General features: G+C 69.9%; 113 protein-coding genes, 2 tRNA genes and 1 riboswitch (1 of these 116 cut by a window edge). Of the genes, 63 read left to right on the top strand and 52 right to left on the bottom strand.

Annotated features, from left to right (window positions below; all coding sequences use genetic code 11):
• A protein-coding gene (locus tag HNQ05_RS08835) for a tyrosine-type recombinase/integrase (RefSeq protein ID WP_147145993.1) crosses the window boundary here: on the bottom strand, positions 1-844 show its 5' portion. It extends 194 nt beyond the left edge of the window; 844 of the gene's 1,038 nt are visible here — the first part of the coding sequence; its start codon is at positions 842-844; its stop codon lies beyond the left edge, outside the window.
• Positions 845-976: 132 nt separating this feature from the next.
• On the opposite strand from HNQ05_RS08835, the gene hisS reads away from it, so the two are divergent.
• The 5 genes from hisS to HNQ05_RS08810 are packed head-to-tail and all read left to right on the top strand — an operon-like array spanning position 977 to position 6,520.
• Positions 977-2,239 carry a histidine--tRNA ligase gene (hisS, locus tag HNQ05_RS08830; RefSeq protein WP_147145995.1) on the top strand — a complete coding sequence of 421 codons (1,263 nt, stop codon included), beginning with the start codon at positions 977-979 and terminating at the stop codon, positions 2,237-2,239.
• Positions 2,236-3,990 carry an aspartate--tRNA ligase gene (gene aspS / locus HNQ05_RS08825; protein ID WP_147145997.1) on the top strand — a complete coding sequence of 585 codons (1,755 nt, stop codon included), beginning with the start codon at positions 2,236-2,238 and terminating at the stop codon, positions 3,988-3,990. Before hisS ends, aspS begins: the two co-directional genes overlap by 4 nt.
• Positions 3,991-3,993: 3 nt before the next feature.
• Complete coding sequence (locus HNQ05_RS08820) at positions 3,994-4,893, top strand: PhzF family protein (protein ID WP_147145999.1); 900 nt, start codon at positions 3,994-3,996, stop codon at positions 4,891-4,893.
• The gene (locus HNQ05_RS08815) at positions 4,890-5,708 is read left to right on the top strand and encodes an HAD family hydrolase (RefSeq protein WP_147146001.1); all 819 of its coding nucleotides are present in this window, start codon (positions 4,890-4,892) and stop codon (positions 5,706-5,708) included. The genes HNQ05_RS08820 and HNQ05_RS08815 overlap by 4 nt, the downstream gene beginning before the upstream one ends.
• Positions 5,693-6,520, top strand: a complete 828-nt coding sequence (locus HNQ05_RS08810) for an HAD family hydrolase (RefSeq protein ID WP_183677753.1) — start codon at positions 5,693-5,695, stop codon at positions 6,518-6,520. Before HNQ05_RS08815 ends, HNQ05_RS08810 begins: the two co-directional genes overlap by 16 nt.
• 18 nt (positions 6,521-6,538) lie before the next feature.
• Here HNQ05_RS08810 and HNQ05_RS08805 read toward each other — a convergent pair whose 3' ends face one another.
• The gene (locus HNQ05_RS08805; RefSeq protein ID WP_147146005.1) at positions 6,539-6,955 is read right to left on the bottom strand and encodes a DUF6691 family protein; all 417 of its coding nucleotides are present in this window, start codon (positions 6,953-6,955) and stop codon (positions 6,539-6,541) included.
• Positions 6,952-7,518 carry a YeeE/YedE family protein gene (locus tag HNQ05_RS08800; protein ID WP_246104090.1) on the bottom strand — a complete coding sequence of 189 codons (567 nt, stop codon included), beginning with the start codon at positions 7,516-7,518 and terminating at the stop codon, positions 6,952-6,954. The genes HNQ05_RS08805 and HNQ05_RS08800 overlap by 4 nt, the downstream gene beginning before the upstream one ends.
• A 168-nt stretch (positions 7,519-7,686) precedes the next feature.
• Here HNQ05_RS08800 and HNQ05_RS08795 point away from each other — a divergent pair, with 168 nt between their 5' ends.
• From HNQ05_RS08795 to HNQ05_RS08765, 7 genes are read left to right on the top strand one after another with little or no spacing between them, the layout of a single operon-like run.
• The gene (locus HNQ05_RS08795) at positions 7,687-7,908 is read left to right on the top strand and encodes a hypothetical protein (protein ID WP_147146009.1); all 222 of its coding nucleotides are present in this window, start codon (positions 7,687-7,689) and stop codon (positions 7,906-7,908) included.
• Positions 7,883-8,098, top strand: coding sequence for a helix-turn-helix transcriptional regulator (locus tag HNQ05_RS08790; RefSeq protein ID WP_147146011.1), 216 nt, complete (start codon positions 7,883-7,885; stop codon positions 8,096-8,098). The genes HNQ05_RS08795 and HNQ05_RS08790 overlap by 26 nt, the downstream gene beginning before the upstream one ends.
• The gene (locus HNQ05_RS08785; protein WP_147146013.1) at positions 8,088-8,669 is read left to right on the top strand and encodes a hypothetical protein; all 582 of its coding nucleotides are present in this window, start codon (positions 8,088-8,090) and stop codon (positions 8,667-8,669) included. Before HNQ05_RS08790 ends, HNQ05_RS08785 begins: the two co-directional genes overlap by 11 nt.
• 9 nt (positions 8,670-8,678) lie before the next feature.
• Positions 8,679-9,998, top strand: a complete 1,320-nt coding sequence (gene asnS, locus HNQ05_RS08780; RefSeq protein ID WP_147146015.1) for an asparagine--tRNA ligase — start codon at positions 8,679-8,681, stop codon at positions 9,996-9,998.
• Positions 9,999-10,030: 32 nt separating this feature from the next.
• Complete coding sequence (locus tag HNQ05_RS08775) at positions 10,031-11,065, top strand: M24 family metallopeptidase (RefSeq protein WP_147146017.1); 1,035 nt, start codon at positions 10,031-10,033, stop codon at positions 11,063-11,065.
• 3 nt (positions 11,066-11,068) lie between these two features.
• A complete protein-coding gene (locus HNQ05_RS08770) occupies positions 11,069-11,635 on the top strand; it encodes a septal ring lytic transglycosylase RlpA family protein (RefSeq protein WP_246104091.1) in 567 nt (188 codons plus the stop codon).
• Position 11,636: 1 nt separating this feature from the next.
• Positions 11,637-12,434: a deoxyribonuclease IV gene (locus HNQ05_RS08765; RefSeq protein WP_147146019.1), complete on the top strand. Its 798-nt coding sequence runs from the start codon at positions 11,637-11,639 to the stop codon at positions 12,432-12,434.
• Here HNQ05_RS08765 and pxpB read toward each other — a convergent pair.
• On the bottom strand, positions 12,431-13,939 hold the full coding sequence (gene pxpB / locus HNQ05_RS08760; RefSeq protein ID WP_147146021.1) for a 5-oxoprolinase subunit PxpB: 1,509 nt from the start codon (positions 13,937-13,939) through the stop codon (positions 12,431-12,433). The genes HNQ05_RS08765 and pxpB overlap by 4 nt on opposite strands.
• Complete coding sequence (locus tag HNQ05_RS08755; RefSeq protein WP_147146023.1) at positions 13,936-14,694, bottom strand: LamB/YcsF family protein; 759 nt, start codon at positions 14,692-14,694, stop codon at positions 13,936-13,938. The genes pxpB and HNQ05_RS08755 overlap by 4 nt, the downstream gene beginning before the upstream one ends.
• Before the next feature lie 104 nt (positions 14,695-14,798).
• On the opposite strand from HNQ05_RS08755, the gene HNQ05_RS08750 reads away from it, so the two are divergent.
• The 5 genes from HNQ05_RS08750 to HNQ05_RS08730 are packed head-to-tail and all read left to right on the top strand — an operon-like array spanning position 14,799 to position 18,871.
• Entirely contained in the window at positions 14,799-15,773 is a 975-nt protein-coding gene (locus HNQ05_RS08750; protein WP_147146025.1) for a TRAP transporter substrate-binding protein, read from the top strand.
• Between the two features lie 9 nt (positions 15,774-15,782).
• Positions 15,783-16,271, top strand: coding sequence for a TRAP transporter small permease subunit (locus HNQ05_RS08745; protein ID WP_147146027.1), 489 nt, complete (start codon positions 15,783-15,785; stop codon positions 16,269-16,271).
• Positions 16,272-17,570: a TRAP transporter large permease gene (locus HNQ05_RS08740; protein ID WP_147146029.1), complete on the top strand. Its 1,299-nt coding sequence runs from the start codon at positions 16,272-16,274 to the stop codon at positions 17,568-17,570.
• Between the two features lie 9 nt (positions 17,571-17,579).
• The gene (menC, locus tag HNQ05_RS08735; RefSeq protein WP_147146031.1) at positions 17,580-18,695 is read left to right on the top strand and encodes an o-succinylbenzoate synthase; all 1,116 of its coding nucleotides are present in this window, start codon (positions 17,580-17,582) and stop codon (positions 18,693-18,695) included.
• Positions 18,692-18,871: a hypothetical protein gene (locus HNQ05_RS08730; protein WP_147146033.1), complete on the top strand. Its 180-nt coding sequence runs from the start codon at positions 18,692-18,694 to the stop codon at positions 18,869-18,871. Before menC ends, HNQ05_RS08730 begins: the two co-directional genes overlap by 4 nt.
• Before the next feature lie 7 nt (positions 18,872-18,878).
• On the opposite strand, the gene HNQ05_RS08725 is transcribed toward HNQ05_RS08730, so the two are convergent.
• Genes HNQ05_RS08725 through trpB form a run of 3 tightly spaced genes read right to left on the bottom strand, consistent with a single transcriptional unit; the run spans position 18,879 to position 21,719 of the window.
• Complete coding sequence (locus HNQ05_RS08725; protein ID WP_147146035.1) at positions 18,879-19,724, bottom strand: MBL fold metallo-hydrolase; 846 nt, start codon at positions 19,722-19,724, stop codon at positions 18,879-18,881.
• A gap of 4 nt (positions 19,725-19,728) precedes the next feature.
• Positions 19,729-20,502, bottom strand: coding sequence for a tryptophan synthase subunit alpha (gene trpA / locus HNQ05_RS08720; RefSeq protein WP_147146037.1), 774 nt, complete (start codon positions 20,500-20,502; stop codon positions 19,729-19,731).
• On the bottom strand, positions 20,499-21,719 hold the full coding sequence (gene trpB / locus HNQ05_RS08715; RefSeq protein ID WP_147146039.1) for a tryptophan synthase subunit beta: 1,221 nt from the start codon (positions 21,717-21,719) through the stop codon (positions 20,499-20,501). The genes trpA and trpB overlap by 4 nt, the downstream gene beginning before the upstream one ends.
• Before the next feature lie 175 nt (positions 21,720-21,894).
• Here trpB and mobA point away from each other — a divergent pair, with 175 nt between their 5' ends.
• Positions 21,895-22,482, top strand: a complete 588-nt coding sequence (mobA, locus tag HNQ05_RS08710; protein WP_147146040.1) for a molybdenum cofactor guanylyltransferase — start codon at positions 21,895-21,897, stop codon at positions 22,480-22,482.
• Here the strand turns inward: mobA and HNQ05_RS08705 are convergent.
• From HNQ05_RS08705 to HNQ05_RS08680, 6 genes are all read right to left on the bottom strand, one after another.
• The gene (locus tag HNQ05_RS08705; protein ID WP_147146042.1) at positions 22,393-23,181 is read right to left on the bottom strand and encodes a formate dehydrogenase accessory sulfurtransferase FdhD; all 789 of its coding nucleotides are present in this window, start codon (positions 23,179-23,181) and stop codon (positions 22,393-22,395) included. The two genes, mobA and HNQ05_RS08705, sit on opposite strands and share 90 nt — an antisense overlap.
• The gene (locus tag HNQ05_RS08700; protein ID WP_147146044.1) at positions 23,181-23,822 is read right to left on the bottom strand and encodes a formate dehydrogenase accessory protein FdhE domain-containing protein; all 642 of its coding nucleotides are present in this window, start codon (positions 23,820-23,822) and stop codon (positions 23,181-23,183) included. The genes HNQ05_RS08705 and HNQ05_RS08700 overlap by 1 nt, the downstream gene beginning before the upstream one ends.
• A gap of 18 nt (positions 23,823-23,840) precedes the next feature.
• Positions 23,841-24,605, bottom strand: a complete 765-nt coding sequence (gene nrfD / locus HNQ05_RS08695) for an NrfD/PsrC family molybdoenzyme membrane anchor subunit (RefSeq protein WP_186810649.1) — start codon at positions 24,603-24,605, stop codon at positions 23,841-23,843.
• The gene (locus HNQ05_RS08690) at positions 24,605-25,378 is read right to left on the bottom strand and encodes a 4Fe-4S dicluster domain-containing protein (RefSeq protein WP_147146048.1); all 774 of its coding nucleotides are present in this window, start codon (positions 25,376-25,378) and stop codon (positions 24,605-24,607) included. Before HNQ05_RS08690 ends, nrfD begins: the two co-directional genes overlap by 1 nt.
• Positions 25,379-25,391: 13 nt before the next feature.
• Positions 25,392-28,442, bottom strand: a complete 3,051-nt coding sequence (fdnG, locus tag HNQ05_RS08685) for a formate dehydrogenase-N subunit alpha (RefSeq protein WP_147146050.1) — start codon at positions 28,440-28,442, stop codon at positions 25,392-25,394.
• 170 nt (positions 28,443-28,612) lie between these two features.
• Positions 28,613-28,687, bottom strand: a tRNA-Ala gene (locus HNQ05_RS08680).
• Positions 28,688-28,888: 201 nt separating this feature from the next.
• Between HNQ05_RS08680 and rpsB the strand changes: the two genes are divergently transcribed.
• The 9 genes from rpsB (at position 28,889) to HNQ05_RS08635 (ending at position 35,876) form a co-directional block, all read left to right on the top strand.
• Entirely contained in the window at positions 28,889-29,656 is a 768-nt protein-coding gene (rpsB, locus tag HNQ05_RS08675) for a 30S ribosomal protein S2 (protein WP_147146052.1), read from the top strand.
• Positions 29,653-30,243, top strand: coding sequence for a translation elongation factor Ts (gene tsf / locus HNQ05_RS08670; protein WP_147146054.1), 591 nt, complete (start codon positions 29,653-29,655; stop codon positions 30,241-30,243). Before rpsB ends, tsf begins: the two co-directional genes overlap by 4 nt.
• Positions 30,244-30,322: 79 nt before the next feature.
• Positions 30,323-31,030, top strand: coding sequence for a UMP kinase (gene pyrH / locus HNQ05_RS08665; protein ID WP_147146056.1), 708 nt, complete (start codon positions 30,323-30,325; stop codon positions 31,028-31,030).
• A 16-nt stretch (positions 31,031-31,046) separates the two neighbouring features.
• Entirely contained in the window at positions 31,047-31,604 is a 558-nt protein-coding gene (gene frr / locus HNQ05_RS08660) for a ribosome recycling factor (RefSeq protein WP_147146057.1), read from the top strand.
• Positions 31,601-32,287: a polyprenyl diphosphate synthase gene (gene uppS / locus HNQ05_RS08655; protein ID WP_147146059.1), complete on the top strand. Its 687-nt coding sequence runs from the start codon at positions 31,601-31,603 to the stop codon at positions 32,285-32,287. Before frr ends, uppS begins: the two co-directional genes overlap by 4 nt.
• Before the next feature lie 25 nt (positions 32,288-32,312).
• Positions 32,313-33,089 (top strand): phosphatidate cytidylyltransferase, encoded by a 777-nt coding sequence (locus HNQ05_RS08650; RefSeq protein WP_246104092.1) that lies wholly within the window; start codon positions 32,313-32,315, stop codon positions 33,087-33,089.
• A complete protein-coding gene (dxr, locus tag HNQ05_RS08645; RefSeq protein ID WP_147146063.1) occupies positions 33,086-34,189 on the top strand; it encodes a 1-deoxy-D-xylulose-5-phosphate reductoisomerase in 1,104 nt (367 codons plus the stop codon). Before HNQ05_RS08650 ends, dxr begins: the two co-directional genes overlap by 4 nt.
• Positions 34,186-35,235 (top strand): M50 family metallopeptidase, encoded by a 1,050-nt coding sequence (locus tag HNQ05_RS08640; RefSeq protein WP_147146065.1) that lies wholly within the window; start codon positions 34,186-34,188, stop codon positions 35,233-35,235. The genes dxr and HNQ05_RS08640 overlap by 4 nt, the downstream gene beginning before the upstream one ends.
• Positions 35,236-35,237: 2 nt before the next feature.
• Positions 35,238-35,876 carry a glycosyltransferase family 2 protein gene (locus HNQ05_RS08635; RefSeq protein ID WP_147146067.1) on the top strand — a complete coding sequence of 213 codons (639 nt, stop codon included), beginning with the start codon at positions 35,238-35,240 and terminating at the stop codon, positions 35,874-35,876.
• Here HNQ05_RS08635 and HNQ05_RS08630 read toward each other — a convergent pair.
• A complete protein-coding gene (locus HNQ05_RS08630) occupies positions 35,866-36,426 on the bottom strand; it encodes a hypothetical protein (protein ID WP_147146068.1) in 561 nt (186 codons plus the stop codon). The genes HNQ05_RS08635 and HNQ05_RS08630 overlap by 11 nt on opposite strands.
• A complete protein-coding gene (proC, locus tag HNQ05_RS08625; protein ID WP_183677751.1) occupies positions 36,423-37,208 on the bottom strand; it encodes a pyrroline-5-carboxylate reductase in 786 nt (261 codons plus the stop codon). The genes HNQ05_RS08630 and proC overlap by 4 nt, the downstream gene beginning before the upstream one ends.
• A gap of 60 nt (positions 37,209-37,268) precedes the next feature.
• Between proC and HNQ05_RS08620 the strand changes: the two genes are divergently transcribed.
• A tRNA-Ser gene (locus HNQ05_RS08620) sits at positions 37,269-37,358 on the top strand.
• Positions 37,359-37,370: 12 nt separating this feature from the next.
• Here HNQ05_RS08620 and HNQ05_RS08615 read toward each other — a convergent pair.
• Positions 37,371-38,183, bottom strand: coding sequence for a helical backbone metal receptor (locus tag HNQ05_RS08615; RefSeq protein WP_147146072.1), 813 nt, complete (start codon positions 38,181-38,183; stop codon positions 37,371-37,373).
• Positions 38,167-38,763 (bottom strand): dephospho-CoA kinase, encoded by a 597-nt coding sequence (gene coaE, locus HNQ05_RS08610; protein WP_147146074.1) that lies wholly within the window; start codon positions 38,761-38,763, stop codon positions 38,167-38,169. The genes HNQ05_RS08615 and coaE overlap by 17 nt, the downstream gene beginning before the upstream one ends.
• A gap of 17 nt (positions 38,764-38,780) precedes the next feature.
• Between coaE and HNQ05_RS08605 the strand changes: the two genes are divergently transcribed.
• Together HNQ05_RS08605 and amrB are read left to right on the top strand one after the other, a co-directional pair.
• Positions 38,781-40,115, top strand: coding sequence for an HD domain-containing protein (locus HNQ05_RS08605; RefSeq protein WP_147146076.1), 1,335 nt, complete (start codon positions 38,781-38,783; stop codon positions 40,113-40,115).
• Positions 40,072-41,223: an AmmeMemoRadiSam system protein B gene (amrB, locus tag HNQ05_RS08600; RefSeq protein WP_147146078.1), complete on the top strand. Its 1,152-nt coding sequence runs from the start codon at positions 40,072-40,074 to the stop codon at positions 41,221-41,223. Before HNQ05_RS08605 ends, amrB begins: the two co-directional genes overlap by 44 nt.
• Here amrB and metG read toward each other — a convergent pair.
• The 9 genes from metG to HNQ05_RS08555 are packed head-to-tail and all read right to left on the bottom strand — an operon-like array spanning position 41,216 to position 47,629.
• Positions 41,216-43,096 (bottom strand): methionine--tRNA ligase, encoded by a 1,881-nt coding sequence (gene metG, locus HNQ05_RS08595; protein ID WP_147146080.1) that lies wholly within the window; start codon positions 43,094-43,096, stop codon positions 41,216-41,218. The genes amrB and metG overlap by 8 nt on opposite strands.
• A 55-nt stretch (positions 43,097-43,151) precedes the next feature.
• Entirely contained in the window at positions 43,152-44,318 is a 1,167-nt protein-coding gene (locus HNQ05_RS08590) for an ABC transporter permease (protein ID WP_147146082.1), read from the bottom strand.
• Positions 44,315-45,052: an ABC transporter ATP-binding protein gene (locus tag HNQ05_RS08585; protein ID WP_147146084.1), complete on the bottom strand. Its 738-nt coding sequence runs from the start codon at positions 45,050-45,052 to the stop codon at positions 44,315-44,317. The genes HNQ05_RS08590 and HNQ05_RS08585 overlap by 4 nt, the downstream gene beginning before the upstream one ends.
• Entirely contained in the window at positions 45,049-45,381 is a 333-nt protein-coding gene (locus HNQ05_RS08580) for an arsenate reductase family protein (RefSeq protein ID WP_147146086.1), read from the bottom strand. Before HNQ05_RS08580 ends, HNQ05_RS08585 begins: the two co-directional genes overlap by 4 nt.
• 9 nt (positions 45,382-45,390) lie before the next feature.
• Complete coding sequence (locus HNQ05_RS08575) at positions 45,391-45,672, bottom strand: hypothetical protein (RefSeq protein ID WP_013457704.1); 282 nt, start codon at positions 45,670-45,672, stop codon at positions 45,391-45,393.
• Positions 45,673-45,699: 27 nt separating this feature from the next.
• Positions 45,700-45,969, bottom strand: a complete 270-nt coding sequence (locus HNQ05_RS08570; RefSeq protein ID WP_147146089.1) for a hypothetical protein — start codon at positions 45,967-45,969, stop codon at positions 45,700-45,702.
• Positions 45,966-46,649: a ribose 5-phosphate isomerase A gene (gene rpiA / locus HNQ05_RS08565; RefSeq protein WP_147146091.1), complete on the bottom strand. Its 684-nt coding sequence runs from the start codon at positions 46,647-46,649 to the stop codon at positions 45,966-45,968. The genes HNQ05_RS08570 and rpiA overlap by 4 nt, the downstream gene beginning before the upstream one ends.
• On the bottom strand, positions 46,639-47,121 hold the full coding sequence (locus tag HNQ05_RS08560; protein ID WP_147146093.1) for a peroxiredoxin: 483 nt from the start codon (positions 47,119-47,121) through the stop codon (positions 46,639-46,641). Before HNQ05_RS08560 ends, rpiA begins: the two co-directional genes overlap by 11 nt.
• 19 nt (positions 47,122-47,140) lie before the next feature.
• Entirely contained in the window at positions 47,141-47,629 is a 489-nt protein-coding gene (locus tag HNQ05_RS08555) for an adenosine diphosphatase (RefSeq protein ID WP_147146095.1), read from the bottom strand.
• A 37-nt stretch (positions 47,630-47,666) separates the two neighbouring features.
• On the opposite strand from HNQ05_RS08555, the gene mqnC reads away from it, so the two are divergent.
• Genes mqnC through HNQ05_RS08530 form a run of 5 tightly spaced genes read left to right on the top strand, consistent with a single transcriptional unit; the run spans position 47,667 to position 52,269 of the window.
• Positions 47,667-48,782, top strand: coding sequence for a cyclic dehypoxanthinyl futalosine synthase (gene mqnC / locus HNQ05_RS08550; protein WP_147146097.1), 1,116 nt, complete (start codon positions 47,667-47,669; stop codon positions 48,780-48,782).
• A gap of 2 nt (positions 48,783-48,784) precedes the next feature.
• Entirely contained in the window at positions 48,785-49,891 is a 1,107-nt protein-coding gene (locus HNQ05_RS08545; protein ID WP_147146099.1) for an amidohydrolase family protein, read from the top strand.
• Entirely contained in the window at positions 49,891-51,291 is a 1,401-nt protein-coding gene (locus tag HNQ05_RS08540) for a chloride channel protein (RefSeq protein ID WP_147146101.1), read from the top strand. Before HNQ05_RS08545 ends, HNQ05_RS08540 begins: the two co-directional genes overlap by 1 nt.
• 5 nt (positions 51,292-51,296) lie before the next feature.
• A complete protein-coding gene (aroH, locus tag HNQ05_RS08535; RefSeq protein WP_147146103.1) occupies positions 51,297-51,665 on the top strand; it encodes a chorismate mutase in 369 nt (122 codons plus the stop codon).
• Position 51,666: 1 nt separating this feature from the next.
• Positions 51,667-52,269 (top strand): DUF436 family protein, encoded by a 603-nt coding sequence (locus HNQ05_RS08530; protein ID WP_147146106.1) that lies wholly within the window; start codon positions 51,667-51,669, stop codon positions 52,267-52,269.
• Here HNQ05_RS08530 and HNQ05_RS08525 read toward each other — a convergent pair.
• Positions 52,244-53,323 (bottom strand): pyridoxal-phosphate-dependent aminotransferase family protein, encoded by a 1,080-nt coding sequence (locus tag HNQ05_RS08525; protein ID WP_147146108.1) that lies wholly within the window; start codon positions 53,321-53,323, stop codon positions 52,244-52,246. The two genes, HNQ05_RS08530 and HNQ05_RS08525, sit on opposite strands and share 26 nt — an antisense overlap.
• Positions 53,314-54,876 (bottom strand): phosphoglycerate dehydrogenase, encoded by a 1,563-nt coding sequence (gene serA, locus HNQ05_RS08520; RefSeq protein WP_147146110.1) that lies wholly within the window; start codon positions 54,874-54,876, stop codon positions 53,314-53,316. The genes HNQ05_RS08525 and serA overlap by 10 nt, the downstream gene beginning before the upstream one ends.
• A 139-nt stretch (positions 54,877-55,015) precedes the next feature.
• Here serA and HNQ05_RS08515 point away from each other — a divergent pair, with 139 nt between their 5' ends.
• The 3 genes from HNQ05_RS08515 to HNQ05_RS08505 all read left to right on the top strand — a co-directional run bounded on the left by HNQ05_RS08515 (position 55,016) and on the right by HNQ05_RS08505 (position 57,409).
• Entirely contained in the window at positions 55,016-55,858 is an 843-nt protein-coding gene (locus HNQ05_RS08515) for a fatty acid kinase binding subunit FakB (protein WP_147146112.1), read from the top strand.
• A 20-nt stretch (positions 55,859-55,878) separates the two neighbouring features.
• Positions 55,879-56,343, top strand: a complete 465-nt coding sequence (gene dtd, locus HNQ05_RS08510) for a D-aminoacyl-tRNA deacylase (protein ID WP_147146115.1) — start codon at positions 55,879-55,881, stop codon at positions 56,341-56,343.
• Positions 56,344-56,399: 56 nt separating this feature from the next.
• Positions 56,400-56,501: riboswitch (SAM riboswitch) on the top strand.
• A 41-nt stretch (positions 56,502-56,542) separates the two neighbouring features.
• Positions 56,543-57,409 (top strand): methylenetetrahydrofolate reductase, encoded by an 867-nt coding sequence (locus tag HNQ05_RS08505; RefSeq protein ID WP_147146118.1) that lies wholly within the window; start codon positions 56,543-56,545, stop codon positions 57,407-57,409.
• 63 nt (positions 57,410-57,472) lie between these two features.
• Here HNQ05_RS08505 and HNQ05_RS08500 read toward each other — a convergent pair whose 3' ends face one another.
• The 11 genes from HNQ05_RS08500 to aroE all read right to left on the bottom strand — a co-directional run bounded on the left by HNQ05_RS08500 (position 57,473) and on the right by aroE (position 71,318).
• Positions 57,473-59,110: a thiamine pyrophosphate-dependent enzyme gene (locus HNQ05_RS08500; RefSeq protein ID WP_147146120.1), complete on the bottom strand. Its 1,638-nt coding sequence runs from the start codon at positions 59,108-59,110 to the stop codon at positions 57,473-57,475.
• Complete coding sequence (locus HNQ05_RS08495; RefSeq protein WP_147146121.1) at positions 59,107-61,053, bottom strand: 2-oxoacid:acceptor oxidoreductase family protein; 1,947 nt, start codon at positions 61,051-61,053, stop codon at positions 59,107-59,109. The genes HNQ05_RS08500 and HNQ05_RS08495 overlap by 4 nt, the downstream gene beginning before the upstream one ends.
• Positions 61,054-61,147: 94 nt before the next feature.
• Entirely contained in the window at positions 61,148-63,475 is a 2,328-nt protein-coding gene (gene rnr, locus HNQ05_RS08490) for a ribonuclease R (protein ID WP_147146123.1), read from the bottom strand.
• A 48-nt stretch (positions 63,476-63,523) separates the two neighbouring features.
• Positions 63,524-64,759 carry an aspartate aminotransferase family protein gene (locus HNQ05_RS08485; RefSeq protein WP_147146125.1) on the bottom strand — a complete coding sequence of 412 codons (1,236 nt, stop codon included), beginning with the start codon at positions 64,757-64,759 and terminating at the stop codon, positions 63,524-63,526.
• A 46-nt stretch (positions 64,760-64,805) separates the two neighbouring features.
• Positions 64,806-65,219: an acyl-CoA thioesterase gene (locus HNQ05_RS08480; protein WP_147146127.1), complete on the bottom strand. Its 414-nt coding sequence runs from the start codon at positions 65,217-65,219 to the stop codon at positions 64,806-64,808.
• 1 nt (position 65,220) lies between these two features.
• Positions 65,221-65,514 (bottom strand): 30S ribosome-binding factor RbfA, encoded by a 294-nt coding sequence (rbfA, locus tag HNQ05_RS08475; RefSeq protein WP_147146129.1) that lies wholly within the window; start codon positions 65,512-65,514, stop codon positions 65,221-65,223.
• A 31-nt stretch (positions 65,515-65,545) separates the two neighbouring features.
• Positions 65,546-66,850 (bottom strand): phosphoglucosamine mutase, encoded by a 1,305-nt coding sequence (gene glmM / locus HNQ05_RS08470; protein WP_147146131.1) that lies wholly within the window; start codon positions 66,848-66,850, stop codon positions 65,546-65,548.
• 22 nt (positions 66,851-66,872) lie between these two features.
• Positions 66,873-69,392 (bottom strand): DNA polymerase I, encoded by a 2,520-nt coding sequence (gene polA / locus HNQ05_RS08465; RefSeq protein WP_147146133.1) that lies wholly within the window; start codon positions 69,390-69,392, stop codon positions 66,873-66,875.
• Positions 69,389-69,991, bottom strand: a complete 603-nt coding sequence (locus tag HNQ05_RS08460; RefSeq protein ID WP_147146135.1) for an IMPACT family protein — start codon at positions 69,989-69,991, stop codon at positions 69,389-69,391. Before HNQ05_RS08460 ends, polA begins: the two co-directional genes overlap by 4 nt.
• A complete protein-coding gene (locus HNQ05_RS08455) occupies positions 69,988-70,524 on the bottom strand; it encodes a DUF2179 domain-containing protein (RefSeq protein WP_147146137.1) in 537 nt (178 codons plus the stop codon). Before HNQ05_RS08455 ends, HNQ05_RS08460 begins: the two co-directional genes overlap by 4 nt.
• Positions 70,524-71,318, bottom strand: a complete 795-nt coding sequence (gene aroE, locus HNQ05_RS08450) for a shikimate dehydrogenase (RefSeq protein WP_147146140.1) — start codon at positions 71,316-71,318, stop codon at positions 70,524-70,526. The genes HNQ05_RS08455 and aroE overlap by 1 nt, the downstream gene beginning before the upstream one ends.
• A 71-nt stretch (positions 71,319-71,389) precedes the next feature.
• On the opposite strand from aroE, the gene hemE reads away from it, so the two are divergent.
• From hemE to sdaAA, 4 genes are read left to right on the top strand one after another with little or no spacing between them, the layout of a single operon-like run.
• Positions 71,390-72,424: a uroporphyrinogen decarboxylase gene (gene hemE / locus HNQ05_RS08445; RefSeq protein ID WP_183677757.1), complete on the top strand. Its 1,035-nt coding sequence runs from the start codon at positions 71,390-71,392 to the stop codon at positions 72,422-72,424.
• A complete protein-coding gene (gene hemH, locus HNQ05_RS08440; RefSeq protein ID WP_147146144.1) occupies positions 72,421-73,386 on the top strand; it encodes a ferrochelatase in 966 nt (321 codons plus the stop codon). The genes hemE and hemH overlap by 4 nt, the downstream gene beginning before the upstream one ends.
• On the top strand, positions 73,383-74,768 hold the full coding sequence (hemG, locus tag HNQ05_RS08435; RefSeq protein ID WP_147146147.1) for a protoporphyrinogen oxidase: 1,386 nt from the start codon (positions 73,383-73,385) through the stop codon (positions 74,766-74,768). Before hemH ends, hemG begins: the two co-directional genes overlap by 4 nt.
• An 8-nt stretch (positions 74,769-74,776) precedes the next feature.
• Entirely contained in the window at positions 74,777-75,643 is an 867-nt protein-coding gene (gene sdaAA / locus HNQ05_RS08430; protein ID WP_147146149.1) for an L-serine ammonia-lyase, iron-sulfur-dependent, subunit alpha, read from the top strand.
• Here sdaAA and HNQ05_RS08425 read toward each other — a convergent pair whose 3' ends face one another.
• From HNQ05_RS08425 to HNQ05_RS08410, 4 genes are read right to left on the bottom strand one after another with little or no spacing between them, the layout of a single operon-like run.
• Positions 75,644-75,907 carry a hypothetical protein gene (locus HNQ05_RS08425; RefSeq protein WP_041554042.1) on the bottom strand — a complete coding sequence of 88 codons (264 nt, stop codon included), beginning with the start codon at positions 75,905-75,907 and terminating at the stop codon, positions 75,644-75,646. It lies immediately after the preceding gene.
• Between the two features lie 57 nt (positions 75,908-75,964).
• Positions 75,965-77,461: a lysine--tRNA ligase gene (gene lysS, locus HNQ05_RS08420; RefSeq protein ID WP_147146151.1), complete on the bottom strand. Its 1,497-nt coding sequence runs from the start codon at positions 77,459-77,461 to the stop codon at positions 75,965-75,967.
• Positions 77,462-77,463: 2 nt separating this feature from the next.
• Positions 77,464-77,934, bottom strand: coding sequence for a GreA/GreB family elongation factor (locus HNQ05_RS08415; protein WP_147146153.1), 471 nt, complete (start codon positions 77,932-77,934; stop codon positions 77,464-77,466).
• Positions 77,935-77,989: 55 nt separating this feature from the next.
• A complete protein-coding gene (locus HNQ05_RS08410) occupies positions 77,990-78,355 on the bottom strand; it encodes a hypothetical protein (RefSeq protein WP_147146155.1) in 366 nt (121 codons plus the stop codon).
• A gap of 72 nt (positions 78,356-78,427) precedes the next feature.
• Here HNQ05_RS08410 and HNQ05_RS08405 point away from each other — a divergent pair, with 72 nt between their 5' ends.
• From HNQ05_RS08405 to HNQ05_RS08395, 3 genes are read left to right on the top strand one after another with little or no spacing between them, the layout of a single operon-like run.
• A complete protein-coding gene (locus HNQ05_RS08405) occupies positions 78,428-78,985 on the top strand; it encodes a hypothetical protein (RefSeq protein ID WP_147146157.1) in 558 nt (185 codons plus the stop codon).
• 7 nt (positions 78,986-78,992) lie between these two features.
• Entirely contained in the window at positions 78,993-79,877 is an 885-nt protein-coding gene (locus tag HNQ05_RS08400) for an LptA/OstA family protein (protein WP_183677749.1), read from the top strand.
• Positions 79,870-80,859, top strand: coding sequence for a hypothetical protein (locus HNQ05_RS08395; protein ID WP_147146161.1), 990 nt, complete (start codon positions 79,870-79,872; stop codon positions 80,857-80,859). The genes HNQ05_RS08400 and HNQ05_RS08395 overlap by 8 nt, the downstream gene beginning before the upstream one ends.
• Here the strand turns inward: HNQ05_RS08395 and HNQ05_RS08390 are convergent.
• Positions 80,856-81,845 (bottom strand): sugar-binding transcriptional regulator, encoded by a 990-nt coding sequence (locus HNQ05_RS08390; RefSeq protein WP_147146163.1) that lies wholly within the window; start codon positions 81,843-81,845, stop codon positions 80,856-80,858. The genes HNQ05_RS08395 and HNQ05_RS08390 overlap by 4 nt on opposite strands.
• A 260-nt stretch (positions 81,846-82,105) precedes the next feature.
• On the opposite strand from HNQ05_RS08390, the gene HNQ05_RS08385 reads away from it, so the two are divergent.
• Genes HNQ05_RS08385 through HNQ05_RS08360 form a run of 6 tightly spaced genes read left to right on the top strand, consistent with a single transcriptional unit; the run spans position 82,106 to position 88,740 of the window.
• A complete protein-coding gene (locus HNQ05_RS08385; protein WP_147146165.1) occupies positions 82,106-83,632 on the top strand; it encodes a sugar ABC transporter ATP-binding protein in 1,527 nt (508 codons plus the stop codon).
• Entirely contained in the window at positions 83,629-84,612 is a 984-nt protein-coding gene (locus HNQ05_RS08380; RefSeq protein ID WP_147146167.1) for an ABC transporter permease subunit, read from the top strand. The genes HNQ05_RS08385 and HNQ05_RS08380 overlap by 4 nt, the downstream gene beginning before the upstream one ends.
• Entirely contained in the window at positions 84,609-85,649 is a 1,041-nt protein-coding gene (locus HNQ05_RS08375) for an ABC transporter permease (protein WP_147146169.1), read from the top strand. The genes HNQ05_RS08380 and HNQ05_RS08375 overlap by 4 nt, the downstream gene beginning before the upstream one ends.
• 53 nt (positions 85,650-85,702) lie before the next feature.
• A complete protein-coding gene (gene lsrB / locus HNQ05_RS08370; protein ID WP_147146172.1) occupies positions 85,703-86,737 on the top strand; it encodes an autoinducer 2 ABC transporter substrate-binding protein LsrB in 1,035 nt (344 codons plus the stop codon).
• A 50-nt stretch (positions 86,738-86,787) separates the two neighbouring features.
• Complete coding sequence (gene lsrK, locus HNQ05_RS08365; RefSeq protein ID WP_147146174.1) at positions 86,788-88,344, top strand: autoinducer-2 kinase; 1,557 nt, start codon at positions 86,788-86,790, stop codon at positions 88,342-88,344.
• 15 nt (positions 88,345-88,359) lie between these two features.
• Positions 88,360-88,740: a cupin domain-containing protein gene (locus HNQ05_RS08360; RefSeq protein ID WP_147146176.1), complete on the top strand. Its 381-nt coding sequence runs from the start codon at positions 88,360-88,362 to the stop codon at positions 88,738-88,740.
• Positions 88,741-88,797: 57 nt separating this feature from the next.
• On the opposite strand, the gene HNQ05_RS08355 is transcribed toward HNQ05_RS08360, so the two are convergent.
• On the bottom strand, positions 88,798-89,445 hold the full coding sequence (locus HNQ05_RS08355) for a CBS and ACT domain-containing protein (protein WP_147146179.1): 648 nt from the start codon (positions 89,443-89,445) through the stop codon (positions 88,798-88,800).
• 91 nt (positions 89,446-89,536) lie between these two features.
• Here HNQ05_RS08355 and HNQ05_RS08350 point away from each other — a divergent pair, with 91 nt between their 5' ends.
• From HNQ05_RS08350 to HNQ05_RS08330, 5 genes are all read left to right on the top strand, one after another.
• On the top strand, positions 89,537-90,031 hold the full coding sequence (locus HNQ05_RS08350) for an OmpH/Skp family outer membrane protein (protein ID WP_147146181.1): 495 nt from the start codon (positions 89,537-89,539) through the stop codon (positions 90,029-90,031).
• A gap of 66 nt (positions 90,032-90,097) precedes the next feature.
• On the top strand, positions 90,098-92,851 hold the full coding sequence (locus HNQ05_RS08345) for a DNA translocase FtsK (protein WP_147146183.1): 2,754 nt from the start codon (positions 90,098-90,100) through the stop codon (positions 92,849-92,851).
• A 73-nt stretch (positions 92,852-92,924) separates the two neighbouring features.
• The gene (locus HNQ05_RS08340) at positions 92,925-94,085 is read left to right on the top strand and encodes a DUF1800 domain-containing protein (RefSeq protein WP_147146185.1); all 1,161 of its coding nucleotides are present in this window, start codon (positions 92,925-92,927) and stop codon (positions 94,083-94,085) included.
• A gap of 9 nt (positions 94,086-94,094) precedes the next feature.
• Positions 94,095-95,258, top strand: coding sequence for a DUF1501 domain-containing protein (locus HNQ05_RS08335; protein ID WP_147146187.1), 1,164 nt, complete (start codon positions 94,095-94,097; stop codon positions 95,256-95,258).
• 30 nt (positions 95,259-95,288) lie between these two features.
• Positions 95,289-96,401 carry a hypothetical protein gene (locus HNQ05_RS08330; RefSeq protein ID WP_147146189.1) on the top strand — a complete coding sequence of 371 codons (1,113 nt, stop codon included), beginning with the start codon at positions 95,289-95,291 and terminating at the stop codon, positions 96,399-96,401.
• A 61-nt stretch (positions 96,402-96,462) separates the two neighbouring features.
• On the opposite strand, the gene sucD is transcribed toward HNQ05_RS08330, so the two are convergent.
• Complete coding sequence (sucD, locus tag HNQ05_RS08325; protein WP_147146191.1) at positions 96,463-97,332, bottom strand: succinate--CoA ligase subunit alpha; 870 nt, start codon at positions 97,330-97,332, stop codon at positions 96,463-96,465.
• Positions 97,329-98,462 carry an ADP-forming succinate--CoA ligase subunit beta gene (gene sucC, locus HNQ05_RS08320; RefSeq protein ID WP_147146193.1) on the bottom strand — a complete coding sequence of 378 codons (1,134 nt, stop codon included), beginning with the start codon at positions 98,460-98,462 and terminating at the stop codon, positions 97,329-97,331. The genes sucD and sucC overlap by 4 nt, the downstream gene beginning before the upstream one ends.
• 115 nt (positions 98,463-98,577) lie before the next feature.
• Between sucC and HNQ05_RS08315 the strand changes: the two genes are divergently transcribed.
• Complete coding sequence (locus HNQ05_RS08315) at positions 98,578-99,015, top strand: PspC domain-containing protein (protein WP_147146195.1); 438 nt, start codon at positions 98,578-98,580, stop codon at positions 99,013-99,015.
• Positions 99,012-99,896: a toast rack family protein gene (locus tag HNQ05_RS08310; RefSeq protein WP_147146197.1), complete on the top strand. Its 885-nt coding sequence runs from the start codon at positions 99,012-99,014 to the stop codon at positions 99,894-99,896. Before HNQ05_RS08315 ends, HNQ05_RS08310 begins: the two co-directional genes overlap by 4 nt.
• On the opposite strand, the gene HNQ05_RS08305 is transcribed toward HNQ05_RS08310, so the two are convergent.
• The 3 genes from HNQ05_RS08305 to HNQ05_RS08295 all read right to left on the bottom strand — a co-directional run bounded on the left by HNQ05_RS08305 (position 99,878) and on the right by HNQ05_RS08295 (position 104,473).
• On the bottom strand, positions 99,878-100,924 hold the full coding sequence (locus HNQ05_RS08305; RefSeq protein WP_147146199.1) for a PIN/TRAM domain-containing protein: 1,047 nt from the start codon (positions 100,922-100,924) through the stop codon (positions 99,878-99,880). The two genes, HNQ05_RS08310 and HNQ05_RS08305, sit on opposite strands and share 19 nt — an antisense overlap.
• Entirely contained in the window at positions 100,921-102,207 is a 1,287-nt protein-coding gene (gene radA / locus HNQ05_RS08300; protein WP_147146201.1) for a DNA repair protein RadA, read from the bottom strand. The genes HNQ05_RS08305 and radA overlap by 4 nt, the downstream gene beginning before the upstream one ends.
• Before the next feature lie 61 nt (positions 102,208-102,268).
• Positions 102,269-104,473, bottom strand: coding sequence for an ATP-dependent Clp protease ATP-binding subunit (locus HNQ05_RS08295; RefSeq protein WP_147146203.1), 2,205 nt, complete (start codon positions 104,471-104,473; stop codon positions 102,269-102,271).
• A 168-nt stretch (positions 104,474-104,641) separates the two neighbouring features.
• Here HNQ05_RS08295 and HNQ05_RS08290 point away from each other — a divergent pair, with 168 nt between their 5' ends.
• The 5 genes from HNQ05_RS08290 (at position 104,642) to HNQ05_RS08270 (ending at position 109,295) form a co-directional block, all read left to right on the top strand.
• Positions 104,642-105,499: a glycine--tRNA ligase subunit alpha gene (locus tag HNQ05_RS08290; RefSeq protein ID WP_183677747.1), complete on the top strand. Its 858-nt coding sequence runs from the start codon at positions 104,642-104,644 to the stop codon at positions 105,497-105,499.
• Positions 105,496-107,589 carry a glycine--tRNA ligase subunit beta gene (glyS, locus tag HNQ05_RS08285; RefSeq protein ID WP_147146208.1) on the top strand — a complete coding sequence of 698 codons (2,094 nt, stop codon included), beginning with the start codon at positions 105,496-105,498 and terminating at the stop codon, positions 107,587-107,589. The genes HNQ05_RS08290 and glyS overlap by 4 nt, the downstream gene beginning before the upstream one ends.
• Before the next feature lie 119 nt (positions 107,590-107,708).
• Positions 107,709-108,695, top strand: coding sequence for an aspartate-semialdehyde dehydrogenase (locus tag HNQ05_RS08280; RefSeq protein WP_147146210.1), 987 nt, complete (start codon positions 107,709-107,711; stop codon positions 108,693-108,695).
• Between the two features lie 55 nt (positions 108,696-108,750).
• On the top strand, positions 108,751-108,951 hold the full coding sequence (locus HNQ05_RS08275; RefSeq protein ID WP_147146213.1) for a dodecin: 201 nt from the start codon (positions 108,751-108,753) through the stop codon (positions 108,949-108,951).
• Positions 108,952-108,953: 2 nt separating this feature from the next.
• Positions 108,954-109,295: a DUF3234 domain-containing protein gene (locus tag HNQ05_RS08270; RefSeq protein WP_183677746.1), complete on the top strand. Its 342-nt coding sequence runs from the start codon at positions 108,954-108,956 to the stop codon at positions 109,293-109,295.
• Between the two features lie 161 nt (positions 109,296-109,456).
• Here HNQ05_RS08270 and HNQ05_RS08265 read toward each other — a convergent pair whose 3' ends face one another.
• Positions 109,457-110,584: a hypothetical protein gene (locus HNQ05_RS08265; protein ID WP_147146217.1), complete on the bottom strand. Its 1,128-nt coding sequence runs from the start codon at positions 110,582-110,584 to the stop codon at positions 109,457-109,459.
• Between the last annotated feature and the right edge of the window lie 234 nt (positions 110,585-110,818).

The raw sequence follows: 110,818 nt of genomic DNA, 5'->3' as shown, positions 1-110,818 counted from the left end.
CCAGCTCTTCGTAGTAGCGCGCCAGCCGCTTGCGCAGCAGGCTGGCCGACAAACGCTGGCCGCGGTTCTTGCGGCCGCCGGTGTTGACGAAGAGGGCGCTCTCGCCGGGCTCGGCGTAGGCGCGGCGCAGCCGCCGCCAGTCGCGCAGTTCGGCGGCCAGCGCGCGCGTGATCGGAACCGTGCGCTGTTTGCCGCCCTTGCCCGAGCGCACCACGAGCAGCCGCTCGGCGTCCAGCAGGTCGGCCTCGTCTAAGTGAATGACTTCACTAATGCGCAGCCCCGCCTCGGCCATCAGCCGCACCATCGCGCGGTCGCGGAGCTTGCCGGCGTCGTCGGGGTCGTCCAGGTGTTCGAGCAGCCGGCGGTAGAGCTCCAGCGGCAGCGCCGGACGGCGCTCCTCGCGGGGCGTGGGGTCGGCGGGGGCGTGCACGTCGTCCGGGGCCACCGCGGCGCCGGCCCACTCCAGCGCCCGGTAGAAGGCGCGCACGCCCGCCAGGTAGGTGGCCACGCTGGCGGGCTTGAGGGGCCGGGCGTTCTCGGGCAGGTGGCCGCCGGTCGTCTGCAGCTCGCTCAGGTAGCGGTCGAGGTCGTCGCCCGTGACCTTGAGGAGCGGCACCCGGGGTCCGGGCGCGCCCTCGGGCCAGGCCCAGGCCAGGTAGTCGCGCAGCGCGGTGCGGTAGGTGCGCAGCGTTTCCGGGCTGACGAGCGCCTTTTTACGGCCCTTGAGGAAGAGGTAGGCCTCGAGCAGCTCGATGAGCCGCGCCTCGTCGCGCTCGTGCGCGGCCTTCACCGCCCAGAGCCGCCGCTTGGCGGGGTCGGACCAGTTGGCGAGGGGTTCGAGCATGCCCCAAGATACCATATTCCTGTTAAGGGATATTAACGGGAATATGATTTTTCCCGGTCCGCGCTCCGGGGGTCCTGCTTTACCCCGTCATCGGGCGCGGGGCCCCGGCGGCCGAAGTGCTAAAATGGCGCCGTGATTCGCGCCGTTAAGGGAACCCACGACCTGTTCGGGTCCGCGCTGGCCTACCACCGCACCGTCGTCGAAGCGACCCGTCGCTGGGCGAGCGCCGCGGGCGCCGAGGAGATCGCCACCCCGATCTTCGAGCACACCGAGGTCTTCGAGCGCGGCGTGGGTCGGACGACCGACATCGTACAAAAGGAGATGTTCAGTTTCAGCGACCGCGGCCAGCGCTCGCTGACGCTGCGGCCCGAGGGCACCGCGGGCGTGGTGCGGGCCTACATCGAGCACGGCATGAAGGTGCGGCCGCAGCCGGTGCGGCTGTGGTACGCGGGTCCCATGTTCCGCGCCGAGCGGCCCCAGAAAGGCCGCCAGCGGCAGTTCCACCAGACCGGCTACGAGGTCATCGGCGCCGCCGAGCCCGAGGTGGACGCCGAAGCCGTCGCCCTCTCCTGGTGGATCCTCGCGGACCTGGGCCTCCAGCGGCTGCACCTCAAGTTGGGCTCGGTGGGCGACGCCGCGGACCGGGCGCGCTACAACGCCTACCTGCGCGAGCTCCTCACCCCACACGAGCAGAAGCTGTCCGAAGACTCGCGGCGGCGCCTCCAGACCAACCCCATGCGCATCCTCGACTCCAAGGCCGAGGTCGACCGGCGCCTGCTCGAAGCCCTGAAGGTGCGCCCCATGCTCGACTTCCTGGGCGAGGCGGCCCGGAAGCACTTCGAGGCGGTGCAGGCGCGGCTGCGGGCGCTGGGCGTTCCCTTCGAGGTCGATCCTACGATCGTGCGGGGGCTCGACTACTACGTGCGCACCTCCTGGGAAATACATCACGAACTCTTGGGCGCCCAGTCCGCCCTGGGCGGCGGCGGCCGCTACGACGGCCTCAGCGAGCTGCTGGGCGGACCCCCGGCGCCCGGGGTCGGCTGGGCGCTGGGCGTCGAGCGCGTGGCCCTGGCCATGGAGGCCGAAGGCCTCTACCCTGCCCCCTCGCCGGGGCTCGACCTCTACGTCGTCCCCCTCGAGCCCGAGCTGGTTCCCCGGGCCCTGGAGGTCGCCGCCCGCTTCTGGCCGGAGCTGCGCGTGCAGTACGCGCTTAAGGCGCGCAAACCCGGCAAGGGCCTGCAGGAGGCGGAAAAGAAGGGGGCGCGCTTCGCCGGCCTCCTCGGAGCCGACGAGGCCGCGGCCGGCACGCTGACGGTCAAGGACCTGAAATCGGGCGAACAACGCACCCTTCGTCCGGACAAAGTGAAAGAATGGATTCGAGGTGGAACGGCGTGAAACGCACCCATTACTGCGGTGAACTGAACGAACGGCACGAAGGCGAACGGGTCCTGCTGCAGGGCTGGGTCAACCGCCGGCGCGACCTGGGCGGGCTTGTCTTCCTCGACCTGCGTGACCGGACCGGGCTGGTCCAGGTCGTGGTGGACCCCGACAGCCCCGCCTTCGCCGAGGCCGACCGCGTCCGCGGCGAGTACGTCGTCGAGGTCGAGGGTACGGTGCGCGCCCGCCCCGCCGACCAGGTCAACCCCGAGCTGGCGACGGGCCGCGTCGAGGTCGCGGCCGCGCGCATCGAGGTGCTGAACGAAGCGGCGACGCCGCCGTTCCCGGTGGACGCCTCCTGGCGCGGCGAGGACGACCCGGCGGAGCGCGTGAACGAAGACCTGCGCCTCAAGTACCGCTACCTCGACCTGCGGCGCAAGCCGATGCTGGACCGCTTGCGGCTGCGCCACGCGGTCATCAAGGCGATCTGGGACTTCCTCAGCGCCGAAGGCTTCGTGCAAGTGGAGACCCCCTTCCTCACCCGCAGCACCCCCGAAGGCGCGCGCGACTTCCTGGTGCCGAGCCGCCTCGAGCCCGGCAAGTTCTACGCCCTCCCCCAGTCGCCCCAGCTTTTCAAGCAGATGCTGATGATCGCGGGCGTGGACCGCTATTTCCAGATCGCCCGCTGTTTCCGCGACGAGGACCTGCGGGCCGACCGTCAGCCCGACTTTACCCAGCTCGACCTGGAGATGTCCTTCGTAAGCCAGGAGGACATCTGGGCGATCAACGAGCGGCTCGTGGTCCACGTCTTCCGTGAGGCGCTGGGGGTGGAGCTGCCCCTCCCCTTCCCGCGGATGCCCTACCGCGAGGCGCTGGAGCGGTACGGCTCCGACAAGCCCGACACCCGCTTCGGCCTCGAACTCGCAGCGGCCGACGCGCTCTTCGCCGAGGGTAACTTCAACGCCTTCCGCAGCGTGCTGGAGGCCGGGGGCGTGGTCCGCGGGCTGCGGGCGCCGGCGGAGCTCTCGCGCAAGCAGATCGCCGCGCTCGAGGAGGTGGCGAGGCGCTACGGCGCCAAGGGGCTGGCCTGGGTCAAGGTGGGCGCGGACGGCCTCAGCGGCGGCATCGCCAAGTTCCTGGACGAGGCGGCCCTGCGCGCCTGGGGCGCACGACCGGGCGAGACCGTGCTCTTCGTCGCGGACCGCTGGAGCACCGCGCTCGAGGCGCTGGGTCAGGTGCGCCTGGCACTCGCCGAGCTGCTGGGGGTCGAGCGCAGCGGCTGGAACTTCCTCTGGGTCGTCGACTTTCCGCTGCTCGAGTGGGACAGCGACCTGGAGTTGTGGACCTACATGCACCACCCCTTCACCTCCCCCCATCCGGAGGACCTGCCGCTGCTGGAAAGCGACCCGGGCCGGGTGCGGGCGCAGGCCTACGACCTGGTCCTCAACGGCACCGAGGTGGGCGGAGGCTCGATACGTATTCACCGCATGGAGCTCCAGCAAAAGATGTTTGACGTGCTCGGCATCCCCCGCCAGGAGGCCGAGGAGAAGTTCGGCTTTTTTCTCGAGGCGCTGCGCTACGGCGCGCCGCCGCACGGCGGCATCGCCTGGGGCCTCGACCGCTTCCTGGCGCTGATGAGCGGTGCGGCGAGCATCCGTGAGGTCATCCCCTTTCCCAAGAACCAGTCGGGTCGCGACCCCCTCACCGGCGCGCCCGCGCCGGTCTCTCCCGCGCAGCTGGCGGAGCTGCACCTGAAGATCGAGGAGTAGCCGGTGAAGCTGCCCTACCTGCTCGTCGACGCCTTCACCCGCACCCCGGGCACGGGGAACCGCGCCGCGGTGCTGCTCGACGCCCGCGGGCTTTCGGACGCGCAGATGCGCCGCGTCGCCCAGGAGCTCGAGACCAGCGAGACCGTCTTCGTCACCGACTGGAAGGACAACGTCTTCTCGGTGCGGTTCTACACCCCGGCCCGTGAAGTCGAGTTTGCGGGGCACGCGGCCATCGCCCTGGCGGTCACCCTGACGCTGCAGGGGCGCATCGGCGAGAGCGAGCGCCAGCTCTTCCTGCAGACCCCGGTGGACAACATTCCGGTCCACCTGGAGCGCGACGAGGCCGGGGTGATCCAGGCGGTGATGCGCGAGCCCGCGCCCCGCTTCCGCGACGTTCTCTCCTGGAGCGCGTTGCGCGAGCTGCTCGAGGCTTTGGGTATCAACGAGCGCTACCTGCACCGTGGGCTGCCCAGCGGCGTCGCCTTCAGCGGCCTTTGGTCCGCCTTCGTTCCCCTGATCGCCCCCGGGTTGGTCGACGAGCTCGAGCCCGACATGGAACGGCTGGTCGAGATCTGCTCGGTGCTCGAGGTCGACACCGTGCACACCTACGCGCCGGTGGGGCCGCGGGCCTACTACGCTCGCGACTTTGCGCCCGCTCTGGGCATTCCCGAAGACCCGGTCACGGGCACCGCGAACGGGGCGCTGGCCGCGCTGCTGGCCCGCGCCGGGGTGGTGCCGCGGCGCGAGGGCTCGGCCGAGATCCAGGTGCTTCAGGGGCACCATCTGGGCGTGCCTGGCGTGGTTCGTGTACGCGTCGAGTACGCGGTGTCGGGCGAACCCTACGCGGTCTACGTGGGCGGGCCCGCGGTCGTCGCCCACTCGGGATGGATCGGCGTGCGATGATCCGCCTCGTCTTCGTCGACGTCGACGGCACCCTGCACGGGCCCGACGGGGTGCCCGGCTGCGCCTGGGAGGCGGCGCGAAAGGCCCGCGCCCACGGCCTGCACCTCTCGCTGGCCACCGGGCGACCTAGCGCCGGCCTGAGCCTTGACTACGCGCGGCGGCTCGACCCCGAAGGCCTCCACGTCTTCCATCAGGGGGCGCTCGTCGCCCGCGCGGACGGCACCCCGGCGCACGCCGTGCGTCTGCCCCAGACGGCCTACCACCGGGTCGTCGACTTGGCCCGCGCTCGCGCCCTGCCCCTCGAGGCCTACGACGCCGAGGGCGGCGTCTACGTCGAGCGCTCGTCCTCGGACCTTGAAGCCCATGCCCGCCTGCTGGGGATCGAGTTTCAGCGGACGGAACTGCAGGCGCGGTTCTTCCGCAGCACCGTCATCCGCCTGCAGTGGGTCGTGCGCCCCGGCCCGGCGTGGGAGCGCGCCAGGGCTGCGGTGGACGCCGAGCTGACGGAACGGCTTTCCTGGCACATGGGCACCAGCCCGTCCACCCCCGGCGTGCTCTACGCCTCGCTGCTCGAGCGCCGCGCCGGCAAGCTGAGTGCGGCGCGCTGGGTGGCCGAGCGGTTCGGGGTGACGATGCGCGAGGTGGCCATGATCGGCGACGGCGCCAACGACCTGGAGCTGATCCGCGCCGCCGGCGTGGGGATCGCCATGGGCAACGCGCCGGACGAGGTCAAGCGCGCCGCCGACCGCGTGGTCGCGCCGGTGGAGCGCTGCGGCCTCGCCGAGGCGCTGGAGGGGTTGTGGCGCGGGCGCTGATCGCGCTGGACCTGGACGGCACCCTGCTGAAGCACGGGGTCTTCCTTCCCGACGCGCCGCGGTTCCTCGAACGGCTGCGTGCGGCGGGCCACCTGCTCGCGGTCAACACCGGACGGCTGCCGGCGGGGTTCGCGCTCGAGGCGGCCAGGCGCATCCGCCCCGACGGCCTGCACGCCTTTTCCGACGGCGCCCTGATCGCCGACGCCCGCGGCCGTATCCAGAGCCGTACGACGCTGGACCCCTCCGTGGTGAGGCGGGTCCTCGCGGCCGCCCTTGATCTTCACCTCGTCGCCGAGTTCCACACCGCCCTGGGCGTCCGCTACCACCTGGCCACCCGGCCCCCCGAAGACCGCCACGAACACGTGGCGGCGACGGGTACGCCTTCCTTCGCCATCGCCCCCGAAGCCGTTCCCGACCTGCCCCTCGTAGGGGCCTGGCTGCTGCGGGTACCCGCCGGGCGGCTGGATGGGCTGCGAGCGGAGCTGAGCGCGGGCGCCCGCGTCGAGGCCTACGGACCCCGCGAAGGATACTGGATCCTCGGCGTCAAGCCGGCCGCGGGGCACAAGGGCACGGGCCTGCTCGAGCTGGCCCGTAGCTACGGCGTCGCCCCCGAGGCCACGGTGATGCTGGGCGACGGGCTCAACGACCTGGGCGGCCTCGAAGCGGCGGGCCTAGGCATCGCCGTAGGCAACGCGCCCGACTTCGTGCAGCGGGCGGCCGACCGCGTGGTCGCTCCCTCAGGCGAAGGGGGCCTGCTCGAGGCCGCCGAGCTCATCCTGCAGACTTACGGCCGGGCGCGCGCCCGGCCGTAGTCCTTTCGGAACTTCGTATCAGTGCGGCAGCATCTCCCGCAGCAGCCCGTAGACCCAGGTGCCCAGGATCATTCCCGCGAAGAGGATCAGGTAGGCGGGCCAGCCGGCGCCGATCAGCGCCAGCGTGGGCCCCGGGCAGGCGCCGGCCAGCGCCCAGCCGAGCCCGAAGATCGTCCCGCCCACGATGTAACGGGTCCAGGTACGGGCCTTGTCGTTGATCTTGATCTCGGGTCCCTCGAGGCTGCGCTTGCCCCGCAGCAGCCAAACGCCGATCATGGCCACGACGATCGCGGACATGATCATGCCGTACATGTGAAAGGCCCCGAACTGAAACATCTCCTGGATGCGGTACCAGGAAGCCGCCTGCGACTGCACCAGGGTGACGCCCCCGAGGACGCCCACCAGGAAGTAGGCCAGACCGAAGAAGAACCTCATCCGGCACCTCCCGTGATCCAGGCGATCAGCCCGGGCAGGATCCACCAGGCTCCGATCAGGCCGCCGACGAAGAAGAAGACGACCGCCACAAGCGAGGGCAGCTGCAGCGCCGCGATGCCGGTGATCGCGTGGCCCGAGGTGCAGCCCCCGCCGTAACGGGCTCCGAAACCGATTAGGAAGCCGCCGAGCAGCAGATAGACCCAGACCTTCCAGGAGGCTAGCGCGCTCGTGGCGAACAGCTTGAGGGGGACGATGGCCTGCGGGTCGTCGAGCCCCCAGCTCTTGATGCGCTCGAGCACCGTGCCGTTGAGGTGGACCGGGTCCCCCGGGTACAGGTAGCCGGCGAGGAAGCCGCCCGCGAGCAGGCCCAGCGCGAAGAGCAGGTTCCAGGTCTCTTTCCTCCAGTCGTACTGGAAGAAGGCGGGTTTCTTACCCGGCCACATGGCGCAGACGTGGCGCAGGTTGGCCGAGATTCCGAAGTCTTTGTTACCGAGCCAGAGCAAGAGCGGCACGATCAGACCCAGCAAGGGGCCGGAAACGTACCAGGGCCAGAGTTGCGTCATGATCTCTTGCAAATCCTTCACCTCCCGCTTCGCGCTCATTATTTACCCATGAGCGCGAGGTGCTTAGGGCTATCCGTCCCGCCCGTCCCCGCGGTGCCGTGCGGGGATAGTAAAGCACACTTGACATATGGTCGCGCAGGCTTTACCCTTGTGTCAAGGAGGCTTGACATGGGAACGGGCAACCTCAACCCTTACGAACTCCTCGAAGCCGGCGAACAACGGCGGAGCCAGGTGCAAACGGAGATGGAGCGCCTGCGCGCGGCCGACCCCTTGCTGCGGCGGGGGCGCACCCTGGCGGCCGGTCTGCTCAAGAACGCGGCGCGCCGCTTCCTGCGCGCCGCCGAACGCCTGGAGGCGGGTCGCTATGAAGAACAGGCTTCCGGTGCTTAGGGCCGAACGCGGCTGGAGCCAGGCGACGCTGGTCGAGCGCCTGGGTGTCAGCCGCCAGACGGTCAACGCCATCGAGAAGGGGCGGTACGACCCCAGCCTGCCGCTGGCCTTCAAGATCGCCGAGGTTTTCGGTCTGGCCATCGAGGACGTATTCGAGCCCGAAGAGAGCGGGGTGCATCATGCCGAATGAACGATCCAAGCGTACGGTTTCCATCAGCGGCACCGCGATCGTCCTGGCCGCCGCAGCACTGATCGCCTTCGCCTCCGGCGCCGCCCAGGCCGCCTGGGCGCTGGTGTGGATCTACCTGGCTTCGGTCACCCTCGTGGGTGCGGTCATCGCCTGGATTGGCTGGAGCGACGGGCCTGCCTCGGAAGTCAAGGTGGCCCTGGGTAAGGAGTCCGCACCCCTGGCGGGCGAGACGGGGGCCCGGCGCGGGTACCGGCTGGTCGTCCTCACGGCCTGGGTGGTGGTGACCGCGACGGCGCTGCTGTATTTGGCTTTCAACGGTTACCCCCTGATGCTGGTGCCTGCGTTGTCGCTGATCGTCTTCCTGCTGCCGGGGGCGGGAGAGCGCCTGATCGTGGACGAATACATCCAGAGCGTGCTCGTGCGCGCTTCGTCGGTGGCGCATGCAGCCGGACTGGTGGCGGGGTTTCTAGCGCTCGCGGCCCTGCGCCCGAGCGCTCTCGAGCTTTTTGCCGTCGTCGTAGCCGTCTACGCCATCGTACTCGAGTGGGCGGCCTGGCGCGAGCTGCGTTAAACTCATTGCATGCAACGTGCGTACATCGAAGAGATCGCCCGGTACGAGGGCCAGGAGGTGCGGCTCGCCGGCTGGCTGGTGAACCGCCGCAGCAAGGGCAAGCTGCACTTCCTCATCGTTCGCGACGGCACCGGCTTCCTCCAGGCCACCGTCTTTAGGGGCAACGTCGACGAAGCGACCTTCGTTCGCGCCGACCACCTGCGCCAGGAGACGGCGCTCGAGGTGTGGGGGCGGGTCAAGGCCGACGCCCGCGCCCCCGGCGGCTACGAGATCGAGGTCCTGGGCCTGGAGGTGCTGAGCGAGCCCGAGGGCGAGTACCCCATCACCCCCAAGGAGCACGGCATCGAGTTCCTGATGGACCACCGCCATCTGTGGCTGCGCCACCGCCGCCCCTGGGCAGCGATGCGGATTCGCGACGAGATCGAACGCGCCACCCACGACTTCTTCGCCCAGCGCGGCTTCGTTCGCTTCGACACCCCGATCCTCACCCCCAACGCCGTCGAGGGGACGACCGAGCTCTTCGAGGTGGACCTCTTCGACGGTCAGAAGGCCTACCTGAGCCAGTCGGGCCAGCTCTACGCCGAGGCGGGAGCGCTGGCCTACGGCAAGGTCTACACCTTCGGCCCCACCTTTCGCGCCGAGCGCTCCAAAACCCGGCGGCACCTTCTGGAGTTCTGGATGGTCGAACCCGAGGCCGCCTTCATGGACCACGAGGAGAACATCGCCCTGCAGGAGGCCTACGTGAGCTACCTGGTGGGGCGGGTGCTCGAGCACCGGGCGCGCGAGCTGGAGTTGCTGGAGCGCGACCCGAAGGCGCTCGAGCCCGCGGCCGCAGGCGATTACCCGCGCCTCAGCTACCGGGGGGCCGTCGAGCTGCTCGCCAAGATCGCCGAAAGCGACCCCGAGGTCGAGGCCCTCCCCTACGGTGAGGACTTCGGCGCCCCCCACGAGGCGGCGATCAGCCGGCGCTTCGACCGCCCGGTCTTTATCGAGAAGTACCCCGCGGCCATCAAGGCCTTCTACATGCAACCCGACGACGAGGACCCAAGCCTGGTGAAGAACGACGACCTGCTCGCACCCGAGGGCTACGGGGAGATCATCGGCGGCTCCGAGCGCATCCACGAGCCGGGGCTGTTGTTGAAGCGCATCCGCGAGCACGGCCTGCCCGAAGAGGTCTTCGAATGGTACCTGGACCTGCGCCGCTACGGCAGCGTACCCCACGCGGGTTTCGGGCTGGGGCTCGAGCGTACGGTCGCCTGGATCGCCGGCCTCGCCCACGTGCGCGAGGCCGTGCCCTTCCCGCGGATGTACACGCGGATGCGACCCTGAGAATAACATCACGATCTAGGAGCTCGTGAAATATGAACGTATCACCGCCACCCAACGTCGACGCCCTGCTCGTCAAGCGACCGGAGAACGTCCGCTACCTGTCGGGCTTCACCGCGCCCGAGGACGCCTGGGTGCTCTACCGCCCCGAAGCCCCCCTCCTCTTCACCGACGCCCGCTACGGCCAGCAGGCACCCGCGGAGTCGCGCATCGCCGTCGAGATCGTCAACCCGCGCGAGGGCTACGGCTTTCTCGAACCGCACGTCGCCGGGTTGCGCGTCGGCTACGAGGCGCGCCACCTCCCCTGCGCCGACCTGGAGCGGCTGCGCGCGGCCACCTCGGCCGAATGGGTGGCCACGGAAAACCTCGTCGAGCAGGCGCGGCGCGTCAAGACGCCCGAAGAAGTCGAACGCATCCGGGCGGCCGCGGCGCTTGCCGACCGCGGGCTGGCCTGGCTGCTGCCCCGTCTCCGTCCGGGCGTGCGTGAACGCGACCTGGCCCTCGACCTCGAGTTCTGGCTGCGGCGCGAGGGCGCCGAGGCCGCGGCCTTCGACTTCATCGTCGCCTCGGGCCCCCGGGGGGCGCTGCCCCACGGCGTGGCCTCGGACAAGACGGTCGAGGCCGGCGAGCTCGTCACCCTCGACTTCGGGGCCGTCGTCGGCGGCTACCACTCCGACATGACCCGTACCGTCGCGGTGGGCGCGGCCGACGGGGAGATGCGCCGGATCTTCGACGTGGTCCTGCAAGCGCTGGAGGCGGCCCTGGACGCGGCCCGGCCCGGCGTGGCGGCGCGCGAACTCGACGCGGTGGCGCGCTGCGTCGTCGAGGCCGCCGGCTACGGCCCCCGGTTCGTGCATTCCCTGGGGCACGGCGTGGGCCTGGAGATCCACGAGGCTCCCTTCCTGAACGCGCGGTCGGACGAGGTGCTGGAGCCCGGCATGGTCATCACCCTCGAACCCGGCGTCTACCTCCCCGGCCGGGGCGGGGTGCGCATCGAGGAGCTGGCCCTGGTCACGACGAACGGAATCGAACTGCTGAGCCACAGCCCCCGGGGCTGGACGGAGGTCTGAGGCGTGCGACCGGCGTTCGCCGCGATGCTGCTCGTGCTGCTCGCCGGTTGCGCCCCGCGGGCGCTTCCCGAGGCGCACGCACCGGATCCGGCGGCGGTGCAGCGAATTCACGTCGTGCAGCCGGGAGACACCCTCTACGCAATCGCCCGCCGCTTCGGGATCGGTGTCGCGGCGTTACGTGCCGCCAACGGCCTGACGGACGACCGTATCCACCCCGGCCAGGTCCTCGTTGTGCCCGGCCCACCGCCACCGCCCGAGGTCCCGCTGGGCTACGTCGAGGAGGGCGTGGCCTCGTGGTACGGCCCGGGGTTTCACGGCCGCCGCACCGCCAGCGGCGAGGTCTTCGACATGTACGCCTACACCGCCGCGCACCGTACCCTGCCGTTCGGCAGCGTGGTGCGGGTGACCCGGCTGGACACCGGTGCCCGGGTGACCGTGCGCATCAACGACCGCGGCCCCTTCAAGAAGAACCGCATCCTCGACCTCAGCTACGCCGCCGCGCGCGAGCTCGACCTGATCCGCGCGGGCACCGCGCGGGTGCGCATCGAGGTCGTGGGTTTCGAGGAGTAACGTGCACTACGGATTCCACAACTCCATCAGCGGCCGACGCGGCTACGCCGCTGCGCTCGACCGCGCCGAAGAGTTGGGCACCACCGCCGCCCAGCTCTTCGCCAAGAGTCCGCGCAGCTGGCGAACCCGCAGCTTGAGACCCGGCGAGGCCGAAGCCTTCCGCGACGCGCTGGCCATCGGCCTCGTGCGCCGGACGGCCATCCACGCCTCCTACCTGGTCAACCTCGGAGCCGATGGGGAGCTCTGGGAGAAGAGCGTCTTCAGCCTGGCCGATGACCTGGAGAAGGCCGCGCTGCTGGGGGTCGACTACGTGGTCGTGCACCCGGGCTCGGGCCCGGCCGAGCGGGTCCGTGAGGGAGCGCTCAAGGCGCTCATGCTCGCACCGGGAGGACCCTGGTTGCTGCTCGAGAACGTGGCCGGGCGAGGCCGCAAGGTGGGGCGGCGGTTCGAGGAGCTCGCCGACCTGATCGCGGGGACCCCCCTGGGCGTGGCCTTCGACACCTGCCACGCCTTCGCCGCAGGCTACCCGCTGCACGATGACCCCGCCGGGGTGATCGACGAGCTGGACCGCACCGTCGGCCTCGAGCGCGTGCCGCTCGTCCACCTCAACGACTCGGTCGGCGCCCTGGGCAGCGGCGTGGACCATCACGCCAACCTCGGGGAGGGGCAGATCGGCGCGGCGCTGGCCGGAATCGTACGGGATGCGCGCCTTGCCGATAAGACCTTCATCATGGAAACGCCTAAGGAGGCCGACGTTCACAATCTGGCGACGTTCCGTCGCTGGGCAGGGATCGGCTAGACGTCGAGGACGGCGTAGGCCTGCGCCGAGGGATCGAGCACGAAGCGCAACCGGTCCCCTTCACGCAGCTGACCCGCCCGCGCCAGATCCGCGGGGTGCAGAACCGCGGGTTTGGCGTAGCCGCCGATGGTGCCGCGGTCGGCGAGCAGCAGCATCGGCGCCCCCCCGGGGGGGACCTGCACCGCGCCCAGGGGCACGCCCTCGCTCGTTACTTCGCCGCCGGGCACCGCAGCCCCTTCGAGACGCACGCCCATGCGATCGGCGGCCGCGACGCGAAAACGGCCTCGCAGGAGCGCCTCCAGAGCGTCGGGTTCCGCCTGCGGCCCCGGGCGCAGGCGTAAGACGGCCTCCGCCCCCGCACGGCTGCCATGGCGCCATGCGCGCCTCGCTCGGCGCAGCCGGCCCGGCACGGCCCGGGCGTGCAGCCGGTCGCCGGGCGCGAGCGGGCGGCCGATGCGTCCCTTGAGGTCGGGGCTGGCGCTGTCCATGAACCGACCCAGCGCCAGCCCGCCGGGTACGGACAGGTACCCCCGGGGGCCGCCGGTGAGGGCACGCAGGTCCAGGCGTTCGCCGCGCCGCAGGAGACGGGTCCATGCCTGCATGCGGCCGTGGGCGTCCTGCAGCGCCAGGGCCACGGTCACCTCCTCTAGGGCTTCCAGCAGCGGCCCGCTTAGGTTGAGCTCCAGCGCGGGCGCGGAAGGGGGGTTGCCGAGGAGGCGGTTGGCGACGCTTAGCGAACGGGCGTCGAGGGGCCCGCTGCGCGCCAGTCCGAAGCGGCCGGCACGGAAGCGTCCGCCGTCGACCGGGAGGGTGAGCAGCCCGGCTTCGAGCACCTCGAGCACCGCGGTACCCTCCCCGGCCTCAAGAAGCTCCACGGCCTCGGGCGGGCCCGGAGGCTCACCCTCCTGCGGCACGAACCGCACCCGGTCTCCGGGTTCGAGCAGGAAGGGCCGCTCCCGGTGAGGGTCGTAGACGCGGACCAGGGTGCGCCCCAGCAGGTTCCAGCCCCCGGGGCTCTCCTGGGGGTAGATGCCGGTCTGCACCCCCGCGATGCCCACGGCGTGCGCGGGTACGCGCTTACGGGGAGCGGCGCGCCGTGGCAGCCGCAGCGGCTCGGGCACCTCGGCCATGAAGGGAAAGCCGGGGGTGAAGCCGACGGCGTAGACGCGGTAGCTTACACCCGCGTGCAGCCGGACTACCTCCTCGGGGCTCAGACCGGTGCGCTCGGCGATCTCGGGCAGGTCGAGACCGCCGTAGCGCACCGGGATCTCTACGCATCGCCCCTCCCGCCCCTCCCCCGCTCCGAGGCTGCGTGCCCAGTCGGCGAGCGCCTGGACGTTCACCTTTCGCGGATCGTATTCGACGAAGATGCGATCGTAGCTGGGAATCCAGTCGAGCAGCCAATCGGGCGGGCCTGCCTCGATGGCCGCCGACGCACGCGCCACCCGCGCCCCTACCCGGGGATCGATGCCGCGGCCGAAGACGAGGTAAGCGCCCCAGGTCATCGGTAGCTGCGGACGTCCACCCCGGCGGTCTCGAGCGCCCGGCGCACCGCCCGCGCGATGGCCACGGCCTCGGGGTTGTCGCCGTGGACGCAGAGGGTCTCGGCCCGGACCTCCACCTCACCGCCGTCCAGCGCCGCGACCTTACCCTCGAGCACCATCTGCACCGCCCGTTCGGCGGCCCGCTCGGGGTCGCGGATCAGCGCCCCATCCAGGCTGCGCGGCGCCAGCCGTCCGTCGGACAGGTAGGCCCGGTCGGGAAAGGCCTCGCGCACGAACCGCACCCCCACCCGTGCGGCCGCCGCTTCCATGGGGGTGTTCGGCAGCAGCACCAGCGGCAGCTCGGGGTCGTAGTCGCGAACCGCCCGTGCCACCGCTTCGGCGGTGGCCTCGTTGCGGAGCATCTGCAGGTAGAGCGCCCCGTGGGGTTTGACGTGGTGCAGCAGCGCGCCCTCCACCTTCAGGAAGGCCGCGAGCGCCCCGATCTGGTAGAGGGTGTCGGCATAGGCCTGTTCCGGCGTCACCGCCAGGTCGCGGCGCCCGAACCCCACCAGGTCGGGAAACCCCGGATGCGCCCCCACCGCGACCCCGTGCTTTCGGGCCAGGGCGATGCTACGTCGCATCGTGAGCGGGTCGCCGGCGTGAAAACCGGTGGCGAGGTTGACCGAGCTGAGCAGCGGGAACAGCTCCTCGTCGCTACCCATCTTCCAGGGGCCGAACGATTCCCCGGCGTCGGCGTTCAAATCGATGCTGGGCATGGGCACCTCCTCGTACATATTGTTGCACGCCGCCAAGGGGCACGCTGGGATTGGGCCAAAGGACCCCGTCGCCGCCGCACTATAATGGACGCGGAGGTGAGCTTATGAAAAGGTATGCACTCTGGTTGTCCGCGGCCCTGATGTTTAGCGGTCTTGGCCTCGCCAAGACCAAGTGGGACATGCACATCGCCTGGCCCTCCGGTAACTTCCACACCAAGGGCGTGGTGATGTTCGCCGACCTCGTCGCCAAGAAGACCGGCGGCGACCTCGAGATCGCCGTCCACCCCGGCGGCGCTTTGGGGTTCAAAGGGCAGGAGGTACTGGGCGCGGTGCGCAGCGGCACGCTGCCCATCGCCGAGCTGCTCATGGGCAACGCCCGCGGGGACGACCCCATCTTCGGGCTCACCTCGGTGCCGCTGCTGGTGAAGAACTACGACGAGGCCTGGAAGCTGTACCAGATCGCCAAGCCCTACTACGTGGAAGCCCTGGCCCGGCACAACGCCAAGCTGCTCTACGCCGTCCCCTGGCCCCCGAGCGGCATCTACACCAAGAAGATGCTGAAGAGCACGGCCGATTTCAAGGGCCTGAAGATCCGCACCTACGACGCCAACTCGGCCGAGTTCGTCACCCTGCTGGGCGGTCAGGGCATCGCCATTCCCTTCAGCGAGCTCTACACCGCCCTCTCCACCGGTCTGGTCAACGGGGTGCTGACCTCCACGCAGACCGGCGTCGACGCCAAGCTCTGGGAAGTGACCAACTACTTCCACCGCATCAACTACGCCTTCCCGCTCAACATGGTGATCGTCAACAAGCAGGCGTTCGACAAGCTCTCCGCGGAGGACCAGCAGGCCATCCTCGACGCCGCCGACGAGGTGGAGGCCTTCCAGTGGAAGGCTTCGCAGAAGGCCGACCTGGTCTCCGAAATCGCGCTCAAGAACCACGGCATGCAGATCGTGAAGGACATCACCCCCGAGCTGCAGAGCGCGATGGAGGCGGCGGCCCAGAAGATCCTGGAGAAGTGGATGGCCGAGGCGGGGCCGAAGGCGAAGGAAGTCCTGGACGCCTTCCAGGGCAAGTAAGGAGCCGCCGTGCGGTCCCTCTTGCGGGCCGCAGAGGGCCTGGCCACCCTGACCGGATGGGTGGCCGGCTTTCTGCTGCTGCTCACCACCGGCCTCATCCTCTTCGAAATCGCCCTGCGGCAGCTGTTCGGGCGCAGCACCCTGATCGCCGAGGAGTACTCGGGCTACTTCATGGCCGGGATCGTCTACCTGGCCGCGGGGTACACGCTGCAAAAGGGGGAGCACATCCGCGTGGGCCTGCTTCGCGAACGCCTGAGCCCGGCGTGGCAGCGCCGCCTGGACCTGATCGCGGGCCTGTTGGGCCTCGCCTTCGCCACGCTGCTCGTCCTGGCGCTGGGAAACCAGACCCTGGACGCCCTGCACTACGGTACCCGCAGCTTCCTCCCCTCGCGCACGCCGCTCGTCTACCCCTACGCGACGGCGTTCGCGGGGGCGCTGGTCCTCTGGACCGGCTTCGTCGCCTTCATGCTCAGGCGCTGGACCGGTGAGGAGGGCTAGATGGATCCGCTCGTCGCCGTCGTCGTCCTGCTCGCGATCCTCTTCCTCTTGTTGGGTCTGAGCGTCTGGGTCTTCGTCTCCCTCTTCGCGGTGGCCCTCGTTTCCATCGACCTCTTCACCTCGACGCCGCCGCTGCGGCTTTTGGGCAACATCGCCTGGAACGCCACCGACTCCTGGGCCCTCGTCGCGCTGCCGCTCTTCATCTTCATGGGCGAACTGCTCCTGCGCACCCGCATCTCCGAGCGCATGTTCGACGGCCTCGCCCCCTGGCTGGCCTGGCTTCCCGGCCGGCTGCTGCATACTAACGTGGTGGCCAGCACCATCTTCGCCGCGGTCTCGGGGTCCTCGGCGGCCACCGCCGCCACGATCGGCAAGATCAACATCCCCGAGCTGCGCAAGCGCGGCTACGACGACGACCTGATCCTGGGCTCGCTCGCAGGGGCCGGCACGCTCGGTTTTTTGATCCCGCCCTCGCTGGTGATGATCATCTACGGCGTGCTCGCCGAGGTTTCGATCGGCAAGCTCTTCATCGCCGGGGTGATTCCGGGGCTGCTGCTCGCCGGCGGCTTCATGCTCTACCTCGTCTACGCCGGCCTGCGCTGGCCCGAAAAGGCGCCGGGCGGGGACCGCTACACCTGGGGCGACCGTTTCGTTGGGCTCGTCAACCTCGTCCCTGTCACCCTGCTGATCCTGCTGGTGCTCGGCAGTATCTACATGGGTTTCGCGACGCCGACCGAGTCGGCGGCGATCGGGGTCCTGGGGGCGTTCCTGCTGGCGCTCGCCTACCGCTCGCTCACGCTCGAGAGCTTCAAGCAGGCGGTGCTGGGCAGCGTGCGCACGACGAGCATGATCGGCCTCATCATCGCCGGCGCGTCGCTGCTCTCGACGGCGATGGGCTTTATGGGCATCCCCACGGCGCTGGCCGCCTGGATCGCCTCGCTGGGGCTTTCGAAGTACCTCCTCGTGGTGGTGATCGCGCTCTTCTACGTCGTCCTGGGCTTCTTCCTCGACGGGATCAGCATGATCGTGATCACCCTTCCCATCACCCTGCCGCTCGTCACCCAGGCCGGTTTCAGCCCGCTGTGGTTCGGCATCTTCCTGGTCCTGATGGTCGAGGCGGCGCAGATCACGCCGCCGGTCGGCTTCAACCTCTTCGTCATCCAGGGGGTGGCCCGGGCACCGATCCTGCGGGTGGCGCGGGCGGCGCTGCCCTTTTTCGTCATCCTGATGGGGCTCGCGGCGCTGATCACGGTCTGGCCCGAGGTCGTGCTCTTCCTCCCCCAGCTGATGCGCGGATAGGATGGGGTCATGAAGATCGAATCCGCCGAGGTCGTCGTCGTCGAACTGCCGCTGAACTTCCGTTTCGAGACTTCGTTCGGTGTGCAGACCCACCGGACCGTCCCCCTGCTCGTGCTCCGGGGCGAAGGGCTCGAGGGCTACGCCGAGGGTGTGATGACCGCGTTGCCCGGCTACCGCGAAGAAACCCTCGCCGGCGCCCTGGACCTCGTGGAAAGGGGCCTGCTGCCCGCCGTGGTGGGTCGGGACTGGGCCAACCCCGAAGCTTTGGCCGCGGCCCTGGACCGCTTCCGCGGCAACCCCATGGCCAAGGCCATGGTCGAGATGGCGTTCTGGGACCTGTGGGCGCGAAGCCTGGGTCTACCGCTCAAGGACGTGCTGGGGGGCGTTCGCGATCGTGTCCCGGTCGGGGTTTCGCTGGGGATCCAGCCCGACCTGGAGGCGACGCTGGACGCCGTGGCGCAGCACCTCGAGGCCGGCTACCGGCGCATCAAGTTGAAGATCAAACCGGGGTGGGACGTCGCGGTGGTGGCCGCCGTGCGGGAGCGCTTCCCGGACGCCCACCTCACCGTCGACGCCAACTCCGCCTACCGCCTCTCCGACGCGCGGTCGCTGGCGCGCCTGGACGCCTACGACCTCGACTACATCGAACAGCCCCTCGCCTACGACGACCTGCTCGATCACGCCCAGCTCGCCCAGCGGATGGAAACCCCAATCTGCCTCGACGAGTCGATCACCTCGGCGCGCGCCGCCCGGCAGGCGCTCGAGCTCGGCGCCGCCGGGGTGATCAACGTCAAGGTCGCCCGGGTGGGCGGGCACGGCGAGGCCCGCAGGGTGCACGACCTGGCCCGGGCCTTCGGAGTGCCCGTCTGGATGGGCGGGATGCTCGAAACCGGGGTAGGCCGGGCCCACAACATCCACGCCGCGACCCTCGCCAACTTCACCCTTCCGGGCGACACCAGTTCGGCCAGCCGCTACTGGGTGCACGACGTGGTGAACGAACCGCTCGAGGCCGAAGCGGGGTGGATGCCGGTGCCCGCGGGTCCCGGCCTGGGCGTCACCCTGGACCGGGCCTTCCTCGAAAGGGTGCGTGTGGGCGGCTTCGAGGTGATGGGAGGTGCGGCGTGAGCGGCATCGCCTACTTCTGGATGGCCGTCGGCTTCCTCTTCACGATGCTGGGTGGTCTGATCTTCGTCTTTTCGCTGCAGCCCGAAGGCGGCGAGCGCCGCTACGCCTACGCGAGCTGGGCGGTGGCCGTCTTCTTTTACCTGCTGGCCGCCTGGACGTTCTGGCGCGGCATCTGACGCCGGCCTAGAGCCCGACCGGCTCGGCCCGGTAGCCGCGCTCGTCACGAACGAGCCGTCCCAGCGGGTGTCCGGGGTCGTGGGGGGTGGCCAGGTAGGCTTCTTCTTCGACCCAGACCGGGTAGAAGGCCTTGCGAACCTCCAGCGTGGTGACGGGGTAGAGGTCGTAGGCCATGATGTAGGCGAGCGGCGCGTGGGCCAGCGTGGGCATCAGATCGGCGGTGTACACCAGGGTCTCCCCTTCCGAGTGCAGGCGCACGCCCTGCTGACCCAACGTATGCCCCGGCAGGGGGAAGACGGTGAGGCCCGGGAGCACCTCGGCCTCACCCTCGACTTCTTCGAACAGTCCGGCGTCGTGTACGGGTTCGATGTTCTCGGGAAGGTAGCTGGCGCGGTTGCGCTCGTGGACGTGGGTCGCGTCGTGGAGTTCCTGCTTCTGCACCAGGTAACGCGCGTTCGTGAACAACGGCACGATGCGGTCGCCTCGTGATATCGTGTTCAAACCGGCGTGGTCGAAGTGCAGGTGGGTGTTGATCACCAGGTCGATGTCCCCCGGCTCCAGCCCCAGGACCACGAGCTGCTCGAGCAACCGCCCCGCGGCCTCGATGCCGTAGATCTTGCGGTGCTTCTCCCCCTGCTTGTCGTCCATCCCGGTCTCGACGAGGACCCAACGCTCGCCTGCGCGCACCAGCATGGGCCGGATCACAAGCGGAATGCGGTTCTGCGCGTCGCTCTGAGTAACCCGCGACCACAGCGGCTTGGGCACGACCCCGAACATCGCGCCTCCGTCGAGGCGAAAACGCGCGTCCTCCAGGAAGTAGACCTCGAAACCGCCGATCTTGAAGGGCTTCATGCGCCTATTCTACGCGCGCCGCCCGCCGGATCTCGGCGAGCAGGGGCGCGGGGTCCTCGCCGGACGCGAGCCTTTTGATGAGCGCCGAGCCGACGACGACGCCGTCGGCCACGCGCGCCGCCTGGCGCGCCGTCTCGGCGCCCGAGACACCGAAACCGATCGCGACGGGCAGGTCGGTGAGAGCGCGGATACGCTCGACCAGCGGCGCAAGATCCGGCAGCTCGCTGCGGGCGCCGGTCACCCCGGTCACGCTCACGGTGTAGACGAACCCCGTGGTGTGCCGGACCACCTCGCGGATGCGGGCGTCGGTGGAGGTCGGGGCAAGCAGAAAGACGGTGGCGAGGCCGGCGTCGTGGGCGGCGCGCACGACGTCCGGGTCTTCGTCGGGGGGAAGGTCGGGAAGGATGACCCCGTCCAGTCCCGCTTCCGCAAAGGCGGCGAAGAAGCGCGCCGGCCCCCAGGCGAAGACGGGGTTGATGTAGGTCATCAGCAACAGGGGTTTGTCGGTGCGCCGCCGCAGCGCGGCCACCAGCTCGACCACGTCGGCGGTTCGCACCCCGGCGCGCAGCGCGGCCTCGCCCGAGCGCTGGATCGTCGGGCCGTCGCCCAGGGGGTCCGAGTACGGCAGGCCGATCTCCATCAGGTCGGCGAACTCGAGAAGTCGGGTCGCCGTGTCCAGGTAGGCTTCGGGGCCGGGGTAGCCCGCGGTCAGGTAGGGGACGACGGCGGCCCGTCCCTCCTCCCTGGCCCGCTGGAAGGCGGCGTGGATCCGGCTCATCGCGACTCCTTTCCCAAGAGACGCATGACTTCGGTCACGTCCTTGTCTCCCCTGCCCGAGAGGTTGATGACGAGGACCTCGTCCCGCGCCATCTGCGGCGCCAGGCGGGCGGCGTAGGCCACCGCGTGGGCCGACTCGAGCGCGGGGAGGATGCCCTCGGCGCGGCTGAGCAGCTGGAAGGCGGCGAGCGCCTCGTCGTCGCTGACGGAGACGTACTCGGCCACGCCGGCGTCGGCGTAGTGGCTGTGCTCGGGGCCCACCCCCGGGTAGTCGAGGCCCGCGGATACCGAGTGGGCCGGCAGGATCTGGCCGTCCTCGTCGTGGAGCAGGTACATGTAGGAGCCGTGCAGCACGCCCCGCTTGCCTGCGCCGATGCTGGCCGCGTGACGGCCGCTCTCGAGCCCCTCCCCCGCCGCCTCGGCGCCGACCAGCCGCGGGCGCTTATCCGCGGGCAGGTAGGCGAAGGGCGCGAAGGCGCCGATGGCGTTCGAGCCCCCGCCCACGGCGGCGACGATGGCATCCGGGGTGCGCCGCCCCTCGGCCTCCTCGAGCTGCCGGGCGATCTCGAGACCGATGACGCTTTGCAGGTCGCGCACCAGCATCGGGTACGGGTGGGGCCCCACCACGGAGCCGAGGATGTAGAAGGTCGTCTCCACGTTGGTGACCCAGTCGCGGATGGCTTCGTTGGTCGCGTCCTTGAGCGTCTGGGTTCCGCTGGTCACGGTGCGCACCTCGGCCCCCAGCAGCTCCATGCGGAAGACGTTCAGCTCCTGCCGCCGCACGTCCTCCGCGCCCATGTAGATCACCGCCTCCAGCCCGAACAGCGCCGCTACCGTGGCCACGCTGACGCCGTGCTGGCCCGCGCCGGTCTCGGCGATGACGCGGCGCTTGCCCATCCGCTTGGCGATCAGGGCCTGGCCCAGGGTGTTGTTGATCTTGTGCGCGCCCGTGTGGTTGAGGTCCTCGCGCTTGAGGTAGACCCGGGCCCCGCCCCAGGCCTCGGTCAGGTTGCGGGCGAAGTAGAGGGGGCTGGGCCGGCCGGCGTAGTGGCGCAGGTGGTCGTCCAGCTCGGCCAGGAAGTCGGGGTCGCGGCGCAGCCGGCGGTAGGCGGCCTCCAGCTCTTCCAGCGCCGGCATCAGCGTCTCGGGGACGTAGCGGCCGCCGTAGGGGCCGAACCGTCCGCGCTCGTCCGGTAAGGGGTACTCGGGGAGATGCATGCTTGCGTTCCTCCAGTGCAGTCTGGGGCTTGGGTTGTGGGCGGGAAAAGAAAGGGGATGCGGCTTCACCAGAAGCGCTGGTGACGGATCTTGTAGCTTCGGGGCGTCCGGATCCGCATCTTGCCCCTACCTTACCGACCCGCCGGCGCGCCGGTCAAGGCGTTAGGCTAAGGGCATGGAATTCAGCGGCGCGGTGCTGGCCGGGGGCCGATCCAAGCGTTTCGGACAGGACAAGGCGCGGTACGTGTGGCGCGGACGCCCCCTTGCGGCGTACGTGCTGGAGAGTTTGCGCGAAGCCGATGAGCGGTTCATCGTGGCCGGGCGTCCCTACCCCGAGTTCGGGGTGCCCGTCTTCGGCGACGTGGTTCCGGGCGCCGATTCCCTGAGCGGGCTGCACAGCGCACTGGTGCACGCACGTCACGACTGGGTCGCCGTCGCCGCCTGCGATCTGCCCCGGCTCACACCCGCCTACTGGGCCTACATGTTTGCGCAAACCCGCACGACCGAGGCGCTGGCGGTGGTCGCCGAAGGGCCGACGGGCTGGATCGAGCCCCTGGCGGCGTTCTACCGCAAGGACCTCGAACCGGTGGCGCGCGAACAGATCGCGCGCGGCGACCTCTTCCTGAAGCACCTCGTCGAAACGGCGCGGGCCCGCATCGTACCCTGGAGCGAGCTAGCCCCCCGTTTCGGCGCCGGGCTCTTCCTGAACGCGAACCGCCTCGAAGACCTCGTCGGCAGCGCGGACGAGCAGCCGCCCGGGTGAGGTGTTGAGCCGGTAACCGAGCGGACGCACGTAGGTGCAGACGGTCAGGTTGTGGCGTTCGGCGGACTCGAGCCCGGTCCGGGTCGCCCCGGTGCGGCTGGTGAGAAGGACCGCCCCCATGGCCGCCGCCTTCAGCGCCATCTCGGCCGAGACCCGGCCGCTGACGGCGAGCGCGAAGGGCGGGGACCAGCCTTCGAGCAGCATCCGCCCCGCGATCTTGTCCACGGCGTTGTGGCGGCCGATGTCTTCGGAGAGGTGCAGCAAGCGCCCCTCGACGGTAAACAGCGCCGCACCGTGGATCCCCCGGGTGCGCCGGTACTCCACCGCGCGCTCGCGCAACATCGCGTGCATGCGGATGGGCAGCTCGGGGTCCAGGGCCGCGAAGGGCAGCTCGCGCACGTTCCGCTGGCCGTAGACGATCCCCATACCGCAGCTGCTGGTGCGCAGGGGGACCCCGGGACCGGCGCGGCCCGCCACTTCGAACTCGAGCACGCCCTCGGCACGGCGGAACCAGCGCACCTGCTCCAGGGTGTCGAAAACGCCGCCCAGCCAGAGGAAGCCGAGGCCCAGCTCGACCTCCTCCCCGGGCGAGTGGGCCAGCCGCAGGGCCGGGCGCCCGTTGACAACCAGGGTCAGCTCGACCTCGCGCGGTGCCTCGAAACGCGCCGGTTGGAAACGACCTTTCTCGTAGCGGTACATCACTCCTCCACCGCCCCGGCCTCGTAGAGAAACTGCATCTCCACCGCCGCCGCGCGCAGCCGCGGCAGGTCCAGCCTTCCCGCCTCGCGCAGATCGACGGCCGGCAGGGTGCGCCCGCAGCTCTTGCAACGGTAGAGCCGGTAGCCCTCCTCGTAGGGGTAGTACTCGAGCTTCTTGGCCTCTTCCTCGCCGCAGTAGAGGCAGCGCACCCGGGGCACCGGCCAGCGGCGGTCGCAGAGCCGGCAGACCGCGTAGCGGAAGCCCTTTTCGTCCAGGTAGGCCACGTCGGCCTCAGAACCGCAGGTAGGGCAGGTGGCGTCGTCGGGCCCCTCGTCCAGCGGCGGGGCGTCGGGGGCCCGGTGGTAGCGGCGGAGCGTCTGCAGCAGCGCGAACTCGAGCAAGGGGTCGTCCGGCCCCTCCAGCCCGCCACCCTGGATCGCCGCGCGCAGTTGTTCGAGCCGCGGCCTGTCCAGGTCCCGGTAGGACCGGGCCCGCTCCGCCCAGTCGGGCTGTTCCCGGGCGATCACGTCCAGCACCTCACGAAAACGCGCGGCGAAGCCGGGGTACCCCCCGGCCGCCCCGTCGGCGGCCGGGAGGGCATCGAGGCTGCGAAACAGCGGTTCCAGATCAAAAAGGTTCACGTTCCTCCTCAGCTTAGCTCAGAAGCGCAGCACGCCCGTCTGTCCGGCGTAGACGATGAAGTAGCGCAGCAGGAAACCGCCCGCCAGCACCAGCAGCGCGGCCAGCGAAGCGGCCCGGCGCTGCGCCTCCATGTAGAGCGGCAGCGCGACCCCCAGCACCACGAAGCCCCAGAAGGCCCAGGCGAGATCGCCGGTCAGGGCGGCCTGCACGGCGTTCTTCGCCAGCGGATAGGTCCAGATCAGGTGCGCGGCGACGAGGACGATCTCGATCAGCGCAAAGTTGAAGGAGATCCGGTGCAGACCCGGCTCGCGGTTGCCCAGCAGCACCAAGAGCGCCGCCCCGGTGGTGTAGGCCGAGGCCAGGAAGATCCAGGGCATCAGCGGGCTTCCGCTCCAGAAGGGGCGGGCCGTGGCCATCAGCAAGACGCCGGTGTAGCCCACCACGAGCAGCACCAGGATGGCCGTCACCCAGACGAGCCACCCGGGCCACTCGCGCATGACCAGCAACAGGAAGAGGCCCAACCCCGAGAGGGCCAGCACCGCCGAGCCCAGCCACATCACCGAAACGGGGTGGAAGCCCACGAGCAGATGCCAGAAGCGCGTCGGCTGGCCGAGGTCGACGATGAGCAGCAGCGCCCCGATCACGATCCCGATGAAGGCGAGGAAGGCGCCGGAGCGCCGGGCGCGTTCGTCGCGCAGACCCAGGGCGATCAGGAAGGCTCCGCCTCCCATCGCCGCGAGCCAGAAGTACAGGACGATGTAGATGCCCCATTCGCCGGTCATCACCGTTCACCTCCCACTTCCTCACGGTGCTCGGCTATCCAGCGCGCACCGGCGAAGCCAAGAACCGCGGCCGCGATGCCGGCCGAGAGCCAGCCGCTGGCCACCTTGCGCTTCTCGGTCACCGGCCCAACGGGGAGCCCGTAGGCGCTGGGGTGCTTGAGCAGCACGTAGAGCACGTGGGTGCCGCCCATCTCGGCGAGGCCGTAAATCCTGGCCTGGTCGTATCCCGCGCCCTTGAGCGCGGCCAGGCGCTGTTCGGCCAGCGCCTTCATGTCGGCGAAGCGGCCGGAGTGCAGGGCGCCTGTGGGGCAGGCCTTCACGCAGGCGGGCTCGAGCCCGTTGCTGACGCGGTCGTAACAGAGCGTGCACTTGTCCACCACGCCCTTTTCCTCGTCGAAGTGGATGGCGTCGTAAGGGCAGGCCTGGACGCAGTTGCGGCAGCCGATGCACCAGTCCTGGTCCACGGTCACCACACCGCCCTCGCGGTAGTTCACCGCCCCCGTGGGGCAGGCCTCCACGCAGGCCGCGCTGCTGCAGTGCATGCAGGAATCGCGGGTGAAGTCCCAGAAGACCTCGCCGCGGTCGACGCCCTCGGTGTACTTGATGCGCAGCCAGGTCATCGACGAGAGCGAGGGCGGGTTCTCGTAGCTGCCGGTGTTGACCGTCGCCTCCCCGGGCAGGTCGTTCCACTGCTTGCAGGCGACCTGGCAGGCCCGGCAACCCGTACAGTGGGAGGCGTCGAACAGAATCGCGTAATCGTTGGGTTTCGGCATCCCAGCCTCCTTCCTAGATCCGGGCGTTCAGGTCGATCTTCTTGGGCGGCTTGGCGAGCTTCTTCAGCCGCACCAGCATCGCCTTGGTCTCGGGGATGAAGCAGTTGGGGTCGTGCACGCTGGGCGTGAGGGCGTTTCCGGCCGATTCGGGACGGGCCCCGCCGCCCATGTAGCCCCAGTGCCAGGGAATCCCCACCTGGTTGACCACGCGCGCGCCGTTCTCGTCTTCGATCTTGAGCGGCTGGATGCGCGGCGTCACGATGGCCACCGCCTCGACCGCCCCGCGCGCCGACTCCACCAGCACCCACTCGCCGTTCTTAATGCCCAGCTCGCCCGCCAGGTCGGTGCCGATCTCGACGAAGGGGTCAGGCTGCAGCTCGAGCAGCCAGGGCACGTTGCGGCTCATCATCCCGGTGTGCCAGTGCTCGGTCAGGCGGTAGGTGGTGGCGATAATCGGGTAGTCCTTCGGATCGCCGTAGACGTCCAGGTCCTTGAAGTGCCAGACCTTGCAGACCGGGTCGTTCTGCTGGCCGAAGGGGTTGAGCACCGCCGACTCCCAGGGCTCGTAGTGCTCGGGGAAGGGACCGTCCTTGAGGCTGAGGGCGAAGAGGTGCCCCAGCCCGTCGGACTTCATGATGAAGGGCAGCACCGTGCCCGGCTTCCAGCCGCCGTCGGGGACGTCGCCCTCCCACTTGCCGGCGGTGTCGTTCCAGCGGATGACCCAGCGCTTCTCGTCGCGCGGCTGACCGGTGTCGAACCAGACCGAGGCGCGGTTGTAGCGGATGCGCCGGTTGACCGGCCAGCACCAGGCCCAGTTCGGGTAGATGCCGATGCCCGCCGGGTGGTCGGTCTTCGAGTCGCGCCGCGCCATCATGTTGCCCTTCTCGGTCCAGGAGCCGGCGTAGAGCCAGTTGCCCGAGGCGGTGGTGCCGTCGTCGCGCAGCTTGGTGAAGCTGGCCACCTGCTCGCCGGTCGTGAGGTCGAAGCCGTTGATCTCCTTGGCCCAGTGAACGGACTGTTCCTCGGACCACTCCGGCCAGGAAAGGTTGACGATGGGGTCGGGGAAGGCACCGCCCTCGGCGTACAGCTTCTTGAGCTCCTCCACCAGCTTGGTGAAGAAGTACATCTCGTCGACCGTACCTTCGGGGGCCTCCGCCGCCTTCTCGTACCACTGCGCCCAGAGGCCGGTGTTGGTGATCGAGCCGGTCTTCTCGACCCAGACCGGGGTCGGGATGAAGAAGACCTCGGTCTTGATGCTCTTCGGATCCACGCCGGGGCGCTTCCAGTGGGCCGCCGTCTCGGTCTCGAAGGGGTCGAGGACGACGAGCCAGTCGAGGCTGTCGAGCGCCTTGCGGGCCATGTTGACGTTGGCCGCGCTCATCGCCGGGTTCTGACCCACCGCGATCAGGCCCTTGAGCACGCCCGAGAGGGCCGCGTGCAGCAGGGCGTGGTGGGAGTAGTCGCTGGAGGCGTCGGGTTTGCCGCCGACGTGGGGGCCCAGCTTGGCCAGGTAGAGGTAGCTGATCTCCGGGTCGATCTTCGGCCACCAGGCCTTGAGCTGGCTGATGAAGTACTTGGGCAGGTTCTCCCACCAGTTGGGGGCGTTGGGCAGAAGCCGCTTCGGGGTCTTGGCCTCGAGGTAGCTCTTGAGGGTGGGGAACTTACGGTCGGGCACCGGCATGTACCCCGGCAGGATGTGGTAGAGCAGCGCGTGGTCGGTGGACCCCTGCACGTTCGAGTGGCCGCGCAGCGCGTTCACCCCGCCGCCGGCGCGCCCGATGTTGCCCAGCAGCAGCTGGACGATGGCGTAGGCGCGGATGTGCTGGGTGCCGTAGGAGTGCTGGGTGGCCCCCATGGCGTAGGTGATCGTGCCGACCCGGTCGACCTGCCCGGTGGAGCCGAAGAGGTCGTAGATCTGCTTCAGCTTGGCCTCGGGAATGCCGGTGATCTTGCTGACCATCGGCAGCGTGTAGCGGCTGTACTGCTTCTTGAGCAGCTGGAAGACCGAGTTGGGGTCGGTCATCGTCGGGTCACGCTTGGCGTAACCGTCTTCCCCGATCTGATAGGTCCAGGTGCTGCGGTCGTAGACCCCCTTCTCGTTGGGGTTGTCGGGCGTGGGGTTGTAGCCGCTGAAGAGGCCGTCGAGGTCGGTCGCGGTCTTGAACTCGGGGTTCACCAGCAGCGTCGCGTTGGTGTAGTTTTTGACGTAGTACTCGTCGTAGAGCTTGTTCTCGAGGATGTGGTGGATCAACCCTCCCATGAAGGCGATGTCGGTCCCCACCCGGATCTGGGCGAAGACGTCGGCCCGGGCGGCGCTGCGGTTGAAGCGCGGGTCCACGACGATGACCTTGGCCCCGCGGTCCTTCGCCTCCATGATCCACTTGAAGGTGAGCGGGTGCTGCTCGGCGGGGTTGCCCCCCTCGATGAGGATGACGTCGGCGTTCTTGAAGTCGATGGGGTGGTTGGTCATCGCCCCGCGCCCGAAGCTTTCCCCGAGCGCCGGCACCGTCGAGGAGTGGCAGATACGCGCCTGGTGCTCGATGTAGTTGAGACCGAGGGCGCGGGCGAACTTGATGAACATGTAGCACTCTTCGTTGCCGTTGGAGCTGCCGCCCAGGAAGGCCACGGCCTCGGTGCGGTTGACCACGTAGCCGTCGTCGTCCTGCTGGATCCAGTACTTGTCGCGGGTCTCCTTGATGCGGCGGGCGATCTGCTGGATCATCCAGTCGATGGGCTTCTCCTCCCAGGTGTCGGAGCCCGGGGCCCGGTAGAGGGTCTTGGTCATGCGGTAGGGGCTCTCGACGAAGCCGCGCGCCGCCTCGCCCTTGCTGCAGAGCTGCCCGCGGTTGATGGGGTGGTCGGGGTCGCCCTCCAGGTTGACCAGCCGCCCCCCCTGCGCTGCGGCGATCATGCCGCAGCCGGTCGCGCAGTAGGGGCAGATGACGGGGTGCTCGCCAACGGGTTTGTGCAGCCGTTTCTGCCCCGACGGCTGGGCGCGGCCCCGCAGGAAGAAAACGCCGCTGGCGGCGCCGCCGACCTTGAAGAAATCGCGTCGGGTAAGCACGCTCTCGCCTCCTTTCGACCGCCATGGAGCGGAAAGACGTGGAAGCGTGTACCGGATTGTGGCGCTCGTAGGCGGTTACCTTAGCCTACCAAACATGCCCCCCGGGGGTAGGTCTATTTGTCCTAACAAGGCTTTCAGAAAAGGCGACGGCCGGTCTCCCGGCCGTTCTCTGGTGGAGCCGAGCGGATTCGAACCGCTGACCCCCTGCTTGCAAGGCAGGTGCTCTCCCTCTGAGCTACGGCCCCACGGGGCTCCGCACGCATTCTAGAGGTCGGGATGGGCCCCGTCAAACCCGCGGCGCCGCGGACTTCCCAATCGGCGGGTCAGCGTCTATAATCGTTGAGGCGTGTTCGCGGGCGCGGCGGCGGCAGGAGGGCGTCCGCTCCCCAAAGGCCCCGCGAACCAAGCCCAACGCCCACCTCAACGCCCTCCGGAAGAGGAGCACGATGGCCTGTAACATCAGCATCAAGGAACTGTTGGAAGCCGGGGTTCACTTTGGTCACGAGACCAAGCGCTGGAACCCCAAGATGAAGCGCTTCATCTACGCGGAGCGCAACGGCATCTTCATCATCGACCTGCAGAAGACGCTCGTGCAGATGCAGGCGGCCTGCGGCTACGTGGAGGACCTGGCCGCGCGCGGCGGCGTGATCCTGTACGTGGGCACCAAGAAGCAGGCGCAGGAGATCGTGCAGATCGAGGCCGACCGCGTAGGCATGCCCTATGTCAACCAGCGCTGGCTGGGCGGGATGCTGACGAACTTCAAGACGATCAGCGCCCGGGTGAAGCGGCTGGAGGAGCTCGAGCAGCTCTTCGACTCCGAAGACATCAACGAGCGTCCCAAGAAGGAGCAGGTGCGCCTGCAGCACGAGCTCGACCGCCTGCGCAAGTACCTGGGCGGCTTCCGCCGGCTCAGCCGCCTCCCCGACGCCCTCTTCGTCGTCGACCCCACCAAGGAGGCCATCGCGGTGGCCGAGGCGCGCAAGCTGGGCATCCCCATCGTGGCGCTGGCCGACACCGACAGCGACCCCGACCTGATCGACCACATCATCCCCGGCAACGACGACGCCATCCGCTCGATCCAGCTCGTCACCAGCCGCCTTACCGACGTGGTCATCGAGGCCCGCGGCGGCGGCGAGGAAACCACGGAGGCCGAGGCTGCGGAGGCCGAGGCGGCCGCAGCCGGCGAGACCGAAACCGAGGAGGCCAAGGAATGAGCCAGCTCGAACTGATCAAGAAGCTGCGCGCCGCCACCGGCGCGGGCATGATGGACGTCAAGAAGGCGCTGGAAGAGGCCGGCTGGGACGCCGACAAGGCGATCCAGATCCTGCGCGAGAAGGGCGCGGTCAAGGCGGCCAAGAAGGCCGACCGTGAGGCCAGCGAGGGCATCGTCACCGACTACATCCACCACAACAAACGCGTCGGCGTGCTGCTCGAGCTCAACTGCGAGACCGACTTCGTGGCCCGCACCGACGACTTCCAGCAGCTGGGCAAGGACATCGCCATGCACATCGCCATGGCCGCACCCAAGTACGTGAGCGTCGACGAGGTGCCGGCCGAGGAGCTGGAAAAGGAGAAGGAGATCTACCGCACCGCCGCGATCAACGAGGGCAAGCCCGAGAACATCGCCGAGAAGATCGCCGAGGGGCGCATCAAGAAGTACCTGCAGGAGGTCGTCCTCCTGGAGCAGCCCTTCGTCAAGGACGACAAGATCACCGTGGGCGAGCTGATCCAGCAGGCCATCGGCAAGATCGGCGAGAACATCAAGGTGCGCCGCTTCTGCCGCTTCGAGCTCGGGGCCTGAGCGGCCCGAGACCTGCGCCCCCGCGAAGTTCGCGGGGGCGCCTTGCTGCCATCCGGTATGCTCGGAAATGGAGGGCACGTTGAAATACCATCGCGTACTGCTCAAGCTTTCGGGTGAGTTCCTGGCCGCCGACGACGGACGCGGCTACTCGGCCGAGGCCACCCAGAGCCTCGCCGCGGAGATCGCCCGCGCCCACGCCACCGGCGTGGAGATGGGGATCGTCGTCGGCGCCGGCAATCTTTGGCGCGGCACCCGTCAGGGGATGGGCATGGACCGGGCCACGGCCGACTACATCGGGATGCTGGCCACGGTCATGAACGCCCTGGCCCTGCAAGACGCACTCGAGCGCGAGGGTCTGGAGACCCGCGTGCAGACGGCCCTGACGATCACCGAGGTCGCCGAGCCCTACATCCGCCGGCGGGCGCTGCGCCACCTGGAGAAGGGGCGGGTCGTCATCTTCGGCGGCGGCACCGGCAACCCCTTCTTCTCCACCGACACCGCCGCCGCCCTGCGGGGGCTCGAGATCGGCGCCGACGCGGTGCTGATGGCCAAGAACAAGGTCGACGGCGTCTACGACGACGACCCCCGCAAGAACCCGGGCGCCCGCAAGTTCGACGAGCTCAGCTACCTGGACCTGCTCGCCAAGGGGCTGCAGGTCATGGATGCGACCGCGGTGAGCCTGTGCATGGAGGGCAAGCTGCCCATCGTCGTCTTCGACATCTTCCAGCCGGGGGCCCTCGTCGGTATCATTCAAGGGGAACGCATCGGGACTATAATTCACGAATAGGAACCGGAGGTGGCGCATGTTCAAACCGCTGTTCAAGGAAACCCGCGAACACATGCAGAAGACGCTCGAGGTCTTCGAGTCCAACCTGGCGACGCTGCGCACCGGCCGCGCCAACCCGGCGCTTTTGGAGCACATCAAGGTGGACTACTACGGCTCCATGATGCCGCTCAACCAGCTGGCCAGCATCTCGGCGCCCGACGCGCGCACGCTGGTCGTGCAGGCCTGGGACCAGAACGCGCTGCCCCTGATCGAAAAGGCCATCCGTGACTCCGACCTTGGCCTCAACCCCAACAACCAGGGCGACACCCTCTTCATCAACATCCCCGCGCTCACCGCGGAACGCCGCAAGGAGATCGTCAAGGCCGCGCACAACTACGCCGAGGAGGCGCGCGTGGCCGTGCGCAACATCCGGCGTGACGCGCTGCACCGCATCAAGAAGCTGAGCGAAGAAGAGCACCTCCCCGAGGACGACGTCAAGCGCGCCGAGAAGGAGGTCCAGGAACTCACCGACGAGTTCATCGAGAAGATCAACGCCGAGCTGGAGGCCAAGGAAAAGGAAATCCTCAGCGAATGAGCCTCCCCCGCCACGTGGCCATCATCATGGACGGGAACGGCCGCTGGGCCGAGGCCCGCGGCCTCCCCCGCTACCGCGGCCACCTGGCGGGCCACGGCGCCATCCGTGAGGCCGTGAGCGGCGCGCTCGAGGCCGGCGTCGAGTGGTTGACCCTCTTCGCCTTCTCCACGGAGAACTGGCGGCGTCCCTCGAGCGAGGTCCGGGCGCTCTTCGAACTCTTCGAGAGCGTGCTGCGCGAGGAAACCCCCGAGCTCGTGGAGCGCGGGGTGCGCATTCACATCATCGGCGACCGCCTCCACCTGCCCGACAGCCTGCGCGAGGCCATCGAAGCCGCCGAGCGCGCCTCCGCGAACGCCGACCGCCTGCACCTCGTCGGGGCCCTCAACTACGGCGGCCGCCAGGAGATCGTCCGCGCCGCCGCGCAGCTGGCCGCCCTGGGGGAACCGATCACCGAGGCCAGTCTGCGCTCGGCCTTCTACCTGCCGGAGATGCCGGACCCGGACCTGATCATCCGCACCAGCGGCGAGATGCGCCTCTCGAACTTTTTCCTCTGGCAGAGCGCTTACAGCGAGATCTGGGTCACCGAGACGCTCTGGCCCGACTTTACGAAGGAGGAGTTTGCCCACGCCATCCGAGCCTACCAAACCCGCAGGCGACGCTTCGGCGGAGTCCCTCAAGGATAGGACCCTCTCCGGCGCGATCGCGCTGGTGGTGCTCTTCCTCATTCTCTGGGTCGGGCTGCCGTTGCTCGGCCCTGCGCTCGTGCTCGCCCTCTGGATCGGCACCGGCGAGCTCGCCCAGATGTTCGCGCGCAAATCGGTGCGGCTGAACCTCTGGGTGCTGCGCCTCGGCGGCCTGCTGCTGCTCACCGCCTCGCTGCCGGCGCTCTACGAACAGAACCCGGGCGTCCCCTGGCGCGAGGTCGCCCTCGGCCTCGTCCTCTTCTCGGCCTTCATCTACGAGCTGTTCGCCGGGGCCAACATCCCCCGCCTGGCGTTCAGCGTCCTGGCCCTGCTCTACCTGCCCTGGACCCTGGGCTACTTCCTGCTGCTTCGCTACTCCCCCGACGCCACCCTGGGTCTGGTCACCCTCTCGCTCCCGCTCGTCGCCACCTTCGCCACCGACGTGGGCGCCTACTTCGTGGGACGCACGATCGGGCGCACCAAGCTGGCGCCGACCGTCAGCCCCAACAAGACGGTGGAGGGTTTCATCGGCGGCCTGGTGGCCGCCTTCCTGGCGCTGTTCACCTACACCTGGCTCATCCAGGGCGCCTTCCCCTTCGGGCGTGGCGAACTTCTGGTCTTCGCGGTGCTGCTCAGCTTCGCCGCCCAGCTGGGCGACCTCACCGAATCGATGCTCAAGCGCTACACCGGCGTCAAGGACTCGGGCCAGTTCCTCCCCGGGCACGGGGGGCTGCTCGACCGCCTGGACAGCTTGATCTTCAGCGTCCCCCTCACGTACTATCTGCTGGTGATCTTTACATGAGCGAACCTCTGCGCGTCGTCGTTCTCGGTTCCACCGGGTCCATCGGCACCCAGACCCTGGACGTGGTCCGCTGGCGCGGCTGGCGGGTCGTCGGGCTGGCCGCGGGCCAGAACCGCGCGCGGCTGGCCGAGCAGGTACGGACCTTCCGCCCCGAGGTCGTCTACGCCGCCGCCGGAACGCCCGAGCTGCCCCCCGGGGTGCGCACCGCCGCCTCGGCGGCCGAGGTCGCGGCGTGGGACGCCGACATCGTCGTCGCCGCCATCCCCGGGCTCGCCGGGCTCGAGCCCGTGCGCGCCGCCGTGCGCGCCGGGCGCCGCGTGGCCCTGGCCAACAAGGAGAGCATGGTCGCGGCCGGCCCCCTGCTGCAGGCCGAGGCCCGCCGCTACGGCGCCCGCTTCGTCCCGGTCGACTCCGAGCATTCCGCGCTCTTCCAGGCCCTCGCGGGCGAACGTCCCGAGGACGTGGCCGAGCTGATCCTCACGGCATCAGGCGGGCCGTTCCGTAAAGGGCCGGAGGACCTGAGCGGCGTCACCCCCGAAGCGGCCCTGCGGCACCCGCGCTGGTCGATGGGCCCCAAGGTCACCATCGACTCGGCCACGCTGATGAACAAGGGCCTCGAGGTGCTGGAAGCGCACGCCCTCTTCGGGGTGGGGCTGGACCGCATCAAGGTCGTCGTCCACCCCCAGTCCTACGTTCACTCACTGGTTCGTTTCGTCGACGGCCAGCTCAAGGCGGTCCTGGGCCCGACCGACATGCGCCTGGCCATCCAGTACGCCCTCACCTACCCCGAGCGCGCCCCCACCCCCCTGGCCGCCGAACCGCTGCCGCCGCGGCTCGACTTCGAGCCCCCGGATCTGGAGCGCTTCCCCGCCCTCGAGCTGGCCTACCGCGCCGGCGCTCAGGGCGGGCTGGCCCCCACGGTGCTCAACGCCGCCAACGAGGTCGCCGTCGCCGCCTTCCTGTCGGGCCGGCTCGGCTTCACCGGTATCGCCCGGGTCGTCGAAACCGTGCTAGGCAAAACCCCGCCCGACCCGTTAACCTGGGAGAACCTCTACGCGGCCGACGCCTGGGCGCGCGCGGAGGCGGAGGAGCAGCTTTGAACACGGCCATCGTCCTGATCCTCATCCTTGGGGTTTCGATCTTCATCCACGAGCTGGGGCACTATCTGGCCGCCCGCGTCCAGGGCGTGCGCGTGCCAGCATTCTCCATCGGCTTCGGGCCGCCGCTGCTGCGCATGCGCTGGGCCGGCACCGAGTGGCGGCTTTCGCTTATCCCGCTGGGCGGCTACGCCGAGATCGAAGGCATGGCCCCCGACTTCACCCCGGAGGGAAAACCCATCCCGCCCCACCACGGCTTCGCGGGCCTCGCCCTGCCGGGCAAGGTGCTGATCCTGGTGGGCGGCGTGATCATGAACCTCCTCCTCGCCTGGTTCCTGATGGCCTGGGTCTACACCGCCCAGGGCATCCCCAAACCGGTGGAGACCCACGCCCAGGTGATCTCGGTCGTCGAAGGCAGCCTCGCCCAGGAGATCGGCCTGAGGCCGGGCGACCTGATCGTGGCCATCGACGGCCAGCCGCTGCAGCACTACACCGACCTGAACGAGGTCAAGAGCCGGACCGGGCCCCACACCCTGACCGTCGAGCGGCAGGGAAAAACGATCGAGATCCGCTTCGTCTGGGACGGCACGCGCGACAAGCTGGGGGTGCGCTACGGCCCCGAGGTGGTCTACGAACGACCCGGGTTCGTGCGCGCCTTCGCGACCGCGGTGGACACCTCGCTGCGCTTTCTGCCGGAGATGCTGCGCAGCTTTTCCCGCGGCCTCGCGGGGCTGCTCGTGGGCAGCCCCAGCAACGAGCTGGTGGGTCCGGTCGGCATCGTCAACCTCGCCGGCGAAGCCGCCCGCGCCGGCCTGATGGCGGTCGTCCAGCTGGCCGCCCTCATCAACCTTTCCCTCGCGGTCTTCAACCTGCTGCCCATCCCCGGCCTCGACGGCGGGCGGCTCTTGCTCGTCTTCCTCAACGCCGTTTCCGGCGGGCGTATCCGCCCCGAGCACGAGGCTTTGATCAACTTCATCGGCTTCGTCTTCCTGATCCTGCTCATGGTGCTCGTCACCTTCCAGGACGTGCAGCGCCTCTTCGGGAGTTAGCCGTGTCCGAACCGCTGGCGACCGTCCTGATCCCCGCCTACAACGAAGAGGCGACGATCGCCCAGGTCGTCGAGGCGGTCAAGCCGGCGGGCTTCCCGGTCGTCGTGGTGGACGACGGCTCCAGCGACCGCACCGCCGAGCGCGCCGCCGCCGCAGGGGCCAAGGTGGTGCGCCTGCCGGCCAACCGCGGCAAGGGCGCTGCTTACGCTGCGGGGTTGGCCGAGGTCGCCACCCCCTACGTCGTGCTGCTGGACGCCGACCTGACGGGCCTCAAGCCGGAACACCTGCGCGTCCTCCTCGACCCGCTGCTCGCGGGGGAAGCCGAGATGACCGTGGGGGTCTTTCGCGGGGGGCGCTGGTTGAGCGACATCGGCAACCGCATCACCCCCCAGCTCTCCGGCCAGCGTGCCCTGGCGCGCGACCGCCTGCGCGAACTTCCGGGCCTCGCGCAAGCCCGTTACGACGTGGAGCTGAAGCTGACCCGCTACGCCCGCAGCCAGGGCTGGCGGGTGCGCTACCTCCCCCTCGAGGGCGTCGGCCAGAGGCTCAAGGAGGAGAAACGGGGGCTGCTCGCCGGTTTGGCGCACCGGCTGCGGATGTACCTGCAGATCCTCCGCTACGCCCTGCGCCTTAAGGCTTGAAGTCCTGCAGGTCGATCTGTCCGCCGTCCTGGGTGGCGTAGCGGACGATGCCGATTCCGGGAACGAAGTACATGTCGACGACGTTCGCCCCGCCGCCCTCGGCGGTCATCGACGAGCGGATCACGAAGGCGTTGTAACGACCCGCGGGCACCTCGACCCCTTCGATCCGCAGCACCTTGTTGACGACGACGAGGGTCGAGCCACGGAAGGTCACCCGGCTGCTCCAGGCGAGCCCTACGCGCAGCGGAGCCGGAGGGTAGAGCTGGATGGCGGGGTCGTAGGCCTGCACGCCGGAACCGAAGTCCACCCCCAGGAGCCACACCCCCTCCTCGTCGAAGCGCAAAAAGTCGGTGTAGCGTACCGCTCCGCCGTAGCTGTGGGTGAGCACCCAGACCTCCTGGCCGGAAACCTGGCGGGTCTCGGTGAGCTCCTGGGTCTCCCCCGAGGTGTAGAGCCAGCGCATGCCCACCTTGTGGGGGTAGTAGTTGGGCGCTGCCGCAAAGGCGTAGGCCAGCAGCGCGAGCAGCCCGAACACGGCCCGGCGCTTCATTCTTCCTCCCCCAGCTCATGGCCGCGGCGCGTTGCGGCCTCGACCGCGCGCACGAGGGCGTGCCGCACCCGCCCTTCCTCCAGAGCCGCGACGCCGTGGATCGTGGTGCCCCCGGGGCTGGCCACCTCGTCTTTGATGACCGCGGGGTGCTTGATCCGCATCAGCTCGCCGGTGGCCACCAGCACGTCCGCGGCGAAGGAGAGCGCCTCGCTGCGGGGGATGCCCATCTTGACGCCTCCGTCGGCGAGGGCCTCGGCGACGATGGCCAGGTAGGCGGGCGCGGAGGCGGCCATACCGGTGAAGGCGTCGAAGAGCCTTTCGGGTAGGGTGTAGGCGTCGCCCACGGTCTTGAAAAGGCGGACCGCGAACTCCAGGTCACCGACCTCCTGGGCCTCCTTGGGCGCGGTCAGCGCGGTGGTGCTCTTGCGGATGGTGGCGGCCAGGTTGGGCATGGCCCGCACGACGCGGCGGGTGCCGAGGCGGCGCGCCAGCACCGCGGTGGAAACCCCCGCCATGATGCTCAGGTACCCCAGCTGGGGGTGCGCGATGCGCTCCGCGATCTCGGGGAACTGTTTGGGCTGCACCGCGATCAGCACGCGCTCAGCGCGGGCCAGGTCGCCGTACTCCAGCGGTGCGATGCCGTAGAGGGCGGCGAGCTCGCGGGTGCGTTCCGGCCCCCGGTCGATGACCCCGATCTGCTCGGGGCTGAGAAATTCGGCGGCGAGGACTCCTTCGAGGATGCTGCGGCCCATCTTGCCCAGGCCGACGAAGACCAACTTCATGCCCCCAAGTCTAGCACGCTTGACGCTCCCATCGGCGTTTGTTACGCTTGAGGTCGGCATGGAGAGGTGCCCGAGTGGCTGAAGGGGCACGCCTGGAGAGCGTGTGTACGGGTCACCGTACCGCGGGTTCGAATCCCGCCCTCTCCGCCAGAACGAGCCCGCCTAGGCGGGCTCTTCGACCGCTTTGAGCATCGCTTCCGTCCAGGTTTCCAGATAGTCGAAGAACCCCGGCCCGAAGTGCGCGAGCTCGTCGCCGCGGGTCACCACCACCGGCCTTCCGCGCCAGCCGCGTGCCTCCAGCTTCTGCTCTACCGCGCGCCGTTGTGCCTCGCGGTTGCGGATGCGCTTGGGCTCGAAGACGAGAAGGTCGGGCGCGCGTTCGAGCACTACGTCGATATCGGGCTCGAAGTAGGCCTCGGGGCGGTCGCCGAAGACGTTGACCGCGCCCAGGTGGGTCAATGCGGCGCTCATGAAGGCGGCCCGACCGATCGTGATCGGCCCCCCGAGGTCGTACTCGAGGTAGACCCGTAGCCCGCGCAGCCGGCCCGCGAGCGCGCTATAGCGCGCCGCCAGTCCGTCTGCCACCTCGGCCGCGGTCTCCACGAGGCCGAGGAGCGCCCCCAGGGTCGCCAGGTTTTCGAGGATGCCCCAGGGGCTGTTGGGCAGGGGCACCGGCCAAACGGCGAAGCCGCGCTCGTGCAGCGCCCGCGTCGCCTCCCGTTGCACCGCCGTGGTGGTGAAGACGAGGTCGGGTTGCAGTTCGTGAAGAAGATCCCAGCGTATTTTCGTGTAGCTGGACACGACCGGTAGCCCTGCCGCCGCCGCCGGGCGCCAGCAGAAGGCGCTCCGCCCCACCAGCCGCTCCCCCGCGCCCAAGGCGAAGACCGCTTCGGTGACGTTCGGCGCCAGGCTGACGATCCGCCGGGGCTCGTCGGGGAGCTCCAGGGTCCCCAAGGCGTCATGCTGAAGCTTCACGCACCACCTCCGCATACCAGCGCTGCACCCGCGCGCGCAGTGCGTCGAGGTCGCCGTCGTTGACGATCACCCAGTCGGCCCGGCGCACCTTCTCCTCCTGGGGAAGCTGCGCGGCGTCGCGGGCGCGGAACTCGTCGAGCGACAGGCCCGAACGCTCGGCCACGCGCCGCGCGCGCAACGCCTCGGGCGCCGCGACGACGAGGACGCCGTCACGCGCCGGGTTCCAGCCGGTCTCGAAGAGCAGCGGCAGCTCGAGCACGACCAGCTCGGGCGGATTGGCGCTTTGCGCCAGCCGTTCGAGCCGCTCCAGAACGGCCCGCCGGACCCAGGGGTGAATCATGCCCTCGAGGCGCCGGCGCGCCTCGGGATCCGCGAAGACCCGCCGCGCCAACCTGCGGTCGTCGGGACGGCCGCCGACGCAAGCGTCGGGAAAGGCGCGGCAGATCTCCGGTGCCAGCGCCGCGCGCGCCTGCCGCGCCAGCTCGTCGGCGTAGATCACCTCCGCCCCCAGCCGCTCGAGCTCGCGCGCGACCGTGGTCTTGCCGCTGCCGATGTTGCCCGTGAGGGCGACGACCTTCACGGGACTATACTACCCTCGTGGTCCGGGTGATCGGTCGCGTGCGCCTGCCCGAACTGCCCTGCTGGCCCGAAGGCGGCTGGCTCGTGGGCGGGGCGGTGCGCGACCTCTGGTGGGGGCTCGAGCCGCGGGACTTCGACTTCACCGCCGCCGACCCCGCCCAAGCGGCGCAGGCCTGCGCCGCGCGCACCGGCGGCGCACTCGTCTGCCTCGACGCCCGGCGCGACCACTGGCGGGTGGTGGCGGGCGAACGGAGCTACGACTTCACCCCCGCCCCGAACCGACTCGACGAAGACCTGCTGCGGCGCGATTTCACCGTCAACGCCCTGGCCGCGAGCCCTCGCGGTGCCGTCCTGGCTCCCGCGACCGCGCGTTACGACCTGGCGCGACGGATACTGCGGACGCCGTCCGCCGCCGTGCTCGGGTCCGACCCCCTCCGTCCGCTGCGCGGCGCCCGCCTTGCGGTGACCCACGCGCTCCGCCCCGAAGCGCGCACGCTGGGCTGGATCCGGTCGCTTGCCCGGCGGCAGCGCTTCGGGCGCCGGCCCGCCTGGGAGCGTGCCCGCGACGAGCTGGACTGGATCCTGATGCACCCCCGGGCCGCCTGGGGTTTTCAGCTGCTCTGGCGCTGGGGGCTGGCCGACGTCTACCTGCCCGAGTGGGTCACCGGCGCCGGGGTGGAGCAGCGGGGCTACCACCACCTCGACGTCCTGCGCCACGAGCTGGAGACCCTGCACCAGCTGCTCTGGCGGTTCCCCGAGGCCGAACGCGAGCTGCGCTGGGCCGCGCTGCTCCACGACCTGGCCAAGCCGCTGGTACGGCGCTGGGACCCGGAACGCGGCTACTACCGTTTCTTCCACCACGACGAGGACGGCGCCGCGCTGACGGCGACGCTGCTGCGGCGGCTGCGCTACGGCCGTGCGGTCGTCACCGCGGTCCGCCGCCTCGTCCGGCAGCACATGCAGGTCCCCCCCGCCACGCCGCGCGCCCGGAGACGCTGGCTGCTGCGCCACCGCGGCCTGCTGCCCGATTTGGTCATGCTGCAGATCGCCGACCGGGCGGCCACGCGCGGCCCGCGCTCCGGCGACGTGGAGGCGCGCCTCGAGCCCCTTTACCGGGCGCTCGAGGAGGCCCGCGAAGCCGTACGGCAGGGCGAGCCCGAACCCCTGCTCGACGGCGAGGAGGTCATGGCGCTGTTGGGTCTCGAGCCCGGCCCCCTGGTGGGCCGGGCGCTCCAGGCGCTTCGCGAGGCCCAGTGGCTGGGTACGGTCCGGCAACGGGAGGAAGCCGTGCGTTTCGTAGAATGGTGGTATGCCACCGAAGCTGCGGGAACTGGACGTTCAGGAGACGCCTGAGGGCCTCGCCCTCACCGACCCTCTGGGCCTGTCGGAGCAGGTGCTGATCCTCAGCCCCGAGGCCTACTACATCGCCACCCTGTTCGACGGTACGCGCAGCCTCGAAGACGTCCAGGCGCTGCTGCTGCGCGAGCACGGCTCGGTCGTGCCGCGGGAAAAGCTGGAAGAGCTGCTGACGGCCCTGGAGAAGGCCCGCTTCCTCGAGGACCCCCAGATCCGCGAACTCGCCGAAGAGCGGCTGCGGGCCTATCTGCGCGAACCCCGCCCCATGGCGCTGGCCGACCGCAGCTACCCCCGCGATCCGGAGGCGTTTCGCCGCTACGTGGAAACCCTGCGCGCGTTCCACACGGGCGAGGTCGTGCCGGCCTCCGGAGGACTGCTGATGCCCCACCTGGAGCCGGCGCGGGTTCCCGAGCTCTACGGCGTCGCGATCGAGGCCATGCGCCGCACGCCGCCCCCGGAGCGGGTCGTCGTCCTGGGCGTCGCCCACCGCGGCGTCGCCGAGGTCGCGGCTGCCTGGGGCACGCCGCTGGAAACCCCGCTCGGGCCGCTCCCGGTCGACCTGGAGGCCTTGCAGGCCCTGGACGCGCTGCTGCCGTTCGAGCTCTTCAACAGCCCGCTTGCCTTTCGCGAGGAGCACTCGATCGAGTTTCCGGCCGTCTTCATGAAGGCGGCCTGGACCGACGCCGCGCCGCCGGTCCTCCCGCTGATCGTCAGCGGCGATCCGGAACGCAAGGCCGGGCTCGACGAGCTGGCCCGTGCGCTCGCGCTGCTCGCCGAACGCTACCCGCTCTGGCCGCTGGCCAGCGTGGACCTCTCGCACGTGGGCGCCCGCTTCGGCCACCCGCCCCTCGACCACGAGCGGGTAACGCAGGCGCGCACGGTCGACCGCCGCTACCTCGAGCTGGTGGCCGCAGGGTCGTTCGACGCCGCCTGGGCGTCGCTGGTCCCGGCCGGCAACCCCACCTACGTTGACGCCTACGCCGCGGTGCACGCAGGGCATCGGCTCTTCGCCGGCCGCGGCGCCGTCCTGGACTACGCCCTCTCGCCCGAGATCCCCACCCTGAGCGCGGTGGGGGCGGGCGTGGTCGCCTTTGAGACTAGCTGATCTTCGAACCGGGAACCACGTCCTTGTCGGGCGTGAGCAGCGCCAGCTCACCTTCCGCGCCCTCGGCGGCGAGCAGCATACCGTGGGAAACGACCCCGCGCAGCTTGCGCGGCTTGAGGTTGGCGAGCAGCACCACCCGCCGGCCCACCAGTTCCTCCGGGCGGTAGTGCTCCGCCAGACCGCCGACGACGGTGCGCTCCTCTCCTCCGACGTCGAGCCGGAGGACGAGCAGGCGGTCGGCGTTGGGATGCTTTTCCGCGGCCACGACCCGGGCCACCCGCAGGTCGAGCTTGGCGAAGTCGTCGTAGGCGACCGGCGGCGCCTCCTTCTTTTCGGGCTTGGGCGCGTCGCCGGTGGTGCGCCGCTGCTCGACCTTGGGAAAGAGGATCGGCGCCTCCGCCGGTAGCCGGTGGCCGTCGGGCAGTCCGCCCCAACGCTCCACGTCGGCCACGCGCAGCGAACCCAGACCCAGGGCGGTTCGTAGCTCGGCCATCTTCACCGGCATCGCCGGCTCGAGCAGCACCGACGCGACGCGCATGCCCTCCACCGCGGTGTAGAGGACACGGTCCAGGTCTTCGGGATCCCGGATCTTCCAGGGAGCGCGCTCGTTGATGTAGCGGTTCAGCCCCCGGACGAACTGCAGCACCTCTTCGAGCGCCTGGTTGAAGCGCAGCTCGCCGATCCGTTCACGCACCCGGGGGACCAGCGCCTCCGCGGACTCGACGAGCTCGCGCTCCGCCGGGCCGGGCGGCTGCTGACGCAGCCGCCCCTCGCGGTACTTCAGCACCATCGTGCGCACGCGCTGCAGCAGGTTGCCGAGGTCGTTGGCGAGGTCGGCGTTGTAGCGTTCCACCAGACCCGCTTCGCTGACCACGCCGTCGAGGCCGTAGGGGGTCTCCTTGAGGAGGTAGTAGCGCACCGCGTCCGGCCCGTACTTCCTGGCCCACTCGAAGGGGTCGATGACGTTGCCGAGGCTTTTGGACATCTTGCGCCCGTCCGCGAGCAGGTGGCCGCCGACGTTGAGGTGCTTGTAGACTTCCACGTCGCCCGCTTTCAGCATCGTCGGCCAGAAGACCGCGTGGGTCTTGAGGATGTCCTTGCCGATCATGTGCTGGGCTGCCGGCCAGTACGTCTTGAAGCGCTCACCGTCGGGATAACCAAGGGCGGAAACGTAGTTGAGCAAAGCGTCGAACCAGACGTAGGTGACGTGGTCCGGGTCCCAGGGCAGCTCGATGCCCCAGCTCACGCGGCTCTTGGGCCGCGAGATGGAAAGGTCGCCGATGGGCTCCGAGAGGATCGAGAGCACCTCGTTGCGGTAGCGCTCGGGGCGGATGAAGCCGGGGTGCTTCTGGATGTGGTCGCGCAGCCAGGTACGGTACTTCTCCATCTTGAAGAAGTAGTTGCCCTCGCGCCTTGGCTCCGGCTCCACCCCGTGATCGGGGCACTTGCCGTCCACGAGCTCCTTTTCGGTAAGGAACCGCTCGCACCCCACGCAGTAAAGGCCCTCGTACTCGCCGTAGTAGATGTCGCCCCGGTCGTGGATCTCCTGCAGGTAGCGCTGCACCACCCGTTTGTGCCGCGGCTCGGTCGTGCGGATGAAATCGTCGTAGGATATGTGAAGGACTTCCCAGGCTTTCTTGAACTCCTCGGCGACCTCGTCCACGAACTGCTGCGGCGGTTTGCCCGCACGTTCGGCGGCCTGGGCGATCTTCTCCCCGTGCTCGTCGGTTCCGGTCAGGAAGAAGGTGTCGTAGCCGTCGAGCCGGTGCCAGCGCGCCAGGAAGTCGGCGTTGATCGTCGTGTAGGCGTGGCCGATGTGCGGCCGCGCGTTGACGTAGTAGATGGGCGTGGTGACGTAAAAGGTCTTCTTCACGCGGTCCTACCCCCTCCAGGGCATCGTACCCGATGCCCTGGAGGTACGGTAAGGGTCAGTTGCGAAACAGCACGCCCTCGTCGGAGAAGTTGCGCGACGCCCAGTAGGTGGCCGCGGCCACGTAGAAGAGGCTGCTGATCCAGGTGACGATCAGCGCCGCCGAGCCGATCTGAGCCTTGATGATCTGATCGATCGCCAGGTAGACGTTGAAGACCGGGAGGGCGTAGAGCCACAGGTTCTGGCTGAGGAAGTCGGAGGCGAACATGAGGACGAGCAGCGGCACGACCAGCACCATGTAAAGGGGGCTGACGTAGGTCTGGGCCTCCTTGTAGCTGCGCGCGTACATGCCGACGGCGACGAGCAACGCGGTAATGAAGGCGGCGTAGAGGACCGCGGTCACGAAGAGGAGGAGCGTGGACATAGGCGAGAGCGAAAAGCTGCCGCTCATGGCCTCGAAGGTCGCGCCCCGCGCCAGGCTGCGGAAGAGCGCCCCGCCGAGCAGCAGCCCCGCGAGACCGCTGATCGAGGTGACCACGGCGAAGACGAGTCCGGCGAACATCTTGCCGGTGGCGAGCTCCAGGTGGGCCACCGGCGCGGCGAGCAGCGCCTCGAGCGTGCCCTTCTCCTTCTCCCCGGCGGTGGCGTCGATGACGACGGCCATCGCCCCCATCATGATGAAGAGCATCAGAAAGTAGGGGATCATCCCGCCGAGCACGCCCGCGCCCTGAGCCTCCGGCGGCGAGACGTCGTTCACCTCGACCGCGAACGGCGCCAGCACCCCCGGGTCGAGACCGACCGCGCGCAGACGCTCGGCGACCAGCGCGTCCTTGTAACGGTCGAGCACCCGGCGCACCTTGGCCACGACCAGGCCAGCCTTGACCGGCTTGGCGCCCTCCATGGCGTAGATGACGAAGCGGCCGTCGCGCCAGACGAGCGCGGCGTCCACCCGCTCGGCCTCGACGGCGGCCCGGGGATCGTCGACCGGGACCGGTTCGAGGTTCGCCGGGGCGAAGAGCTCCAGGACCTCCGGCGGCAGGTCCCGCACCCCGACCTTTTGCACCGCGGCCTGGGTGCGGGACTCGATGTCGCTCATGAGGAAGGCCGGACCGTACATGAACAGCGGCATCAGCAGCACCGGCAGCACCAGGACGTTGCGGATGGTGCGCTTGTCGCGCCAGGTGCTGACGATCTCCTTGAGGGCGACGTAGTACCAGGCTTTCACTCCGGCACCTCCTCGGCGGCGCGGATGAAGGCGCGTTCCAGCGAGTCGGTGGCGTAGCGCTCTTTGGCCTCCGCCACGCGGCCGACGAAGAGCAGCCGGCCCCGGTGCAGGAAGCCCACGCGGTCGCAGACCTCCTCGGCCTCGGGCAGCACGTGGGTCGAGTAGACGATCGTATGCCCCGTGGCCTTGTACTCCTGGACGAAGTCGAGGAGCGCGCGCCGGGCGAAGACGTCGAGGCCCTGGGTGGCCTCGTCAAGCAACAGCACCGGCGGCCGGTGCAGGATGGCGCGGCCGACGACGATCTTCTGTATCATCCCGCTCGACATTTCCTCGACGCGCTTGTCGAGGACGGGACCCAGGCCGAGCAGTTCGTCGAGCCAGCGAACGCGCGCTTCGAGCTCACCTTCGTCCAGGCCGTAGAAGCGACCGAAGAAGTGAAGGATTTCCCGGCCGGTCAACCGCTCGTACAGGCCCATTCCACCGTTGACGATGCCCAGGCTGCGGCGGACGGCCAGAGGGTCGCGCAGCACGCTGTGGCCGTTCACCCAGGCCTCCCCCGAAGAGGGGCGGATCAGGGTGGCGAGGATGCGCAGCGTCGTCGTCTTTCCCGCGCCGTTGGGTCCGAGGAGGCCGAAGGCCTCGCCCGCCTCGACCTCGAGATCGAGGCCCCCCAGCGCTTCCGTGTTGCCGTACCGTTTGCCCAGGCCCCTCAGACGCACGAGCGGGTCGTTCATGCGAAGAGGTCCTCCCAGTCAGGGCCGAAGCCCATCACCCAGCGGCCGTCGGGCCAGACCAGGATCGGGCGGCCGAGCAGGTTGGGGTCGGCCTCGACCTCGCGCAACCATACCTCGAGTCCGGCGTCTTTGAGCTCCTTGAATCTGGGGTGGCGTTTGCGCAGGGCCTGGGCGCCCCGCTCGCGCAGGGCCGCCTCGACGACCTCCCGCGGCGGGAGCTGCTTGGTGTAGTCGATGAACCGGTAGTCGACGCCGTGCTCGTCGAGCCACCGCTGGGCCTTCTGACAGGACTTGCAGGTCTTCTTGCAGTAAAAGTCGACGGTGGGCAAAACGACCTCCTAGTGAGCGGCGATCTCCTGTTCGTAGACGGCGAAGGCGGCGTCCAGCAGGTCGCGTACGGCCTGGGGGTCGTGCTCCAGCGTCTTGGGCAGGAAGACGCCGGGCACCGGCTCCGGCGCGCCGTTGATGTGAATGGCGTAGTAGCCGTTCATCGGCTCCAGGTCCACCTCGGCCACCTCGTGGGTCTCCAGCCAGCGGCGGACCACGTCGTAGACGTCCTGGGGGACGCCCTCGGGTGCGCGTTCGCGGGTGTACTCCAGCCAGTCTCCACGTGCTGCCATGGGGCACCTCCTTTGCGAAGCTCGAAGCTACTGGTTTAAGTTAAGTTCAGCATAGTAAACCTCGAGCGCCGCGTCCAGCATTTCCAAGAGCGCCTCCGGATCCGCCAGCGCCGCGGCGGGAACGTAGATCCCGGGCACCGGGTCGGCGCTCATGTTGAGCCGCACGGCGAAGAGCTCGCCCATGGGCTCGAGGGCCACCTCCCCCACTTCGTGCTCGTGGGCCCAGGTGCGCACCGCCTCTTGGAGCGGCGCGGGAAGGTCGCTGCGCGACTTCCAGGGAGTAAAGACGTGCCTCATGAGAGTTCCTCCAGCCTGCCATCGGGTCCGGCCACGATGGCCAGATCGGCCATTCCGATGAACAGCCCCACCTCGAAGACGCCCGGGAGGGCGAGCAGCTGCTGCTCGAGGCCCCGCGGATCGCCGATGGGGCCGAAGTGAGCGTCGACGAGCAGGTTGCCGTTGTCGCTCAGGGCCGGTTCCCGGTGGCCGTCGAGGCGCACCGTGCAACGGGCCCCCAGGGCTTCGATGCGGCTCACCGTGCGCCGCCAGCCGAAGCGGGCGATCTCGATGGGAACGGCTTTCTTTTCGCCGATCACGTGGACCCGCTTGGTGTGGTCGGCGATCACGATAAAGCGGCCGGCCGCGGCCTCCACGATCTTTTCGCGCAAAAGCGCTCCGCCGTGACCCTTGATAAGGGTCAGGTCGGGGGCGATCTCGTCGGCGCCGTCGATGGCCAGGTCCACGCCCCGCTCGTCGAGCTCGACGACGGGGATCCCCACCCGCCGCATCAGCGCCTCGGTGGCGCGCGAGGTGGGCACGCCCACCACGTCCGCGAGTTCGCCCGCGGCCAGCAGGGCCCCGATGCGCTCCACCGCCCAGCGGGTGGTGGTGCCGGTCCCCAGGCCCAGACGCATGCCCGAGTGCACGTAGCCCACCGCGGCCTCGGCCGCGCGCTGCTTCAGGGCCTCAAGATCCACGACGCTCCTCCTGCAGGCGCTCGAGCTCGACCAGCACCGCCTCGGCGTGCCCCTTCACCCGTACCTTGGGCCAGACGCGCGCCACCCGGCCCTCCGGGTCGATGAGGACGGTCGAGCGGATCGTGCCCTCGTACTCCTTGCCGTAGAGCTTCTTCTTGCCCCAGGCACCGTAGGCGCGGATCACTTCGGTTTCGGGGTCGGCCAGGAGCGGAAAGCGCAGCCCCAGCTTCTCCGCGAAGCGGCGGTGGCTCGCCACGGTGTCCTTGGAAACGCCCAGGACGGCCGCGCCCCGCGCCTGGAAGCGGCCTGCCAGGGCGTTAAAGTCGCGCGCTTCCTGGCTGCAGCCGGGGGTGTTGTCCTTGGGGTAGAAGTAGAGCACCAGCCAGCGCCCGGCGTAGTCGCCGAGCCGGTGGAGCCCGCCCTCCTGGTCGGGCAGGGCGAAGTCGGGGGCCTTGGTCCCTTCGCTGATCATGAGCCCAAGCCTAGCACGGCTAGCCAAGCTTGTAGCCGATCGTGCGCAGGAAACCCTTGCGGTGTGCGGTGGCCGCCTCGTCCTCCACGCCCAGCGGCGTCTGGCCGTCGAAGACACCGAGAACCGCCCGCTGGTCGCCGTCTTCGGCGACGAGGACCGCGACCGGGTTGGCCGTGGCCGCATAGAGGCCGACGACTTCGGGCACGGTGCGCAGAGCGTGCATCACGTTGATCGGGAAGACCCCCTCGCCCAGCACCACGATGAAGAAGTGCCCCGCACCCACGGCCAGGGCGTTCTTCACCGCCAGCTCGACGAGCGCGTCGTCGCTGCCGCTCTTGCGTACCAGCCGCTCCTGGCTGGCCTCGTTGAAGGCGAGGCCGAAGCGGATGCCCGGCACCGACTGCACCAGCGCCTCGTGCAGGTCCTCGACCGTCTTGATGAAGTGGGCGTGGCCCAGGATCACGTTCACCGTCTCCGGCTTTTCGATGGGCACCTTCTTGAGTTCCATGACTTTATTGTAGGCCGGCGGGTGGTAGCATGGCGGCATGGACGTCCTGGACCGCGCCGCGCGGGGGGAACGGTTGGGGCGCGAGGAGCTTCTCGAACTCTACCGCCGCCCGCTTCCCGAAGTGGCCGCGGTGGCCCACGCGCTGCGGCTCGAGCGCGCCCACCCCGACTACGTCACCTACCTGATCGACCGCAACATCAACTACTCCAACGTCTGCACCGTGGCCTGCGGCTACTGCGCCTTCTACCGCACCGACCGCCAGCCCGACGCCTACACCCTCAGCTACGAGGAGATCGGCCGGAAGGTGGCCGAGCTCGAGGCCGTGGGTGGCCGGCGCATCCTCATGCAGGGCGGGGTCAACCCCCACCTGCCGCTCGAATGGTACGAAGAGCTGCTGCGCTACCTCAAAGAGCACCACCCCCAGGTGCGCATCGACGCCTTCAGCCCCGAGGAGATCCTGGGGCTGGAAAAGCTGACCGGACTGAGCGCGCGCGAGGTGCTGGAGCGCCTGAAGGCCGCCGGCCTCGACGGGGTGCCCGGCGCGGGGGCGGAGATCCTGGTCGACCGCGTCCGCCACGCCGCCGCCCCCGCCCGCATCCCCACGGCCGACTGGGTGCGGATCGTCGAGGAGGTGCTGGCCCAGGGCATGTACTCGCTCGCCAGCATGGTCATCGGCATGGGCGAGGGGCCCGAGGAGCGGGTGGAGCACCTGCTCGTCCTGCGCGAGCTGCAGGACCGGGCGCTGGAGCGCTACGGCCACGGCTTCTCCGGCTTCGCGCTCTGGACGATGCAGGTCGAGAACACCCGCCTCGCCGGCCGGCTCCCGGGGGCCACGGCCCACGAGTACCTGCAAACTTTGGCCGTCGCCCGCATCGCCCTCGACAACGTCGCCGGCCACCAGGCCAGCTGGCCGACGATGGGCTTCAAGGTGGCCCAGACCGCGCTCTACTACGGCGCCAACGACTTCGGCAGCACCATGCTCGAGGAGAACGTCGTCTCCGCCGCCTCGGGGAACGTGCGCCGCTCGGCGACGGTGCGCGAGATCGTGCGCCAGATCGTGGAGGCCGGCTTCCGCCCCGCCGAGCGCAACGTCTTCTACGAGATCGTCGCCGAACCCGACGTGGAGGCGCTGCTCGCCCCTCCCGTCGCCTGACCATGCCCGAACTGGAGCTCTGGACCGCTGCTTGGGTGCTGATCGGCGGCACGGTACGCGCGGACGCCGGCCTCGTCACCGACGGCCGGCGCGTGCTCGCGACCGGCGGCCTCGCCGACCTGCGGCGACGCTACCCCTCGGCCGCCACGGTGGCGAAGGGCCGCTACCTGGGCCCGCCCCTCGCGAACGCCCACACCCACCTCGACCTGGGCCTCGGCCCCACCTTCACCGGGCCCTTTCCTGACTTCGTGCGCCACGTCGTCGGCCAGGCGGACCGCCGCGGCCACGCGGCCGCCATGCGCGCCGTAGAGCACGCCCCCCAGCGGCTGCTGGGCGACATCGCCGCGCGCGCGGAGGTGGTGGACTGGTGGCTCGAAGAGGGCCCCGCCGCCGGCGTCGTCTACTGGGAGGTGCTGGGGCTGGTGCCGCCCCGTCGCGAGGCCGAGATCCTGGAGGCCACCCGCGAGCGGCTCGAGCGCTGGAAGCGGCGCGAACGGCCGGGCGGGCCGCGGGTGGGCCTCTCGCCCCATGCCCCCTACTCGCTCACCCCCGGCCTGATGCGCGGGGTCGTCGCCCTCGCGCGCGAACTCGACGTCCCGCTCCAGATCCACGCGGCGGAGAGCCCCGGCGAGCGCGCCTACTTCCTGCGCCGCGAGGGTGAGCTGGCGGAGTTCTTCCGCGAGCAGGGCTGGCCCACCGACCTGCACCCGACGGGCCTCTCCCCCGTCGCCTACCTGGCCGAGCTGGGGGTGCTTGAGGCCCAGCCCACGCTGGTGCACGGCGTCCAGGTGGACGAAGCCGACGTACGGCTGCTGGCCGAACACCGCGTGGCAGTGGTGAGCTGCCCGCGCTCGAACCTGGGGCTCGGAGCGGGCCTGCCGCCCTACGACCTCTACCTGCGGCACGGCGTCCCGCTGGCGCTGGGCACCGACTCGCGGGCCAGCGCCCCCTCGCTGGACGTGCGCGACGAGATCGCGCTGCTCGCGCGCCACGGCCAGCCCCCGGAACGCACGCTCGCCTGGGCCGCGGCCGGGGGGCGCGCCGCTTTGGGGCTTGCGCCCGCGGCGCTGCAACCCGGCATGGAACTCGAACAAGTAGAATTTTGGTAATGGATCGGCGGCACGTCCTCACCCTCATCGCCTACAGCGCCGGTCTGGGCCTGCTGGTCGGGCTGGTCGCCGCCTCGTTCACCTGGCTGCTCTACCAGGTTCAGGAGTACGTGCTCGGTTACCTCGTGGGCTACCTTCCCCCGGGCTACTCGGGAGAGAACGGGTTGCTGCACACCTTCCGCAACCCCCACCCCTGGGTCCTGCTGCTTCTCTTGCCGCTCCTCTTCGCCGGCGCCTCGCTGCTGGGGCACAACCGCGGCCTGGCCAAGATCATCGCCGCCTACCACCAGACCGCCCGGGCCACGCTGCGCGAGAAGCTCCGCTACGCCCTGGGCAGCCTGGTGGAGCTGGGGGCGGGCTCGCCGATGGGCCGCGAGGGCCCCATGGCAGTGCTCGGCGACTGGATGGGCGACGCCCTGGGGCGCCGCTTCCTGCCCGCGGACCTCGCCCGCCACCTGCCCTTCGCCGGCCTCGCGGCGGGGTTCGCCGCCGCCTTCCACGCCCCCGTGGGCGGCGCGCTGCTGGCCGTCGAGATCTTCTTCCCCGGCCTCGTCCTCGCCATCGCTTCGCTGGGCCCGGCGCTGATCGGCGCCCTGGCCGGCTTCACCGTCTACGGCGCCTTCTGGGGGTACGAACCGCTGCTTTCGTTGCAGCCGCTGCCGCCGCGCTGGTACCACCTCGGCTTCGCGCTGCTGCTGGGCGCGCTGATGGCCGCGGTGGGCACGTTGCTCGTGCACGCGGTGCGCGCGGTGCGCCGGGCCTCGGCGGGCCTGTCGTTCATGCCCCGGCACGCCCTGCTGGGGTTGATCGTGGCCGCGGTGGCCGCGCTGCTGCCGCAGACCCTGGGCGACGGCCTCGTCTGGGTGGAGCTCGGCAGCACCCCCATCCTGCCCGTCGCCTTTCTCGTGCTGCTGGCGGCGGTGCGCACCCTTCTCCTCGGCCTCGTCTACGGCCTGGGGGGCTACGGGGCGCTGATCGGACCCACCCTCGCGCTCGGCGGCCTCTACGCGGTGGCCCTGGCGCGCGCCCTGCCGGCCTACGCCCCCGACGCCCAGGCCGCCGCGCTGGTGGGGATGGGGGCGCTGCTCGCCGGCGTGGTGCGCACGCCCTTCGCCGCTCTCCTGCTCGTCAGCGAGTTCGGCGGCTACGCGGTGCTGCCGCTGGCGCTGCCGGCCATCTTCGTGGCCTACGTGCTCACCCCGGTGCAGGTCTTCCCCGAGCAGAACCTGGCCGCAGAGTCCATCGCCGCCGCACCCTTCGCCGGCCTGCGCGTCGGCGAACTCACCTTCGAGATCCGCGGGATCGTCCGCGACGGCCGGGAGCTGGCCGCCGAGCGCGAGCTCGTCCTCGAAGCCGATGATCGGCTGTTGCTCCCGCGCCGCGGGCTGCGGGTAGAATGACCCACATGGTACGGGGCATTCGCGGCGCCATCACCGTCGAGCAGGACACCCCCGAGGAGATTCTGGCGGCGACGCGGAGGCTGCTCGAGGCCATCCTGGAGCGCAACGACATCCGCGACCCCGCCGAGCTCGCGGCGCTGATCTTCACCGTCACCGAGGACCTGAGCTCCGCGTTCCCCGCCGAGGCGGCCCGCCAGCTGGGCATGAACCGGGTGCCGCTGCTCTCGGCGCGCGAGGTGCCCGTGCCCGGGTCGCTGCCCCGGGTGATCCGGATCCTGGCGCTTTGGAACACCGACGCGCCGCCCGAGGCCATCCGCCACGTCTACCTGGGCGAGGCCCAGCGCCTGCGCCCCGACCTGGACAGCGCCTTCTGACATGCCACTCGAACTCGCCGCACCCCTTATCGAGGCCGTCCGGCGCGTCTTCGCGGCGGCGCCGCCGGAGCCGGGCGACCTCATGGTGCTGGGCGGATCGACGAGCGCGGTGCGCGGCGAACGCTACGGCAAGGCCGGCGACCCGACGCTGGCCCTGGAGCTGCTGGAGGCGCTGCTGCCCGAGCTGGCGCCGCGGGGGGTGGTGCTGGCAGTGCAGGGCTGCGAACACGTCAACCGCAGCCTGGTGCTGCCGGCGAACCGCGCACGGCTGCTGGGGCTCGAGCCCGTCAACGTCGTTCCCGTTCCCAAGGCGGGCGGCGCACTCGCGGCGGTCTACCGCAAGCTGCTGCCCGATCCCGCCGTGGTCGCCGACATGGCCGCTTCGGCGCGCTACGGCCTCGACATCGGCGGCGTCCTGATCGGCATGCACCTGCGGCCCGTGGTGGTTCCGGTACCGCTGGGCGACCTGCGGCTCGGCCACGCCCCCCTCAGCGGCGGCTTCTCCCGCCCCCGGCTGATCGGCGGCGCGCGGGCGGTCTACGACCCCGCCGAGGCCGACCGGATCCTGGAAGAAGCGCTCAGGAACGACGAAGCACCGCGGTGAAGTCGCCGTAGGCGCGCTCCAGCTCCGCGCGCGTGAAGTAGCCCATCGCCGAGACCCGGAAGATGCGGCCCTTCAAGGGTCCCTGCCCCCCGGCCACCCGCCAGCCGCGCTCCGCGAAGGCCGCGGAAAGGGCTTCTGCGGTCCAGCCCTCCGGCAGGTAGAACGCGGCGGTGGCGGGGCTTCGCGCCTCCTCGCGCGTGGGAACCGGGCGCAGGCCCAGCTCGGCGCCGCGCGCGTAGAAGCGGGCGTTGGCCTCGCGCTTCGCCGCCCAGTGACGCGCCAGGTCGTCGCGCCCCTGCGGCCAGACGGCCTCGAGGACGTCGTGGACGGCCTCGATGATCTGGATCGGGGGCGTGAACGCCGTCTGCCCCCGGCGCTGGGCGGTCAGGTCGCGGCCGAGGTCGAGGTAGTAGCCCGCGGGGCGCAGCCGCTCCAGGGCGCGCGGCGCGAGCCAGGCGAACGCGAGCCCGGGAGGCGCCATCGCGCCCTTCTGGCTGCCGCTGACGGCCGCGTCCAGGCCCCAGGCCTCGAGCTCGAGCTCGGCGACCAGAAAGGAAGTGACGGCGTCGACGACGACGAGGGCCTCGGGCGACCGCGCCCGCACCGCCGCGGCCAGTTCGCGAACCGGGTGCAGCACGCCCGTCGAGGTCTCCGAGTGGGTGAGCAAGGCGCCGTCGAGACGGCCCGGGGGCAGGTCGTCCGGGCCCACGACCGCGCCCCAGGGGTGCTCGCTGACCTGCGGCTCGAGCCCGGCCGCCCGCGCGATCTCCGCCCAGCGCTCGGCGAACTTGCCCGCCACGGGCACCCAGACGCGGTCGCCGGGACGGAAGAGAGCACGCACCACCGCCTCCATGGCCGCGGTGCCGCTCCCGCCCACGAGCAGCACCTCGCCGCGGGTGCCCAGCAGCTCCGCGAGCCGCGCCCGCAGGGCACGCACGAGCGCCGCGGCTTCGGGGCTGCGGTGGTGCAGCTGCGGGCGCGTCATGGCCTGCAGCGCCGCGGGGTGCAGGTTTACGGGCCCCGGCGTCAGCAGCCGCAAGCGGGTCACAGCCATGCGGCGTCCACCCGCTCCAGGAGCTCGAGATTGCGCAGCTCTTCGAGCACCTCGTCCGGCGGCGGCTGGTCGACGGCAAGGACGAAGAGGGCGCGGCCGCCGGGCTGGTCCCGCCCGAGCTGCAACCCCGCGATGTTGACCCCGGCCTCGCCCAGCAGCGTGCCCACCCGGCCGACGACGCCCGGCTGGTCGCGGTTGATGCAGACGAGGACCGCGCCGGTCGGCTCGATCTCCAGCGCGTAGTCGTCGATGCGCACCAGCCGCGGCCGGCCGGCGAGGACCGTTCCCAGAGCGCGGCGCTCCTCCTGGTCCGTTACCAGCCGCACCTCGATGGCCTGGGCGTAGCCACGGGCGTCGGGGTCGCGACGGCTGATCAGACGAACGCCGCGCTCTTCCAAGCGCGGCCGTGAGGAGACGTAGTTGACGGGCTCGTCGATGACGGGCTCGAGCACCCCCTTGGCCACCGCGGCGAAGACGGGCTCGGGCTCGCACTCGAACCCTCCCAGGACCGCAACCTCCAGCGTCTGGGCGCGGCCGCGGGTGATCTGCGCCAGCAGCCGCCCCAGCGCCTCGGCCAGGGGCATCCAGCCCTTGAGCGCCTGAAAGGCCTCCGGGTCGAAGCCCGCGTTGATCGCGTAGGCGTAGTTGCCCGAGAGCGCCTCGTAGACGCGCTCCACGATGCCGTGCCCCACCCGCGCCTGCGCCTCTTCGGTGTTGGCGCCGAGGTGGGCGGTGTGCACCACCCGCGGATGGTGCAGCAGCGGGTGCTCAGGGTCGGGGGGCTCGACCGCGAAGACGTCGAGACCCACCGCGAAGAGGTGCCCTTCCTCCAGCAGGTCGTAAAGCGCGGGCTCGTTGACGATGCCGCCGCGGGCGGCGTTGACCACGACCGCGCCCCGGGGCAGCAGGTACAGCTCCCGCCGGCCGATCAGGTCCCGGGTCTCTTCGTTCAGCGGCGTGTGCACGGTCAGGAACTGCACCTCGGGCAGCAACGCCTCCAGGCGGTCCACCAGGCGCACCCCGAGGGTCTCGGCCCGCTTGCTGGAGATGTAGGGATCGTAGGCCCAGACCTCCATCCCGAAGGCACGGGCGAACTGGGCCACCTGCCCTCCGATGCGCCCCAGCCCCACGATGCCCAGGCGCTTGTTCATCAACTCCCGGCCCAGGTGTTTGCGGTTCCAGCGGCCGTCGCGCAGTTCCCGGTCGGAAAGCGCCACCAGGCGGGCCGCGGCGAGCATGAGGCCGAAGGCCAGCTCGGCGGCGCTGCGGGTGTTGGCCTCGGGAACGTTGATCACCAGGATGCCGCGCCTGGAAGCGGCGTCGAGGTCGATGTTGTCCACGCCCACGCCCCCGCGCCCGATCACCTTGAGCCGCGCCGCCCGCTCCAGCAGCTCGCGGTCCACCTGCGTGCGGCTTCGGGTGATCAGGGCGTCGTAGTCCGCGATGCTGGCCAGGATCTCCTCGCGCGGCATGCCCGGGCGGTAGTCGAGCTGCAGGTCGGGGTGGTCGTGGTCACCCAGGTGCATTTCGTCGGTCACGAGAACGCGCCACATGATGCATCAAAGCCTAACACCGGTGCATAGTTACTTCAACCGCGGCGCCGGGCCGCCCTTGTACCCGGTTCAACGATCGCCCGCGGGCGGTCGGTATGCTGCTTTGAGAGCGCAAGCCAGAGCCTTACGGGAGGAAGACATGAACGTAGCCTTGGTCACCGACTCCACCAGCGACATCCCCCCTGAACTACGGACGCGCATCGGCGTGCGCGTCGTACCCCTCTACGTCCACTTTCAAGGAAAGACCTTCAAGGACTGGGAGGAGATCACCCCCACGGACCTGTTCCAAGGGGTGGCCGCGGGCACCGACCTGCCCACGACCAGCCAGCCCTCGCCCCAGGACTTCGAGGTGGCCTACGCCGAGGCGCTCGAACACGCCGACCGGGTCCTCTCCATTCACATCTCCTCGAAACTCTCGGGCACCTTCCAGTCGGCCAGCATCGCCGCGGAGAAGTACGGCGGCCGGGTGCAGGTCTTCGACTCGCAGGCCGCCTCGGCGGGCATCGGCATGATGGTGCTGCGGGCGCACGAACTGCTCAGCGAGGGCACCGGGCTCGAAGAGGTCGTACACGAGCTCGAGCGCATCCGCGACGACCACATCGTCCGCTTCGTGGTCGCCACCCTGGACTACCTGCGCAAGAACGGCCGCATCGGCGGCGCCCAGGCCTTTCTGGGCAACCTGCTCAACATCAAGCCCATCCTCACGGTGCGGGGCGGCGTCGTTGACGCCGCGGGCCGCGCCCGCGGCGAAAAGCGGGCGTTGAAGGAGATGGTCAAGACGTTTCGCGACTGGGCCGAAGGCCGGGAGCGGGTACGCGTCTTCTACCTCTACACCGGCGCCGAGGAGGCCGTACACGCCCTGCGCGAAGAGATCCGCACCCTCGGCGACCGGATCGAGGAGGTCTACACCTCCGAGATCGGCGCGGTGATCGCCTCCCACACCGGCCCCGGCATCTACGGCTACTACGCCTACAGTCTCTGACCCCGGCGTAGAATGCCCCTATGCGGGCGTTGATCCAGCGCGTTTCCCAGGCCAGCGTAACCGTCGCGGACGAGGTCGTCGGGGAGATCGCCGGCGGCCTTCTGATTCTGTTCGCCGCCGGCCGCCGCGACACCGCCGAAGACCTCGACTACCTGGTGCGCAAGGTGGTGAACCTGCGCATCTTCGCCGACGAAGCGGGCAAGATGAACCGGAGCCTCCTCGACACCGGCGGCGAGGCCCTGGTCGTCAGCCAGTTCACCCTCTACGCCGACACCCGTAAGGGCCACCGCCCTTCCTTCACCGCCGCCGCCGACCCCGACGAGGGACGACGCTGGTACGAGCGGTTCGTCGAAGCGCTATTGCGGCAGGGGGTCCACGTCGAGACCGGCGAGTTCGGCGCCCACATGCGGGTGGCCCTGGTCAACGACGGCCCCGTCACCATCTGGCTCGACAGCGAGGACCGCAAGCGCAGCCGCCGCGGCTAGCTTTACAAGCCCGAACTGCATAGGTATACTTCCACCCAGTACGCCCGTGCGTACGCTCCTCATCCCGAGCGGCCGAGGGAACTGGCCCGACGACGCCGCGGCAACCGGCGGGAATCCGCAAGGTGCCAATGCCAGCCCCCAGGGGGGAACGATGAGGAGGGAGCGATCTCCCTCCTCCGGTGAGGAGGAAGGAGCCCCGATGCGCCTGACCGACAAACTTGGCCACGGTTTCGTGCTCACCGCCGAGGTGGACCCTCCGCGCGGCGCTGATCCCGCCCCGACCCTCAAACAAGCCCTGATCCTGCGCGGCTACGTGGACGCCGTCAACGTCTCCGACGCCCCCATGGCCAACCTGCGGATGAACAGCATCATGCTGGCGCACCTGATCCAGCACCACACGGGGGTGGAGGTGATCCCCCACCTGACCGCGCGCGACCGCAACCGGCTGGCGCTGCAGGCCGACCTGCTGGGGGCCTGGGCGCTGGGGGTGAAGAACGTCCTGGTGCTGGGGGGCGACCCCCCGGAGCGCGGCGATCACCCCGAGGCCCGCCCCGTCTACGAGTTCGGTGCCGTGGGGCTGGTCGAGACGATCGCCCGCCTCAACCGCGGCGAAAACCTCAGCGGCGGCAGCCTCGAAGGCGCTCCCGATCTGACCCCGGGGGTGGCCGTCAACCCGGGAGCGGCCGACCTGGCGGCCGAAGCCGAGAAGTTCTGGGCCAAGGTGGAGGCCGGGGCCCGTTTCGCCCAGTCCCAGCCCGTCTTCTGCCCGGAGACCGCCGCCACCTTCCTCGACGCTCTGGGGGGAAGGAGCCCCGTGCCCATCCTCTGGGGGGTGCTGCCGCTGCGCTCACTCAAGATGGCCCGCAACGTCGGCCGCTGGACGCGGGTCCCCGAGGCGCTGGTGGCCGACCTGGAGCGGGAAGGCCGCGCCGCGGGCATGCGCGCGGCGCAGCACGTCCTGCGCGAGCTGCACGCCGCCGGCATGGACGGGGCCCACCTCTACCCGCTGGGCCGGGTGGAGCTGCTCAAGGAGATGCTGAAACCCCTCGGGGCCCGGCTCGGCTGATCCGCGGCGGCCCGCCAGGCGAACGCCGCAGGGCCGGGCCCTGCGGCGTTCATGCGCTGCGGGCTAGTCGCCCGCGGCCTTCTGCTTCTTCTTGTCGAGGATGCCCGCCAGCTCCTGCAGCCGGCGCCAGTTCTTGAGCCGCTCTTCCTGGACCGCGAGCAGCACCTCGCTGGGGTTGCCGTCCTTGTCGAAGTGCTTGGCGAAGCGTTGCTCGCTGCGGGCGAAGTCGATGAAGGTAAGCGGCTGACCGGTCTTGGGGTCGGTGTACCAATCGTCGTAGATCGCCGGGTTCATGCGCAGGTCGAGGCGTTCGCTCAGGTGCTGGCCCTTGCGCGGGTCGTGGACGAAGACCGGGAAGGTGCGGCTATCCACGGCCAGGCGCGCCTGCCGCGCCGAGGCGTCGTCGGCCACGCCGTGTTCCGGCTGGCAGGTGGTGTAGACGACGAGCACCGAGGGCCCCTCGTACTCGTTGGCCGCGAAGACCGCCTTGTAGAAGTGGTTGAAGTGGGCCGCGGTCGTCTGCGCCACGAAGACGTCGGGGTGCATCATCAGGATCTCGGCGATCTCCTTGCGGTGCTCGGTCTTGCCCTTCAGCTTCTTGCCAAAGGCCGACATCTTGGTCTCCTGACCCATGTAGGTGCTCGTCGAGGCCTGCCCGCCGGTGTTGGAGTAGACCTGGGTGTCGAGGATGATGACGTTGATGTCCATCCCCGAGGCGAGCATGCGGCTGAGGGCCTGGAAGCCGATGTCGAACATCGCGCCGTCGCCGCCGACGACCCAGAGCTTCTTGTCCTGCCAGCCCATCTGGTCCCAGCGCATGCGGATGCCCATCGCGTCGGTGGCGGCGTTCTCGAAGAGCGAGTTCGTCCAGGGCACCAGGAAGGGGTTGTAGGGGTAGGTCGAGCTGTAGACGGTGTTGCAGCCGGTGGCCGCGACGATGCCCCACTGGTCGTCGTAGGCGAAGGCGTTGGCCGCCGCCAGCATGCGCAGCGCCGTGGCCTCGCCGCATCCCGCGCAGCTCCCCGCGCCGCCCACGTAGAGGTGGGTCTTGTCGGTGAGCATCAGGTCGATGGGGGTGCGCTCGTTGATGTACTCCATCGGGGTGTCGGGGAGGCTTTTGAAGAAGTCGAACTCCTCCTTGTAGTGGGGAACCATCTCCCCTTCCTTGCGCACCATCTCGAGGGCGTCGTCGTCGCAGACGGCCACGCACTCGGCGCAGCCCTTACACTTGGTGGGGTCGACGAAGATCGAGAAGAGGCCCGCCTCCTTGCCCTTCTTCTGCGGCAGATCGTAGAACTTCTTGGTCTTAGCGAAGTGGGCGCGCATGCGCTCGCGGGTCTCGGGGTCCTCGATCTTGGCGAGCTCCTCCTCGACGAGGTTCTCGGGGAGCACCTTGGCCAGGATGGCGGTGTCGGGGCACTCGGTCACGCACTCCATGCAGGCGGTGCAGTTGGAAGCGATGTAGTGGGGAATGTCGGGCGCAATGTAGGAAAAGTCGCGGTACGAGCCGGTACCCGGGGCGATGTGGGAGCGGGCCAGCCGCTCGTCGGCCGGCATCTCCAGGTCGGCGCTTCCCTCGTTGTAGGCCTCGACGACGGACCTGAAGTCCTGGTTGAACTTGGGGATGTCCAGCGGCTCGGGCTCGGGTAGCAGCTCCAGTTCGAGCTCGAGCTCGCCCATCACGATCTTCTTGTCCTTCATGCCCCCACCTCCTCGGGCTCGGTGGCGATCACCTCGGCGGGTACCTCGATGATCTCGCGGTAGCCGCGCTGGATCGCGGTCATGTTGTCCTTGACGACCTGTTCACCCCGCTTGCCAAAGTACTTGCGGATGATCTTCTCGACCCGTTCCCAGAGCTGGTCCTCGCTGAGGCTGAGGCGCTCCACGAAGGGGGCCACCCGCAGGTAGACGCCGAGCAGCACGATGCCCTGCATGCGCATCACCAGATCAGGGCGCGAGGAGACGTCGCGCGCGATCGCGACCGTGTCGATCGCGTAGAGGCGGTAGCCGTTCTCGCGGATCACCTTGCGCGCCCACGCCGGCACCTGCGCCCAGACGTCGCGGGGATCGGCCTCGGACGACTGCAGCCAGACGACGCCGCCCTTGGCCAGCCCCGAGAAGGGGTTGGTGTAGTGCAGCGCGTTGGGGTCGTTGATGGCGATCATCTCGACGTCGCGCAGCTCGCTGCGCACGCGCACGGGCTCCTCGGCGACGGTGAGGTAGTAGTTCGTCGGCAGCCCCTTCTTCTCGGAGCCGTACTTGGGGAAGGCCTGCACGTAGAGACCGAAGAGGTCGGCGGTGGTGGAGGCGATGACCTTGTTCGTCGTCACCGAGCCGAAGCCGCCCACCGAGTAGCCGCGCATGCGGAAGGTGCCCTTGGCGGTGACGTCGAAGACCTCCCGGGCCTCGAGCGCCAGCGGGTGCTTGATGTTGAGGACGAAGAAGCGCCGGGGGTCTTCGGCGGCCAGGTGCTCGAAGACGGTCTTGAGGTCGGCCGGGCGGATGTCGCGTCCCCCGAGGCCGGCGGCACCCGAGTAGATCTTGGGCAGACGCTCGATCTTGGGGAAGCCGGGGTAGCCGTCCCAGGCGTCGGCGAAGGCGGTCTTGATCTCGCGGGTGAGGGGGTTGGCCGCGGCCAGCGGTTCGTCCGTGCGCTCGAGCACCGCGAAGCCCTTCAGGTGCTGCAGCAGCTCGACGACCCGCGCCCCCGGGAAGGGGCGGAAGGAGGTGACCTTGAGGAGGCCCACCTTCATGCCCTGCTCCCGCAACGCGTCGACGACGGCCTCCGCGGTCATCATCATCGTGCCCATGCCCACGATGGCGTACTCGGCGTCCTCGAGGCGGTAGGGCACCGCGAAGTCGTAGTGACGGCCGGTGAGGGCCTCGAACTCGCGGAAGGCGTTTTCCAGGGCGGGGACGACCTGCATGTAAAACGCGCGCTGGGCGATGCGCCCCTTCATGTAGGCGTCCTGGTTTTCCACCGCGCCGGTGAGCACCGGGTTGTCGGGGTCGAAGTAGTTGTGCAGCTTCGCCTTGGGGTCGCCCACGAACTGCTTCATCAGCTCGGGCTCGGGGAGGTTGAAGTTCTCGACCGTGTGGGTGTTGAGGAAGCCGTCTTGAACGACCATGAACGGGGTGTGGCTGTCCTCGGCGGCGCGGCGGGCGATCAGCGCCAGGTCGGCCACCTCCTGGGCGTTGGCGGCGAAGAGGATGCCCCATCCGGTGTCGGCCACCGCGTAGACGTCGTCGTGCCCGGCGTGGATGTTAAGCGCCTGGCTGGTGAGGGCGCGCGCGCCGATGTGAAAGACGGCCGGCAGGCGCTTGCCCGAGATCACGTGCAGAACCTCTTTTTGCAGTACCAGCCCCTGAGAGGCGGTGAACGAAGCCACGCGACCGCCCGCGAGGGCGAAGCCTTCGGCCGCGGATCCGGCGGAATGCTCCGACTCGGGCTCCAGAAAACCTAGCTCGTCGCCCCATAGGTTGGTGCGTCCGTTGGCCACCGCGACCTGGTAGCCGTACCCCATGTTGGTAGCGGGTGTGATCGGGTAGGCAATCCCCGCCTGGGAGATGTGCGTCTCCACCCACACGGCGGCCTCGGACCCGTCGCCGGTGGTGGGAATTCCCGGGTACTTGACGTTTTCCATGTGCCCTCCTTTCCCAGGAAAGGTTCCTGGGGGATACCTCACTTACCCTACACCCCCGGAAGATGTGGAGGCTAGGACAAGCGCCACGGTTACGCTATTTCTTGCGGCGTCCGCGGGTCTTGCCGCGCGGCTTTTCCTCGCCTTCGGCCTCGCCGATCCACTCGCCGAAGTAGACCTTCTGAGCGGTGAGCCGCGGCGGGCGGTCGTTGCGCGCCTTCTCCTGGGGCGGACCCGCCAGCACGCGCGGCGCCTTTTCGCTCTTCTTGCCTTCCGCAGGACGCGGGCTGCGGGCCTTTTTCTTCGTCGGTTTCTTCTCGCTTGTGGACATCTTCTCCTCCTCGATCGCGAGATCGATCTGCCTGAGTGCGGGGGTGGCGCGTTCGATGCGCACCTTGATGGCGTCCCCCAGACGCCAGCGCTTACCGGTGCTGCGGCCGACGAGCTCGAGCCCCTCGGGGACGAACTCGTAGTAGTCGTCGCTGAGGTCGCTGAGCGGCAGCAGCCCCTCGACGCCGTTCTCGATGGCGACGAAGAGGCCGAAGTTGGTCACCCCGCTCACGATCCCGGTGAAGGTCCGGCCGACCTGGGCCTCGGCCCACTTCACCTGGAAGTACTTGGTGAGGTCGCGCTCCGCCTTCTCGGCGGCCCGCTCCCGCTCGGATGCGTGCTCGGCCACGCGGGGGAACTTCTCGGCCCAGGCGGACTTCTTCTTGGGCCCGACCTTGCCCTTGCCCTTGATCAGCTCCTTGAGCACCCGGTGCACCACCAGGTCGGGGTAGCGACGGATGGGGCTGGTGAAGTGCAGGTAATCCTCGAAGGCGAGGCCGAAATGGCCCAGGTTCTCGTGGGCGTAGCGGGCCAGGCTCATGCTGCGCAGCACCAGCATGGAGACCGCCGGGCCCTCGGGTTTGCCGCGCGCCGCCTCGAGCACCCGCTGCATGGCCGCGGGGTCGGGGTCCGTGGCGGGCAGGTGGTAACCCATGCGGTTCAGGGCTTCGACCAGGGTCTTATAGCGGTCGGCGACCGGATCCTCGTGCACCCGGTAGAGGGTAGGAATGCCCCGCTCGTCGAGGTGGCGGGCCACCAGGCGGTTGGCCAGCAGCATCAGCTCCTCGATGAGGCTGCGCGCCTCGCCCTCGCGGATGGGGATCAGGTGCAGGTTGCCGCCTTCGTCGAAGTCGACCTTGACCTCGCGGGTGTCGAAGTCGAGCGCTCCCGCGGCCAGGCGACCCGCTTTGAGGTGACGCGTCAGGCGGTAGAGCTCGCGAACGTCGTCCTCGAGGAAGCGGGCCTCCTCGGGCAGCCGCCCGCCGGAGAGCAGGTCTTCGACCTGGCCGTAGGTGAGCCGGGCCTTGGATCGGATCACCCCCTGGACGATGCGGTAGTCCCGTACCTCGCCCTTCTCGTCCAGGGTGGCCACGACGGACATCGTCAGGCGGTCCTCGCCGGGCACCAGCGAGCAGACCCCGTTCGAGATCTTCTCGGGCAGCATCGGCAGCACCCGGCCGGGCAGGTAGACGCTGGTCGCGCGCTCGTAGGCCTCGCGGTCGAGGGCGCTGCCCTCGCGCACGTAGTGGGCCACGTCGGCGATGTGGATGCCGACGCGGTAGCCGCCCTCCTGCAGGCGCTCGAGGTGGACGGCGTCGTCGAAGTCCTTGGCGTCGGCGCCGTCGATGGTGAAGACGGGGAGGCTGCGGAAGTCTTCGCGGGCCTTCAGGGTTGGCGCGGGGATCTTGCGGGGGATGCGCTCGGCCTCGGCCAGCGCCTCGGGCGGGAAGTTCTCCCGCAGGTCGAAGTTCTGGATGACCGCGCGGGTCTCCGTCTCGGGGGTCTCTCCCTGGCCCAGGTACTCGTGCAGCACCCCGAAGGGCTCCTTTTCGCCGGTGTCCTCGGGGTAGTGCACAGCGACGGCGATGCGGGCGCCCTCGCGCAGGTCCTCGAGCCCTTCGGGGCTGAGCAGCAGCCGCTCGGGGTAGCGCTTGTCGTCCGGGCGCAGGATGGCGTAACCGCGGGCGAACTCGAGCGTCCCCACCAGCTTCTGCTTGGCGCGCTCGAGAATGCGGATCACCTCGCCCGAGGTCTTGCCGCCGGGGCGGGTGGGCAGGATGCGCGCCACCACCTTGTCCAGCGGCCAGGCGCCGGCGAGTCTGCCCGGGGGGATGAACAGGTCCTCGCCGTCCTCGACGAGGACGAAGCCGAAGCCGCCGGTGTGGATCTGGAGCTTGCCCACGACCAGGTTCATCTTCTCGGGCAGGCCGTAGGTCTTGCGTCGGGTGCGGATCAGCTTGCCCTCGGCGACGAGCTCCTCGAGGGCGTGCTTGGCCTTGTCCTTGGACAGGCCCAGGCCCCGGGCCACCTCACGCAGGTGGAAGGGCTTCTTGGGGTTGGCTTTGATGTACTCGTAGACTTGTTCTTTGGTCATGCTTCACTAGCGGAGCGCGGCTCCGCACGTCCTCCTAGACGTTGGTTTTCAGAGCACGCCGGAGAGCATCTCCAGCGTGGCCTTGAGGCTGTGGTCCAGGGCCTCGAGGGCCTCTTGGATGTGCACTTCCTCGACGATCAGCGGCGGTTCCAGCCGCACCACCTTGGGGTTGTTGAGCCCGAAGGCGGTGAGCACGCCGCGAGCGGCCAGTTCGCTGATGGCGATCGCGCCGATGTCGGCGTCGGTGAACTCGAGGCCGACGAGCAGCCCCCGGCCCCGCACCTCGGCGATCAGCTCGGGATAGCGGTCCGCCAGCTCGCGCAGACCCTGCATCAGCCGCTCGCCCATCGCCAGCGCGCGGGCGGGCAGATCCTCCTCGAGGGTGACCTCGATGGCCGCGAGCGCCGCGGCCGCGGCCAGGGGGTTACCGCCGAAGGTGGACGAGTGCACCAGCGGGTTCTCCAGGAAGGGCTCGAACAGCTCGGGACGCCCGATCGCGGCGCCGATCGGCATCACGCCGCCCCCCAGCGCCTTGGCGCTGGTGAGCAGATCCGGCGCGACGTCTTCCCACTCGCTGGCCCACAGCTTGCCGGTGCGGCCCATGCCCGTCTGCACCTCGTCGAAGATCAGCAGCACGCCGCGCTCCCGGGTGATCTGGCGCAGCTCGCGCAGGTAGCCTTCGGGCGGCAGGTTGATGCCGCCCTCGCCCTGGACGGGCTCGACGATCACCGCGGCCGTCTCGGGGCCGATGGCCGCGGCCACAGCCTCGGCGTCGCCGAAGGGCACGACCTTCACCCCGGGCACCAGCGGCGCCACCGGCTCCTGGTACTCGGGCTTGGGCGTCAGCGAGAGGGCGCCCATCGTCTTGCCGTGGAAGCCCTTCTCGGTGGTGATGATCTCGGGCTTGCCGGTGTGCATGCGCGCCAGCTTGAACGCGGCCTCTACGGCCTCGGTGCCCGAGTTGCCGAAGAAGGTCATGGAGAGGTCGCCCGGGGTGATCTCCGCCAGGCGCGCCGCCAGGCGCGCGGTCGGCTCGGAGATCATCACCCGCACCGACATCGGCATGCGGTCGAGTTGCTGCTTTACGGCCTCGACGACGCGCGGATGGCGGTGACCCAGGTTGAGGGTGCCGTAAAGCCCTAGGAAATCGAGGTAACGCTTGCCCTGGGTGTCCCAGACGTACATGCCCTCGGCGTGGTCCTCGACAACGTCGAGGCCGGTGAAGCGCAGCAGGCCGGCGAGACCGGGGTTGACGTGTCGTTCGTAGAGTTCGAAGGCGTTCATGCAGAAAAGCTCCTTCGGTGCGGAGCGCACCTTTAGTATAGCACACTCAAGTTTCGCGTTCCGCGGCCGCCTGCAGCTTGGCCGCCAGCTCCTCGGGAAGGCGGCGGACGCGGCCGTCGGCGTCCTGGGGGACGTGCACGCTCCGGCCGCTGGCCGCCGGGACGGCGTCGCCCTCGCGGAAGACGCGGTAGGCGAAGACGAGCCTGCGGCTGGCGAGCTCCGTAAGCCTGGTCTCGACCACCACCGCGTCGCCGAAGCGCAGGGCCCTGCGGTAGGCGAGCTCCAGCCCCACCACCGGAAAGAAGACGCCGGAGCGCTCCAGCTCGGCGTAGGAAACCCCGAGCTCGGCCAGCCAGTCGACCCGCCCCTGCTCGAGCCAGGGCACGTAGGCGGCGTGGTGGACCACCCCCATCTGGTCGGTTTCGGCGTAGCGAACCGGAAAGCGGCTGGTGCTCTTCACCCTAGAGCACCTCCCCGGGCCCTGCGAAGAAGCGCAGGCGGGGGATGCGGCGCAGCTCCATCGTGTGGGCGAGCTCTTCCTGCAGGTAGCGGTGGGCGTGGTTGAGCAGCTCTGCCGTCTCCTCGGACCGCTCGATCGCACTCACCAGCACCCGGGCCTGGGAAAGGTCGGGGCTGAGGCGCACCCGCTCCACCGTCACCACGATGGGCAGGCGGGGGTCCTTCATGTCGTGGATGATCGCGCTGAGCGCCCGAGCCACGTGGTGCTCCAGACGGCTCAGGGTCTTGTGGCTCATCGTCTCCCCCGCGCGGCCCCTGCCGCGCTTCTCATTCTACCGCGGCCTCGATGCGCTCCCGGAGCCAGGCCGCCGCCTCGTGGACCGCGCGCTCTTCGGGGCCCTCCGCCATAATGCGCACCAGCGGCTCGGTCCCGGAAGGGCGCACGTTGATCCGCCCGCCGCCGAGCATCGCCTCCGCGCGCGCGATCCAGTCGGCCAGCTCGGGGTGCTCCATCACCCGGTGCTTGTCGCTGACGGGAACGTTGACCAGGGTCTGCGGGTACATGGGCAGCGCGTCCACCCAGGCCTCGAGCGGCCGGCCCGAATCCCGTACGGCGGCCAGGGTGAGGAGGGCGGTCTGGATGCCGTCGCCGGTGGGCAGGTGCTCGAGGAAGAGGACGTGCCCGCTCTGCTCGCCCCCGAGGCGGCCGCCCCGCCTCAAGAGCGCCTCGTAGACGTAGCGGTCGCCCACGGGGGTGCGCTCGAAGGCGATGCCCCGCTCCCCCAGGGCGCGCTCGAGCCCCAGGTTGCTCATGATCGTGCCCACCACGAGGGGTTCCTCGCGGACCACGGCGTTGATGAAGAGGAGGTGGTCGCCGCTGGCCTCGCGCCCCTTGCGGTCGATCAGCACCACCCGGTCGCCGTCGCCGTCGAAGGCGACGCCGAGGTCGAAGCCGCCTTCGCGCACGATCCGCGCCAGGGTCTCGGGGTGGGTGGAGCCGCAGCCCTTGTTGATGTTGCGGCCGTCGGGCGTCGTGAAGACGGCGAAGACCTCGGCCCCCAGCCGCTGGAAGACGCGCGGGGCCACCCGGTAGGTGGCGCCGTTGGCGGTGTCCATGGCCACGCGCAGGCCGTCGAGCCGGGGCCCGATGCGCACGAGCCGGTCCATGTAAATGCGTTCGGCCTCCTGGTGGTTGCGCACCGTAGCGATGCGGGTGGTGTCCAGCTCGGCTTCCAGAAGCTCCTCGATCGCGGCTTCGGCCTCGTCGGAGAGCTTGGTGCCGCCGGGACCGAAGAACTTGATGCCGTTGTCTTGGTAGGGGTTGTGGCTCGCCGAAATGACCACGCTGGCGTCGGCTCCCAGCTCCGCGGTCAGAAAGGCCACCCCGGGGGTGGGCAGGATGCCCAGGTGTTCGACGGCCACGCCCTGGCTCAAGAGGCCCGCGGCCAGCGCCGCTTCCAGCAGGTCGCCCGACTCGCGGGTGTCCTTGCCGATCAGCACCACCGGGCGTTCGGCCCGCTGGCTCAGGTAGCGTCCCGCGGCCTTGCCCAGGCGCAGCACGAACTCGGGGGTGAGGGGCTCGCGCCCCGCCTCGCCGCGAATGCCGTCGGTACCGAAGTAGCGTCGCTTCATACCGGGCCAGTATACCGCCGGGTCACTTGGCCTCGAGCCAGTCGCGACCGACGCCCACTTCGACGGCCAGGGGAACGTCCAGCTTCCAGGCCTCCTCCATCGTCGCCTTGACGGTCCGGGCCGTTTCCTCGGCGCGCTCCTCGGGGGCTTCGACGACGAGCTCGTCGTGCACCTGCAGCAGCAGCGCCGCCCCCAAGGGCTCGAGCCGCGGGGCCAGCTTGACCATGGCCAGCTTGATCAGGTCGGCGGCGGTGCCCTGCACGGGCATGTTGAAGGCCACCCGCTCGGCCGCCTCACGCACGTTGCGCGCCTTGGAGAGCAGCTCGGGAACGTGGCGGCGGCGGCCGAACAGGGTCTCGACGTAACCGCGCTCGCGCGCCTCGGCGAGGACGCGCTCCATGAAGGCGCGCACCCCCGGGTAGGAGTCGAAGTAGCGGTCGATGAAGGCCTGGGCCTCGCCGTAGTCGATGCCCAGCTCACGGCTCAGGCGGTGGGCGCTCATCCCGTAGAGGACGCCGAAGTTGATCGTCTTGGCGGCGCGCCGGCGGAAGGGGTCGACCTCCGCGTCCTCGACCCCGAACATCCAGGCGGCCGTCTGGGTGTGGATGTCGCGCCCCTCGCGGAAGATGCGCTGCAGGTTCGCGTCGCCCGAAAGGTGGGCGAGCACCCGCAGCTCGATCTGCGAGTAGTCGGCCACCACCAGGCGGTAGCCTTCGCCGGCGACGAAGCCTTTGCGGATCCTGCGGCCGATCTCGGTGCGGATGGGGATGTTCTGCAGGTTGGGGTCGGAGCTGGACAGCCGGCCGGTCGCCGTGCCCGTCTGGTGGAAGCGGGTGTGCAACCGCCCCGTCCGCGGATGCACCAGCTTGGGCAGCGGGTCAAGGTAGGTGCCCTTCAGCTTGGCGAGTTCACGGTACTGCAGGATCTTCTCGACGATGGGGTGGGCCCCGCGCAGGGTCTCGAGGACGCTCGCCGAGGTGGAGCGCTTGCCGGTCTTGGCGGTGCGGCGGCCCGCGGCCAGGCCGAGTTCGTCGTAGAGGACGGTCTCGAGCTGATCACGCGAGTTGAGGTTGAAGGGGTGGCCGGCGAGCCGGTGGATCTCGGCTTCCAGCCGCTCCAGCTCGGCCGCGAGCTGCTGGGAAAGGGCCAGCAGGTAGTCGACGTCGAGCTTCACGCCGCGGCGCTCCATCGCCGCCAGCACCCGCTGCAGCGGCCGCTCGACCTCGCGGTAGAGCCACCACAAGCGCTCCTCGTTCTCGAGCCGGCGGCTCATCTCCTGCCACAGGTAGCGGGCGGCGAGGGCGCGGTCGCGGGCGCGGTCGGTCCAGTCGCCTACGCCGTAGCGCCGCACCGTACTCGCGGGCTGGTTGTTGCTGGGGTCGTAGAGGTAGGCGAGCAGCAGCGCGTCGTCGCCGGGGCGGGCGCGCACGCCCTCCCGCAGCGCCCAGACGGTCAGGTCCTTCGCCTGGATGGCGTCGAGCTGGGGAAAGCGCTCGAGCTCGACGGCGCGCGCCGGTCCCTCGGCCACCCGCTCGTCCCAGGCCGCCGCGAGCTGGCCCAGCTCGGCCCACATCGGCTCGGGTCGGTCGAAGACGTAGCCCAGCCAGGCCCGTTCGGGCGGGGGCCACTCGGCCTCCTGCGCGCCCGGGGCCTGGATCAGGCCCAGCTCCCGCAGCAGCGTGCCGAACTCCAGGTCGAGCAGGAATCGGCGCAGCCCTTCGCTGTCCACTTCGTTGCGGTGGCAGCCGGCCAGGTCGACGTCGAGCGGCACCTCCGTGCGCATGCGCGATATTTCCCGAGAGAAGAACGCCGCCTCCCGGCCCTCCTCCAGCTTCTTGCGGACTCCGGGCGGGGTAACCTCGTCAAGGTGGGCGTAGAGCCGGTCGAGGCTGCCCCACTCGGCGAGCAGCTTGGCCGCGGTCTTGGCGCCCACGCCCTTGACCCCCGGGATGTTGTCCGAAGGGTCGCCGGTGAGGGCGCGGTAATCGACCCACTGCTCGGGGCCGACCCCGTACTTCTGGCGCAGGTAGTCGGGGGTGATGCGGCGCTCGTCGGGGGTGACGACGAGGACGCGGTCGCTGAGGAGCTGGTAGGTGTCGCGGTCGCTGGTGAGGATGACGACCTCGTACCCCTCGCGTTCGGCGCGCCGCGCCAGGGTGGCCAGCACGTCGTCGGCCTCGACCCCGGGCACCTCGAGGCGCACCAGTCCCAGGAGGTCGACGAGCTGTTTGATCTTCTCGACCTGGGGCCCAAAGTCCTCGGGCGGGGCGACCCGCTGCGCCTTGTAGCCTGCGAACTCCTCGTGCCGGAAGCTGGGCCCCGGGGCGTCGAATACGACGATCACGCAGTCGCCGTCCTCGCGCAGCAGCTTGAGCAGGGTGCGGGCGAAGCCGTAGACCGCGTGGACGGGCTCACCGCGGCTCGTGGAGAGCCCCGCGTCCTTGAGGGCGTAGTAGCTGCGGAAGGCCAGGTGGTGGCCGTCCACCAGAACAATGCGCTCGGGTTTGCTTTGAAAGAGACCGGGCTGCTGCACGCCGTTCATTCTAACGGCTGCACGCGCACGCTGCCCTTGCTGGCGTCGCGCAGCGCGGCTTCCAGCTCGGGAACCCGGGCGGCGTCGACCTCCACTTCCCACACGAGGTGGTCCGAGGCGTAGGCCTCGCCCAGCCGCCGGGCCCCGGCGGCGACGAGGATCGGGTAGAGCTTGGCGCTCAGGGCGTAGGGGATCGCGACCAGGAGGCGGCGCTGGGGCTGGATCTCGAGGATCCGCGCCCTCCGCAGGCACTCGGCGGCCACGCCGCCGTAGGCGCGCGCCAGGCCGCCCGCTCCCAGCTTGACGCCGCCGAAGTAGCGGGTCACCACCACGACCACGTGGTCGAGGCCGTGGCCCTCGATGGCCCGCAGGATAGGCTGCCCGGCGGTCCCCCCCGGTTCGCCGTCGTCGGAGAAGCGGTAGGCGGGGCCGATGCGGTAGGCCCAGCAGTTGTGGGTGGCGGAGGGGTCCTTCACCGACTCCAGGAAGAGCCTGGCCTCCTCAGCGTCGTCGGCGCGCGCCGCGAAGCAGACGAAGCGGCTCTTCCTGATCTCCTCCTCGTACCCCGCGGGTTCCGCCAGGGTGCGCAGCGGCCGCTGCGGGTTCACTTGCGCACCCCGCCCCAGAGGGGCCGCTCGCGCACGTGCCCGCCGCGGGCGCGCTGGGTCTGCTCGAGGGTGATGAAGGCCTTGGGGTCGTGCTCCTCGACGAGGCGCAGCAGCGAGCGGACGCTGCGGCGCTGCACCACCACGTAGAGCACCGCGACCGGGCCCTCGAGCCCCCGGCCCTCGACCTCGGTTACCCCGTAGCCCGCGCTCCGCAGACGGTTGACGAGCGTGCGCGCCGAGCCGCGGGTGATGATGCGCAGGGTGACGTAGCCCGGCGCCAGCCAGCCTTCGACCCCCATCCCCAGCGCGGTGCCGACGGCGAAGCCCAACGCCCAGCCCAGGTACTGCACCGGGGAGGTCAGGTGCGCGAAGACGCGGGTGATCGCGACCAGCCAGATCAGCGCCTCGAAGAAGGCCAGCGCCGCGGCCACCCCCCGCTGCCCCCGCACCATGTAGAGCATGCGCACCGTCGAAAGCGGTACGTCGAGCAGCCGCAGCGCGAAGACCAGCAGCGCCGAGAGCAGCAGTTCCATCAGCGCCCCCCCTCCCGCAGCGCCCGCTCCATCACGGCGACCGGGGCCGGCCGTCCGGTCCAGAGTTCGAAGGCGCGCACCCCCTGGCCCAGGAGCATCGCCAGCCCGTCCTGTACGGCGAGCCCGGCGGCCCGCGCCTCCCGCAGCAAGCGGGTTTCCAGCGGCTGGTAGACCAGGTCCACCACGGCCCCCGCTTTAGGCAGGACGCCCGGGGGCAGCGGCGAGGCCTCCGGGTCGCCGAGGCCGACCGAAGTGGCGTTGACGAGCAACGGGGTTCGGCGCACCGCCTTTTCCAGCTTCTGCGGCACCACCAGCCAGCCGCCGACCTCCTCGACGAGGCGCTGGGCGCGCTCGAGAGTGCGGTTGTGCACCCCCACGAGCCAGCCCCGGGCCACCAGGGCGTAGACGACGGCGCGCGCCGCGCCCCCCGCGCCCAGCACCAGCGCTTCTCCGGAGCAGAGCCCGTCGCGCTCCAGAGCCCAGTAAAAGCCGTCGGCGTCGGTGTTGAAGCCCACGAGACGGCCCTCACGGTTGACGATCGTGTTCACCGCGCCGATCGCCGCCGCCACCGGGTCGATTTCGTCGAGCCGCGCGACGACCCGGCGCTTGTGCGGCACGGTGACGTTCACGCCCGCCATGCCGGCGCGTACCTCGGCCAGCCGCGCGGACAGGGCCTCCGCGGGCGTGGGCAGGAGGCGGTAGCGGCCGGACAGCCCGGCGGCCGCCAGCGCGGCGTTCATCATCGCGGGGCTCCTGGAATGGTGGACGGGGTCGCCGATCAGTCCCAGCTGCACCTTTTCATTGTGTCAGGACGCGGCGAAAAAAGCCATCCGGTCTCGCCCGCTTCCCATGAAAGCACGTTACAATCACGTACGTGAACGACGTCTTTCTCCGTGCCGCCAGGGGCGAAGCCACGCCCTACACCCCGGTCTGGTTCATGCGCCAGGCCGGTCGTTATCAACCGGAATACCGCAAGATCCGCGAGCGCTACACCCTGCCCGAGATCGTGCGCCACCCGGAGGTCACCGCCGAGGTGACGCGGCTCCCGGTACGGCAGTTCGGGTTCGATGCGGCCATCCTCTTCGCCGACATCACCACCCCCCTCTACGGCATGGGTTTCGACCTGGACATCGTCGAGGGCCGGGGCCCGGTGATCCACAACCCGATCGACACCGCCGAGGACGTGCGCCGCATCCACCTCTTCTCGGCCGAGGCCCACACCCCCTTCGTGCTCGAGGCCATCCGGATCTTGAAACGCGAGCTCGAGGTACCCCTGATCGGCTTCGCCGGCGCGCCTTTCACCCTCGCGAGCTACCTGATCGAAGGGGGGCCGAGCAAGAACTTCGTCAAGGTGAAGGGCTTCATGTACGCCGAAGAGGAGGCCTGGAACCTGCTGATGCGCACGCTCACCAACGCGATGGTCGAGTACCTGAGCGCCCAGGCCGCCGCCGGGGCCGACGCGCTCCAGGTCTTCGACAGCTGGGTGGGGCGGCTGACCCGCCACGACTACGAACGCTACGTCGCCCCGCACATGCGGCGTCTCTTCGAGGCCCTGAAACCCCTGGGCGTCCCGGTCGTTCACTTCGGCACCCAGACGATGCACCTGCTCAGCCCCATGGCCGAGGCCGGCGGGGACGTCATCGGGGTGGACACCACCACTCCGCTGGACTGGGCGCGCGACCGGCTGGGCACCCGCCCGGTGCAGGGGAACCTCGACCCCACGCTCCTCTTCGCTCCGGAACCGGTCCTCGCCCGCGGCGTCGAGGCCGTGCTTTCGGCGAACACCGGTCGCCCGGGGCACATCTTCAACCTGGGCCACGGCATCCTCCCGGGCACGCCGCCGGACGCGGTGCGCCGGGCGGTGGAGCTCGTCCACACCCTGAGCGAGGTGCGCACATGAACGTCCTGCTGATGTACTACGGTACCCCGTACGACGAAGGGGAGCTCGCCGACTACTACACCGACATCCGCCACGGCCACGCCCCCCCGCCGGCCCTGCTGGGGGAGCTGCGCGAACGCTACCGCTCGATCGGGAAGAGCCCCCTCAACGAGATCACCTTCTCCCTCGCCCGCAAGCTCGAGGGCGAACTGAACCGCCGCCTGCCCCGCTTTACCCGGGGGCTGGCCACCGCCCCCGAGCCGCGCGACCCCCGGGGCGACGCGCGTGTCTACGTTGGGGCCAAGCACAACGCCCCCTTCATCGCCGGGGCCGTCCGTCAGATGGCCGAGGAGGGCGTGGACCGCGCGGTCGCGGTCGTCGCCGCCCCCCACTACTCGCTGCGCTCCATCGCCGAGTACCGCGAACGCGTGGACCTGGCCCTGGACGAGCTGGGCGAGCCTTTTACGGTGCGCTTCGTCGAGGAGTACTACGTCCACCCGGGGTACGTGGCCGCCGTGGCCCGGCGCGTCAACCGCGCCCTGTGGCGTATTCGCGACCCGGAGCGCGCCGTCGTCTACTTCACCGCCCACTCCATCCCCCTCCGCTCCGTCGAAGCCGACGGCGGGGTCTACCCCCGTCAGGTCGAGGCCACGGCGAAAGCGGTGGCGCGGCGGCTCGGGCTCGTCCGCTGGCGGGTGGCCTGGCAGTCGGCGGGGCGCACTGACGAGGCCTGGCTCGGGCCCGACATCAACGACGCGCTGCGCGAGGACGCGCGCGCGGGCCTGCGGGAGGCCGTCGTCGCGGCCGTGGGGTTCCCGGCCGACCACCTCGAGGTCTTCTACGACCTCGATTTTGAAGCCCGGCAGACGGCGGCCGAGCTCGGGGTGCACCTGGTGCGCGCGGAGAGCCTCAACGACGCGGACGACTACGTCGCGGTGCTGGCCGATCTGGTCGAACGGGCCTGGTTCGAGGAAACGCCGTGAAGAAAGCAGCCGTGGTCGGCGGCGGCATGGCCGGGCTGGCGGCGGCCTACTACCTGCAGCGCGCCGCGGAGGTGGCCGGCCGGCCCGTGCAGGTCGTTCTCTTCGAGTCGGACCGGCGGCTGGGGGGCAAGGTCCGCTCGGTGCAGTCCGGCCCCTACCGGCTCGAAGGCGGCCCCGACGCGGTGGTGCGCTACAAACCCTGGTTCCTCGATCTGGTGCGCGAGCTGGGGCTCGAGGGTGAGGTGGTGGGCACCACCCCCGCCAAACCCGCGGCCCTGATCTTCAAGGGCGGGCGCGGCTACCCCCTGCCCGAGGGCCTGAACGTCGTCATCCCCTCGCGCTTCGGACCGCTCGTGCGCACCCCGCTGCTCTCCCCGGCGGGCAAGCTGCGCGCGGCGCTTGACCTCTTCCTGCCGCGCGGCCCCGAGGGCGACGAACCCTTCGGCGCCTTCGTGCAGCGCCGGCTCGGCCGCGAGGTATGGGACAACCTGGCGGCCCCGTTGACCGGAGGCATCTACGGCGGCGATCCCTACGAGCTCTCGACCCTCGCCGCCTTCCCCATGCTCAAGGAGCTCGAGGCCAAGAACCGCTCGCTCATCCTCGGCTCCCTGCGCGCGATGCGCCGCCGCCAGGGCAGCCGCGAAGGCGGCAGCCTCTTCGCCTCCCTGCAGGGAGGGCTTGGGCGCGTCGTCGAGGCGGTGACACGTGCCGCCGACCGGGTGGACTGGCGACTGGGCGCCCCCGTGGAGCGGCTTGAGCACCACGAGGGTCGCTGGCAGCTCTTCGGACCCTGGGGCACCGAAGGCTTCGACGCCCTGGTGCTGGCGGTGCCGGCGCGGGTGGCGGGGGAGCTGCTCGGGCCGCTGGACCCCGAGCTGGCCGCACCGCTGCGGGAGATCCCCTACGGGGACACGGCCACGGTCACCCTGGCCTTCGACCGCAGCCGCTTCCCCGAGGTCGTGGGGCACGGGGTCCTGGTGGCCGCCGGCGAGGGCACCCGCGCCCGCGGCTTTACCTGGCTCAGCCGCAAGTGGACCGGCCGCGCCCCGGAGGACAAGCTGCTCGTGCGCGCCTACTTCTCGGGCGCGGGGGCCGGGCTCGACGAGAAGGGGCTCGTCGACGCGGCCCGCAGCGACCTCGAGCGTATCGTCGGCCCCATCCCCGATCACGAGGCCGCCTGGACCTACCGCTGGAAGGCGGGGATGCCCCAGTACACCGTGGGGCACCTGGACCGGGTGCGCCGCATCGAAGCGGCCCCCAGCCGCTGGCCGGGACTCGAGCTCATCGGCGCCGCCTACCGCGGCGTCGGCCTGCCGGAAGTGGTGCGCGACGGCCGCGACGCCGCCGCCCGCACCCTCGAACACCTATCCCGGGAACCCTGATCCGCGCCATGCCCGAGACCCTGCGTGAACTCGCCCGCTGCCCCCGCACGCCCTCGCGCTGCGTGCTGGAGGGCGAGGTGGCCGCCTCGGGCCGCAGCGAGGAAGAGGTGCTCGCCCCGCTGCGCGAGCGGCTGCGGGTCATGCGGGCCTCGATCGAGAAGGGGCTCGCCACCAAGGCGCCGAGCGTCGCCGGCATGGTCGGCTGGAACGCCCGGACCCTCTGGGAGGCGGACGACCCCTTGCAAGCGCCCCTGCTCAAGCGCGTGCAGGCCTACGCCATGGCCGTGAACGAGGAAAACGCGCGCATGGGCCGCATCGTAGCCGCGCCCACCGCGGGCAGCGCCGGCACCCTGCCCGGCGCCCTCTTCGGCGTCGCCGACCACCTGGGAATCCCCGAGGATCGGCTCCTGATGCCCGTCGTCCTCGCCGCCGGCGTGGGCCAGATCATCAGCCGCACCATCTTCATCGCCGGGGCCAGCGGCGGCTGCCAGGCCGAGATCGGCTCGAGCGCCGCCATGGCCGCCGCCGCGGTGGTCGAGCTGCTCGAGGGCACGGCAGCCCAGGCGGTGCACGCCGCGGGCCTGGCCCTGCAAAACACCCTGGGCCTCGTCTGCGACCCGGTGGGCGGCTTCGTCGAGGTACCCTGCGTGATGCGCAACGGCTTCTACGCGGTCCACGCCGTCAGCGCCGCTCAGCAAGCGCTGGCCGGCATCGAGAGCCCCATCCCCGCCGACGAGGTCATCCTGGCCATGGCCAGCATCGGCCGGCTTCTGCCGCCGGAGCTGAAGGAGACCGGCGAGGGTGGTCTGGCCCAGACGCCGACGGGCAAAAAACTCGCCAAGCGGGCGCTGGGCGAGGCGGAAGCGGAGGGTTAGCTACTCGACGTCGGGCTCGGCCAGGGCCTCGCCCAAGAGCTCGTCGCTGGCGACGCCGGCGAACCACTGCGCTTCGGTGATGCCGTCGAAGGTGACGATGAATTCGGCGTACTTCGCACCCATGAGGCTGCCGTCGGTGCTGTAGGGGTAGTCGGCCGACATGAGGCGGTCGGCGATGCGCTCCACCGTTTCGCGGGGTCCGCGTACACGAACCCTGAAGTGTTCGATCTCCACCTGGGGCTTGAGCACGTCCACCTCCTTCACCGCCAGCTTAGCGGGCGTGCGTCTGGCGTATGTCCCCCCGGGCGGACGCGGCGCGGTTCAGTCTTCCGCGGGCTCGGCCTCCCCCTCCGGCGCGCGCGGACGCAGCAGCGGGAAGAGGATGACGTCGCGGATCGACGGTTGGTCCGTAAGGATCATCGTCAGGCGGTCGATGCCCAGCCCCAGGCCGCCCGCGGGCGGCATGCCGTGCTCGAGTGCAGTGAGGAAGTCTTCGTCGACGCGGTGGGCCTCCTCGTCGCCCCCCTCGCGGCGACGCGCCTGCTCCTCGAAGCGTTCGCGCTGATCCAGGGGGTCGTTGAGCTCCGAGTAGGCCGGAGCCAGCTCCATCCCCGCGACGAAGAGGTCCCAGCGCTCGGTCAGCCCCGGGCGCTCGCGGTGCTTCTTGGCCAGCGGGCTGATCACGGCGGGGAAGTCGAAGACGAAGGTGGGGTCGTGCAGCTCCTCTTCGACGTAGAGCTCGAAGAGCTTGTCGAGGAGCTTGTAGCTGGGAACCTCGACCAGCTCGGGGTGCTTGGCGTCGGCCCAGATGCGCAGGCGGTCGAGGTCGAGGGGGTCGAAGTCGAGGCCCGCCTTGCGGCGCAGCACCTCCACGAAGGAGAGCCTGCGGAACGGGGGCGTGAAGTCGATGGTGCGGCCCTGGTACGTGACGGTGTAGCCGCCCGTCAGCTCCCGCACCAGGCTGGAGAGCATGGCCTCGGTCATCTCCGCCATGTCCTGGTAGTCGGCGTAGGCCCAGTAGGCCTCGAGCATGGTGAACTCGGGGTTGTGCTGGGCGTCGATGCCCTCGTTGCGGAAGACCCGGCCGAGCTCGAAGACCTTCTCGTAGCCGCCGACGAGCAGCTTCTTGAGCGGCAGCTCCAGCGAGATGCGCAGCTCGAACTCGTGGGCGAGCGCGTTGTGAAAGGTCTTGAAGGGCCGCGCCTCGGTGCCCCCGGCCGTTTGCAGGATGACCGGCGTCTCCACCTCGAGGAAGCCGCGCTCCTCCAGGAAGCGGCGAAGGTACCGGACGACCCGGGCCCGGGTGCGGAAGACGACGCGCACCTCGGGGTTGACGATCAGGTCGAGGTAGCGCTGGCGGTAGCGCACCTCCTTGTCCTTGATGCCGTGCCACTTGTCGGGCAGCGGCCTGAGCGCCTTGACCAGCGGCTGCCACCGCTCGACGGCGACGGTGATTTCTCCGGTCTTGGTGGTGAAGACGGTGCCCTCGACCCCGACGATGTCGCCGATGTCGAGCTTCTTGAGCATCCGGTAGCGGTCGGTGGCGTCGCGATGGAAGTAGAGCTGGATGCGCCCGCTCTCGTCGAGCAGGTGGGCGAAGGTCACCTTCCCCATGCGGCGGAGGCTGACCAGGCGGCCGGCGACGCGGACGCGCTCGTCGGGCCAGGCCTCCTCGGGGCCGGCGCCGGCGTGGGCCTGGAGGATCTGCGCCGCGTCGTGGGTCTTTTCGTAACGGTACGGGAAGGGTTCGAACCCCGCCTCGACCAGGGCTTCCAGGTTGGCGAGGCGTTGTTTGAGCTGGTCGGGGGGCGGCCGCATCGCTAGGCACCCACGGAAAGGATGCGGTAACGCCGCTTGCCCGAAGGGGTGTCGACGCGGATCTTGTCGCCCTCCTTGCGCCCCAGCAGCGCCTTGCCCAGGGGCGACTCGTCGGAGACGCGCATGGGCTCCTCAAGCACCGTCGCTTCGGCCGGCGCTACGATCTGCAGCGTCAGGCTCTCACCGGTCTTTTCGTCCTGAACGACGACGACCGAGCCCAGGGTGACCTTGTCGCCCTCGGCGCTCTCGATGATGACCGCGTGGTGCAGGATGTCCTCGAGCGCGTCGACGCGCGCTTCGATCTGCGCCTTTTCGCGCTTGGCCTCCTCGAGCCCCGAGTCCTCGTAGTCCTCGAAGCTCTCCATCTGCTCCTGGAGGATGCGGGTGGCCTCCTCCAGGCGCTTCTTCTCTTCGGCCAGTTCCTCTTGCAGTCGCTCGTAGCCTGCTTTGGTCAGTTTTACCTCGCGTGCCATGCTGCCTCCTTCGGGCGCGACCGCCTGCGAACGACCCAGGGAGCCCCTGGGTCGGTCAGTGCAGTATAACGCGCGCCAGGATTTCCCTCAAATACCGGGGCTCCGCGCGCTCGGCGCAGGCCTGGGTGTCGGCGCAGAAGCTGCGGTAGAGGTAGTGCCGCCCCTCCCCCGCGGGCAGCTCCGCCCGGGCGAAGACCGCGGCGTGGCGGGCGATCTGCCGGCGGCAGGCGTCGCAGAGGACGGGCTTCCCGCTGGGCACCCGCTCCAGCACCTCGAAGCGCAGCTCCAGCGGGTGCTCCCGGATGACGATCCGCCCTTCTTCGTCGCGGTAGTAGAGCACCTCCCCCGCGGGCCAGAGCTCGGGCGGCGTCCCCGGGAAGTAGCGTGCGATGATGCTGCGTTCGTCGCAGTCCTCCGCCATCGCCCCTACTATACCCAGCCGGGTTTAGCGCCGCTTCACGCTTTTCAGTAGGGCGGCCCGTAGGCTGGAACCGTGACCCGATACGCCGTGCTGCTGCTGCTGGGCATCGCCGCGGCCTCGTACTACTTCGCGAACCTTCCGGTCAGCAGCCCGCCTCCGCGGGACCGCGGCGTCGAACTCACCGGCGTAAAGCTGCGGCTCTATCCGAGCTCGGATCCCAAGGCCGAGTGGGTCTTCTACGCCGCGCGCATCGAGAACAGCCCCGCAAAGCAGACCTCGGTGGCCACCGGCCTGCGCGAGGGGGCGCGCTACGTCGACGGCGAGCTGGACCTCACTCTCGACGCCCCCGAGGTCACCATCGACCGCAACGACGACCTGACGCTGCCTTACGCGGTCATCCGCATTCCCCGCGAGTGCTACGAGATCAAGCTGGGCGGCGAGGGCGAGCCCCCGGTGCGCATCCGCCAGGACCGCGGCTTCTACGCCCCCACCTTTACGCTCACGGGCCCCGGGATCTCGGTGCGCGGCGAGCGGTTCCGCTCGGACTTTAAACTTGAAGAGGCGCAGTGGGAAAACGGAGAGGACATCGTCGAAATGGACAACGTCAAGGAGTGTGCCCCCAATGAGTAGCTCGCGCATGACCCGAATCCTGTGGTTCCTGCTGATCGGCGCGCTGGCGCTGGCGGCGGCGAACAGCCGCATCATCAAGATCAGCTACGAGGACGGCCGTCGCAGCGGCAACCTGCGCAACGGCCCCTGGATCTACGAAAGCAACCGGCCCGACGGCATCGTAGGCTCCGTCGGCGATCTGCAGATCCTGGCGAGCAAGGCGGTGCTCGAGGCCCCCGAGGGCATGAGCATGCAGGCCGCCGAAGGCGAGCGCACCGCGACCTTCGAAGGCGGCGTCACGGTGACGCGCGGCCGCCTCACCGCCAAGGGTCCGCGGCTCGTCTACTCCGAGGCCACCGGCCTGGGGGTGCTGGCCGGCCCCGCCGAGATGCACCAGGAACCCGCCAAGGAAGGCGAGGACCCCGTCGAGGTGCGTGCCCAGGAGATGAGCTTCGACGTCGACACCGACATTTCGACCTCGTCGGGCGGGGTGGTGCTGGCGAGCGGGAACCAGAAGGGGTGGGCCGACCGCGTCTACTACGAAGAGGAGCGCGGCCTCGCCGTCTTCACCATGGACCAGGGCACGGTCAAGCTGGTGCGCGAGCGCAAGGACGGCGAGCTCGTCATCAACGCGCCCGAGGTGCGCAGCCTCACCCGCAGCAAGAAGCTGATCGCCACCGGCGGGGTGAAGCTGGTCGACGGCGAGATCACCACCACCGGCGAGGCTCTCTACTACGACGACGAGACCGGCGAGGCCATCGTGATCGGCAACCCCGCGCGCAGCGTCAACGCGGCCGAGGGGTTCAAGACCTCGGGCGGGACGCTCTTGCACAACGTCAACAAGCACCGGGTGCAGGTCTACCGCAAACCCTTCACCCTGCCCTCAGGGGAGTTCAAGAAGGTTGGTGAGTAGAGCCGCAGCCGCCCTCGCCCTCGCCCTCATGCTCTGGGCGGGAGCGCAGCCGGCGGATGAGGCCTGCGTCAACTGCCCCACCGTCGAGCTCGAGCGCGAGGGGAAACCCATCGTCGCCGTGAAAACCAGCCCCGACGACGTCAGCGACGTCTTCGTCATCGAGTACCTGGACGTGCAGACGGGCTACCTCGAGACGCTCGACCCCGACGCGCGCCGCGCGCGGGTGGACGGCGTGGAGCTGTGGTTCGACGCCCGCAGCCACGTCGACCCGGCGCTCGCGACCGGCGACTTCGTCTGGGCCGTCTACAACCCCGACCTCGACGACGGCGGCGGACGGGCCTACCTGCTGGAACTGCGCCCCTATCCCGAGGGGGAGACGGCCCGGCACGACCTGCAGCGCTTCCTGATCTACGACCCTGCGCCCTACCGCACCCGGGTCCGCTTCGGCGAGGACACCGAAGCCTACGGCCACATCGCCCAGGTCGAACGCGTCAAGGGCGTAAGCGAGCGGGTCGTGCTCGGCGACGGCGAGGTCCGCTACCTGGAAGACGTCGACCGTTTCGCGGTAAACCTCTCGGACGGCGACCAGGCCGTCGAGGTGGTTCAGGGCAAGAGCCGCGCCTGGGGGCGCCGCCTCGACTACGACAACACCACCGGCAAGGCGCGGGTGACCGGCCCCATCCGGCTCGAGCGCGCCGGGGAAAAACCGTTGAACGGCTCGTCGCAGACCCTCGTCTACGACCTCGACGAGGACACCCTCACCCTTCAGGGGGAGGTGGTCCTGACGCAGCAGGACCGCACCACCCGCGCAGAGTCGGCTTACGTGATCGAATCCGAAGGCTACGCCTACCTCTACGGGGATCCCGTCGTCAGCCAGGGCCCCGACGGCGAGGTGCGCGGCCGGGTGGTGCGCTACCGTCTCGACTCGGGCGAGCTTCTCGTACTCGAAGGTGTCGAAGCCGTCTTCGACGACGCCCCCTAGGCGACGTCCATCTCCAGCAAGCGGCGCGCTGCGGCCTCGTCGGTGATCAGCACGTTCACGTAGCGACCCCGCAGCGCCCCGTGGATCGCCTGGGCCTTGACCGCGCCCCCGGCCACGCCGATCACGGTATCGATGCGTCGCAAAGCGTCGTGGTCGATGCCGATCACCCTGCGGTTCAGATCGATATCGAGCCAGCGGCCGTCGAAACCGTAGTGCTGCGCGCAAACGTCGCCGACCGCTCCGCTCTTGCGGATCTCCGCGGCCTCCGCCTCCGTGAGGTAGCCCGCCCGCACCAGGCTGTAGTAACCGGATCGGGTGGTGCCGATGCCCACCAGGGCGATGTCGGCCCTGCGGGCCCGCTCCAGCGTCTCGCGGATGTGGCGCTCGTCCAGCAGGGCCTGGCGCGCCGCCGCGCCGTCCACGATCAGCGGCGCGTGCAGCTGGTAGCTGCGGCAGCCGAGGCGCTCGGCCAGCAGCTGCGCCAGGATGGGACCGCTCGTGGGGGTGGCCTCGGCGCCCGTAGCCCCGATGAGCTGAACGACCTCGACGTTCTCGTGGACACGGGGGCGGATCGCGCGGATCATCTCGTACAGCGCTCCGCCCCAGGAGATGCCGATCGTCATGCCGTCGTGCAGCAGGTCCTCGAAGTAGCGGGCCGCCAGCTCGCCCAGACGCTTGAGGGTGCGGGCGTAGGCCTCCTCGCGCCCGGCCAGGACCCGTACGTCCTTGAGGCCGTAGCGCTGCTGCAGCTCCGCGGCCAGGTCGGGGGCGGTCTGTAGTGGATGGTGCACGATGATCTCCACCACCCCGCGCTCGCGCGCCTCCGTGATCAGGCGTGAAACCCCTGACCGCGAAATCCCCAGCAGCGCAGCGATCTCCTGCTGCGTCTTCTGCTCCTCGTAGTAAAGCGAAGCCACCCGCGCCAGGTAGGCGAGGCGGTCTTCGCGCGGGCGGCCGCGGCCGGTTCCGCGTTCGGCCTCATTCATGGACGATGCCCTCCCCGTGTGCACATACGTGACAACACTCTATCACAGCGAATAAGCATCGCTACAAGCAGGCGTTCGATAACACGCGGGTTTTCAAGAGGTACCTGACCCTTGACACGTTCTCGCGAACCGACTTAGGATGTGCACATAAGTTACAACGCGCTGTCATATGTGATTCAGCGCAGAAGCCCGGGAGGCCCCTACGCCATGGTGTTGAACGTAGAAGCATCCAGACCGACCCGTCCCCGCCGGAGGAAGCGGTGAGCGCGCCCCACGCCCCCGCGGTGCCGCCCGACGGACCGCCGCTGCTGCGCCTCCAGGGCGCCTGGAAGGTGTTCGCCGGTGTGCCCGTGCTGCGGGGAATCGACTTCGAAGTGGCCCACGGCGAGATCCACGCGCTTTTAGGCGGCAACGGCTCCGGCAAGTCCACCACGATGAAGATCATCTCGGGGGCCTACCCTCTCGACGAGGGGCGGCTCGAGCTGGAAGGGCGTCCCCTGCGCCTGGACTCGCCCCGCGCCGCGCACGAACACGGCATTTACATGGTGCCGCAGGAACCCCACGTCTTCCCGCACCTCTCCGTCCTGGAAAACCTGGGGATCGGGTTGGGGCTGCCGCCCGCGGTGCTGGCGCACGCGGTGGCGCCGTTGATCGAGGAGCTGGGCTTCGAGGTGCACCTGGACGAACAGGGCGCCTTTCTAAGCATCGCCCAGCAGCAGCTGCTCGAGATCCTCAGGGGGCTGCTGCGGCGCGCCCGGCTGCTGATCTTCGACGAGCCCACCTCGGCCCTGACCTTCCGCGAAGCGGAGAGCCTCTTCCAGCGGATGCGCACCCTGGCGGGACGCGGCATCGGCATCGTCTTCATCTCCCACCGCCTGAACGAGGTGATGGAGGTGGCCGACCGCATCAGCGTGCTGCGCGACGGCCGCATGGTGCTCAGCGACCGGCGCGAGCGCCTGACCCCCCACGACCTCATCGAGGCCATGGTGCCGCCGGGATCGGCGACGGCGGGGGCCAGGCCGCCGGAGAGCGAAAAGCCGGCCCGTCGGGGCGACGAACCGCTGCTCGCGGTTCGCGGGCTGAGCAGCGAGGCCTTCGCGGACGTGAGCCTGGAGGTCTACCCGGGCGAGGTCGTGGGCCTCGCCGGGCTGGTGGGATCGGGCCGCACCGAGCTTTGCGAGGCGATCGTGGGCATCGACCCGCACGCGCGCGGCGAGGTGGTCGTGCACGGCCGCCCCCTCCCCCGCCGCTCGCCGGCGCTCTGCCGCGAGCGGGGCCTCGTCTACGTTCCCGAAGACCGCCACGCCCACGGCATCTTCCTCGAGCTTCCAAGCGTGTACACGATGACGGCCGGCATCCTCGGCCGCCTTGGCCGCTTCTTCCTCGACACCCGCCGGGAAGCCGAGGTGGCCGACGGCTTCGTGCGTTCGCTGAACATCAAGCTGGGCAGCATGTGGCAGCCCGCGGGCACCCTCTCGGGCGGCAACCAGCAGAAAGTCGTGCTCGCGGGGGCGCTCGCGGCCGAGCCCAGGGTCGTCATCCTCGACGAGCCCACGCGCGGCATCGACGCTTCCGCCCGTCAGGACGTCTACCGGCTGATCCGCTCCCTGACCGGCGCCGGGGTCGGGGTGCTGCTGATCTCTTCCGAGCTGGAGGAAGTGGTGGAGCTGAGCGACCGGGTCCTGGTCATGCACCGCGGCCGCATCGTCGAGCGCCTCGAGGGCGGGAACCTCACCCTGGAGCGGGTCACGGCGGCCTCCTTCGGGGTGGCGGAGGTGCGGCCGTGAAACCGCTGCTGCGCAGCCGCGAGGCGCTGGTCACCCTGCTGCTGGTGCTGCTCGTCGTCGTCACCGGGCTGTTCAACCCCAACTTCTTCAAGCCCGACTCGATCGTCGAGATCTTCAACGCCAGCCTCACCCTGGTGCTGATCTCCCTGGGCGAGATGTTCGTGATCCTCACGCGCGGCATCGATGTCTCGGTCGGCGCCACCGCGGGGCTGGCGGCGGTGGTGCTGGGCACCACCCTGAACCTGGGCTGGCCGGTGGGCGCCGCCGCCCTTGCGGCCGTCGCCGCCGGGACCCTGGCCGGCGCGCTCAACGCCTTCGGCGTCACCTTCCTGCGGGTGCCGCCCATCATCATGACCCTGGGCACCCTCGGCATCTACCGGGGGCTGATGCGCATCATCACCGGCGGAAGCTGGATCGAGAACCTGCCGCAGAGCATCAAGGAGCCCAACCTCTGGAGCTTCCTGGGCGTTCCCTTCTTCGTCTGGCTGACCCTCGCCCTGCTGGCGCTCACGGCCTTCGTAACGCTCAGGGTGCGCCTCGCCCGCTACTTCTACGCCGTAGGGGATAACGAGGCGGGGGCCTACCTGCTGGGTCTGCCGGTGCGCTGGACCCAGTTCGCCGCCTACACCCTGGCGGGCACCTTCGCCGCCCTTGCCGCGATCGTCTTCACCTCGCAGATCGGCTTCGTCTCCATGAATGCCGCCGACGGGTTCGAGCTCAAGGCGATCGCCGCCAACGTGCTGGGCGGCGTCAGCCTGACGGGCGGCGTGGGTACGCCGGTGGGCGCCGCGATCGGAGCGCTCTTCCTCACCGCGGTGCACAGCATGCTGATCTTCCTGGGCGTGCCGGGGATCTGGGACAACGCCTTCGCGGGCATCATCCTGCTCATCGTCGTCTACGTCGACTACCGCGTGCGGAGCGCGCTCGAGTTGCAGCGGCGCCAGGCCCGCATCCGCGGCGACGCGGGAGGTGGCGCATGAAGTGGACGCGCTACCTGCGCAGCTGGGAGTTCGCGCTCTTCGTGCTCCTGCTGCTGGAGCTGGCCGTGCTGGGGCTGGTCAACCCCGTCTTCTTCAACCTCGAGAACCTGCTCTACTCGACGCTCGACTTCACCCACATCCTCTTCGCGGCGCTGCCGCTGACCCTGGTCATCATCACTGCGGGCATCGACATCTCGGGCGTCTCGGTGATGGGGCTGGCCTCGATCACCCTGGGCCTCGTCTGGGTGGCCGGGGTGAACGTCTTCGTCGCGCTGGCCGTAGCCCTGCTGGTGGGCGTCCTCGCCGGCGCCTTCAACGGCTTCTTCGTCTCCCGGACCGACGTCAACCCCCTCGTCATCACCCTCGGCACCCTCTTCATGTTCGCGGGTCTGGCCCAGGGCATGCCGGCGCTCCTCGACAAGCTGGGGTTCAAGGCCTACGGCTCGGCGGGCCTCGCGGCCTACCAGTACGAAGGCATCACCGGCTTGCCCGACGCCTTCATCGCCCTGACCGAAGGCAGCCTGGGCATCGTGCCCTACCCGTTCCTCGCGGTGCTGTTCTTCGCCCTCGTGCTTTCGCTGCTGCTGCACAAGACCCGCTTCGGCCGCTACCTCTACCTTATCGGCGTGAACCCCAAGGCCGCCGCCTACAGCGGGGTGCCCATCCGCCGGGTGCTCGTCTGGGCCTACGTGCTCAGCGGCTTCGGGGCGGCGCTCGCGGGGGTGATGCTGACCTCGTACTTCACCTCGGCGCGCGCCGACCTGGGGGGCGACGCCCTGCTGCCCATCATCACCGCGGTGGTGCTCGGCGGGGCCGACATCCTGGGCGGCAGCGGCACGATCCTGGGCACGCTGCTCGCGGGGATGATCCTGGGCTTCCTGCGGCAGGGGCTGCTGGCCCTGGGGGTGACCAACGACCTGATCCAGGTCGTCGTGGGCAGCCTCCTGATCCTGGCCATGGCCGCCAAACAGCTGCTGCACGTCTACGGCGAGTACCGCCTGAAACGCAAGGCGCTTTCCTCGAAGGACGGGAGGTGATCGCCTGAACCAGCTAACGGCCCCAGGTCTTGGTTTCGCAAAGGAGGTTGAACATGCGCAGGAAATTTTCGCTGGTTTTCGCGGCAGCCCTGATCCTCGCCGCCATCGCGGGCACGGCATTCGCCAAGGACGTCAAGATCGCCTTCATCCCCAAGCTCACCGGGGTCGGCTTCTTCGAGTCGGGGGGCAAGGGCGCCGTGGCGATGGGGAACATGCTCGGTATCAAGGTCAAGTACGACGGTCCCAGCACCGCAAGCGTCTCGGGGCAGATCGAATACATCAACAACTTCGTCAACCAGGGTTACGACGCCATCGCCATCTCCGCGCTCTCCCCCGACGGGCTCAACCAGGCGCTCAAGCGGGCGATGAAGAAGGGCGTCATCATCCTGACCTGGGACTCCGACGTCAACCCCCGCTACCGCACCTTCTACATCAGCCAGGGCACCGCCCAGCAACTGGGCGAGCTGCTCGTGAAGATGGCCGCCGACCAGATGGACGACCCCAAGGGCAGCCCCAAGAAGGTGGCCTTCCACTACTCGAGCCCCACCGTCACCGACCAGAACCAGTGGGTCGTGGTGGCCAAGAAGGTGATCGCCGAGCAGTACCCCAACTGGGAGATCGTCGACACCGTCTTCAGCCATGAGGACGCGCAGAAGGCGGTGCAGGTGCCGACCGCGCTCTTCCAGGCCCACCCCGACCTGGACGCGGTGATCTGCCCCGACGCCAACGCGCTGCCCGGCACCGCCCAGGCAGCCGAGAACCTGGGGATCGCCGGCAAGGTGATCATCACCGGGTTCTCGACGCCCAACGTGATGCGCCCTTACGTGAAGCGCGGCACGGTCAAGGCCTTCGGCCTTTGGGACGTGGTCAAGCAGGGCAAGCTGGCCATCTACGTGGCCAACCTGCTGGTGCAGGGCAAGCAGCTGCATGTGGGCGACGAGTTCGACGTACCCGATGTGGGCCACGTCAAGGTCTCGCCCAACTCGGTGCAGGGCTACGACTACCAGGGTGAGGTCAACAACGGCATCATCCTCCTGCCCGAACGCGTCGTCTTCACCATCGACAACATCGACGACTACGACTTCTAGCCCTCGCGCCCGGCCGGCCCGCGGGCCGGCCGGGGTAGTCTGGAGGCGGCATGCGTCATCTTCTAGCCCTCGACGCCGGAACCGGCAGCGGACGCGCGGTGCTCTTCGACGAAGAGGGCCGCCAGCTGGCGTCCGCCGGACGGGAGTGGACGCACCGCGAGGAACCCGGCCACCCCGGATCGATGACCTTCGAGCGCGAACGCAACTGGGAGCGGCTCACCAGCGCCGTGCGCGAGGTGCTGGCGCAGGTTCCCGACGCCAACGTGGTGGCCGTCAGCACCACGAGCATGCGCGAGGGGATCGTCCTCTACGACGAACAGGGGCGCGAGCTCTGGGCCTGCGCCAACGTGGACGCGCGGGCGGTGCGTGAGGTGCGCGAGCTGCGCGAGCGCGACCCCGAACTCGAGCATTGGGCCTACCTGCGCTCCGGGCAGACCTTCGCCCTGGGGGCGGCCCCCCGGCTGCTCTGGCTCGAGCGGCACGAGCCGGAGCTCTACCGGCGGGCCGCGCGCCTCACCATGCTCAGCGACTGGATCGCGGTGCGCCTGGGCGCCGAGATCGCCCTCGACCCCACCAACGGAGGCACCACCGGGCTCTTCGACCTCGAGACCCGGCGCTGGGACCCCCAGCTCTTCGACCGCCTCGGTATCCCGCCGGTCTTCCAGGAAACGCCGGTACGGGAAGTCGGCACCGTGATCGGGGAGGTGAGCCCCGAGGCCGCGGCCGCCACCGGCCTCGGGGCGGGAACGCCGATCGTCATGGGCGGCGGCGACGCCCAGCTGGGCAGCGTCGGCCTGGGGGTGACGCGGCCCGGCGAAGGGGCGATCCTCGGGGGCTCCTTCTGGCAGCAGGAGGTCAACCTCGACGGGCCCAGGTCGGACACGAGCGGCCGCATGCGCCTCAACTTCGCCGCCGATCCGGCCCAGTGGCAGGCCGAGGCCATCGTCTTCTTTCCCGGCATCGCGGCGCGCTGGTTCCGCGACGCCCTGGCCCCCGACCTCAAGGAGCGTGCGGCCCGCGAAGGGCGCGACGCCTACGAACTGCTCGAGGAGCTGGCGGCGCTGGTGCCGCCAGGCTCGTACGGCATCACCCCCATCCTCTCGGACGCGATGGACTACAGCCACTGGCGGCACGCCGCGCCCTCGTTCCTCAACTTTCCGCTCGACCCCGAGAAGGCCCACCGCGGCGCCTTCTTCAGAGCGCTGGAGGAGAACGCGGCGCTGGTGACCCGGGCCAACCTGGAGCGCATCGCGGCGCTCACCGGGGCCCCGCTCGCGGCCGCGGTCTTCGCCGGCGGCGCGGCCAAGGGGCGGTTGTGGCCGCAGATCGTCGCCGACGTATTGCAGATCCCGCTCAAGATCCCGGTGGTCAAGGAGGCCACCTCCCTCGGTGCGGCGATCGCTGCCGCCGTGGGCGTGGGGCTCCACCGTAACCTGGAAGAGGGGGCGCGGGCCTGGGTGGCCTGGGAGCGCGAGGTCGAGCCCGACCCGGCGCTGGCGGAGGTCTACGACGAGGCCTACCAACGCTGGAAGGCGGCCTACCCCGCCCAGCTCGAGCTCGCCGACCGGGGCGTGACCCGATCCATGTGGCGCGCGCCCGGCGAGTAAGGAGGCAGGATCCACTTGAAGCCGTTAATCATTCACGAAGACGAGGTGGCCTACCGCTTCGACGGGGTCTCGGGACCCAAGTACCTGCTGCGCGGGCCCCGGTCCGACTTCGGCATGGTGGTGCTTATGCCCGGCGAGGACTTCCAGACCCACTACCACCGGGCCGTCGAGGAGAACTTCTTCACCCTCGAGGGCGAGGTGGAGATCTACATCAACGGGGAACGGTACACCCTGCGCCCCGGCGACCTCTGCCACGTCCCCCCGATGCACCCGCACTACCTGATCAACCGCGGGACGACGCCCTGGAAGGCGATCTTCGTCAAGGCACCCTACGACCCCAAGGACAAGGTCGACGTCGACTGGCTGCCGGGACAGCCCCTTCCCGAACCCGGCTGAAGGCCCTAGCGAACGCCGCCCCCGAGAGCGGGGGCGGCGTATTCCATACGGCCGCGCTCAGATCTTACGGGGTCGGGTCTCGCGGACGTCCAACACCTTTTCGTCGGCGTTACGCAGGCGGTCGACGACGGTGTCCAGCCCCTCGCCGGTGATGCGCAGCACGACGATGCGGTAGCCGTCGTGCCGCCCTGCGGTCGCCACCGAGACGATGTTGCTGGGCTTGACCGCCGCACCGAGGCGCTCGAGCGCGCCGGGCTTGTCCTCGACGTCGAGGGTGACCCTGAGCCCCCCTTCGCGCATGCCCATCACCTCGATGAAGGCCTTGAGCACGTCCGTAATCGTGATGATGCCCACCAGCTTGCCCTTGCTGAGCACCGGCAGGCCGCCCACCTTGTACTCCTCCATCAGGAGGGCCGCTTCCTCCAGGGGCTCGTCGGCGTCCACCGTGATCACCGGCTTGGCCATGACCTCGGAGACCGTGAGCTTGGAGAGCAGGTAGTTGAGCTCCCAGACCGAGAGGGTCGTCGCCTTGGAGGGCATCGCGTCCTTGAGATCCTTGTCCGTCACGATCCCCACCAGGCGGTCGGCCTCGAGCACCGGCAGGCGCCGGTACCCCTGGTCCTTGAGCAGCTTGATGGCGTCGAGCACCGGGGTATCGGGGGTCACGGTACGGGGGTTGGGCGTCATCCAGTCGCGTACGAGCATGCGTTCCTCCTTCCCTACCATTTCTATTACGTTTTACGATGCAGACGGCACTCTCACGGCCTGTTCACCGCACCTGCGTAGACTCGGGTTGATGAAACGAACCGCCCTTGTATCCTTTGCGTTGCTCTTCGCGATGATCGGAGTGCTCGGTCTCAGCCAGAACAAGGAGATCCCCAGCCGCGTCGGCTACATCGACGCGCAGAAGGTGATCGAGGCCCACCCCAAGTACGACGAGATCAAGTCGCTGCGCACCCAGGCGGACGCCGAGCTGAAGCCCATCGCGGAGCAGCTGCGCGCGCTCGAGCCCAAGATTCGCGACGGCAGCGCGACCGCCAAGGAACGCCAGGACTTCGACAACCTGCAGAAGGTCTACACCCAGGCCTCCAAGAAGTGGCAGGACAAGATCAACGCCGCGCTCGCGCCGATCACCAAAGAGATCGACGCCACGATCGCCCGCGTAGCCGCACAGAACGGCTTCGCCATGATCCTCAGCGCCAACGTCGCGGGGCAGTCGGGCCTCGTCGTCTACGCCTCCCCCGACATCGACGTCACCGACCTGGTCATCCGCGCCCTTTCGGCCCAGTAAGCCACCCCCCTCTCTCGGCCGGCCCGCCCGTCGGGCCGGCGAATTCTTGACCGGTAGAATACGAAGGTGGCGAGCAAGAAACCCAAGAAACCCCCGGCGAAGAAGCAACGCCTGCAGCGTGGCGACCTCGAAGCCCTGGCGCTCGTGCTCCTCGCCGGCTCCTTCTTCCTTGCCGCCTCCTTCTACCCCGAACCCCCGCTCTCCGGAGCCCTCGGTTCCGACCTGAAGCGGGCGGCGCTGCGGCACCTGGGCTACCTCACCTACCTGATTCCCCTTCCCCTGGCGCTGGCGGCGCTGGGTCTGCTGCTGGCCCGACCCCTCAAGGGGCTGTTGCGGCACACCTTCTTCCTCTTCGCCGTCGGAGCGCTCGGCCTGCCGTTCGCGGCGGCGCTGGGCTCGGAGCTTTCGGGGGTCTGGGGCGCCCGCGCCTACCTGTGGCTGCACGACCAGCTCGGAAACGCGGGGCTGCTGCTGCTCGCGCTCGTCGTCTGGGCGGTGGTCGACCTCTGGACCGGGCACCCCCCCTTCTGGGGCCTGGCCCAGAGCCTGCGGCGGGTGGCGCGCGCCGCGGCGCGTCTCTACGCCGCTTGGCGCGACCAGCGCGACCGCCGCAGGGAGTGGGGGCGGGTGCGCCTGCAGGCGCGTGCGCTTTTGGACGAGGTGCGCACCCTGCTGGAGCGCTACCCCGACCACGGGCTGCTGCGCGAGCTCAAGGAAGACCTCGAACGCCTGGCCCGGCGCGGCACCCGCGAGGAGGCCGACGAGGTGGCGCGCAGCCGCGAGCTGCTCGCCGCCTTCATGGAACAGCGGGCGGCCGAGCTGCTGACCCGGTTGCGTAGCGAGCCCCCCGACTGGATCGCCGAGGTCGAAGCGCTGGAACGAACGCTGCGCAACCCCCTGGCCACGAACGAGCCGCCGCTCTGGCGTGAACTCGACGAACGGCGCGCCGCTTTGCAGCTGGAGCTGGCGGCCATCAAGAAGCGCTACGCCGAGCTGAACGCCGCCGTCGCGCAGGACCTCGAGGCGCTGGAGGCCGACCCCGCGGCGCTCGGCCGCGTCGACCGGCACCGCGAGGAGCGGGCCGAACGCTGGCGCAACCTGCGGGAGGCGCTCGACGAGGTAGCGAACCGCGCCGAGGCCTGGGAACGCTGGGTCGACTGGGCCGAGGCCCACCCCGCGGACTACCATCCGGCCGCGGCGCAGATCCTCAAGAGCGGCGGCCTCGTCGCCGCACCGCCCCGCGTGGAGACCGAGGCGGCCGAAGCGGCGCCCGCGCCCGCCGACCCCCCCGCGGCCGTCGCGGACCCGCCGCCGCGACCCCGAACCGCGCCGCCGCCGACCCAACCCGTCGCCCCGAGCCGGGCACCGGCGCTGCCCGCCTTCGAACTGCTCGATCCGCCCGAGCCCCGGCGCGCCGGCGGCAAGGAACTGGAAGAGGAGGCGGCGCGGCGCGGCGAGATCATCAACGAAACCCTCTCGCACTTCAACCTGGCCGCCCGCGTCGTCGACTGGGCCCGCGGCCCCAGCGTGACCCGCTTCGAGGTGGAACCGGCTCCGGGCGAGAAGATCAGCCGCATCGCCGGCCTCGCCAACGACATCGCCCGCGCGCTTGCGGTCGGCTCGGTGCGCGTGGAAGCGCCCATCCCCGGCAAGCACGTGATCGGCCTCGAGGTGCCCAACGCCGAGCGCGAGCTCGTCCGCTTCAGCGAGGCGCTGCGCCACCCCGCTTACCAGCGCAGCAAGGACCGGTTGCCGCTCATCCTGGGCAAGAGCATCGACGGCGAGATGTGGGTGCGCGACCTGGCCGTGATGCCCCACCTGCTCATCGCCGGCTCCACCGGCTCGGGCAAGTCGGTCTGCGTCAACACCCTGGTGATGAGCCTGCTCTACCGCTACCTGCCGAGCAAGCTCAGGCTCTTGATGATCGACCCCAAGATGGTCGAGCTGACGCCCTACGACGGCATTCCCCACCTGGTACGCGGCGTGGTCACCAACCCCGCCGACGCCGCCGGGGTGCTGCTGGGCGCGGTGGCCCACATGGAGCGGCGCTACAAGATGATGAGCCAGGTGGGGGCGCGCAACCTCGAGCAGTTCAACGCCAAGATGCGCGAGCTGGGCGAGCCCGAGCTGCCCCTTCTGGTCATCGTCATCGACGAGCTGGCCGATCTGATGATCACCAGCCCCAAGGAGGTGGAACAGGCCATCCTGCGCCTCGCCCAGATGGCCCGGGCCACCGGGATGCACCTGATCCTCGCGACCCAGCGGCCCAGCGTGGACATCCTCACCAGCCTGATCAAGGTCAACGTGCCCGCGCGCATCGCCTTCGCGGTCTCGAGCAGCCACGACTCCCGCACCATCCTCGACAGCACCGGAGCCGAGCGGTTGATCGGTCAGGGCGACATGCTCTTCCACCAGCCCGGCCTGCCCAAGCCCGTCCGCCTGCAGGGCCCCTTCCTCTCCGACCGCGAGATCCGGCGCGTGACCGAGTACCTGCGGGCACAGGACTTCGAGGACGCCTTCGCCGAAGCCTACGGCGCCGACTTCGACGGTCCGCTGGCGCTGGGCGTCAACACCAACGCGGTCCAGGGGGAGCTGCCGCTCGATTTTTCCGACCCCTACCTGAAACGCGCCGCCGAGATCGTGGTCGAGGAGGGGCAGGCCTCGGTCAGCCGCCTGCAGCGGCGGCTCTCGGTGGGGCACGCCCGCGCCGGCAAGCTGATGGACCTGCTCGAGGCCATGGGCATCGTCGGCCCGCACCAGGGCTCGAAGCCGCGCGAGGTCCTCATCACCCCCGAGCAGATCGAGGAATACTTCGGCTAACATGAACCCCCGTTAACCCGGCGTTCATCCCCGCGCCCCGGGGCGCGGGCTACCTTGGCGTCAAGGAGGCCGCATGTACCGAGGACCGTTCACCCCTTACGAGGCCGCGCACCTGCTGCGCCGCGCGGCGGCGCGCGGCCGCCGCGAAGAGACCGCCCAGCTCGCGGAGATGGGCCTGGAGCGCGCGGTCGAGCAGCTGCTCCGCACCCCCGCGCCCGCCCCCGATCCCGCCATCGACGACGACCCCAAGGCCAACCGCGGCCGCATCCACCGGGCACTGGTGCGGCACTGGTTCGACCACTGGCTCACCACCCCCACCCCGGCGGCGGAGCGGCTGGTGCTCTTCTGGAGCGGCCACTTCGTCAGCGAGTTTCAGAAGGTAAAGCTGGGGCGGTTGATCTGGGAGCAGAACCAGACCTTCCGGCGCCTGGGCCCGGGCTCCTTCCCCGAGCTGCTCGAGGCCATGGCCCGCGACCCCGCCATGCTCGTCTACCTGGACAACGCCAAGAGCCGCAAGGAGCACCCCAACGAGAACTGGGCCCGCGAGCTGATGGAGCTCTTCACCCTGGGCGAAGGCCACTACACCGAGGCCGACGTCAAGGCGGCGGCGCGGGCGTTCACCGGCTGGTCCGTCACCTCCCCCCGCAAGGCGCGCGCCGAGGGGCGGCCGATTACCTTTGAGTTCCGTGAGCGCTGGCACGACCCCGCCCCCAAGACCTTTCTGGGGCGTACGGTACGCGGCGGCGAGGAAGTGCTCGCCGTGCTCGGCGAAGAGCCGCAGACCTACCGCTTCCTCGCGGGCAAGCTGCTGCGCTTCTACCTCGCCCCCGAACCGCCCCGGGAACTGGTGGAGCGCGCGGCGGAGGTGCTGCGGCTCGAGGGAACCTACGGCCTTTTGCGCTGGCTCTTCACCCACGAGGCCTTCTACGCCCCCGAGGCGCGCAACGCGCTGGTGAAGTCGCCGGTCGAGTACCTGATCGGCCTGCTCTACGTGGGCAAGCCGGCGCCCGAACGCGCCCTGGCGCGGGCGCTGATCGGCATGGGGCAGGTCCCCTTCCAGCCCCCCAACGTCGCCGGCTGGCCCGGGGGACGCGCCTGGCTGGGGGACGCGGCGCTGCTGGTGCGGCTCAACCTGCTGCCGGCGCTGCTGGAAGAGGACGCCGACCTTTCCGTCTTCATGGACGGCGCCGAGGACGCCTACGCCGCCGTACTGCCCGAGGGGCAGATGCTCTAGGAGGAAGCCATGAACCGCCGCAGATTCGTACAGCGCATGCTCACCACCCTGGCCGCGGGCGGGGCCGCCCCCTCGCTGCTCACCCGCACCGCGCGGGCCGCCAAGGAGCGGGACAAGGTGCTGGTCGTCGTTCAACTCTCCGGGGGCAACGACGCCCTGAACACCCTCGTCCCCTTCCGCGACCGCGCCTACCGCAGCGTCCGCCCCAATCTGGCCGTGCCCGCCGCGAAGGTGCTCGACCTGGGTCGGGACCTGGGCCTGCACCCCGCCCTGCGGGCGCTGCTGCCCCAGTGGGAGCAGGGACGGCTGGCCCTGATCCCTGCGGTGGGGTACCCCGACGCCAGCCGCAGCCACTTCGTCTCCATGGCCATCTGGCACAGCGCCGACCCGAGCCGCAAGAGCATGCAGGGCTGGCTGGGCCGCTGGCTCGACGAGCAGGAAGACCCGTTCTGCGCCGTCAACCTGGGGCTGTCCACCCCGCTGGCACTGCGCGGGGAAGCGCGGCAGGGCGTGGCCCTGAACGGGCTCGAGGGCTTCCGCCTGCGGCTGCCCGAGCGGGCGCTCGCCCGCTTCGAACAGGGCTTGCGCCAGCCCCGCAATGGCCCGGCCGAGCTTGCGCGCGCAGCCATGGAGCGCCTGCTCGAGGACACCCGCCGGGTGCAGGGGCTGCGCGGCTACGAGCCCGCGGCCGACTACCCGCGCGGCAGCTTCGGCAACGCCCTGCGCGACGTGGTGCGGATGATCGCCGGCGGGCTCGACGCCCGGGTCTACTACGTGGCCCTGGGCGGCTTCGACACCCACGCCGATCAGCTGGGGCGCCAGCCGGGGCTGCTCGAGCAGCTGGCCGCCGGCTTGAGCGCCCTTTCCCAAGACCTCAAGGCCCTTGGGCGCGAGAACGACGTGCTTATCCTGGGCTTCAGCGAGTTCGGCCGGCGGGTCGAGGAAAACGCCTCTGGCGGCACCGACCACGGCAAGGCGGGGCTGATGTTCGCCCTCGGGCCCGGGGTCGGCGGGTTCAAGGGGCCCGGGTACAACCTCGACGACCTCGACGACGGCGACCTGCGCTACCAGGTGGACTTCCGCAGCGTCTACGCCGGGGCCGCGGCCTTCATCGGCGCGCGCCCCGAGGAGCTCTTCCCCGAACCACAGCCGCTGCTGAAGCTGCTGGGCTAGCCGCGGGCCGGGGTAGGATGGGCGGTAACGATGCGCTTCCGCGTTCGCTACCGCCACCCCTCCCCGCCCGACCGCCCCTCGCGCCTCTACCTGACGCTGCCCGGCGACCGGCCGGGGCAGCGCATCCACGACGCCCGGCTTTCCCAACCCGCGCGCCAGCGGCAGAGCGACGAAGGCCGAACGCTCGCCTGCTTCGAGCTCGGCGCCGGAGCCGAACTGGCGCTTGATTTCGATCTCGATACCGAACCGATCTTCGAGGCGCGCCCCGCGGCGTTGACCGGGGAAGTGGGGTCGCTGATCGAGGACGTCTTCGCCCGCCTCCAGGAGCAGGGCTACCGGCTTGACGGCGGCGGGGAGTCCGGGCCCGGCGAGGCGGCGCTGACGCTGGCGCAGAGCGTTCTCCAGGCGGCCCGCGAACGCGGCTGGCGCGGCGAGCTGGTGCTCGGCCACCTGCTGCTCAACGATCCCGCGCCCCACGCCTGGTGCCGGCTGGAGACGCCCGGGGCAAGCGTGGAGTGCGATCCCTGGTTCTACCTCGTACTGCAGGGCGTTCCCGACTACTGGCTCGCCTACGGCCTGGCCCCCCGGCCCGAGGACTACCTCGCCGGCCACGAGGGGCGGCGGCTCACCTGGGGTACGGCGCCCGTGCCCGCGGGCTTCCTCCCCTGCCACGAAGCCGACGGCGACGAAGAGGCGCTCTTTTACTTCTGGCCCGACGCCGTCTGGGTCGCCGGAGCGGGGTTCCTGCCCCCCGCAAGCCGTGAGCTGTCCGCGGTGGAAACCGGAACGGCCGCGGCCTTCAGGAGCGCGCTCGACGCCCTGCGGGTCGCGGCCTTCGCCGGGCTCTTGCTGGTGGCGCTGGGCCTGGTTCGCTCCGGCGGCTGGCCGCTCTTGGCCTACGCCGGCTACGCGACCCTGTTGGTCCCGGTCCAGGGCCGCGCCTGGTGGCGGCTGCTCGAGCGGCCCGCCGCCCGCGCGCGCGCCCTCGAACCCCTGCTCTTCCACGCCGCCTTCCTCGCGGTGGTGGCCGGCTGGGACACGGTGCTGCCCCAGACCCTCTTCCTGCTCACCTGGATCTACCAGCGGGTCCGCGTCTTCTGGCGTGACTACCAAGACGCCGCCCGCCGCCCCAGCCGGGCGTGACGGCGCACCACGGCAGAAAAAGGAGGCGGCCGCGGCCGCCCCCCTTTCTTCGCAGGAAACCTCAGCCGAGCTTCTGACGAACGAGCTCCACGATCTCGTCGATCGTGTCGGCCACGGGAATGCCCGCTTCGGCGAAGGCCTTCAGCTTCGACTCGGGGGTGCCGACGTCGCCCATGATGATGGCGCCGGCGTGCCCCATGCGCTTGCCCTTGGGGGCGCTGCGGCCGCCGATGAAGCCCACGACCGGCTTGGTCATGTGCTCCCGCACCCAGGCTGCGGCCTCTTCCTCGTCGGAGCCGCCGATCTCGCCGATGACCACCACGGCCTCGGTTTCGGGGTCCTCGTTAAAAAGCGGCAGCAGGTCCTTGAAGGTGGTGCCGATGATGGGGTCGCCGCCGATGCCCACGGTGGTGGTCGTCCCCAGGCCGGCCTCGCTGAGCGCCGCCGCGGCCTCGTAGGTGAGGGTGCCGGAACGCGAGATCAGCCCCACCTTGCCCTTCTTGAAGACGTGGCCCGGCATGATGCCCAGCTTGGACTCCTCGGCGGAGATGAGACCCGGGCAGTTGCCGCCGATGAGGCGCACGCCCAGGTCCTTGATCTCCTTGACCGCGGCCACCATGTCGAGGGTGGGAATGCCCTCGGTGATCAGCACCACCAGGGGGATGCCCGCGTGGGCGGCCTCGAGCGCCGCGTCAGCCGCGGCCGCCGCTGGCACGAAAATGATAGAGGCGTCGATCTCGTGGTTCGCGGCCGCTTCCTTGACGGTGTCGTAAACCGGCACGCCCAGGACCTCCTGGCCGCCCTTGCCGGGGGTCACGCCGGCGACGATCTTGGTGCCGTACTTCTGCATCTGTTCGGCGTGGAAACGCCCCTCGCGGCCGGTAATGCCCTGCACCAGCACGCGCGTGTCCTTGTTGATCAGGATGCTCACTTCGCGCCTCCCACCATGGTGACGATCGCCTTCGCGGCCTCGAGCGAGTTCGGGTAGAGGTAGATCGGCTTGCCCTCGAGCAGCTTCTTGGCCTCTTCCTCGGCGGTCCCGGCGACGCGCATCACCACCGGCACCTTGACGAGGCCCTCTTCGAGCGCCTGGATTACGCCCTTGGCCACCTCGTCGGCGCGGGTGATGCCCCCGAAGATGTTGATGAAGATGCCCTTCACGTCCGGGTCCTTGGCCACCAGCTTGACCGCGTTGTAGACGACCTCGGCCTTGGCCCCGCCACCGATGTCGAGGAAGTTGGCGGGCTTGCCGCCGGCGCGGTTCACCAGGTCGAGGGTGTACATCACCAGTCCCGCCCCGTTGCCGATCACGCCCACGTCGCCGTCCAGCTTGACGTAGGCGAAGCCGTAGTTGCTGGCCTCGATCTCGAGCGGGTGTTCGGCCTCGACCTCGCGCAGCTTGGCCAGGTCGGGGTGGCGGAAGAGGGCGTTGTCGTCCAGGTCGATCTTGGCGTCGGCGGCGATGATCTCACCCTGCTCGGTGACGACCAGGGGGTTGATCTCGGCGAGCGAGGCGTCCACGCCCGCGAAGGCGTTGTAGAGCTGCACGATCACGTTCGCGAGCCGGTTGAGGTTGCCCTCGAGCCCCGCCTGCTTGACGACCTCGCGCGCCTCGAAGTGGCGCAACCCCTTGTGGGGGTCGACGGGGAACTTGACGATGGCCTCGGGGTTGGTGCGGGCTACCTCCTCGATGTCCACGCCCCCCTCCTTGCTCACCATGAGGACGGCGCGCTGGCTCGAGCGGTCGATGATCAGGCCCGCGTAGTACTCACGAGCGATGTCCACGGCCTCGGCCACCAGAACCTTCTTGACCGTGAGGCCCTTGATGTCCATCCCCAGGATCTTGCCCGCAACCTCGCGTGCCTCTTCGGGCTGGGCTAGCTTGACGCCCCCGGCCTTGCCGCGACCGCCCACGTGGACCTGGGCCTTGATGACCACCTGCTTGCCGAAGTCCTTGGCGATGCGCTCGGCTTCTTCGGGGCCGTAGGCCACCTTGCCCGGAGGCACGGGTACGCCGTACTGGGCCAACAACTCTTTTGCTTGGAATTCGTGGAGTTTCAAAAGGCACCTCCCGTGCTGGATACCGCCGCGTGGCGGCCGCAGGTATTATAACCCGCGCATTTTGCGTGGGGTCCGGGTTAAACGTCATGCGGTAGACTGTTCGTGGAGGTCCCACATGGAGGGTAAACGGCTGGTGCGCAGCGAGCGCCACCGCCTGCTGGCCGGCGTCTGCGGTGGTCTGGCGGAGTACTTTGGCCTCGACGTCGACCTGGTGCGTCTCATCGCCCTCGTGCTCGTCGTGGTGCAACCCGTCTTCGCGCTGGTCTACCTGCTCCTCGTCTTCGTCCTGCCGCGCGAGGGCGAAGAAGCGCGACCCCTGGAAGATCGGCTGCAGGAAGGCGTGCGCGAGCTCGAGGAGAGCGTGCGTCGCGTCACCGGAGAAACCGAGCCGTCCAAGCTGAGGTTCTACGGGGGTCTGACCCTCGTCGTCCTGGGCCTCTGGCTGCTGCTGGAAAACCTCGGGCTCTGGTGGATCGACGGCTCGCTGCTGGGGGCCCTGCTCCTGATCGCCCTCGGGGTCTACTTCCTGCTGCCCAAGGGGGGCCGCGGGTGACGCTGGGCTGGATCCTGGTCGCGGTCGGGCTGGTCTGGCTGCTGGCCGACCTCGGCTACCTCCCCGGCGCGGTTCGCGAAGTCTGGCGGCTCTGGCCGCTGCTGCTGGTCGCCCTGGGCCTGGAACTGCTCTTCGGACGCGACCCCCGGGGGCGGCGGCTGTCGCTCCTCGTCCTCGTCGGTCTGCTGCTCGCCGCGGGGTTCTGGCTCGCCTTCGGGCCGTCGTCCTCGGGCCCGTTCGTTCGCGAGGAGCTGCAGGTGCCGCTCGCCGAGGAGGTGCGGTCCGCCAGCTTCCGGCTCGACGCCCCCGTGGCACGGCTCGAGCTCTCCGCGCTCCCCGAGGACGCCACGGCCCTGCTCGAAGCCGAACTGGAGCGCCTCCCGCGTCAGCGGATCCTCCTCGAAAGGCAGCGCCGGCGGGACCGGGCGACGCTCCGCCTCCGCAGCGAAGGGCGGAACCTGCGCTTTCAGGGGCGGGCGCCGCGCTGGAAGCTGGGGCTGCACCCGGATGTGCGCTACGACCTGGACCTGCGGCTGGGGATGGGCCAGGGCCGGCTCGACCTGCGGGGGCTGGAACTCGAGGCGCTGGCGATCCGCGCGGGCGTGGGCGACCTGACGGTCTTCTTCCCCGCCAAAGGCGGCTACGCGGCCCGCGTGGAAGGGGGCGTGGGGCGGCTCGCGCTGCTCCTGCCGCCGGGGCTGCCGGTGGAGCTGGACGTGGAAAGGGGCATCGGCCGGGTCGCGGTCAGCGGGCTGGGGGGCGGCGGGCGCCGCTGGTACTCCGCCGGCGCCGGACCGCCGCTGCGGCTCACCGTCGAAGCCGGCGTGGGGCAGGTGGAGGTTCGGGTGCTGGAAGCCGCGCCCTACCCCGAGGGCGACTGACCGTCCGCGGCCTCGGCCTCGGTCTGCAGGCGAGCGAAGACGAGGCGCCCGACCTGGGTCTGGATCGTCTGGGTGATGACGACCTTGACCTTACGGCCGCGGTGCTGAACCGCGTGGTCGACGACGACCATGGTGCCGTCCTCCAGGTAGCCCACCCCCTGCCCCGGCTCGCGCCCGGGCTTGATGATCTCGAGCTCGACCCGGTCTCCGGGCCGGTACTGCGTGCGCAGCGCGATCGAGAGCGCCTGCACGCTCAGCACCTTGACGTCGTAGATGCGGGCCAGCTGGACCATGGCGGCGTCGTTGGTCACCAGGGCCATGCCGCGGGCGCGGCAGAGGTCGAGCAGCTTGTCGTCGGTAAGCTCCTGCCGGCCCACCTCGTCGTCCAACACCTCCAGCGGTACGGTGCCGCGGAGGCGCTCCAGGGTCTCGAGCCCCCGCCGCCCCTTGCCCCGCCTGACCGGGTCTTCCTGATCCGCGAGGAGCTGCAGCTCGCGCAGAATGAAGCGGGGCACCCACAACGGACCCTCGAGCCAGCCCAGCTCGGCCATCTCGGCGATGCGGCCGTCGATCAGCACCGAGGAGTCGAGCGCCTTGCCGCCCAGGTCGCGCGGCGCCGCCGCGGCGCCGCGTGGTCGGAAGAAGTGCATGTTGCGCACGGCGACGAAGCTGAACACTAAGACGAGCACCAGGGCGATGCCCAGCGAGTGGTACCAGGCGAAGCCGGGAACGCTCGAGAGCAACGTGGTCAGCAGCACCGCCGCCAGCAGCGCGAGCACGCTCGCCGCGGTGACGGCCAGCGGCAGCTCCGGCGGCAGACGCCGCCAGCCCTCTTCCAGGCGATCGAGGCCGCGCAGGATCGCGTATTCCAGCCGCGGCGCCAGCAAGAGGCCCAGCAGGGCCCCGACGACGGTGAGGTAGACCAGGTTGATGGGGCTGGAGAGGAGGCCGCGCTCGTCGAGCCAGACGCCGAACTCGAACCCCAGGTAGGTGAAGATCGCGAGCAGCGCGACGCGCAGGGGCTTCATACCAACGCCTCCCGCACGGCCGCCTCGACGGTGGCCAGCGCCCCCGGGCCCAGGACGCGTTCGAAGCCGGCGCGCCGCCCTTCGCGCAGCCGCGCCTCCAGGAGGGTGACCGAGCGGACCTCGCCGGCCAGGCCCACCTCGCCCACGGCGGCGGTCTGGGGATGCACCGGGCGGCCCATGACCGCAGAATACACGGCCAAAGCCACGGCGAGGTCGAGGCCCGGATCGTTCACGCGCAGGCCGCCGGCCAGGTTGACGTAGACGTCGAGGTGGCCCAGCTTCAGCCCCAGACGCCGTTCCAGCACCGCCAGCACCACGTCCACGCGCCGCGGATCCAGCCCCTGGGCCACGCGCTTGGGCGCGGCGTAGGGGCTCTTGGCGGCGAGCGCCTGGACCTCGAGCGCGATCACCCGCTCGCCGTAGAGGGCCAGCCCCACGGTGGAACCCGGTACCCCGAGCGGCCGCTCGGCCAGGAAGGCCTCGGAGGGGTTGGCCACCTCCACCAGCCCGGCGTGCTCCATGCGGAAGACCCCCACCTCGCCCACCGGACCGAAGCGGTTCTTCGCCGAGCGCAGCACCCGAAAGACCCCGGCCGTCTCCAGGTAGAGCGTCGCGTCCACCACGTGTTCGATAACCTTGGGGCCGGCGACCGTGCCCTCCTTGGTGACGTGGCCGACGAGCACCAGCGTGCCGCCCGCGGCCTTGGCCCAGCGCACCAGGGCCTGGGTGGCGTTGCGCACCGCGACCAGGGAGCCGGGCACCCCCTCGGATTCGAGCGTCTGGATCGAATCGACGACGACGAGGTCGGGAGCGTGGGCCTCCAGCCCCGCCAGCACCGCGTCCAGCCGGGTGTCGCGCATCAGCTCGAGGCGGGGGCTCACCCCCAGGCGCTCGGCGCGCAGCTTAACCTGCTGCGGCGACTCCTCGCCGGCCACGTAGACGACGCGCTTGCCGCTTTTCAGCACCCGGTCGGCGACCTGCAGCAGCAGGGTGCTCTTCCCCACCCCGGGCTCGCCTCCGATCAGCAGCGCCGCTCCGGGGACGAACCCGCCCCCGAGGACGCGGTCGACCTCGCCGCTTCCGCTTGAATAACGCGGCAGGGCCTCGGCGTCGACCTCGGCGAGCGGCATGACGCCCGCCGGGGACGCGGCTGCGGGGCCGCCTTCGCCCGTGCGCTCCTCGCTGAAGCTGCCCCAGGCGCCGCAGCTGGGGCAGCGGCCCAGCGGTTTGGGCGCCCGGTAGCCGCACTCGACGCAGCGGAACTGGCTCTTTTGCTTGGCCATGCCCACCTCAAAGCAGACCGCCGCACCCTGCGGCGGTCTCGTTCCCATGCGGCTTCATCGATTAGACGAGGCTGACCTCGCCGGCCTCGAAGAAGAGCTCGCCCTCGCGCAGGAGGACCCGCAGGCGTTCGCCGGGATGCTCGAGCAGCGCGATGGAGAGCGGGTCCTCGACCTTGTCGCGGATGATCCCGCGGAGGATCCGCGCCGAACCCAGCTGGGGCGCCTGCTGCACCACCCACTCGGCGACGCTTTCGTCGAAGCGCACCTCGACCTCGCGGCTGGCCAGCTCCTCGGCGATCTCGTCGAGCATGAAGCCGGCCACCTTGACCAGGTCCTCGCGCGCCAGCGGACCGAAGCGGATGACCTCGTCCAGGCGGTCGAGGAACTCGGGGGTGAAGAGCGCCTTGAGCGGCGACTCGCTGTCGACCTCGCTCTCGGTGAAGCCGATGGCGGGGCCGACGTTGAAGCCGGTGTTCGAGGTCATGATCAGGATGACGCGGCGGAAGTCGACGGTGCGACCGAGGCCGTCGGTGAGGCGGCCGTCGTCGAGCACCTGCAGGAAGGCGCCGTAGACGTCGGGATGGGCCTTCTCGATCTCGTCGAGCAGCACCACGCTGAAGGGCTGGCGCCGCACCGCCTCGGTGAGGCGGCCGCCCTGCTCGTAGCCGACGTAGCCCGGGGGCGCGCCGATCAGCTTGGAGATCGAGTGCGGCTCCTGGAACTCCGACATGTCGAAGCGGATGAGGGCCCGCTCGCTGCCGAACAGCGTCTCCGCCAGCGCCTTGGCCAGCTGGGTCTTGCCAACACCGCTGGGGCCGACGAAGAGGAAGCTGGCGGTCACCCGGGCGCGGCCGCCCAGGCCCACCCGGGCGCGGCGCAGCGCCGAGGCCAGGGCCCGCACCGCCTGGTCCTGTCCGACGACCTTCTCGCGCAGGCGCGCCTCGAGCTCGAGGAGGTTCTCTTCTTCGGACTCGTCCACGTAGACGCCGCCCCAGGAGTCGACGACGGTCTCCAGGTCCTCGCGGGTCACGACCGGGGTGTCGTCCTCGTCGGTCGCCACCGGCAAACCCAGCGAGGCGTTGAGGCGCACGCGGCTCGCCGCCTCGTCGATCAGGTCGATGGCCTTGTCGGGGAAGTTGCGCCCGGGGAGGCCGCGCACGCCGATGCGCACCGAGGCCTTGAGGATCTCGTCGGGAATGATGACGCCGTGGTGCGCCTCGTAGCGCGGGCGCAGCCCCTTTAGGATCTCGAGGGTTTCCTCGGGGTTGGGCTCGAGCACGATCACCGGCTGGAAGCGGCGCTCGAGCGCGGCGTCCTTTTCGACGTAGCGGTGGTACTCGCCCGTCGTGGTCGCGCCGATGAGCTGGATCTCGCCGCGCGAGAGCGGCGGCTTCATGATGTTGGCGGCGTCCAGCGTCCCCTCGGCACCGCCGGCGCCGATGAGGGTGTGCAGCTCGTCCATGAAGGCGATGATCTTGCCGTTCTTGAGCTCTTCGATGATCTGACGCAGGCGCTCTTCGAACTCGCCGCGGTACTTGGTGCCCGCGACCACCCCGGCCAGGTCGAGGCTGACCACGCGCGCGCCCTGCAGCACCGGGGGCACCCGGCCCTCGACGATCGCCTGGGCCAGCCCCTCGACGATCGCCGTCTTGCCCACGCCGGGGTCGCCCACCAGCACCGGGTTGTTCTTGGTGCGCCGCGCCAGGATCTGGATGACGCGGTTGATCTCGTCCACCCGGCCGATGACCGGGTCGAGCTTGCCCTCGCGGGCGTCCTTGGTGAGGTCGCGCGCGTACTCGTCGAGGAAGGGGGTCTGCGCGGCCTTTTCCTGGGTGGCTTCTTCGCCGCCGGCCATGATGCGCCAGCGGATGGTGTCCACGTCCTTGGCGAAGTGGCTGAGGATGCGGTAGGCGACGCCGTCGCCCTCGCGGATGATGCCCAGCAGGATGTGTTCGGTCCCGATGGCCGGGGAACTCATGTTGCGGGCCTCGGCGCCGGCCAGCTCCATCACCCGACGCGCCCGCGGGGTGATGGCCGGGGGCTCGCCGGAGCGGCTCCCCTCGCCGCGGCCCACCAGCTCTTCCACCATGCGACGCATGGCCTCCAGGTTGGCGCCGTATTCGGCCAGGATGCGGGCCGCGGTGCCGCCCTCGCGCATGAGGCCGAGCAAAAGGTGTTCCGGCCCGATCATCGAGTGGCCCAGGCGGCTCCCCTCTTCGCGGGCGTAGTGGAACACCAGGCGTGCACGGTCGTCGTATCGGTTCAAGGCGAAAACTCCTTTCTACTCCGTGCCTTGAAGACTTCTTGCCTACAGGCTTCCCGCGTTTCGTACGCAACGAAGGCGAAGATGAAGCCTGTCTATATGATATATTATCCGCGCGCGTTCCGCGCGGGTGAACCGCCCGTGACAACCTCTCATGAACAGGAGCCGGCGATGCTCTTTCAAGACCTGATCCTAAAACTCCACGACTACTGGGGCGGCTACGGCTGCGTGATCACCGAACCCTACGACACCGAGGTGGGTGCGGGCACCTTCTACCCCACCACCTTTCTCAAGGCGCTGGGCCCGGAACCCTGGAAGACGGCCTATGTGGCGCCGAGCCGACGGCCCCAGGACGGCCGCTACGGCGAGAACCCCTACCGCTTCCAGTACTACTTTCAGTACCAGGTCATCCTCAAGCCGTCGCCGGCCGACGTGCAGGACCTCTACCTCGACTCGCTGCGGGCCATCGGCATCCGCGTCGAGGACCATGACGTGCGCTTCGTCGAGGACAACTGGGAAAGCCCCACCCTGGGTGCCTGGGGGCTGGGCTGGGAGGTCTGGCTCGACGGGATGGAGATCACCCAGTTCACCTACTTCCAGCAGGTGGGCGGCGTCGACGTCAATCCGGTGAGCGTCGAACTCACCTACGGGCTCGAGCGCATCGCCCTCTACCTGCAGAACAAGAAGCACACCTACGACGTGGAGTACGCCCCCGGCGTGACCATCGGCGACATCCGCCGCGACTTCGAGCTGGAGCACTGCGAGTACAACTTCAAGCACGTCAACGCCGATAAGGTGCGCCGCTGGTTCGACGACTACGAGGAGGAGGCGCGGCGGCTGCTGGAACTCGGGCTGATCCACCCCGCCTACGAGTTCGTGCTCAAGGCTTCGCACGCTTTCAACCTGCTCGACGCCCGCGGCGTGCTCGGCCACGCCGAGCGCCAGGCCTACGTCCAGCGGGTGCGCCGGCTGGCCGAGGCCACGGCACGGGCCTACCTGAAGAAGCACCACGAGGAGGTGGCCGGATGAACCTCCTCTTCGAGATCGGCACCGAAGAACTGCCCGCCGCCTACGTGCCCCGGGCGCTGGCCGACCTGGAGCGGCTCGCCGCCGAGCGGCTCGAGGCCGCCCGGCTTTCTTTCGAAAAGATCGAAACCTACGCCACGCCACGCCGCCTGGCGCTGGTGGTGCGGGGCCTCCCCGAAACGAGCGCGCGCGTGGAAGAAGAGCGCCGCGGCCCGCCCGAGCGTGCCGCCTTCAAGGACGGCCAGCCCACCCCCGCGGCCACCGGCTTCGCCCGCAAGGCCGGCGTGAAGGTGGCCGACCTCACCGTAAAGGACGGCTACGTCTGGGCACGGGTGGTGCACGAGGGCGAGCCCACCGCCCGCATCCTGCCCGAGCTGCTCGCGGGTCTGGTTCGCGACCTGCCCGCGCCCAAGAAGATGATCTGGGGCGCGGGCGACGGCCCCTTCGTGCGGCCGGTGCGCTGGCTGGTGGCCCGCTTGGACGGCGAGGTACTGCCCGTCGAGGTCTTCAACGTCGCCGCCGGCAAGACCAGCCGCGGCCACCGTTTCCTGGCCCCGGGCGAGGTCGAGGTGGACGCCGATAGCTACCGCGACGCCCTCTACCGGACCCACGTCGTCGCCGAGGTCAGCCAGCGGCGGGAACGGGTGGTGCTCGAGACCGCCACGCTGGCCCTGAGCGAAGGTTACGAGGCCGTCCTGCCCGAGGACCTGGTGGAGGAGGTCACCCACCTGGTCGAGTGGCCGGTCGCCGTCATGGGAAGCTTTTCCCAGCGTTACCTCGAGCTCCCGGACGAGGTCTTGGCCACGGTAATGATCCAACACCAGCGCTTCTTCCCGGTGCGCGTCCCCGAAGGACGCCTCACCAACCGCTTCATCGGCGTCTCCGGTCACCAGCCGCCCGACCTGGACGTGGTGCGCTCCGGCTACGAGCAGGTGCTCGAGGGCCGCATCTACGACGCCTACTTCTTCTGGACCGAAGACCTGAAGACCCCGCTGGCCGAGCACCACGAGAAACTCGCGGGCATCAACTTCCAGCGCGGTCTGGGCACGATGGCCGACAAGGCGGGCCGGGTACGGGAGGCGGCCGCCAGCCTTGCGGTCCGGCTACCGCTCGACGAAAACGTCCTCCGCGAGGCCGCCGCCCTCTTCAAGGCCGACCTGCCCACCCAGATGGTCTACGAGTTCCCCGAGCTTGAAGGGGTGATGGCCCGCGCCTACGCGGAAAAGCAGGGGATCGACGCCCGCGTGGCCCGGGCGCTCGAGGACGCGGTGCGGCCGACCGGGCCCGACGCCCCCCTGCCCGAGACGGCCGAAGGAGCGCTGCTGGCGGTGCTCGACCGCGCCGACACCCTGGTGGGCTTCTTCCATCTGGGTAAGAAGCCCAGCGGCTCCGCCGACCCCTACGGCCTGCGCCGCGCCGCGGCAGGCCTGGTGCGCATCCTCGGGCGGACGGGCTGGGACCTTCCCCTCGAGGACGTCCTCGAGGCCGCCGCCGAGGCCTACCGCGCCCGCGGCCTGGAGGTGAGCCCCGAAACGGTGTCGGCCGCCCGCGCCTTCGCCGAAGAACGCCTGGAGTCGCTGCTCACCGAGGCCGGCCTGCCCACGCTGGCGGTGCGCGCCGCCCAGAAGGCGCCCACGGTCTACGGCCAGATGCTGCGGGCGCGCCTCGTCTACGAGTTGATGCAGCGGCCCGAGTTCGCCGAGCTGACCCGGCTCTACAAGCGCGCGGCCAACCTGGCTTCGCAGAGCGAGAGCGACCGCGAACCCGACCCGGCGCATTTCGAGACCGAGGAAGAGGCCCGGCTGTTCGAGGCGCTGAAACCCACCCGGCAGGCCGTGGCCGAGCTTCTCGAACGCGGGGCTTCGCTGCTGCCTCCCTGGGATCCGGCTGCGCCGCTTCCCCAGGTCGACCTGACCCCGCTTGCGGAGCCGCTGGCCCAGATCCTGGCCCTCGCCGGCGCCCTCGACCCCTTCATGGACCACGTGCTGGTGATGGTGGACGACCCGGCGGTGCGCGAGAACCGGCTGGCGCTCCTGCGCGGAGTGCGCGACGCGCTGGGCGAGCTGGGGGCGCTCGAGCTCCTCGGCGCATAAACGTTCGCACCAAAACCTCTACCAGGGCCGCGGACGCGGCCTTTTTCCTTGCGCGTCGCTCCGGGCTGTGCTAGTTTTAGTGAATCTTTTCGCACGCCCTGCGTGCGCCAGGAGGAGTTATGCGTATCGCCATCGTTGGAGCCACGGGAGCCGTAGGCCAAGAGCTGATCCAGGTCCTGGAAGAGCGCGACTTCCCGGTGGACGAGCTGCGGCTCTACGCCAGCCCGCGTTCCGCCGGCAAGACCCTCACCTTCCGCGGCGAGGCCCACACCGTCGAGGTCACCCCCGAAGGCCCCATCCCCGCCGACGTGGTGCTCGCCAGCGCCGGCGGCGGAGTTTCCAAGAAGCTGGCCCCGCTGTGGTCGGGCGAGGGGGCCGTGGTGGTGGACAACTCCTCGGCCTGGCGCTACGACCCCGAGGTTCCCCTGGTGATCCCCGAGATCAACCCCGAAGCCGCCCGCGCGCACAAGGGCATCATCGCCAACCCCAACTGCACCACGGCCATCCTCGCCGTCGCCCTCTGGCCGCTGCACCGGGCCTTCGGCGCCACCCACGTGGTGGTCAGCACCTACCAGGCCACCAGCGGCGCCGGGGCCGAGGGCATGGACGAGCTCCTGCGCGAGACCCGCAACTACCTGGACGGAAAGCCGGTTGGCCACAAAGTTTTCCAGCACCCCATCCCCTTCAACGTCATCCCCCACATCGACGCCTTCCAGGACAACGGCTACACGCGCGAGGAGATGAAGGTGGTCTGGGAGACCCGCAAGATCTTCGGCGAGCCGGAGATGAAGATCAGCAGTACCGCGGTGCGCATCCCCACCCTGCGGGCCCACTCCGAGGCTGCCACGGTCCTCTTCGAACGCCCCGTCACTCCCGAGGCGGCGCGGGCGGTACTGGAGGCGGCACCCGGCGTGGAGGTCGTGGACGATCCCGAACGAAACCGCTACCCGCTGCCGCTCACGGCCACCGGCAAGTGGGACGTGGAGGTGGGGCGCATCCGCCAGAACCCGGCCTTCGACAACGCCCTCGACTTCTTCGTCTCAGGCGACCAGCTGCTAAAGGGCGCCGCCCTCAACGCCGTGCAGATCGCCGAACTCTTGCTCTGACCTCGGTTTGTCCCGCCCCCGCGGCGCTAGAATGGTAACCGAAAGGAGGGGCGTTATGGCGGTCTACAAGAAGATCGAGCTCGTAGGCACCAGCGACGAAAGCCTCGAAGACGCGATCCGCGCGGCCATCAGGAAGGCCTCGGAGACCCTGCGGCACCTCGACTGGTTCGAGGTCAAGGAGATCCGCGGCAAGATCGGCGACGGCGACGTCCAGAGCTTCCAGGTCGTCCTCCAGGTGGGTTTCAAGCTCGACTGACCGTGGAAACCAACTTCTTCGAAGCCGTATGGTACGTGCTCACCGACCCCGCGCGGGCCGGTGAGCACCTTACCTTGACCGCCGCCGAGGTTAAGTACGCCCTCGTCTGGACCAGCTCGAAAGCCGCGCTCGAGTTCAGCCGCGAGGTCGCCGCCGCCCGCGGTATGAAGGTCACGCCCCTCTACAGCTGGACCCTTAAGGAAACGTTTCTCACGGCCGCCGAGTACCTGGGCGCAGGTCACCTTTTGATCGACTACCGGCAGGGTCAGCTTCAGGCCGCCGCCCTGCCCATCGCCAACGCCCGAAAGCGGCTCGGGCCGGGGGCCGGTAACGCGCAACCGTAACGCCCTGACTGCGGTTCGTGTTCCCCGCTTCAGGGCGTTCGTGAGCGTGTGCACCTCCGCGTTGGCGCGGCCAACCCCGCCGGCTGGCGGGGCGCGCTTAGGGCGGGTCGGACGGAGCCTGCTACCCGCCGTCCGATGAAGGACCGGGCGACGAAACTGCTTCAGCGTACAAACCTGCGCGGCTGTACGAAAGCCAGCTCCTGATCGCATTGCTTGGCTTGCTGAAACTCGGCCTCCAGGGTGCTCAAACCGCTAAGCCGCAGCAGCACCCGTCCCACCGGCGTGCCGGTTCCGCTCTGCTCGGTCGGATAGCAGTAAATCGCATTGTCGGCGATCTCCTCGAAGGCCCGCTCAAGAACCCCGGAGTGCCGGGGGGTGAACCTGACCACGTAACCGGCGAGCGCACCCATGGAGGTGCCGGCGCTGATCGCGTAAACGTCCGGGTCGATGTTGTCCTTGGCCAGCGAAAGGTGCGGATCTTCGGGGAAGAACGGCTCGCCTTCGCGGAACCAGTTACCCATGGCGGTGCCCGCGACGTCGTAAGCGATCTCGCCGTAGATTGGGGGCACGGTACGCTTAAGGGTTCCGTCCCACCATCCCATCTTCGGGTCCACCAGCGCCCGCAGGTCGGCCCGCAGGTAGGCAAACGGGCTCACCGCGTAGATCGTGTCACCGGCTTTGGCGCGGTAGCGCTCCTGATTGGCGAAGAAGTTTTGTTCGCGGCGGTAGTCCTTGGCCCCCAGGTCGAGGGCGAACTGTTCGGGGTTGCCGCCGGCGCGGCCGATGAGCTGCCCCGCGCTTACGGGAACTTTGGCGCGGTACTTGCAGCGTTTGTACGTCTGGTTGTCGACCGTATAGGTGTCGCAGCGGCTGGGACGGCCCAGCGCGTCCTGCAGCTCCGGGCTGAGGGACGACATGTGCCCGTATTGAACCGAGAACTGCGAGCAGACGCCCAGGGTTACGTCGTAATCGGTGAATCCGGCCGGCTGGTGCTCCACGCTGTCCACCTGGACGATCCATCCGTCCTGCATGGCGTACACCGGCACCGCCAGCGCCCTTCCCGCATCGTTCGGATCGGGCGGCAGCACCAGGTAATGGTGCTCGGTAGGAAAGGTATGGCTGACCGGCCCCAGGCTGCCGAGCGGCAGGATCGAGCTGAACGAGCTTTCCTCGAGCGGCAGCGCGGCCAGCTCCGGTTCACCGCACGCCGGTAAACCGGTCAGGTCGCTATGCGAACAGCCGGCCAGGATCAGGGCGGCCCCTACGGCCGCCGCGGCGGATACGCGCATTTTCATCCTCCTCATTCTTCAGGATACACGGCGGCGGCTTTGTTCCTCGGCCAGCGTCCCTGACGGTCAGCGGCTCCACACGGCAGGCCGACCCAGCCGGCCGGACCGCCCGTGGCTATATTCGGGTTTCCGGACCGGACGCTCCGCGCCTCGTCGGGGATGACGGAGACCGGTGGTGCGTAGTGCGTGGTGCGTAGTGCGTGGTGCGTGGTGCGTAGTGCGTGGTGCGTGGTA

It is taken from the genome of Oceanithermus desulfurans (assembly GCF_014201675.1).
GTDB classification, from domain to species: domain Bacteria; phylum Deinococcota; class Deinococci; order Deinococcales; family Marinithermaceae; genus Oceanithermus; species Oceanithermus desulfurans.
Note: the sequence above shows the minus strand (reverse complement) of the source record. Positions and strands in the feature narration are given on the sequence as shown.

What these genes read in the sequence shown, in the direction of transcription:
- HNQ05_RS08815 (WP_147146001.1), top strand. Translation starts at nt 4,890, where the DNA reads ATGATCCGCCTCGTCTTCGTCGACGTCGACGGCACCCTGCACGGGCCC.
- HNQ05_RS08805 (WP_147146005.1), bottom strand. Translation starts at nt 6,955, where the DNA reads ATGAGGTTCTTCTTCGGTCTGGCCTACTTCCTGGTGGGCGTCCTCGGG.
- HNQ05_RS08800 (WP_246104090.1), bottom strand. Translation starts at nt 7,518, where the DNA reads ATGACGCAACTCTGGCCCTGGTACGTTTCCGGCCCCTTGCTGGGTCTG.
- HNQ05_RS08795 (WP_147146009.1), top strand. Translation starts at nt 7,687, where the DNA reads ATGGGAACGGGCAACCTCAACCCTTACGAACTCCTCGAAGCCGGCGAA.
- HNQ05_RS08790 (WP_147146011.1), top strand. Translation starts at nt 7,883, where the DNA reads ATGAAGAACAGGCTTCCGGTGCTTAGGGCCGAACGCGGCTGGAGCCAG.
- HNQ05_RS08785 (WP_147146013.1), top strand. Translation starts at nt 8,088, where the DNA reads ATGCCGAATGAACGATCCAAGCGTACGGTTTCCATCAGCGGCACCGCG.
- asnS (WP_147146015.1), top strand. Translation starts at nt 8,679, where the DNA reads ATGCAACGTGCGTACATCGAAGAGATCGCCCGGTACGAGGGCCAGGAG.
- HNQ05_RS08775 (WP_147146017.1), top strand. Translation starts at nt 10,031, where the DNA reads ATGAACGTATCACCGCCACCCAACGTCGACGCCCTGCTCGTCAAGCGA.
- pxpB (WP_147146021.1), bottom strand. Translation starts at nt 13,939, where the DNA reads ATGACCTGGGGCGCTTACCTCGTCTTCGGCCGCGGCATCGATCCCCGG.
- HNQ05_RS08755 (WP_147146023.1), bottom strand. Translation starts at nt 14,694, where the DNA reads ATGCCCAGCATCGATTTGAACGCCGACGCCGGGGAATCGTTCGGCCCC.
- HNQ05_RS08750 (WP_147146025.1), top strand. Translation starts at nt 14,799, where the DNA reads ATGAAAAGGTATGCACTCTGGTTGTCCGCGGCCCTGATGTTTAGCGGT.
- HNQ05_RS08740 (WP_147146029.1), top strand. Translation starts at nt 16,272, where the DNA reads ATGGATCCGCTCGTCGCCGTCGTCGTCCTGCTCGCGATCCTCTTCCTC.
- menC (WP_147146031.1), top strand. Translation starts at nt 17,580, where the DNA reads ATGAAGATCGAATCCGCCGAGGTCGTCGTCGTCGAACTGCCGCTGAAC.
- HNQ05_RS08725 (WP_147146035.1), bottom strand. Translation starts at nt 19,724, where the DNA reads ATGAAGCCCTTCAAGATCGGCGGTTTCGAGGTCTACTTCCTGGAGGAC.
- trpA (WP_147146037.1), bottom strand. Translation starts at nt 20,502, where the DNA reads ATGAGCCGGATCCACGCCGCCTTCCAGCGGGCCAGGGAGGAGGGACGG.
- trpB (WP_147146039.1), bottom strand. Translation starts at nt 21,719, where the DNA reads ATGCATCTCCCCGAGTACCCCTTACCGGACGAGCGCGGACGGTTCGGC.
- mobA (WP_147146040.1), top strand. Translation starts at nt 21,895, where the DNA reads ATGGAATTCAGCGGCGCGGTGCTGGCCGGGGGCCGATCCAAGCGTTTC.
- HNQ05_RS08705 (WP_147146042.1), bottom strand. Translation starts at nt 23,181, where the DNA reads ATGTACCGCTACGAGAAAGGTCGTTTCCAACCGGCGCGTTTCGAGGCA.
- nrfD (WP_186810649.1), bottom strand. Translation starts at nt 24,605, where the DNA reads ATGACCGGCGAATGGGGCATCTACATCGTCCTGTACTTCTGGCTCGCG.
- HNQ05_RS08690 (WP_147146048.1), bottom strand. Translation starts at nt 25,378, where the DNA reads ATGCCGAAACCCAACGATTACGCGATTCTGTTCGACGCCTCCCACTGT.
- rpsB (WP_147146052.1), top strand. Translation starts at nt 28,889, where the DNA reads ATGGCCTGTAACATCAGCATCAAGGAACTGTTGGAAGCCGGGGTTCAC.
- tsf (WP_147146054.1), top strand. Translation starts at nt 29,653, where the DNA reads ATGAGCCAGCTCGAACTGATCAAGAAGCTGCGCGCCGCCACCGGCGCG.
- frr (WP_147146057.1), top strand. Translation starts at nt 31,047, where the DNA reads ATGTTCAAACCGCTGTTCAAGGAAACCCGCGAACACATGCAGAAGACG.
- uppS (WP_147146059.1), top strand. Translation starts at nt 31,601, where the DNA reads ATGAGCCTCCCCCGCCACGTGGCCATCATCATGGACGGGAACGGCCGC.
- dxr (WP_147146063.1), top strand. Translation starts at nt 33,086, where the DNA reads ATGAGCGAACCTCTGCGCGTCGTCGTTCTCGGTTCCACCGGGTCCATC.
- HNQ05_RS08630 (WP_147146068.1), bottom strand. Translation starts at nt 36,426, where the DNA reads ATGAAGCGCCGGGCCGTGTTCGGGCTGCTCGCGCTGCTGGCCTACGCC.
- proC (WP_183677751.1), bottom strand. Translation starts at nt 37,208, where the DNA reads ATGAAGTTGGTCTTCGTCGGCCTGGGCAAGATGGGCCGCAGCATCCTC.
- amrB (WP_147146078.1), top strand. Translation starts at nt 40,072, where the DNA reads ATGCCACCGAAGCTGCGGGAACTGGACGTTCAGGAGACGCCTGAGGGC.
- HNQ05_RS08585 (WP_147146084.1), bottom strand. Translation starts at nt 45,052, where the DNA reads ATGAACGACCCGCTCGTGCGTCTGAGGGGCCTGGGCAAACGGTACGGC.
- HNQ05_RS08575 (WP_013457704.1), bottom strand. Translation starts at nt 45,672, where the DNA reads ATGGCAGCACGTGGAGACTGGCTGGAGTACACCCGCGAACGCGCACCC.
- HNQ05_RS08570 (WP_147146089.1), bottom strand. Translation starts at nt 45,969, where the DNA reads ATGAGGCACGTCTTTACTCCCTGGAAGTCGCGCAGCGACCTTCCCGCG.
- HNQ05_RS08560 (WP_147146093.1), bottom strand. Translation starts at nt 47,121, where the DNA reads ATGATCAGCGAAGGGACCAAGGCCCCCGACTTCGCCCTGCCCGACCAG.
- HNQ05_RS08555 (WP_147146095.1), bottom strand. Translation starts at nt 47,629, where the DNA reads ATGGAACTCAAGAAGGTGCCCATCGAAAAGCCGGAGACGGTGAACGTG.
- mqnC (WP_147146097.1), top strand. Translation starts at nt 47,667, where the DNA reads ATGGACGTCCTGGACCGCGCCGCGCGGGGGGAACGGTTGGGGCGCGAG.
- HNQ05_RS08545 (WP_147146099.1), top strand. Translation starts at nt 48,785, where the DNA reads ATGCCCGAACTGGAGCTCTGGACCGCTGCTTGGGTGCTGATCGGCGGC.
- HNQ05_RS08540 (WP_147146101.1), top strand. Translation starts at nt 49,891, where the DNA reads ATGGATCGGCGGCACGTCCTCACCCTCATCGCCTACAGCGCCGGTCTG.
- aroH (WP_147146103.1), top strand. Translation starts at nt 51,297, where the DNA reads ATGGTACGGGGCATTCGCGGCGCCATCACCGTCGAGCAGGACACCCCC.
- HNQ05_RS08530 (WP_147146106.1), top strand. Translation starts at nt 51,667, where the DNA reads ATGCCACTCGAACTCGCCGCACCCCTTATCGAGGCCGTCCGGCGCGTC.
- HNQ05_RS08525 (WP_147146108.1), bottom strand. Translation starts at nt 53,323, where the DNA reads ATGGCTGTGACCCGCTTGCGGCTGCTGACGCCGGGGCCCGTAAACCTG.
- serA (WP_147146110.1), bottom strand. Translation starts at nt 54,876, where the DNA reads ATGTGGCGCGTTCTCGTGACCGACGAAATGCACCTGGGTGACCACGAC.
- HNQ05_RS08515 (WP_147146112.1), top strand. Translation starts at nt 55,016, where the DNA reads ATGAACGTAGCCTTGGTCACCGACTCCACCAGCGACATCCCCCCTGAA.
- dtd (WP_147146115.1), top strand. Translation starts at nt 55,879, where the DNA reads ATGCGGGCGTTGATCCAGCGCGTTTCCCAGGCCAGCGTAACCGTCGCG.
- HNQ05_RS08505 (WP_147146118.1), top strand. Translation starts at nt 56,543, where the DNA reads ATGCGCCTGACCGACAAACTTGGCCACGGTTTCGTGCTCACCGCCGAG.
- HNQ05_RS08500 (WP_147146120.1), bottom strand. Translation starts at nt 59,110, where the DNA reads ATGAAGGACAAGAAGATCGTGATGGGCGAGCTCGAGCTCGAACTGGAG.
- HNQ05_RS08495 (WP_147146121.1), bottom strand. Translation starts at nt 61,053, where the DNA reads ATGGAAAACGTCAAGTACCCGGGAATTCCCACCACCGGCGACGGGTCC.
- rnr (WP_147146123.1), bottom strand. Translation starts at nt 63,475, where the DNA reads ATGACCAAAGAACAAGTCTACGAGTACATCAAAGCCAACCCCAAGAAG.
- HNQ05_RS08485 (WP_147146125.1), bottom strand. Translation starts at nt 64,759, where the DNA reads ATGAACGCCTTCGAACTCTACGAACGACACGTCAACCCCGGTCTCGCC.
- rbfA (WP_147146129.1), bottom strand. Translation starts at nt 65,514, where the DNA reads ATGAGCCACAAGACCCTGAGCCGTCTGGAGCACCACGTGGCTCGGGCG.
- glmM (WP_147146131.1), bottom strand. Translation starts at nt 66,850, where the DNA reads ATGAAGCGACGCTACTTCGGTACCGACGGCATTCGCGGCGAGGCGGGG.
- polA (WP_147146133.1), bottom strand. Translation starts at nt 69,392, where the DNA reads ATGAACGGCGTGCAGCAGCCCGGTCTCTTTCAAAGCAAACCCGAGCGC.
- HNQ05_RS08455 (WP_147146137.1), bottom strand. Translation starts at nt 70,524, where the DNA reads ATGGAACTGCTGCTCTCGGCGCTGCTGGTCTTCGCGCTGCGGCTGCTC.
- hemH (WP_147146144.1), top strand. Translation starts at nt 72,421, where the DNA reads ATGAACGTCCTGCTGATGTACTACGGTACCCCGTACGACGAAGGGGAG.
- sdaAA (WP_147146149.1), top strand. Translation starts at nt 74,777, where the DNA reads ATGCCCGAGACCCTGCGTGAACTCGCCCGCTGCCCCCGCACGCCCTCG.
- lysS (WP_147146151.1), bottom strand. Translation starts at nt 77,461, where the DNA reads ATGCGGCCGCCCCCCGACCAGCTCAAACAACGCCTCGCCAACCTGGAA.
- HNQ05_RS08415 (WP_147146153.1), bottom strand. Translation starts at nt 77,934, where the DNA reads ATGGCACGCGAGGTAAAACTGACCAAAGCAGGCTACGAGCGACTGCAA.
- HNQ05_RS08410 (WP_147146155.1), bottom strand. Translation starts at nt 78,355, where the DNA reads ATGGCGGAGGACTGCGACGAACGCAGCATCATCGCACGCTACTTCCCG.
- HNQ05_RS08400 (WP_183677749.1), top strand. Translation starts at nt 78,993, where the DNA reads ATGACCCGAATCCTGTGGTTCCTGCTGATCGGCGCGCTGGCGCTGGCG.
- HNQ05_RS08390 (WP_147146163.1), bottom strand. Translation starts at nt 81,845, where the DNA reads ATGAATGAGGCCGAACGCGGAACCGGCCGCGGCCGCCCGCGCGAAGAC.
- HNQ05_RS08375 (WP_147146169.1), top strand. Translation starts at nt 84,609, where the DNA reads ATGAAGTGGACGCGCTACCTGCGCAGCTGGGAGTTCGCGCTCTTCGTG.
- lsrB (WP_147146172.1), top strand. Translation starts at nt 85,703, where the DNA reads ATGCGCAGGAAATTTTCGCTGGTTTTCGCGGCAGCCCTGATCCTCGCC.
- lsrK (WP_147146174.1), top strand. Translation starts at nt 86,788, where the DNA reads ATGCGTCATCTTCTAGCCCTCGACGCCGGAACCGGCAGCGGACGCGCG.
- HNQ05_RS08355 (WP_147146179.1), bottom strand. Translation starts at nt 89,445, where the DNA reads ATGCTCGTACGCGACTGGATGACGCCCAACCCCCGTACCGTGACCCCC.
- HNQ05_RS08350 (WP_147146181.1), top strand. Translation starts at nt 89,537, where the DNA reads ATGAAACGAACCGCCCTTGTATCCTTTGCGTTGCTCTTCGCGATGATC.
- HNQ05_RS08340 (WP_147146185.1), top strand. Translation starts at nt 92,925, where the DNA reads ATGTACCGAGGACCGTTCACCCCTTACGAGGCCGCGCACCTGCTGCGC.
- HNQ05_RS08335 (WP_147146187.1), top strand. Translation starts at nt 94,095, where the DNA reads ATGAACCGCCGCAGATTCGTACAGCGCATGCTCACCACCCTGGCCGCG.
- HNQ05_RS08330 (WP_147146189.1), top strand. Translation starts at nt 95,289, where the DNA reads ATGCGCTTCCGCGTTCGCTACCGCCACCCCTCCCCGCCCGACCGCCCC.
- HNQ05_RS08315 (WP_147146195.1), top strand. Translation starts at nt 98,578, where the DNA reads ATGGAGGGTAAACGGCTGGTGCGCAGCGAGCGCCACCGCCTGCTGGCC.
- HNQ05_RS08305 (WP_147146199.1), bottom strand. Translation starts at nt 100,924, where the DNA reads ATGAAGCCCCTGCGCGTCGCGCTGCTCGCGATCTTCACCTACCTGGGG.
- radA (WP_147146201.1), bottom strand. Translation starts at nt 102,207, where the DNA reads ATGGCCAAGCAAAAGAGCCAGTTCCGCTGCGTCGAGTGCGGCTACCGG.
- HNQ05_RS08290 (WP_183677747.1), top strand. Translation starts at nt 104,642, where the DNA reads ATGCTCTTTCAAGACCTGATCCTAAAACTCCACGACTACTGGGGCGGC.
- glyS (WP_147146208.1), top strand. Translation starts at nt 105,496, where the DNA reads ATGAACCTCCTCTTCGAGATCGGCACCGAAGAACTGCCCGCCGCCTAC.
- HNQ05_RS08280 (WP_147146210.1), top strand. Translation starts at nt 107,709, where the DNA reads ATGCGTATCGCCATCGTTGGAGCCACGGGAGCCGTAGGCCAAGAGCTG.
- HNQ05_RS08275 (WP_147146213.1), top strand. Translation starts at nt 108,751, where the DNA reads ATGGCGGTCTACAAGAAGATCGAGCTCGTAGGCACCAGCGACGAAAGC.
- HNQ05_RS08265 (WP_147146217.1), bottom strand. Translation starts at nt 110,584, where the DNA reads ATGCGCGTATCCGCCGCGGCGGCCGTAGGGGCCGCCCTGATCCTGGCC.